We start from the raw sequence: 115,343 nt of genomic DNA, 5'->3' as shown, positions 1-115,343 counted from the left end.
GCGGCCCCCTATCGTTCGCTTGACCGGGCCGTCGATCCCGACCTTGCCGTCCACTTTTTCCATGGAACGCGCCACAAGCTTGCCCTCGGCGTCGAAGCGCTCCAGCACGAACATCTTCATCCCTTCCTGTACGAACTGGCGAAGGTAATTCGGGGACGGCTCCGCATAGGGATCCTCACCGTCCGCCCTCAAGAGTGTCGCGCTTACGGAAAGAAGCGTGACGGCAAGGCTGATAACCTTGAGTTGCTTTATGCGCGTATGCATGGCCATTTCCAGGTTGACAGAGGAATCTATTGCGAATTAATTATAGTTTATTCGCCGGTGTTCAACCTGGGGCCAAGAATTTGAAAATTACCCTGCTTCCTCTCCTCATCTCCGCGTCGACCGTAACGGCGAATGCTTGTGAAGCGGTCGACACTACCGACGTTCTGGAGATGGTGAGGACGATTGCCACCGAGGAGGAGCTAGATCCGGATCTGGCCCTCGCCGTGGTCGACGTTGAGAGCGCCGGCGGCAAACATCAGGTCTCCGACGCGGGCGCTATCGGTGTCATGCAGCTGATGCCGGAAACCGCGTCCGACTACGGCGTAACCGATCGCTGCGATCCTCGATCCAATATCCGCGGCGGCGTGCGTTATCTCAAGAAACTCTACGGGGAGTTCGAAGATCCGCTGCTGATGCTCGCCGCCTACAATGCCGGTCCAGAGCGGGTTTACCAGAAGGGTGGCGTCCCCGAATTCAATGAAACCGCCCAGTACATTGTCAAGGTGATGAACCGGTGGAAGCTGAATGCAAAGGCAACAGCGGCCCTGGAAAAGCGCAGCGGTAGCGCGCACCGACAAGAGACGGTCGCATTGGCGCCCTCCCCATGGCGCGAGGAACACGTGTGGACTGCGGAGTAACGACGCTCACCCCGACTTCCATCCTCCCAAAAATACGAAGGACATTCGAATGAACATTCTTCCCATGATGCAGCGATCGAGAAGCAAAGTTATTCTGTCACTAGCGCTGCTGGCGACGCCCGCCGCGTTGGTGCCGGAATTCGCCTATGCGCAATCTGCGGCCCCGATCGAAGGCATTCTTGACTGGTTCGTCGGTGTCCTGCAGGGCAACGTCGCGCGATCTTTCATGATCATCGCAGTGTGCTTTCTCGGCTTTCTGTTCCTCTCTGGACGCATGGCCTGGCAGGTTGCAATTTCGATCATCATCGGCATTGCGATCATTTTCGGTGCGGCCGAGCTGGTCGACGCTATGAAGTCCTCGGCGGGCCTCTGATATGCAAGACGATGCTCCCGATGTCGAACCGCTCATCCTGCCGCTGACGAGGCCTCCAATGTATTTCGGGGTGGATATCATCGTGTTCGTGGTGAACGGCATCTTCGGGATCGTCATCTTCATCGCATCATCGAATTTCCTGGCGCCGCTGGTCGTCCTGCCGATCCACTTCGTCGCGCTCTACCTATGCCAGCGGGATATCCACATCGTCCGGGTCGTGCAGGTGTTCCTGTCGATGCGCAGAGCGATCCGCAACAGGCACTTCTGGAAAGCGGGGAGCTACGCCCCATGAACATTGTCAATCGCGACTTGAAGTTCGGGCGCGAACGCGCCCGCGACATGGGGATCGGCACGCATGTCCCGTATCTCCGCCATGTCGATGAAGCGACGATCGTCACCAAATCCGGCCTGTTTCTGCAGGTAATCCGGTTATCCGGCCTCCCATACCAAACGATGGATCAGGCGGAGATCAATGCGCGCCTGGCCAACCGCAACATGACAGTTCGGTCGCTCGGATCGTCGCGTTTTGCCCTTTACGCCACTATCATCCGTCGTCAGATCGTGCCAGCAATCGACGGCGATTTCGATAATCCCTTCGCCGACGAGCTGAACGCCCGCTACATGGACGGGCTGAAGCACCGGACGATGTTCGTCAATGAGCTTTACCTCACGGTCATCCGACGGCCTATGACCGGGCGCGCCGGCAAGGTCGACCGCATGTTCGACGTCTTCCGCATGGCTGACAATGAGGTCGAAGCCAGCAGCGAGGCGTTGCGCGACCTAAACGACATGGTCTCTGGTATCGTCGGCGACTTTCGCTCCTATCGCCCGGAAATTCTTTCCTGCGTTACCCGTGACGGCGGTATTTATTCCGAGCCAGCCGAGTTTTTCGCCAAGATCCTCGCCGCCGGCGACGAGCGGACGATGCCGCTGCCTCGCATGTCGCTTGCCGACTATATCGGGACCGGTCGGATCATGTTCGGCCGCAAGGCAACAGAAATCTGGTCGGCGGATGGCTCGACCTCCAAGGTAGCGGCGATGGTGTCGATCAAGGAATATCCGCCGATGACGACGCCCGGCCAGCTCGACGGATTGCTGCGCCTGCCTTACGAATTCATCGTTACCCATTCTTTCGCGCCGGAAGATCGGACAACCGTCACGGAGGCGATCGTGACGATCAGCAGGCAGATCGCAAACTCCGACGATGGCGGCACGGTGGTCGAAGACGACATCGAGACGGCGCGCGACCGGCTCGCCTCGGGCGAAGTCGTGTTCGGAAAACACCACATGACGGTTGCGGTGTTCGAGCGCGATCTCTCGCGGCTAAACCGTGCCGTAGCCGACGTATCCGCCGAACTTGCGCGCATGGGCGTTGTCGCCGTTCGCGAGGACCTCAATCAGGAAGCCGCCTGGTGGGCGCAACTGCCAACCAACTTCTCCTATATCGCACGTCAAGGGCTTATCTCGTCGGTGAACTTTGCAGGGCTGTTCTCCGCGCATAACTTCCCGTCCGGCCAGACACATAAGGTCCATTGGGGCGTTCCCATCTCGCTGTTGGAGACCACCAGCCAAACCGCCTATTTCTTCAATTTTCATGAGGCTGATGTCGGCAACTTCACCATCATCGGCCCGACCGGATCGGGCAAGACCGTGGCGCTTTCCTTCCTCTTGGCGCAAGGCATGCGTGTCGAGCCACGGCCGCGCTGCGTCTTCATCGACAAGGACCGCGGCGGCGAGATTTTCGTCCGTGCCATGGGCGGGCGCTATGAACGGCTTTCGCCGGGGGAGCCGACTGGCTTTGCACCGCTCCAGCTTGAAGACACGCCGGCCAACCGAAGCTTTGGCAAGACGCTCGTCTCCTATTTGGTCACGCCTTCGGACCGTGTGCTCAATGCCGAAGAGATGGCCGTCATCTCCGATGCGATTGATAGCATCTATACGGATTTTAACCGGCAACAGCGCCGGCTCGATATGCTCGCCGAGGCCATGCGAGGGCGCATGCGCTCTGGCATTGGCGACCTCGCCGACCGGTTGAAGGAATGGACCACCGGTGACAAGGGCTGGCTGTTCAACAATCCCGCCGACAAACTGGACTTCTCTGGCTCGGTGAACGGCTTCGACATGACGGAGATCCTCTCCGACAAACGTACGCGATCGGCAGTTTTGCTCTACATGTTCCACCGCATCCAGGAGATCCTCGACGGCCGACCGTCGATGATCTTTCTCGACGAAGGCTGGCGGTTGCTCGATGATGAGGTCTTCTCCGGCTTCATCAAGGATTGGCTGAAGACCATCCGCAAGATGAACGGCATCGTCGGCTTCGGCACGCAATCGGCAGCCGACGTGGTGCTCTCAGATCTCCGCAACACGATCATCGAACAGACGATGACCAACATCTTCTTTCCCAACGCCTCCGCCGATGAGGAGAGCTACCGGAGAGCTTTCGGGCTCTCGGATAAGGAGTTCAGCTTCGTCAAGCAGGCGGACAAAGCGAGCCGCACGTTCCTGATCAAGCATGCACAGGACTCAATTATCGCTCGGCTCGACCTGTCGGCGATGCCCGATCTGGTGAAGGTGTTGTCCGGTCGGCCGGAAACGGTACGCGAATGCCAGACGCTACGCCTGAGCTATGGCGAGGAGCCGGCCGCCTGGCTCCCACATTTTTGTGGCTGGACCCTCCCGGAGGCGACCAGTGCGTAGAACGATCCTTCTCCTGCTCTCCGCTGCACTGGTGACAGCACCAGCACCCGCGGCCATCGCGGACATTCCTGTTAACGACAACGACATGAAGGAAAAGCGCTCCGAGGATGAAGGGCATTCGAAGAAGGACACGGCGACACGAGGCCACCAACTCGAGGATCAGACGATCACGAACTGCAACATCTCAAATAAGGAGAAGTACCGCCGTCTCTACCGCTCACCGGCGCAAGCGGTGCACGAGGATGCCAAAAACGTCGACCTGATCAAGCACTATGCAAACAAGCACAATGTCCCTGTCGGCCTTGCGTTGTCGGTGGCCCACGCCGAGTCCGGAATATCGACGTGCTCCGGCTCTCCGACCGGTGTGAAGGGCGTCATGCAGCTGACGAAGAAGACAGGCAAGGGTATGGGCTTCGACCGCGAAATCAATGAGGAGAACATCGAGGGCGGCGTCAAATATCTCGGCATGGGCGTAAACAAATGCGGCAGCACCGACTATGCCTGCGTAGCCTCCTGGTACAACGGCTCGACTGCTTCAGAGCAAAGCAACTGGGCCGGCAAGGTCGGTCGGAACCATGCCTGGTTCAACGCCTATGCCGGCGGCTCGAATATCGAGGACATTTCTTCGCCGTCGTTCAAATCCTATGTCGACTATGGCTCCGGCGCTACGCGCAGCTCGAATAGCGCGGCAGTAGGCGCGGTCGGTCGCGTCGTTCTCGGCATCGATGCAAGCACGGCACGCGTCCAGGAGGCGGGCCGGCGCATTGATAGTCTTTCAGCGTCCGCTGGGGCCTCGGAAATCTATCAGGAGGCGTGGGATGACAATACACAGGCGCGAGCCTTCAATGCCGAACTGGTGAATAACCTGATCACGGCACGCACGCTCTTCAACGAGCTGCTTCAGGCCAGAATGCAGATGAAGCTGTCGAAGATCTCGGAGACAGCCAAAACCCTGAAGTCCGATCCAAAGGTCAATCCGTACAGCTGCGATCCGGTCATCCTAGAACAGATGAAGTTGTCGCGCGACGACTGGCCACGCTGCGCCGTAGTCGTGGATGCAGACGCGGAAACCACGATCATGTCCACCCAAGGCACCGACGGCGCGATCGGCAACAATCTTCTCTTCATCCAGAATGCCGCAAACGCGGCCGATCAAGGAGGTCTGCAATGAAAAAGACGTTCGCCGTGGCTACCGTCCTCGCCTTCTCGACACCGGTCCTCGCCGACGTTCCAGTGATCGATAAAAAGAACCTGGCGATCGCCAGGAAGAACGCCGAAAACACCGGCGAGATCATGAAAACCAACACCAACATCCTCGAAAAGACCAAGGAGATCCTCGGCGCGCTGTCCGGCAGTCGCGACGGGTCGATGGGGATTTCCTCGACCGGCCTCGGCGGCAACATGTCCGTTTCGGCGGCGCCATCGTTCTCCTCGATCATGAACGGCGGCACGCTGTCATTCGGCGGTCTTGGCTCCGACGCACAGAACGTTGCGGCGACGCTGATCAACGGGCTGCAGCTCGTCAAGCAAGTGAAGGCGATCGTCGAAGGCGAGGATGCCGGGGCGATGAACCATGCCTTTTCCGGTACAGTCAACACGGCCGCCCTGCTCTCGGCGCTGACCCAGCAGGCATCGCAAGGCGTTTCGCAGCGTGAGCAATCGCTGCAGTCGGCAACTGGCCAGATCGGCTCGGCCGAAGACGTCAAGGGTTCGGTCGACGCAAATACCCGCATGCAGCTGGAAACGGCGCGCACGATCAACGAGCTGATCAGTGTCTCGAACGGCGGGGTTTCGGCGCTGAACACAGAAATGCAGATGCGGCTCACTCAGCAGTCCGAGACAGCCAAGATGCTGCAATACAAAGACGTCAACCCGTTCAAGTGAGGCCGCATGCCATTGCTCGTCGCGATAATGCTTTCTGGTCTCGCGCTGGTTGCCGGATGCCAGACGAAGGGTGAAAAGAATGCCCCCTGTCCGCCGATATCGAGTTTTGTGGAGGCGGAGGAGTTGTGTGGTCTGGCATCGCCGGTCAACGACGTCTTCGCGCCTGTCCTGAGGGAATGAACGGATGGCCGCGACCACGATCATATCGGACATTTTCGCAAAGCTGGACGCGATAGGCGAGACGTTCATTCGGAACACCTACGAGGGCCTTGCGCTTCAGGTGGATGTCCTGTTCGGGTCAATGCTCACCCTCTATGTCATCTGGTGGGGCTATATGATCCTTGCCGGACGCGACAGCTTCTCTGTGCCGGAGGCGGCCTGGCGGCTCGGCCGAGCCTTCTTCATCTACTATATGGCGACCAACTGGGGCGCCTTCTCTGCCACGCTCTACAAGCTCGTGCAGTCCGTGCCGAACCTGATCTCCGACACGATTATCGAGTCGATCGCTGGGTCCGGCGGCGTGCTCAATGGCGGAACCGACGATACGACGGGAGTGGTGAAGATCCTCGACGCCGTCTTCGAGACCGCAGGTAAGGTTTATGAGCAGGTGGCGACCGGCACCTTCGAATATGTCGGGGCGCTGATCGGCGCTGTCGTGTTCGTCGTCGCAATGATCTTCATCGCGGTCGCTGCGGCCGCGATCCTTGCGGCCAAGCTGATGCTGTTCATCACACTGGCGCTGGCACCGATATTTATCATACTGGCACTCTATCGCTGGACGTTCCGCCTCACCGACGGCTGGCTGTTGCTAATGGTCAATCTGATGGTGACGCAGACTTTGATGATGGCGTTTCTTGCCTTCCTTTACCAGCTCATCGAGCTTGCCATCAACACGGCCAACAATACCGCTACGGAAAGCAAGCTCTCCTATGTGGCGCCGTTCGTGATCGTCTGCCTGCTGGGAATCGTGGTGTTCCGGTTTATCCCCGCCTTTGCCGCAGGCATTACTGGGGGCGGCGCGTTGGGGCAAGGCGACTCGGCTATCGTTGGTGGCCGCGAAACGATGCTTCGGGCTCGGCGAGCGTATAGAGGCAGAACCGGGATCCTTCGTGGAGGGCTACAGAGCCGCCGCACATCCGCAGACGTTCAGAACGCGCGAGCACGAGCAATTCAAAGGGAGACGGAAAAGAATGGGCACTTTTAGCGATCCCAGTCTCTTGGACGAAGGACAATCTTGAGAAAGGCAACGCCGATGTATCCGTGGGATGAGGACCGTAGACGTGCCGCAGCGATCGACATGCAAAATCGCTTGAACGAGCAGATGGCAGAAAAGGCTAAGCAAAGCGTCAAGCCAGGAGACAACCGAAAGTTTCTTGTATTCATGGTCGCCGTCATCTTCTTCAAGCCCTTCGCCGAGTATTGCATCCATCTTTACAACACGCTCGCCGGATATGTTCACAGCCTTGGCAGTGTATTCGGCTTTTGAGCTTGGAGGTCCCTTGATGAAGAAGATCGCCTCGACGATCATAGCAGTCGGCTTGCTTTTTCCCGGCCTGGCATGGTCTCAAACGCCAAGCTCGATCTTGCCCGTACTGACGGGCGCTTATGCCCCCGACGAAGGCGGCTGCGAAGCCGCAGCTGCGGCGTTCATCTATGTCGAGGACAAGGGGATCGGCGCGAACAAAACCACAGGGAAAGTTCTGTCCGTTAAACGGGAAGGCGGCTCCTTTGTTTTCGATGTCTTGTGGATCGAAACCGGCTCTGATGAATCGGACGGCGATCGTGACACGGTCAAGATCGACGTGAAGGATGACCGCTCCTTCTACTTCACGAACACGGCTTCGAAGAGGATGCTGATGCGATGGTGCAGCTAGTTTCCTAACCGCTGCGCCGGAGCTGAGCGACTCCAGAATTCCAGGCTATCCGGCTCCCTCCCCGCACCGATGTGGTCGGCAAAGGCGATCACTTGGCCTAGTGAATAAACTATAGTTAATTATACCGCAGACGGCGGACCATCGGATAAACCCCAATGAGCAACGCAAGCGCGAATATGCCCAAAACCCCGCCGAACGATCTCACCGCCTACTGGGTAGCAGGCGCATCATGGGAGGCGGAACTCTACCGCAAGGAGCGCCGCTCGCGGAAAATCGCATGGACAGTCGCGACCGTGGCTGGCTTAGCCACACTGCTCAGCCTCTCGGCCCTCAATCTGCTGGTGCCACTGAAGCAGTTCGAGGCCGTGGTGGTGATCGCCGACAAAACCACTGGCTTCGTGGAGGTTGCCCGCTCCTTGAACGAGAGCAAGCTTTCCGAAAACGACGCCGTCAAGACTGCGAACATCGTGCGCTATATCCGGGCGCGCGAGACCTATGACCCTCGGGCGCTCAAGGACAATTACGATCTAGCCCAGCTCTATTCGACCGGCCAGGCCGCCTCGGATCTCCGTCACGACTTCGAGCCCGCGAACCCGCAGTCGAAGGACAAGATGCTCGGACGCAATACGCGCATCGCCGTTACCATAAAGTCGGTCTCGTTCCTCAACTCTTCCACGGCGACGGTCCGCTTCTCAACCGAGACGCGTCGCGACAACACCCTTCGGCGCGAACACTGGGTTTCGGTGGTCCGCTTCCGCTATACGACGGCGCCGCTAAAGAACGAATATCGCTTCGACAACCCGCTTGGCTTCCAGGCCACCGAGTATCGGCGCGATCAGGAATCGCTGCCGGAAGTTCTGCCGGCGGACAAGGCGGCGCGCTGATGCGGAAATCTCTTCTTTCATTCGCGGCGCTATCGCTACTTGCCGTAGCGGTAGCGCCAGCCCTGGCCGATCCCCGCATCCGCTACATCACCTTCAACAACAATGCGGTCGTGACCGTGCCTGCGGGTCTCGGCGTCTCGACCATGATCCAGCTTGGAAGCTCCGAGGTAATCGAGACGATCTCGGCCGGCGACACGGCGAGCTGGTCGATTGTCCCGAAGAAGGGCTCGGGGATCCTCTTCGTCAAGCCGCTACGCGAGAACGCCGAGACGAACGTCAACATCGTCACCAACCAGCGCATCTACGCCCTTCTGCTGAAGGGCTCGGCCGCGGCCGACCTTCGGGCTGCATTCCAGGTTCGGTTCAAATATCCCGACGAGGATGTCAACGCCCGGCTGTTGGCCGCCGCGCAGGAGAGTGCCAAGGATCCCCTGTTGAAGGATCTCGACCCGAGCCGGCTGAACTACGATTACGTCTTCCGCGGCGATACCAGCCTGAAGCCGCGGGTCGCCTTCGATGACGGCACCCATATGTATCTGGAATTTCCGGACGAAATCCCCGCCATCTTCGTCGTCGAAGGCAAGCGCCAGGAATCCCTCGTCAACCTGCGCACGCAGGGAAAATACGTCGTCGTCGACAAGATCGGGGCGCAGTTCACACTGCGCGCTGGCGACAAATGGCTTTGCCTCTACAATCGGCAGGCCAATCGCCAATCCTTCGATCTCATCGAAGACGCCTATGGACCGAAGCGCCTCGACCGCAAAGAGGAGCGCCAGCGATGAGCAAGATCGATTTTGATCACCTCGACGGGCAAAGCAGTGTCGCCAGCGACCGCAATGGCCGGCTCGGCAAGCTCGCCCTTCCCCTCCTGCTTGTCGCCGGCGCCGGTGTGCTTGCCTATGTCAACTGGCCGACCGGCCCGCAGAACCCCAACCTGACCGAAGGTTCAGGCGAGACTTTCGAGACGACGAACTCCAGCATCCGCAACTTTCCCGACGAACCGTTGAAGCAGGCGGCCGATCCGAACCTTGTGCAGATTCCGACTGCCGAAAAGAAGTCAGTGGAGTCCGCGGCGGTCAACCTTACCGTGAACGCGGGCGACGATCTGGAAAAACTGCGTCAGCTCGAAGAAGGGCGTCGCCGCGCCGAGGAAGAACGACTTCGGATGGAGGAAGCGCGCCGGCGCGCCGAAGAGGAAGCTCGGCTGGCCGAGCTGGAGGCCAAGCGCCGGGAGGAGGAGGAAAAGGCACGGTGGGAGCGGCTCCGCTCGGACCAGGTTATCGTCGACGGCTCCGGCGGCGAAAGCCTGTCGGCCGGCGAACACTCGGTGACGGTTGCTGACGACGGCCAGCTCGTCGCGGTTCCCGGCGCAGAAAGCGATGCGAACAAGGCGTTCCTCGCTCAGTCGGAAAAGCAGACGGTCAGCATCGTGAAGGCGACGCGCTTCGATCGGACCGACGCGCTTGTGGCCCAGGGCACGATGATCCGCGGCTTTCTGGAGACGGCCATCAACACCGACCTTCCCGGCATGGTGCGAGCCGTCGTGCGTGAGGATGTCCGGTCTCTCGACGGCGGTCGCGTCCTCATTCCGAAAGGCTCTCGCCTCATCGGCGAATACAAGTCCGGCCTGGCGCGCGGCCAAAAGCGCATCTTCATCGTCTGGTCCCGCGTGATCCGGTCCGATGGCCTGTCCGTCGAGATCGCCTCGCCCGGCGCCGACCGTCTCGGCCGCGCCGGGCTCACCGGCGAGATCGACACGCATTTCTGGGAACGCTTCGGTTCTGCGATCATGCTGTCGGTGATCGGCGGCGCGGCGGAATATGTTTCGGCGCTCGGCGACACGGCGGCGGAAAGCGCTCGTTCGATCTCGACGGTCGATCCGATCACCGGCGCGGTCACGACGATCACAACCGAACCGAGCCGAACGGCCGCGGAGGCGCGATCGATCGCCACGGAGAAGTCATCGGCGATCCTTCAAGACATTGCCAACGAGGCTTTCAAGGAAAGCTCGAAGATCCCGCCGACGATCTATGTCGCCCAGGGGGAGTCGGTTATCGTCTATCTGCGGCGCGATCTTGATTTTTCCGACTTCTATGCCGATCCGGTCCGGCAGGAGATGATGCGGCTGAAGCTTGGCGGGCAAATCCGGCGCAACGTCGATTCGACGCCCTATTATCCGATCGCGCCGATCCACAAATGAAGCAGTTCCCCTTTCTCGAAAAGGCGCTGGAGCGGTTGAAGCCCTATCTTTCGGATGATCGAGTCTCCGAAATCTCCGTCAATCGCCCCGGCGAGTTGTTTATCGAGCGGCTCGGCGTCGGCGGCATGGAACGCGAGGTCGATGCGCAGTTCACCGCCGATTGGATACGGACCTTGAGCGAGCGCGTTGCCGGCTCTACCAACCAGGTCGTCAACGACGAGCATCCCATTCTGTCGGCATGGCTTCCGACCGGGGAGCGCTTCCAATGTGTTTTGCCGCCGGCCGCACCCGACGGCGGCGCGATCTCCATCCGCAAGCAGGTCATCCACGACATAGGGCTGGAGGTCTACAAGAACCGCGGCGCATTCGAGCATACCAGGGTCGGGCGGCAACTCAGGCTCTCGACGGCCGAGGAGGAGCTTGCAGCCATGATGAAGCGCGAGGTCAACGCCATGCAGTTTCTTCAAACTGCCGTGCGCTCGCGAGTTTCGATCGCCATATCCGGCGGTACGTCGACAGGCAAAACGACCTTCCTAAATGCACTGCTCAAGGAGATTCCAGAAGAGGAGCGCATCGTCACCATCGAGGACGCGCGCGAGTTAAAGCCGATCACCCCGAACACAGTCGCATTGCTCGCCTCGAAGGGAGACCAGGGCCGCGCCAAAGTGACGCCGCAGGAGCTACTCGAAGCCTCACTGCGCATGCGTCCAGATCGGCTGATGTTGGGCGAGCTTCGCGGCGCCGAGGCGTTTTCCTTCCTTCAGGCGATCAATACTGGCCATCCGGGATCGCTGACAACGGTCCACGCCAACTCAGCGCGCTCGGCCTATGACCGCTTGGCGCTCATGGTCATGCAGAGTGGCGTTGCGCTCGAGAAGCAGGAGATTATCGACTACCTCAAGGAAGTCATCCCTGTCGTTGTCCAGCTCTCGCGCATTCCGGATGGTCGCCGCGTGGTCTCTGAAATCGTCTTTACCAAGGGGGACATGCTATGAACCCGGCAATCCTGCTGTTCGGGCTGGTGATTGCCGCCGCCGTAGCCTCGTTCGTCGCTTCGCTCGCCTATGCCGGCCTCTACTATGCGTTCGACAACTCGACATGGATGTTTCAGGCGCTGCAGGACGATATCCTTGCATCCTATAGCGCGGCGCGGCTCGATCTCGCCGCCAGTGACTGGCATCGGCCGATGATAGCGGCCGCGACTGGCCTGTTCGCCGGTGGCGCTGTGCTTGTTGCCGCCATAACAGGTAAGAAGAAATCGACCGACGCTCGCTTTCTCAGTACGCAGGAGGCCCGCGCCCTTGGCCTCACGCGCACCGGTGGCGTGTTCGTCGGTCGGATCGGCGGCAACTTGATGAAGGTTCCGGGCGGATTCACGCAGCGCGGGTCCGGCCGACGTCGGTTCATGAAGCCCATGCTGTTCGGCGGAAAGAAGCTCTGGATCGACGGGGATGACGTCGGTGGCTTCGTGATTGGACCGCCACGGTCGGGTAAAGGCGCATCGCTGATCGTGCCGAACTGTCTGCTATGGCCGGACAGCATCGTCGTGCTCGACATCCGCGGCGAGACCTATGAGGCCACGGCCGGATATCGTTCGAAATTCTCGCGCGTGTTACGTTTCTCGCCGGCAGACGAAAACGGCGATACGGAATGCTACAACCCGCTCGACTTCGTTGCCATCGACCCCGACCAGCGCGATATCGACATCAATTCCATCGCGACGGCTCTTTTGCCGACGCCGAAGGGCGACGCTTACTGGATCTCCGACGCCCGCGCACTCTTTGCCGGCGTTACGTCATGGGTACTGGAAAATCCGGATGTCTCCGACAAGGATAAGAACCTTGGAACGGTCCTCAATGTGATCGAAGGCGGCAACAAGCCGCTTCGTGAGTGGTTGGAGGAAGTCGCCAATTCTAAGCTTCGCGCCGAATGGATTAGTCCCTTTACATACACCACCCTCGCTCGCTTCGCCGTCATGGCCAGCAAGCAATTCGATGGTGTCTATGGCTCGCTCGCCGCAGCGGTGCGGCCGTTCAAGAACAATCGGATCCTGCGGGCGACGGCGCGATCGACGTTCGACATCCGCACCATGCGCCGGCAGAATATGAGCCTTTATCTGGATTTCCGCATCCAGCAGATCGGCTTGATCGGCCCGATCTTCAATGTATTGATGGTCCAGTTCATGGATTACATGTCGCGAAACATGATGGCGCGTAACGAACGACGCGTGCTCGTTCTGCTTGATGAATTCCAGAACCTCGGCAAGCTGGAGAACGCGCTCACCGTCGCGACCGTCCTCGGCGGCTACGGCATTCCCTGCTGGTTCTTTGTCCAATCGCTCCGGTCGATCGATAACGTCTATACGCGCGAAGGCCGTCAGACGCTCGTCAACTCCGCTCGCGCTCAAATCTTCCTTGGAGCGCAGGATCCCGAGGATCAGCGGTATATTTCGCAGCTGCTGGGCGAGCGGAAGGAAGTGACGGTCGACAAGGCCGTTTCCACGGGCTTGACCCTGTTCGATCGCAAGGGCGCGACCATGTCTCATAAGACCACGATGCGGCCCCTAATGCGCCCTGACGAACTGGGCTCAATGGACGAGACGCGGTGCATCATCAAGCTTCGAAATCAGCAACCAATTTTTGGGGTTCGGAATTTCTACTATGCCGACAACCAACTGATGAAACGCGCGTGGTTGAAGATACCCCGGCCGAAAAACCAGCACATCACCAATGATGCAACCAGTTTCACGACGGGGCATCATGAAGATATCATGCGTTCTGATAGTCCACCTCCCCCTGATACAACACCTGGAGGGAAGTTTGCGGCCAAAAGCTTAGCGGTGATAATGGTGCCGTCGAGCAGATCGATACCCGAGCAAATTTTCCAGTTACCAGATGCTTCTCATACGTCAAAGCACGCCGACGAACCTCGCAGCGTCAATTCAGTGGGATGCGAACCGGACTTTAAATCAGCGATGAAAAAGAGCGCGGTGCGAAAGGCCGAAGCAGATAAATCCCTCGAAAGGATATTGACCATATTCGAGAGAGCGCCCGTAAAAAAACGGGCGGCTAAGAAGGTCAAAAAGGAGATCGCGTCGGCTTTTGCTGACGAATAGTCGTGACTTTACCAAGCGTGAAACATCGATGCGTTTTTCGAACGGGGAGCCTGCTCGATTAAACCGAAGCAAGCCGAACTCGCGTGCGTTCTCTCAAGCAGGTCTCTCACTTAACAAGCGCGACCTCCTGCCGCCCCTTCCAGACGGCAGGGGAAGCATGTGATGTCACGGCGTCACGATGTTGAACCAGAAGTCGAAACTGTCGAGCATTGAAACGAGCTGGCCGAGTTTGGCGTTGTCGCCGGCGACCTTGACCTTACCGTCGGAAACGGCCTGATCGAGTTTTGTCTCCCCAAGCGCAATGCTGTTTAGATCGGCTCGCGTCAGGGTGACGGTGGCATCGGCCTCGTCGGCCTGCTTGTCTTTCGTGTTGTTCAGGACACCGTTCTCAAGTTCGACGAGATACTTGCCGTCGGCACCAAAGTCGAAATTGAGGACGATGTGAGCGTCGCCGGCCTTTTCAGCATTGAGCCGTACGCCGAGATAGTCGAAGAACAGGTCCAGCGACATCGCACGCACGGTGTCCGGGCTCGCTGTATTCGGCGTCGGAAGTTTTTTAACACCCTCGCGCAGCTCTTTTGCACCCGTGAGGTAGAAGTTGCGCCAGGGTCCGGACTCCGCCTGATAGCCGAGCTGTTCCAGCGCATCGGCGACCAGGTCCTTGGCGGGCTGGTTGTTCGGATCGGCAAAGACGACATGGTTTGCGACCTGGGCAACCCAGCGGTAGTCCCCCGCCTCGAACGACTTCTTCGCCTTGTCCAGAACGGCGTCCGAACCGCCCATGAACTCGACGTATTTCTTGCTCGCCTCGACCGGGGGAAGTTCGTGCAGCGTCGACGGATTGCCGTCGAACCAGCCGAGATAAAGCACGTATGTGGCAGCGACATCGTGATAGATCGAGCCGTAATAGCCGCGGTTTGCCCAGAAATTGTCGAGGCTAGGCGGCAGTTTGAACGTCTCGGCGATTTCCCGCATAGTCATCCCATGGTTCACCATGCGCAGTGTTTCGTCATTGATATAGCGATAGAGATCGCGCTGCTTTTCAAGCAGGTTCACGACCTTCTCGTTGGTCCAGGTCGGCCAGTGATGTTGAGCGAACATGACCTCCGCCTTGTCGCCCCACATGACGAGCGCCTCGTTCAGATACTTGGACCACGGCAGAGGCTCGCGGATTTTGGCGCCACGAAGCGAGTAGGTATTGTGGAGCGTGTGGGTCGCGTCTTCGGCGGCCGAGATCGCCTTTTTCTCCTCGATGTACCACAGCATTTCCGAAGGCGCTTCGGAGCCAGGGGCCATCAGGAATTCGTAGGTGAGGCCGTCGATTGTTTCTTTCTGACCGGTCTTGGTGATGATGTCGGTCGGAGGAATGAGCGTCACCGTTCCGGCTGATGTCGTGGTGCCAAGTCCAGCACCGACCTGGCCTTTCGGATCGGGCGCAAGCAGGTTGCCGTACATGTAGCTTGCCCGGCGGCTCATGGCGGTACCAGCCATCACGTTCTCCGCCACAGCGGCTTCCAGGAAGCCTTCTGGAGCGTAGATTTTAACTTTGCCGGAGGTGACGTCGTCTTCTGAAACCACGCCGCGCACACCGCCGTAGTGGTCGACATGGCTGTGCGTGTAGATGACCGCCTTCACAGGCTTGGTGCCCCGGTTCTTGAAGTAGAGGTCGATGGCAACCTTTGCCGTCTCGGCAGAGACGAGCGGGTCGACAATGGTGATGCCCTCGGTGCCTTCAATGATCGTCATATTGGAAAGATCGAGGTTGCGGACCTGATAGATTCCGTCGGTTACCTCAAACAGGCCGCTCATGTTGATGAGCTGCGACTGCCGCCAAAGGCTAGGATTGACGGTCGCCGGCGCTTCGGCCCCTTCCTTGATGAAGCCGTACTGTTCAGGGTTCCAGATCGCGTTCCCGCTCTCTCCCTTGATAAGTTCGCTCGGCAAGGGAGCGACTAGGCCGCGTTTGGCATCCTCGAAATCAGTCGTGTCGCTGAAAGGAAGTTGTTGCAGCAGTTTGCCATTGGCAGCTTTCGTTGCCTCCGTCGCGTCCTTTTGCGGCTGTGGACTTTGTGCATGGACGGGCATTGCAGTGGCCGCAATGATGGCAATGATCGACAATCCACAAAGATATTGCTGAATTCGCATGCTCGTTTCTCCCAGTTTACGCAGATGAGATGATCGAGTCGGCCCCGTCGGTGAGACCGGGGTTTGTGAAACCTCGCTGAACTTCCTCGCAACAGCTATCGCCGCTGTGACATCGTTTACCTAGCGCGCACGGGGGGTGGGGAAAGTACGTTACTGTTAATTGTCACGATAATGTTAGATACATCAGGCGTGGCGATTGCCGGTCGAAGAAGCAGTTCAATTGATTTGAAAATTCTCGAAATGTTCAAAGCGCCGCCGAGGTGCTTATTCCAAACGATACATGGCCTTTATCAGCGAAAGACAGCAATATTCTCGTTATCCCAGGGTTACCATGCGATTCCGCGGGCATGTGCAGCGACCAGATGACGTCACACCCCGCACTCCGGCCGCGGCTTTCTTTCTGAAAGCTGCCGTTCGCTTAATAAGATAGGTTGGGAAAGCGGACATGCTGGTCCAACGGCTCGTCCCGTGCCTTGCGGAACCGCCTCGGTCTTCTAGCGCGCCACCAGCGCTTCAGTTTGTTTGACAAGGTCGACCCGGGCAACAGACGCGCCGTTGTCTGATGGACGGAGGCCTGGGCTGCGATTGACGGCGCAATCAGTCGCCATCCCTTCTGGCGTCGCGGCTTGTCCTGAACGCGAAGAGCCCGCTGACGCAGCGGACTCCCATGACGATAGTGGCGAAATCTGGCCTGTCCGCGGTTTACTTGCGGATTGCGGCAAGCTCGGCCAGGATGCCATCGACGACATCGGCGCCGATCTCGGCCTTGTGCTTTTCATAGACGACCATGGACTTCTCGCGAATGCGGGCCTGCTCTTCTGGCGAAAGCACATTCACCTCAAGACCAGCGGCCTTGATCTTCTCCAGCGACTTCTTGTTCAGATCGCCGATTACCTGGCGCTCGACGTCACGCCCGACGACAGCGCACTCCCGCAAAGCGGCCTGCTCCTCGGGCGCGTAGGTATCGAAGATCGCCTTGGAAAAGAGGAAGAGGAACGGCGTGTAGGCGTGGTTGGTCTGGGTGACATATTTCTGCACCTCGAAGAACTTCGACGTGTCGATGGTCACATAGGGATTTTCCTGGGCGTCGATCGTCTTGGTTTCAAGAGCCGAGAAGACTTCGCCGAATGCCATGGGCGTCGCGTTAGCGCCAAGGTTCTGGAAGGTATCGAGGAACACGTTGTTTTGCATGACGCGAACCTTCATGCCTTCCAGGTCTTCCCATTTGTTCACCGGACGAACCGAGTTTGAAAGGTTACGGAAGCCGTTTTCCCAATAGGCGAGATTGACGAGACCCACGGCCAGCAGCTTCTCGTTCATCATATCGCCGAACTTGCCGTCGAGCACCTTATAGGCTTCCTCCGAGGTCGAGAAGAGGAACGGCAGATCGAAGACGCCGAGTGCCGGCTCGATACCAACGAGCGGCGAAGAGGACGTCACCACGGCTTCCTGAACGCCGGATCGGAGCGCCTGGGTCGCCTGCAGGTCACCTCCCAGAGCACCACCCCAGAATGCCGTCAGCTTCAGCTTCCCGCCTGACTTTTCATCAAGGCATTTCTGCATCGCCGCAATGCCGTTGCCGACGGGGTGATCGGCATTGATGCCGTTGGACACGCGTATGTTGCGCTCGGTGAATTCGGCGAATGCCGGCGCGGAGGCAGACAGGCTGAAGGCGATGGCAGTCGTGGCAAGTAGCAGTTTTCGCATGATATCCTCCCATGGATGTTGAAACAGAAGTGGCTTTCCGACCTCAGTGCAGCCAGCGAGCCGGTACGATAACCAGGTCCGGAAACAGGACCAGGAGCAGAAGTACGAGCGTTTGGGCCAGTAGGAACGGCCAGACACCTACCGTTACCTTGCCCAAGGGAACGCGGCCGACGCCACTGACAACGTTGAGAACGACGCCGACAGGCGGGGTCAGAAGGCCAATGCAGTTGTTCATGATGAACAGGACGCCGAAATAAACCGGATCGATGCCTGCCTGCTTGATGATCGGCATCAGGACCGGCGTCAGGATCAGGATGGTCGGCGTCAGGTCCAAGGCCGTCCCGACGATCAGCACCAGGATCATGATAACGAACATCAACAAGGTCGGACGATCGATCAACGGTTCGATGAGGCCGGTAATTTCCGCGGGGATGTTGGCGGCGGTGATCAACCAGGCGGAAACGAGCGCTGCGCAGACCAGGAACATGATGACGGAGGTCGTCTTGGCCGCCTGGAGGATAACCCGTGGAAGCTCCCTCGGCGCGAGCTCCCGGTAGATTACCATGCCGACGAACAGCGCATAGGCCGCGGCGATCACGGCAGCTTCCGTCGGCGTCACAACGCCCGCCTTGATGCCGCCAAGGATGATGACAGGCATTCCGAGAGCCCACAGAGCGCGACCGGTCACCCGAAGTTGCTCCGCACCCGACGCACGCGGCAACGGCTGGACATTGTCTTTGCGCACGACAATCAGCCATGTCACGACCAAGGCAAGTCCCATCATCAGGCCCGGTACGATACCGGCCATGAAGAGCTGCGTGATCGAGACGTTGGCAGCAACACCGAAAACGATGAAAGCCATCGACGGCGGGATGACTGGCGCGATGACGCCACCTGCGGCAATGAGGCCGGCCGAGCGCGGTACGTTATAGCCTGCCTTGGCCATCATCGGGATGAGAATGGCCGCAAGCGCAGCAGTATCGGCCGCCGCCGAACCGGAAATGCTGGCCATGATCAGGGCCGCGACGATCGCGACGATGCCCAGGCCCCCGCGGATATGTCCCACGCAGGCAATGGCGAAATCGATAATGCGCCGCGACAGGCCGCCGGCATTCATCAGCTCTCCGGCCAGAATGAAGAACGGGATGGCGAGCAGCGTGAACGTATCGGCGCCGGCAATCATGTTCTGCGCGATGATCTGGGTATTGAACATTCCCATGTACCACATGAGAACGACACCGCAGAACATCAGCGAGAATGCGACCGGCACCCCGATTGCCATGGCGCCAATCAGTGAAGCGACGAAAACGAAAAGCGTCATCAGGTCCGCTCCGCCATCTGTTCGATCGTGAGATTCTCGCCCGCAAACGCTTCAATTTCCTCCTGCGTTACCCGACCGGTGAGCAGGCGGAAAAGGCGCTCCAGCGCGATGACCGCGCAACAGAAGCCGGTGAAGAAGCCACTGCCGTAGACGAAACCCATGGAGAGGCCGGTCACCGGGGCCTTCATGCTCCAGTTGATCGGCAGTTGCTTCCAGGTGCCCCAGAAAAAAATGGCCGAGCAGGCGATGATCATCAGATTGCTCAGGATCATGCAAAGGATGCGACCCTTGCGGCCGAGCAGAGCAACGAGGGTTTCCACGCCGAGATGCCCATGCTCCCGAAACGTCACGACGGCGCCGATGAAGGTCAGCCAGATGAAAAAGTAGCGTGCGAGCTCGTCCGAGACCGTTAGGCCGGAATTGATCGCATACCGCAGGATGACGTTCACGAAGACCATGATCGCCATTCCCGAAAGAAGGACGATCAGCAGGAATTCGAGAGCCTTGTAAAAGTGGTCGACTACCTTTTGCACGCTTTCCTTCCAGTCTGCGTTACAACAGGCCGCGCTTGGCCAGGTTTCTCATCAGCGCACCGAGGCCGAAGGTCCATTCGGGGCAAGCGTCACTGCGATCGACCCAGTTCACCAGACGGCCAAGTAGGGGTGTCGAAATTTCCACCCGGTCGCCGATTTCATGCGTAAATCCCTGGCCCGCCCCGCGCCGGTCCTTCACGGGGGCGAACATGGTGCCGAGGAAAAGTACGGCGCCATCGGGATATTGATGATTGCGATTGAGCAACTGGCGGGCAAGGTGGGAGGGCTTGCGGCTTATCGCTTCCATCGGGCTCTCGCCCGTCATCCGGAAACCGTCCTGTCCCTCGACGGACAAGGCAACGCGGACCTTCCCGAGTTCCTCCAGCGTGAACTTGTCATCGAAGACGCGAATGAAAGGGCCGATCGAACACGATGCGTTGTTGTCCTTCGCCTTGCCGAGCAACAGCGCCGAACGCCCTTCGACATCGCGAAGGTTGACATCGTTGCCGAGCGTGGCGCCGACGATTTCGCCGGAAGACCGCAGGACCAGGACCACTTCCGGCTCGGGATTGTTCCACTCCGAGATCGGATGAATGCCGACCAGCGAACCGCAGCCGACCGCCGACATGGGTTGCGACTTGGTGAAGATTTCGGCATCCGGCCCGATGCCCACCTCAAGGTACTGCGACCATAGGTTCATCTCCTGCAGAAGTTCCTTCACCCGTGCAGCCTGCTCGGAACCGGCGACGACACCACGAAGGCTGCCCCCCAGAACCGGCGCCAAACGCTTGCGGATATCGGACGCCCGAGACGCATCTCCCTTTGCCTGCTCTTCGATCACACGTTCGAGCATGCTGTCGGCAAACGTAACCCCGGCCGCCTTGATCGCCTGCAGATCGATTGGAGCCAGCAATTGGCCAGCCTGGCCCGACAGGAAATCATCGATCGAGCCGAGATCGGGAAGCTCACCCGACGCATGCAGCTTGCAAGCGAAATCCTCAAGCTCAAGAAGCTGGGAAACGGTTGCGGAAACCGACGACACGTCCAGAACCCGCTCGCCGCGGACCGCGACGGGGCAAGGGCCGTCAGCCGAATTCGACCAGACGCGGCCAACAAGCAGCGCATCTGTGGCATCTGCAGGTAAAATATCCGCAGCTCGAAGTGTTCTGGTCGAACTCAAGCAAAACCTCCTCACATCCACGACACGATGGCCTCCCGCCATCTTGCCAGATTGTCAGGATGTCTGACAATAGTGGACCTGCTTTGTAGTCATACTCCCTTGCGCTGTCTAGCGCCGAAAATCATACCCGGACAAACGGCGCCTTGGGGAAGGTGGCACTCTCCGCAAAAACGGCAAGCGGCCAGCGCCGGAAGATTTCAGCCCGTTTCAAGGGTCAGATCCAGCCGACTGGCAGCAGCGAGCAGATGCCGCTTCATCGCTTCGCGCGCGCGTTTCGGGTCGCGGCTGGCAATCGCGTCGCGGATCGCCACATGCTCGGCAATCGTCAGTTCCACAATCTCCTCAAGAACCGCCGCGGCCCGCGCAGCGTTGATGGCAAGACTGATACGCTCCGCTATGAAGCCGACGAACAAAGCGAAATATTCATTGCCGGTCGAAGCCGCGATGACACGATGAAAGATTAGGTCAGCAACGATCCCTTGATCCGTCCATTTGTCCGCCCCCATCATGCTTGCCAAAGCCTCGTCGAGCTTAGCCAGATCACTATCGACATGATGAGTTGCCGCAAGGCCGGCGGCTTCGATTTCCAGCGGCATGCGCAACTGAAACAGATCCCGGAAGCTCGCGCGGTCATAAAGATCATCCTGCTCGATGCGGATCGACTGGCGCGCCTTGATCTCGGTTGCGAAGGCGCCGACGCCTTGTCTGGTCTCAACAAGACCCTCGTTGCGCAACTGAGCAATCGCCTCGCGCACCACCGAGCGGCTGACGCCGAAACTGCTGGCGAGAAAGTGTTCGGTCGGCAGCTTGCTTCCCGGCGGAATACGGCCGTCCGTGATCTCGCGCGCAATCTGGGCGGCAATTCGCGCCGGAAGATGCTCATTGCGCCTGATCTGTCCAAAATCCAGTGACATGCCTTTTCGCCTCAAAAAATTGCTGCCTATGAATGCCGCTCGAAATCCAGTTGGCAACCCGGATTCATCACGCCTAGCGGATCGACAGCCTTTTTCAATGCCGCAACCAATCCCCGTCTGACCGGAGCGATACACATCTCTCATAGTCTGTTTCTTCAGACGTCCAATACCGTGCTCGGCACTGATCGAGCCGTGATGGCGCCGCAATTAAATATTCTGCTTTCTAACGAATGATATAAGGTTATCAGACAACCTTACAACAGAATATATACGATGCCGTCGTATTACCTCGGATCGGCGTGCAGAAAACGGGAGGAAGAACAGGTGCACATTTTCATTATTGGCGCCGCCGGCATGGTCGGGCGCAAGCTCGCGCAGAGCCTGGCCAAAGACGGCACGCTGGACAACCGGCCGATCGAAAGCATGACACTCGTCGATGTCGTCACGCCAGAGCCGCCACTGGGCTTCGCCGGCAAGGTGACGTTGGAAACGGCAGACCTCTCGGCTCCGGGCGAAGCGGCGCGGCTCGTCGCCGGACGCCCTGACGTCATCTTTCATCTCGCCGCCATCGTGTCGGGAGAAGCCGAACTCGACTTCGACAAGGGGTATCGCATCAATCTCGACGGCACGCGTTTCCTGTTCGACGCGATCCGCCTTGCCAATGGCGAGGATGGCTACAAGCCCCGCGTCGTGTTCACCTCCTCGATTGCCGTGTTCGGCGCGCCCCTGCCCTATCCAATCCCTGACGAATTCCATACCACACCGCTGACCAGCTACGGCACGCAGAAAGCGATCTGCGAGCTGTTGATTTCGGACTATTCCAGACGTGGCTTCTTCGAAGGCATCGGAATTCGCCTGCCGACCATCTGCATTCGTCCCGGAATGCCTAACAAGGCGGCTTCCGGCTTCTTTTCGAACATCCTGCGCGAGCCCCTCATCGGGCAGGAAGCCGTTCTGCCCGTGCCGGAAGAAGTGCGCCACTGGCATGCATCGCCCCGCTCCGCCGTCGGCTTTCTCAGCCACGGCGCGACGATCGACGTCGAGAAGTTGGGCCCCCGGCGCAACCTGTCCATGCCCGGGGTCAGCGCGACTGTCGGGGAGCAGATCGAGGCGCTGCGCCGCGTCGCCGGCGAAAAGGCAGTGGCGCTGATCCGGCGGGAGCCTGATGAGGTGATCATGCGCATGTGCGCCGGCTGGGCGCCGGGATTTGAGGCGAAGCGGGCAACTGCGCTCGGTTTTACCGCCGAAAAATCCTTCGACGACATCATCAGGGTTCATATCGAAGACGAACTTGGAGGCAGTCTGCAATGACAACCGGAACGGGACAAAAGGGGCGAGGCATCGCCTTTCTCGGAACCGGCCTCATGGGCGCACCGATGGTGCGCCGCCTCTTGAGCGCTGAGTATGCCGTCACGGTCTGGAACCGCGATCGCTCCAAGGCGGAGGCTTTGGCTGCGCAAGGCGCCGTCGTCGCGACCACAGCCGCCGATGCCGCGCGCGATGCCGATGTCGTCTTCACCATGCTGAGCGACGGCAGCGCGGTCGGCAATGTCCTGATCGACCAGGGCGTGGCGGAGGTGCTCAAGGCCGGCGCCGTTGTCATCGACACGTCGTCAATCGCGCCGCCGGTCGCGCGCGCGCATGCCGAAATGCTGGCCAGGCGGCAGGTGCATCACGTCGATGCCCCGGTTTCCGGCGGTACGGTCGGTGCTGAAGCGGGAACGCTTGCGATCATGGCCGGAGGCGACGGCGCCGTCATCGAGCGGCTGCACGACATATTCGCGCCCCTCGGCCGCGTCACCCATGTCGGCCCCTCTGGCGCCGGCCAGATCTGCAAGCTTGCCAATCAGCAGATCGTCGCCATCACCATCGGCGCCGTTGCGGAGGCGATGATGCTGGTTAAGGCCGGTGGTGCGGATCGCGGCAAATTCCGTGATGCGATCCGGGGCGGGTTTGCCGAAAGCCGCATCCTGGAGCTTCACGGCAAGCGGATGGTGGATCGAGCCTTCCAGCCGGGAGGGTCGTCGCGGTTGCAACTGAAGGATCTCGATGCCGTCGCGGCAATGTCGGACGTGTACTCGCTCGACCTGCCGTTGACCTCCATGATACGTGACGCGTTCCGCGCTTTCGTCGCCGATGGGCACGGAGAGACCGATCATAGCGGCCTGCTGCTGCATCTCGAAAAGATCAACGGCCACGAGGGGGAGAAGGTCCGGTGAGCAAAGACCAGAAGGAAAATCACCGGCTGCGTTCGCAGGACTGGTTCGACAACCCGGATCATCTCGACCTGACCGCGCTCTACCTCGAGCGGTTCATGAACTATGGCACGACACCGGAGGAACTGCGCAGCGGCAAGCCGATCATCGGTATCGCCCAGTCGGGCAGCGACCTGAACCCTTGCAACCGCCACCACCTCGACCTCGCCAAACGGCTGCGAGACGGCATTCGCGACGCCGGCGGCATTCCCATCGAGTTTCCAACCCACCCGCTGTTTGAAAACTGCAAGCGCCCGACCGCGGCACTCGATCGCAATCTCGCCTATCTCGGGCTGGTCGAAATCCTCTACGGCTATCCGCTGGACGGGGTCGTCCTGACGACCGGCTGCGACAAGACCACGCCATCGGCGCTCATGGCAGCCTCGACCGTCGATATTCCAGCGATCGTTTTCTCCGGTGGCCCGATGCTGGACGGCCACCATGATGGGGACCTGGTCGGCTCCGGCACAGTGATCTGGCGCTCGCGCCGCAAGTACGCCGCCGGCGAAATTGACCGCGAACAGTTTCTCGAGGCTGCGCTGAGTTCGGCGCCGTCTATCGGCCACTGTAACACGATGGGCACCGCATCCACGATGAACGCCATGGCCGAGGCGCTCGGCATGTCGCTGACCGGTTGCGCGGCCATTCCGGCCGCCTATCGCGAACGCGGCCAGATGGCCTATCGCACCGGCCGCCGCGCGGTCGAACTGGTACTGCAGGACATTCGTCCGTCGGATATTCTGACACGCGCCGCCTTCCTCAACGCAATCAGGGTGAATTCGGCGATCGGCGGATCGACCAATGCCCAACCGCATCTGATGGCGATGGCCAAGCATGCCGGCGTCGACCTCAGCCCAGACGACTGGCAGGTTCACGGCTTCGATATCCCCCTGCTCGCCAACGTCCAGCCGGCGGGCGCCTATCTCGGCGAGCGGTTCCATCGCGCCGGTGGCGTGCCTGCGATCATGTGGGAACTGCTTCAGGCGGGTAAGCTGGACGGGGAGTGTCCGACAGTCACCGGCAGGACGATGGCCGGGAACCTGGAAGGGCGTCAGTCCGATGACCGTGAGGTGATCAGGCCCTATGCGGACCCGCTTCGCGAACGCGCCGGCTTCCTGGTGCTGAAGGGTAACCTGTTCGACTTTGCCATCATGAAGATGAGCGTCGTATCGGAGGATTTTCGCCGGCGTTACCTGAGCGATCCCGGCCATGAGGGCGTGTTCGAGGGCAAGGCAGTGGTGTTCGATGGATCCGAGGACTATCACAGACGGATCAACGATCCGTCGCTCGCGATCGATGAGCGTTCGATCCTGGTGATCCGCGGCGCTGGCCCGCTCGGCTGGCCCGGCTCGGCCGAAGTCGTCAACATGCAGCCGCCCGACCACCTGCTGAAGCGCGGCATCATGAGCCTCCCGACGATTGGCGATGGCCGGCAATCAGGAACTGCGGACAGCCCGTCGATCCTCAATGCCTCGCCGGAAAGTGCGGCGGGCGGCGGGCTTGCCTACGTCCGGACCGGCGATGTCATTCGGATCGATTTCAATGCGGGCCGATGCGACATGCTGGTCGATGACGCGGAAATCAAGCGGAGGCACAGCGATGGCATCCCGCACGTTCCGGCCGACGCCACCCCCTGGCAGATGCTTTACCGCCAGACAGTGACGCAATTGGCCGACGGCGCCACCATCAGACATGCGGACACGTTCCGCCAGATCGCTAAGGTGCCACCCCGGCATAATCATTGAACGCAAATAAACGATCGTTGCCCCGAGGTGATCAAGATAACGCCTTTTGAACACCAGCCCGCCCCGAAGAAGACGGGGCGGACGGTTCACGCTTTCCCGTTTCAGGTATGCGTGATTTTTGTTCCGAGCACGTTGAGGCACTCTCGCATGAAAGCGGCAAGCCCCGTCCAGCCCTTGGCCGACACCATGTTGCCGTCGACATAAGCCTCCGTGGGCTTGACGTCGATATAGGTGCCGCCAACGGCCGTAACTTCCGGCTCGCAGGCACCGAGGCCCGCGACCTTGCGGCCCTTCAAGACACCTGGCACTGCCATCAGGATCTGCACGCCATGGCAGATCGTGAAGATCGGCTTGCCGGTCTCATGGAAATGGCGGACCATGTCCTGGATGCGCTTGTCCGTGCGGATGTATTCCGGTCCGCGGCCACCCGCCGCGTAGACGGCATCATATTCCTCGACGCGCACTTCGGAGAATGTCATGTTGATGTCGGCATAATGGCCGAGTTTTTCCGTGTAGGTCTGATCGCCCTCGAAATCATGCAGCGATGTCTTGATGCGATCGCCGGCCTTCTTGTCGGGACATATGACGTGGACCGTATGGCCCACAGCTTCCATCCCCTGCTGGAATACAAAGATCTCATATTCCTCGGTGAACTCGCCGGTCAGCATGAGGATTTTCTTGCCGCTCATAATGTATCTCCTGTTGGAATTGAATGATCGGCGCCCGGAGTGGCCGGGCGCCGTTACGTATCAGAAGGGGGAATCCGGGAAGTAGAACTGGTCGGCATTTTCCGGCGTGATCAGCGGCGCACCGAGCAGGAACGACCCGCGCACCGGAGCCTGCCCGGTGAACTGCGCGGCCGTCATGTACATCGCAGACTTGATCATCGACGGCGGATAAGGCGTCGAGATCGGCGTGCGCTCGTTCTTCTCCTTCACCATCTCGATAACCTGCTTCATTCCGTTGCCGCCGAGCGCGTATTTGATGTCCTTGCGACCGGCATTATCGACTGCTTCGAGCACGCCGAGCAGCATGTCATCGTCGTTGGCCCAGACGGCGTCGATCTTGGGATATTTGGCGAGATAATCCTGCATCAGCTTGAAGGCTTCGTCCTGGTTCCAGTTGGCATACTGGATATCGAGGATCTTGATGTTCGACTTGGCGACGACATCGGAGAAACCCTTGATGCGTTCGTCATCGATGACCGTGGGAATGCCGCGAAGCACGACGACCTGGCCCTCGCCTCCAAGCTTGTCCACGAGCCAATGCGCCGTGTTGGCGCCGACGGCGATATTGTCGCCGGCGACATAAAGATCCTGAACGCTCGGATCGGTCAGGCCGCGATCGACCACGGAAATGAAAGTGCCGTTCTGCTTGATCTGTTCGACAGGCCCCGTCAGTTCCTCAGAGGTAAACGGCAGGATCACGAGGGCGTCGAGTTTGCGGCTCGCAGCCAAATCTTCGAGCGCAGACACCTGTGCGGTTGCCGAGGATGCCGTGGACAGAACGACGTCAATGTTCGGAAACGCAGCCTCCAGCTCCTTTTCCGCCTGCTCGGCGTGATAAACGACGCCTCCGGTCCATCCATGCGTGGCTGCCGGAATGGAGACGGCGATCGTCACCTTGTCTTCGGCCTGCGCGCTGCCGAGTGGCAGAACGAGGGCCAATGCTGCGGTCGATAACAAAAGACCGGCTTTCTGGATCATCGACTTCATTTTCTCCTCCTTTGAAGTCAGTGCGATTTTCAGCGGTTGGCGGTAAAGCGGTGCGCCAGCATGGCGATGATGATGATCGCGCCCTGGACGGCGGCAACGAGGTATTCAGAGACCATGTCCGAAAGGACCATGACGTTGGCGATGACCTCGAGAATGAGTGCGCCGGCGACGGTGCCACCAATGCGCCCGCGTCCGCCACGCAGAAGGGTTCCGCCAATGACGACGGCAGTAATGACCTGCAATTCCCAGAGCTGACCGGTCGTCGGCGTCGCCGCGCCAAGGCGCGGCACATAACAGATGGCCGCAACGGCGACGCAGATGCCCTGAATGACGTAGGCGAGGGTCCGCACAGCGGCGACGTTGACGCCAGAGAAGCGGGCGACTTCGACATTGGATCCCGCAGAGGTCAGCCGGCGGCCGAACTTGGTCTTGTACAGCAGGAACGCACCCAGCATGACCACGACGAAGGTTATCAGGACGGGATAGGGTATGCCGAAAAGGCTGCCGAAATAGACCGGTCGGTATGCCTCCCGCAGGGCCCGGTCGATCGGCAGGGACCCGCCATCGGTCATGAAGGTGATGAAAGCCCGGAAAATGCCCATCGTGCCGAGCGTGACGATGAAGGGTTCGATTTTCCCGATCGTGACGATGAGCCCGTTGAACAGACCGCACAGAGCCCCGACCACGAGAGCAAGCGCTGCTCCCATCGGAATGGCCCAGGCACCGAATGAAGGGGCCAGATAGTTCATCACCATGATCATGATGCCGGTGACGAAGGCCATCATCGAGCCGACCGAAAGATCGAGGCCGCCGGACGCGATGACGAAGGTCGCTCCGACAGCGATGATCGCAATGAAGGCGCTGCGGGTCACGACGTTGATCAGGTTTGCGGAGGCGACAAAGTTGGAGTTTACCAACGCGCCCAGCAACACGATCACCGCAAGCGCGATGAAGGGCGCAAAGTCCGCCCAGCGGATGCGGCCTCCTTCGTCAGAGGGTATGATTGTTGCGGTTGCTGCGGTCATTTTCGTCCTCCCCGACGTCGTCGCGCCCGCCGACCGTGGCGGCGTAGACGATGTTTTTCTCATTGATTTCAGCGCCGTTCAGTTCGGCGGCGATCCTGCCTCCCCGCATCACGAGGACGCGATCGGCGAGCCCCACCAGTTCCGGCATTTCCGACGAGATGACGATGCAGGCCTTGCCCGCTCGCACCATGGCGTCGATGAAGTCGTAGATCTGGCTCTTGTTGCCGATATCGATGCCGCGCGTCGGCTCATCGATGATCACCACCGAAGGTTCCGCCAGCATGACCTTGGCAAGCAGCAGTTTCTGCTGGTTGCCGCCGGAAAGCTTTCCGGCGTCAAGCCGAAGGGAACGGACACGGATATCGTAATCGGCGACCACTTTCTCCAGCCGGGAGCGCTCCTCCCGCTTATCGAGCACGCCACCTGGATTGACCGTATCAAGAGCCTGAAGCGTCAGGTTTGGGCCAAGCTTCTCCTCCAGAAGCAGGCCCTTCCCCTTTCGGTCCTCTGTCAGATAGACGAGACCGGCCTCCATCATCGTGCGCACCGATCGGTGTTTGATGTCCTTGCCGTTGAGCACGACGCTGCGGGCATGCGAGGGGCGAAGACCCATCAACCCTTCGATCAGTTCGGTCCGCCCCGCGCCGATCATGCCGCCGATACCGAGCACCTCACCCGGCCGGACGCTGAAGCTGGCACTCTCGGCACCATGATCGACCGCCAGATCCATTACCGAAAGGATAGGCGCTGCTTCTGCGGGCGGGCGTTTATGGGGATAAAGCATCTCCAGTTCGCGACCGACCATGAGCTCGGCCATTTCACGCTGGCTGAGACCGGCGGCAGGCCAGGTGCCGATCATACGACCGTCACGCAGGACGGTTATGCGGTCGGCAAGCGTCTGCACCTCATCAAGACGATGGGAAATATAAAGGACTGCCACGCCGTGATCGCGCAGCATCCTGACGATATCGAGAAGTGCCGCAACTTCGTCATTCGCCAGAACCGCCGTCGGCTCGTCAAAGATGACGACCTTTCGATCGTCGAGAAGCGCACGCGCGATCTGCACCAGCTGGCGCTGGGCAAGCGGCAGATTTCCTGCACGATCACGCGGGCGCGCCGTCGAGCCGACCCGCGCGAGAAGTTCCGCGGTACGCCGGTTCATGGCCCGGTCATCCACCATCAGGCCCCGGCCGATTTCCCGACCCAGAAACAGGTTTTCCGCTACCGTAAGGTCCGGGGCAAGCAGGATTTCCTGATGCACCAGCACGATGCCGGCGTCTTCCGCTTCCACGGCGTTTCGAAATTCCGTCGGCTCGCCATCCATCAGCAACCGACCGTCCGTCGGCGCGACGTATCCGGACAGCAACTTCATCAGCGTCGATTTGCCGGCGCCGTTTTCACCGATGATGGCATGAACCTCTCCCGCACGGACATCGAGCGCCACATCCGACAGGACGGTAATGGGGCCGTACGCCTTACCCAGGCAATCGGCCCGGAGAACCGCGACCGCCGAACTTTCCGGCGGGGCCAGGGGTTGAGGGGAAAGGACCGCGTTCATTCGAAGGCCGACAGCAGCCGATCACGCGAGCGCTCGATATGGATGCGCATGGCATCGAAAGCAGCCTGTGGATCTCCTGATCGTAAAGCGATGAGCAGGTTCTCGTGCTCCTCGAGCGCCTCCTGTGTCACGCGCGTATGAAACATCAGCCGGAAGATATGGAGATGCACATGCTGGTTCGAAAGCGTGTTCCGGATCACATCGTTTCCGGCAATCTTGAGGATTGCATCGTGAAAATGCGCATCCGCCCGAGCAAAGCGTGAATATCGCGTGTTGCGATCGACGGGCGTACCGCCATTGCCCATGTCTGCCGCAGAATTTTCAAGCTGCTGCAAAGCCTCAGGAGTCATATTGATTGCCGCAAGCCTGGCACCCTCCGGCTCGACCAGAAGTCGGAAAGCATAGAGATCCTGGAATTGCTTTTTCGTCCATTGAGGTGCTGCGCTATAGCCGACAAGATGCTCCTTACGCACAAGACCTTCGCGCTCCAGACGACTGAGAGCCTCACGGATCGGCGTCTGTGATACACCGATTTCCCGAGCAAGAACGTCTATCGGTATGCGGGCGCCGGGCGTGATCTCCAGGGACATGAGGCGGTGATAGATGTTGTCATAGACCCCCTCGACCACGCTGCTCGGACGCAGGCTCGTCCCTTTGATTTCTCGTTCCGCTGCAAATGCCACCTTCAATCTCCGGCTTGCTTCTTGACACGCCGACATTTGTTGCAAATAAGATATCGTATGTCAAATACAATATCGTATATGATCCGATATAGGATTTAAAATGAGGATATCACTTGAACGGCTTCGACGACTGGCGACCGCTCTTCTGGAAGCAAGAGGAGCGTCGCCTGCCAATGCTCACCTCCAGGCCGATCTCCTGCTGGAAGCCGAATTGCGAGGTTTGCCGTCGCATGGCCTTCAGCGATTGCCCCTGCTTCTCTCCCGGTTGGAAAAGGGGCTCGCCGACGGGCGCACATATGGAACGGGGACATGGCGCAGACGGTCTTTTCTCAGCATCGACGGCGAGCGCGGCCTTGGACCGGTCGTCATGATGCGTGCAATGGATACGATCCGGCCGGTCTTGAGCGAGACGGGGATCGCCATCGCTGCGATCCGCGACGCCAACCATATGGGTATGCTGGCCTATTACGCAGAGGCTGCAGCAAGGAGCGGCCTGATCGGCATCGTCATGTCGACCAGTGAGGCCCTGGTTCATCCCTTCGGCGGAACCCAGGCCCTGTTGGGCACCAATCCCGTCGCCATAGGCATTCCCGCCAGCGATCGCCCCTTTGTGCTGGACCTTGCGACAAGCATCGTCTCGATGGGGAAAATCAACAACCACGCGATGCGCGGTGCGCCTATTCCATCAGACTGGGCGGTGGATGCGCAAGGTTTCCCGACCACGGATCCACACGCGGCCAAGTCGGGGGCAATCGCCCCGTTCGGCGGCGCCAAAGGGTACGGCCTCGGTCTTGCGATCGAACTTCTCGTTGCCGCGCTTGCCGGCTCCGATCTCGCGCCCGATGTGCACGGGACGCTCGACGATATCCATGCTGCCAACAAGGGTGACCTTCTCATTCTCATCGATGCGGCATCCGGACACGGGAACGCCCGCTCGCTTGCAGCCTATCTCGACCACCTGCGCCGATCCCCGGCATCCGACCCCGAAAAACCGGTTGCGGTACCGGGCGATGGCGCACGCAGGCGCCGCATCGCGGCGGAGAACGCAGGGATAGAGCTGCCGCAACAACTTTTGGAAAGTCTTTTGGCGCTCGAGGCCGCCTGAACCATCGGAGGAGATGTGGAAATGAACCTTTTCGGCACACTGAGGGCGCCGCGCGAACTGCTCTTCGGCTCGGGACAACGGCATGCTCTCGGGAATATTGCCGCCCGGCTGGGCCGGCGCGCGCTGATCGTCACCGATATGCGCCTTTCCGCGGATGCCGATTTTCTCGCGCTCGTCCAGCAGCTCGAAGATGCCGGCATCGCGGTCATGATCGACAGTTCCACTCTGCCGGATGTACCGGTCGACTCCGCGGCAAAAAGCGCAGAGGGCGCCCGCAACTTCGCTCCGGACTTCGTTATTGGCGTCGGTGGCGGCTCGTGCTTAGACATGGCCAAATGCGTGGCTCTGCTCCTGACCCATGGCGGGCGACCGCAGGATTATTACGGGGAACATACCGTTCCGGGCCCCGTGATGCCTCTCATAGCAATTCCGACCACCGCTGGAACGGGCTCCGAAGTCACGCCCGTCGCCGTGCTTTCCGACGCCGAGCGGAGCCTGAAGGTCGGCATTTCCAGCCCTCACCTCATTCCGACCGTATCCATATGCGATCCGGACCTCACCCTCACCTGCCCACCTTCCCTGACGGCAATTGCGGGGTCGGACGCTTTGACCCATGCGCTGGAAGCCTTCACCGCAATTCGCCGAGAGCCCGTGCCCGGCATCGCGCAACAGCGTGTCTTTGTCGGCAAGAACGAAATGTCCGACCATTTTGCGCTGCGTGCCATCTCCTTGCTCTGGCAGGGTTTGGAGGCTGCCTGCAAGGACGGCACGGATCGAGCCGCGCGCGAAAAGGTCATGCTCGGCGCCACGCTGGCAGGACTTGCCTTCGGTGTGGCCGGAACCGCAGCGGCCCATGCCATACAGTATCCCGTCGGCGCGCTCACCCATACCGCGCACGGCCTCGGGGTTGCCTGCCTCATGCCTTACGTCATGACATGGAACGCGCCGGTCATCCAGGACGAGCTTGGGACCATAGCCCAGGCGGCGGGTCTTAAAGGGCCGGACGATGTCGTTCCCGCCCTCATTTCCCTTTTCGCGCACATAGGGATTCCCTCGACGCTCCGTGAACTTGGGCTTGAAGAGAGCCGGATCGGCTGGGTTGCCGAGCAAAGCATCGGCATTGCCCGCCTCGTCCAGAACAATCCGCGGCCCCTGAACCTCGACGACATGCAGAACCTCATCGCCGCCGCCTATCATGGCGACCGGTCGCGCCTGAACTGAAAAGGATTTTCATCATGACGTTTCATGCCAAGATCGACGGATATGCCAATCCTGCTCTTCATGCGGAAGGCCTTTACATCGGCGGCACATGGAGAAAGGGCGGCGGAATAGCCGTCATGGACCCATCCACAGGCGAAAAACTGGCAGAAGTCGCGGATGCTTCTGTTGAAGATGCGCTGCAAGCCGTTGATGCGGCGCATGCCGCTGCCGCCGCATGGCGCGCCACGCCAGCCCGCCAACGCTCGGAAATCCTCCGGCGCTGGTTCCAGCTCATGACGCAACACGCCGAAGAGCTTGCCACGCTCATCGCACTGGAAAACGGCAAGGCGCTGCCTGACGCGCGCGGTGAAGTCGCTTACGCCGCCGAATTCTTTCGCTGGTATGCGGAAGAAGCGACGCGTATTCCTGGCGAATATCGCCATACGCCCTCAGGTTCGCATCATATCATTGTCGATCACGAACCGATCGGTATCGCAGTCCTGATCACGCCCTGGAACTTCCCGGCCGCCATGGCGACCCGAAAGATTGGTCCGGCTCTTGCGGCAGGCTGCACGGTCATTCTGAAACCGGCCTCTGAAACGCCGCTGACGGCCTATGCCATGGCACGCCTTGGCGAAGAGGCCGGCGTGCCGGCGGGTGTCGTCAACGTTCTGACGACAAGCAATCCGGGCGCGGTGACCAACGCCATGCTGGCGGACCCCCGCGTGCGCAAACTGTCCTTTACCGGCTCGACCGGCGTCGGCCGGACGCTACTTGCCGAAGCTTCGAAATCCGTGGTCAGTTGCTCGATGGAACTCGGCGGCAATGCACCCTTCATCATCTTCGACGACGCAGACCTGGAGGCTGCTCTGGACGGCGCGATGATCGCAAAGATGCGCAACGCTGGCGAGGCCTGCACCGCCGCCAACCGTTTCTATGTCCAGGCCGGCATCCACGATGCCTTCGTCGGCCGCCTCACGGCGCGCATGGCCGCGCTGACGATCGGTCCGGGCTACGATCCCGCAACCCAGTGCGGCCCGATGATCACCACCAATGCCGTGCGCAAGATCGACAGGCTGGTCACGGACGCCATTGCGTCCGGCGCACGCGCGACGACCGGCGGCAAGCCGCTTTCGGAAAACGGCTATTTCTATCCGCCAACCGTTCTCGAAAACGTGCCTGCAGACGCCGCAATCGCGCGTGAGGAGATCTTTGGTCCGGTCGCGCCGGTCTATAAATTCGTTACCGAAGACGAAGCTGTTCAACTGGCGAACAACACCGAATACGGCCTTGCCGCCTACGTCTACACCCAGGATCTGAAACGGGCGATGAAGGTCGGCAAACGGCTTGAGACAGGCATGCTCGGGATCAATAGGGGACTGATGTCCGATCCGGCCGCACCCTTTGGCGGCGTCAAACAGAGTGGTCTTGGCCGTGAGGGCGGCGTCACCGGCATTCTGGAGTTTATGGAGGCAAAGTACTACGCAGTAGACTACTGAAACTGGAGGAGCCCGATGACGTCACAAGATCTCTACCGAATTCGCGATTTCGTACCCGATTTCGACACTATCGCTGCCGAATTTACAGAACGCAGCCGGCAGCTCTCAGCCAGGTCCAAACTGATTGCCGATATCCGGTATGGCGCGCGTGACAGGGAGGTCCTGGACGTCATCCTGCCCGACAACGTCAAGGCTGGCGCTCCACTGCATGTCTTCGTTCATGGCGGCTACTGGCGATCCGGTGAGAAGGAAAACTATCGCTTGGTCGCCGCTCCCGTCCTTGAAGCCGGGGGTATCGCCGCTATCGTCGAATATGACCTGATGCCCGGTCAACGCCTGCATGTCTTGGTGAATCAGGTGCGGGGGTCGGTGCTCTGGCTTCAGAAACATGCGACTAACTTTGGCGCAGACCCTCACAAGATGACCGTTAGCGGCCACTCGGCGGGCGCGCATCTTGCTTCCTTTCTAGCCGCGATAGCCCCGGGAGAAACGGAACGCCCTGACCTGCCCGTTCTGCAGGAGATGTTGCTGGTGAGCGGCATATACGATCTGTCTGAGATTCCCGATAGTTTCCTGCGCGATGAAGCTAGGATGACCCCGGCGGAGGCCGCCGCATGGTCCCCTCTGACGGCAAACCAGTTGCCTTCGCCCCGGCGGATAATCGCATTTGGCGCGGAAGAGACGTCCCCGTTTCATGAACAGGCACTGGCGCTGAGCAAGAAGCTGAGCATAGATGACCGTGCCGTGAAACTAATGTCGGTGCCATGTCTCAACCATATGAGCGTCGTCCTGGATCTTGCAGACCCTTTCGGCCGCCTCGGAGGTTTGGTCGTCGAGATGATCTCGCGCGGCTGACAGGGGCTGCTAGTCATTCGGACTGCAGGTGCCGCGTCTTAAAAGCGAGCTCAATGGTGCAATCCATACTCAATATTGAAACGTTCGAAGCACTCCATGACATCGTCAAGGCCGACAAAGTCCGCTATCTCGGCGCGTCCTTGATGCATGCCTGGGAACTCTCGAAAGCGCTGCACCTGCAGAAGGCGAACGGCTGGGCGCACTTCGACCGGGCATCAGAGGCTTTCTATGGTTTGGGGTTCAATCAACCGCCTGTAACCGGCGGAACGACTCGCAACCGTTAGCCGCCGCGGTCGGTTCAAATTTCTTACGCCCGCCGCTCGATAACAACGTAGCTTTCGGGCTTCATAAAACTGCAATCGAACGCCGCCATAGCTCTATCGAATTCCGATTATCGCTTTGCGAGGCTGCAGCGGCAGGAACATGATCGTCGCAGGTCGCGGCCATCCGGTGACGAGGGCGCTCCGTCATGACGACGTCGAGCGCCCTCTGTGTGTCCAACGACAGGTTTCCAATGCCAGAAAAGTCGCTCGTCATCTTCCTGCACGGCACGGGCGCGTCCGGAGCACAAGCTCATGCCACTGGCGTCGTCATGGCGGTCTGGGCTGCCGGCAGCGCGCTTCGCGGCGCCGGACGCGCGTATTCACACCGGTATGGTCATCAATGGTTCTCAACGGAAGGAAATCCGCTCGATCCTGCCCCGACCCTCGCAGCCCGTAATGCCTTGGACTCGATCATCGGCGACGTCGTGGGGCGCGAACGCTCCGAGGACACGCATGACCGGGTCGCGTTCGTTGGCGTTTCCCAGGGGGCCATCGTTGCCCTGGACGCCGTGGCATCGGGACGTCGTTCGCCGGGCTTCCCGGTCATCGGCCAGTACTTTCGGTGTACGAGGTCATTTGCCAACCCCTCCCCGAATCAGAGGATTCGAAGCGACTGACGCCAGCAGGGGGAAATTCAGAAGCTTCGATCGGATATCCGTCAAGATTTCTTGGGTACATTCCGGATAGCTGACTTCTGTCAGTCGCCCTCGACGCCGTCCATTGCACCATGGTGTAACTCGTCCGACGTTCTTCCAACAGAGATCAGAGCCAATACCTTAGTATAGTGTGCTTGGTGCAAGTTTGCGATAAACTCAGCCTGATGGTGGATGCCACCCATGCTTCCAAGTCACCGCACGCGGGGCGCATCCCACCAACTGTGCTGAAATTACTTCGAAAAGGTTTATCTGGGGACGATACGGCCAGAATTGACGGAAAAATGAACTGGGGCGGTCTACAAAGTCATCAGACTATCCGCTGGGCGGTCGCCTACGGCTTGTTCGGCGCGCCCCGCTCAGGAGCGTCGATAGCCTTCGCCTTGGCAGCACTCTCGATCACGGGCAACCCCGCCAGTGGGGCAACGGCGCTCGCGGCCATGACAACCGCGCAACTTGTCGGAGCCTTGCCAATTGCCCGGTTGGGGCGGGGTGCGAACTCAATCGCATTCTTCAAGGCTCTCATCTTTATTCGGACGGTAGCACTGTTCGCTTGCGCTACTGCATGTGGAGTGGGTGCGCCGTACGCGGTTTTCATCGCTGCGGCAGTGGCCGCCGGCCTCGTGCAAGGTGCGGCCTTCGGCTATCTGCGTGACAGCGCAAACTATCTTGTTGTGCAGTCACAGATGACAAGGGCCCTTGCCTTGGCAGCTTTTGCATCGGACCTCACCTTCCTCGTCACCCCGATTTTGGCAGCCAGTCTTGGATCGGTGTCCGCATCCTTCTCGATAGCTGTAATCGCGATACTCGGCGCGGTGCCTGCAATGATCTTGCCGTCCGCAAATGGCAATGTGGAGCCGCAAGCGGTGGAAACCCGAACAAGATCGCTCACGCCTGAAGTCCTTCTCTGGCTCGGATGCGCCTGTGCCAGTTCCGCCGCGATCAGCGGCATCGAAGTTGGCGCGGTCTCGCTTGCGATGGGGTTCGACCTGCAAGCAGGGTACGGCGCGATATTCACTGGAACCCTGTGTGCGGCGTCGCTTGTCGGATCAGTGGGAAACGGCCTGCTCAACAAAGCCTACTCGAAACAGCATGTCGCGGCGATGTTCCTCTCGATCATTATCGGCATAGCGCTGATACTTCAGAATTCCTTCGGTTTATCGATACTCGGCTGCGCGCTTGTCGGGATATGCGCCCCCTCGCTCGGCATCCACTACTCATTGCAGCTCAACAGACTGGTGACGCCAGAGATGAGGGCTGAGGTTTTCTCCGTGCTGAAAATTTCGACTTCATTGGGAACTATCCTAGCCTCGGCGACGCTCGGTTGGACTTCTGTCACGTTTGCCCTGACCGCTTCGATATGGATGCTCGCTTGCGCGCTGGCCGCAATTCTCTCGAAGGACTTCATCATTGGGCGACGGTTGACCGAGACGCGCCTCAGTGGCGGCGCCGAACTAGCGACGGCCCCTGCCCTGACTGCGGGGCGACGAAGTGAACGGAACGACCGTTGATGTCAATGTCACTTGACGAGGACGCAATCACGTATGGGTCCAACGACGGCCAAGGAATCTTGAACAGCCTTCCCGGCCTGGTCTGGACAACGGACGAAACAGGCGCCCTGTGCTACGCGAACTCGCGCTTCACAGAGTTCACTGGACTGATGATCGATCAGGGTGGCTCGCGGCAGTGGGCAAGCTATCTCCATCCGGACGATCATCTCCTCGTCGTTCCGGCGCAGAAGGGTGGAGCTCAACCCTTCGCTGCCCGTTTGCGGCGACGGGACGGACAATTCGAATGGTTCAATCTTTCTGCTTCGCCAATGAAAGGGTTCGGAGGGGAGACCTGTTGGCTTGCGACAGAGCGTCTTGAGAGGATCGACAACCAGGTTGGCAACGCCGATCGTGACTTTCGGAGTTTCCTAGATTCCCTGTCACTCCAGGCGCTTCTACTAACGCCTTCCCTGGAACTTGAGTTTGCAAATCAGGCAGCATTGCGGTGGTACGGCTTGTCACCAAGCGCCCACGTGCAAGACAGATCAGTCCACTTCAATCCTAGCAAACTGAAAGAAATCGCTTTTCATTTGCAGGCCGGGCAGGGCCGAAATAACTCAGCTGTCGTGTCGTATCAAGCGCTCTCTGCGGACGGAACGCTGCGCTGGCTGGAGGCACAAGTCGTACAAATTCGAATGCAGAACGGAGAGTTGGCGGGCTATTGCGTCCTTCAGACCGACGTTCAGGACAGCCGGGATTCCTCCCACCTGCTCGGGCAGGAAATGGAGATACTCGAAATGGTCGCGCGAGGCGCACCGTCGGCAAGTGTTCTTCAACGGCTCTGCGACGTTGTCGCGGATCTGGTTCCGGACCTCGTTTGCGGGTTCCTCGAGCTTTCGCTTGACCGCAAGCTCTTCCGCATGGGCGCGGCTACCAGGCTGGCAGGAGAGTTCAGGGAGATCTTCGACGGCAGGAGCGTGATTTCGGACAAGAACCCCTGCTCCACGGCCGCTCTGACAAAAAGGACTGTCGAGATCGCGAATATGGCCGAAAGCGACCAGCGCGAGACCTTGATGGGCGAGATCATGTTGGCCAACGGTCTGAATTACTGCAAGGCCATTCCCATTCTGTCCCCGTATGGGAACACGGCCGGGATACTTGCAATCCTAAGGCATCAGCAAGCAGACCTCGGACCTCGCGAGCAGCAAATAGTCGATCGAGCCAAGCACATCGCAGCTATCTCGATAGACCGGACTCGTCACGAGGAAGCTCTAGTCAGGCGAGAGACGCAGGTCGAACGGAGCCAGGCGCAGCTCGTCGCCGCTCAACGGATTAGTTCAACAGGCAGCTTTACATCTGATATCCAGCGGGATGAGAACATCTGGTCCGAAGAGTTCTATCGAATTTTTGACCTCGACCCGAAGCTAGAGCCCAGCATCGATGCGGTCAGGGAACGGATTCATCCACAAGACCTGGATCTCTTTGACTTCGAGATGAAGAGAGGGTTTGCTGGCGAGGATGCCGATTTCGTCTTCCGGATCATCAGGACAGATGGGACCCTCAGGTTCATTCGAGGACTTGCGAGGGTTACACATTACATTGGCGATCACCCAGTGTTCATGGGAACGGTACAGGACATCACCGAGATAAGACGAGCGGAAGACGCTCTGCGACGCGGCGAGGAAGCACTTGCGAAAGCCCGAGAAGAACTCGCGTATGTGTCCCGCGTGATGACAATAAGTGCTCTGACGACGTCCATAGCGCACGAGGTGAGCCAACCACTTTCGGGCATTCTCGCGAACGCCAATGCATGTGTCCGTCTTTTGGCGCTCGATCCGCCGGACATCGCCTCCGCAACAGACACTGCCCGGCGGACGATCCGAGACACGATGCGTGCGACCGAAGTTATCAAGCGACTTCGGGCTATGTTCAGTCGACAGTCTCCAGCCATGGAGAAGATCGACCTTAATGAGATAGCTCGCGAGGTCATTGCATTGTCGGCGCGAGACATGCGTGAAAAATTTATCGTCCTGGAGGTCCGGCTGGCGCCAGAGTTGCCGCCTGTCACAGGCGATCACATTCAGCTTCAGCAGGTCATTCTCAATATGGTATTGAACGGGATCGAAGCCATGGCGGAGACCGAGGAGCGGCCTCGCCGTCTGCTCGTGCGAACTGCACTGGTGAGCGAGGTTATGCTCACGTTGTCCATCTCGGATGCGGGCGTCGGAATCGCCGCTGACGCTGCGGACAAGATGTTCGAACCGTTCTTCACGACGAAGCGCCACGGGATGGGCATAGGCCTCTCCATCAGCCGCTCGATAGTTGAAAATCATGGCGGCCGAATGTGGGCGATGTCGAATGACGGACCAGGCGCAACCTTTGCCTTCTCTCTTCCGAGCCCTGGCAAGCCGACAGACCGATCGGCAACGTGAAGGGCGCGCCAGATGGCCGATACCTAAGTCTGGTTTTGCAACGGCTCGAAGATGGCTATTCTCTGATGATCGCCTCCTCCTCCTATGGCGATACGCTGATGCAGCAACAGCGCTCCCGCGTCCTCCCCTCCGCCGGAGCGTGCGGATCCTCCCGGTCCGCTGAAGGCCGTCTCCACCCGCCCGGAGGCGGCCTTCGTTCGGGCGCACGTTACCCGTGACAGCGGGCGATACCATTGTGCAATAGGATTCAAGCCTTAGGCGCGACTAGGTGGTTGCCTAGCAGCGACGAGAGGTAATCCATATGAGCAAGCAAATCGAACTTAAGTTTGCCGCTCCTGGCTCGGTTCGGGCGACATTCAACAATCCGCCGATACAGTCGGCATCACCGAGATCCCAGGCAAGGCACTCCTCAAAGGCATGGAACGGGCTTTCGGTTTCCAGCCCCACGCGGCCAAGGGCACAACGCCGTAGGGACCATGGAGGCCATCATCGCGCGCGAGTCAAAGGCTTTGATCCGCCTCGTCGGAAATCTTCCGGTCGCGATGTCGGATCATAAGGCTACGTTTGCGGGAATGCGAAGGCTCGATCTTGCTGTCCACATCGCAACGAAGCTGAACCGCTCCCACCTCCTCGTCGCGAGGACATCCCTTATCCTGTCCTGACTTGGTCGAACGGATCTCGATACTCAAGCGCTAGGCCCCAGCGGTCACTATCCCGAGGGTTCCTGAAGCCGCCTGGCGACATGGTCAGATCCGAACTGCGATTATAGCTGGAATAGCGAAGGCTAGGCTTGGTGATCGTCACGGCATCGACTGGGACGGCCTTGTTGGAGATTACGATCGCATCCGCGACAAGCTCGAGGCGGTCTTCTCCGATTTCTTCGACTTCAATGCGCGGTTCGCAATCCGGGTGGTTTCCGATTGGACGTTGCGGCCTCCTTCCGTCGCTGGAATACCGTCAACGGCAAAGATTACCTTCCTGATCGCGCCCTCCGCGAAGAGCGCTCGCAACGAAAGAAGCGCTCGTCCTGACGACGATCCGTAGCCCCGATCAGTACAACACCACCGTCTATGCCTTGATGATCGCTGCCGAGGAGTTTTTGGTCGACGCGACGTTGTCTTCATGAACCAGGAGGACTTGGTCAATCGTGGGCTCGCCGACGGAGATCAAATCGAAATCTGCGGGCTTCATGGCGATGAAGAATCGCACTCGATCGCCGGCCTTACTGCCGTGGCGTATGACATCCCACGCGGCTCCATCGCAGGCTATTTATCCGGAATTGAACCTGGTGATGTCTATCTCATTTCGATCCGCAATCGGGCACACCCTCATATAAAGGGGTACCTGTTACGGTGACACGAGCCGCCGGAATTCCTATATCAAGCTCGGTAGTTCAATAAGGAAATTCGAGCATGACGATCATTGGAAACCTGCTTATCGCGGGATCGGAAAAACGCGGCACCAACGGCGAGTTCCACGGAATCGAGGCAGCCACTGGCAACCCGCTTCCGGTGTCCTTCGGCGGAGCAACGCCCGAGGATGTCGAACGTGCTGCAAGCAAAGCCTGGGCGGCTTTCCAGCTCTATCGGGAGACCGATCTCGGATCCCGGGCAGCTTTCCTAGAGACAATTGCGGAAGAGGTCGAGAGCATTGGCGACAGTCTTATCGTCAGAGCGATGGCAGAGACTGGTCTGCCGCGTGGAAGGCTTGAAGGCGAGCGTGCGCGCACTCTCGGCCAGCTTCGACTGTTCGCCAAGGAGGTTCGCGATGGGCGCTTCCAGGAGCTGCGTTTCGATGGTGCCGATCCGTCTCGCAAACCAGCGCCGAAACCAGATCTTCGGTTGCGAAACGTCCCACTTGGCCCGGTGGCGGTATTCGGTGCCTCCAACTTTCCCCTCGCCTTCTCCGTCGCCGGCGGCGATACGGCCTCGGCTCTAGCAGCTGGTTGCCCAGTTATCGTGAAGGCCCACTCGGCGCATCCGGGAACTTCCGAACTCGTTGGTCGGGCGGTGCAACGCGCCGTGGCGCGAGCGAACCTGCATCCCGGCACATTCTCCCTGATTTTCGATACCGGATTCGAGGCTGGGCAGAACTTGGTCGCAGATCCGCGAATTCGCGCAGTCGGCTTCACCGGATCCCGCCGAGGAGGAACTGCTCTGATGGAGATAGCCTCGCGTCGGAAACAGCCGATCCCGGTCTACGCCGAGATGAGCAGCATCAATCCAGTCATCCTCTTTCCAGATGCCTTAAAAAACCGCGCGCGTGATATCGCCTCGGCGTTCGTTGCTTCTCTTGTCCTTGGAGCTGGGCAGTTCTGCACGAACCCCGGCTTGCTTCTGGCTATCGATGGAGCAGACCTCGACACGTTCACCCAAACGGCTGCGGAGCTGCTTCCCGAGATTAGCGCGCAGCCGATGCTGACACCGTCGATTGCGAGGGCCTATTGTGATGGAGTGGCAAAGCTCGAGCGGCACCCGGAAGTCCGATCCATCGCGTCGGGGAAAACCGGATCGGCGTACGAAGGTGCGGCCGCACTCTTCGAAACCTCGGCCGAAGCTTTCCTTGCCCACCACGAACTGCAGGACGAAGTGTTCGGCGCCGCTGGCCTGATCGTGCGCTGCAGGAATTTGGCTCAGCTGAATGAAGTCGTGGATGCGTTGGAAGGACAGCTCACTGTCGCGCTTCACATCGCTAACGGCGATCAGGAGGCAGTGACTTCCCTCATACCGAAGCTTGAATTGCTTGCTGGACGACTGCTCGTGAACGGGTTCGGCACGGGGGTGGAACTCTCCCCTGCGATGGTCCACGGCGGTCCCTACCCGGCGACTTCCGACGGAAGATCGACCTCCGTAGGCACGCTCGCGATCTACAGGTTTCTGAGACCAGTTTCGTATCAGGACTTCCCTATTATACTGCTTCCCGAGCCCCTGCGGTAAGACGCTATCCTGTGGGTGCTGACCAAAATCAATTGGCCACCCCAATTCCGCTTTTCATAAAGTCGCCGTCTGAGCTCCTCCTCGGTGCTCAGGCCGTTCTGATATAGAGTGACCAAGTACCTGGCGGCCTCCTCGGCAACGTCTCCTTGTCTGTCGCATCGCTGCTGAGAGCAGTATTCCCTCAGCAGACTGCGCATCATCGCGATTTCTTCGGCGCCAAGCGGCCGCCCACCTATCGAAAAGCTTTCGTGGATCCGCGCCGCTGACCACTCTTACGCCGGGTCGGTCGATCTGCACTGTGGTGCACAGGTCTCGCCGGCATTCCGAATCGAGTTGCTAGCGCCTGTCGAGGCAGGTACCCAAACCCGTGCGGCCTGCGTCGGCTGCCTCACGGACACCAACGCGACAATTAAGGCGGCGATGGCCACCAGGATAACGAAGACCGGAAAGGCGGATCCCGGGGGGCGGTAGTCTTGCGACATAATCTTCTCCTTTCGGTCGTCTGAACGCCGTCATGGAGAACGAGTATGTCGAATCCCGTCTTGGGCGGGATTGAACATAGGTATCGCCGATACCTTGGTATGACCAACACCTTCGTTTAGTAGCCGCAAGCGATTCATCTCTCCAAAGTCCTAATCGACTTCGTTCTTGGACACCCCCCGATAACGGATGGGTCCTACGCCATATCGAGGAGAAGACAATCATGAGCACCACCGAGCTTGCTATCCTGACCCGCCGTTCATTCAGTGGCGCTGCTCTTGGCTTGACTGCCACGGGAATCCTCGGCGCCATCGTGGGTACTGCACGCGCGGATCAGACCAGCGGCCCGAAACCGACGGCACTTCCTCTCACCGCCAGCGAAACAGTCGATGCTGGCGACCTCAAGGTAGCCTACTCAGCGGTCGGCCCGCAGGATGGATCACCCGTGATTCTGCTTCATGGGTGGCCGTATGACATCAACAGTTTCGCAGAAGTTGCTCCGATCCTAGCTGCACGGGGCCACAGGGTAATTGTCCCGTTCCTGCGCGGATATGGCGGCACCACGTTTCTTTCGAAGGAGACGAAACGAAACGGACAGCAGTCGGCGCTCGCCATCGACGCCATCAAATTGATGGATGCCCTCAAGATCGATCGCGCCACCATCGCCGGGTTCGACTGGGGCGCTCGCACCGCCGATATTGTGGCCGCGCTGTGGCCCGAGCGCTGCAAGGCACTGGTCTCGGTCAGCGGTTATCTCATCGGCAGCCAGGCTGCCGGAAAAGTTCCCTTACCCCCGTCCGCCGAGCTCCAGTGGTGGTATCAGTACTATTTCGCAACTGAACGTGGGCGCGAGGGTTACGCGAAGTACACGAACGATTTCGCCAAGCTGATCTGGAAGCTCGCCTCCCCTCAATGGCAATTCGACGACGCTACTTTCGACCGGACGGCGACCGCGTTCACAAACCCGGACCATGTCGAAATCGTCGCCCATAACTATCGATGGCGCCTCGGGCTGACTTCGGGAGAAAAGCGGTTCGACAAATACGAGGCAAAGCTCGCGACGGGACCGGAATTGTCCGTCCCCACGATCACTATGGAAGGCGATGCCAACGGCGCGCCGCATCCCCATCCGAAGGCCTATGCAGGCAAGTTCATCGGAAAATATGAGCACCGCCTGATCTCGGGCGGTATCGGTCACAATCTTCCCCAGGAGGCACCTGCTGCCTTTGCCCAAGCGGTCATCGACGTGGATGCGTGGTCCTAGCTGAAGAAGTGGACACCACAATGATAGATCTGGCCCACGAATACCCGAAACGCATCCTCGACAGCTTTTTTTATCGGGTGAGAGCTACTGGATCGAAATCTAAGAAGCTTGTCAGTCCCGCTGATTGCAAAACGCTTGCCGACGTGCCGATAGCAACGGCAGACGAAATCGGTCTGGCAATCGCGTCCGCGGCAAACGCCTTCGAGCATGGGACATGGCCCAGGACCCACCCAAGCGAGCGCGCAGCAATGATGCCCACGTTCGCCGAAGCGCTCGAACGACGCATGTCCCTTTTCGCGAAGCTTTGGACTGCCGTCGCTCTGGCAAGTCGGCTGACACCGCTCGCTGTAGCTCGGTTGCGGTACTTCGCAGGCCTCGCCCTCACCTACGAGTTCGAAAAGGAGCGTAACACGACGCTTGGCTTTGCGCCGATCCTTCCGAGCCAGTTGGTCCGGCAGCGATCATACGCGGCCTTTCCGATCCTGATGACCAAGCTGAGTGCTGCCCTTGCCGCCGGATGCACGTGCGTTATCAAGCCTTTCCGCTGAAAGTCCACCGGACGCATATCTGGTCGTTCAGTGCGCAATGGAAGCGGGCATTCCACCGGGCGTCATAAATGTATTTCTCGCAGATGCGGAAGGAAGCGCCCGCTTTCAAGAGACATGTCAATCGCCAGGGAGGAAATCTTCGGACCTGTGGTCACCATTCACACTTTCGAGGACATCGACGAGGCCATCGCGATTACCAATGACACGGACTTCGGACTGAGCGGCTCGATATTCGGAAATCCGGCAACAGCTTTCGATGTCGCCCGCAGGATTCGGATGGGCCAGGTGCACATCAATGGAATGGAGCTCGCACCGTCCGCACCTTTCCGATGTTCCAAGGAGTCATTGATTGGCCGCGAGGGTGGGCCAGAGGGGCTCGCCGCATTTCTCGAGACCAAGGCTGTCCTATTCCCATCCTACGGCAGCCTTGAAATTCCGCGAGATCACGGCAGATAGCGCCTACGCCTCCTTGTTGTCGTTCAGTCCCAGAATGGCCGCGGCTTGCAGCGCCGCCGGATCGTCTGACTTGGCGCGCAGATATCCGAGAAGAGAGGAAAAGTCCGTGGCGCACATATTTGCGGGCATAAGAATTCCGGTCGAATTCATTTCGTCCAGGTCGACATCGCCGTCTCCGTTGTGGTCGAGCTTCTGCTTCATGTCGACCGTGGGGCGGCCGTTATCATCGAGTGCTACGCCCGGTCTGAGAATCTGATCAAAGTTATTGAGTTCGTCCCCCGTCAGCTTGTTGTTCCCGTCCCTGTCGAATTTGGCGAAAGCCTTGTTCAGCATCTGGGAAAGCGGCGAGGCGTCGGCAACGACGGTCATCAAAATCTCCTGTGAGCGATGAGATTCAATATAATTCGGTACGATTCATCGTGGCGAAATTATCGTCCATTTATCTTGAGCGGGCCTGACCGGACGCGGCGCAAGAAGCGGCAATCTACACCGCCGCTCGCTCTGCCTATCGGCCAAAAATCAGGCGCTGGTAGTCGCGAAGCATATCCGCGTCCTCAACCGAGCCATGGTGATGGAGCTGCCGCCAGAAACCATCAAGTCTGACGAGCCAACGCGTCGTTCGAAATGCGATCTCCAGCTCTTTGTCCGCGGTAACGCACTTGCCACGCTCTCTTCCGACAAAGAGATGCCAATCGGGTCCTCCCTGACTCGTAAAGTCATGAAAGGTGACGTGGACCTCCGCAGGTCCGCTGAAGAGCTTGGAATAACCCTCCTCGATCGCAATCCAGCCCCGACGGATGCCGCCGATCGGGTTGTCCATGCTCGGGGCCTCGCCTGCAAGCCACACGGATTCCAGGCCCCGAAGATCGCCGGCGTTGAAGGCCCGGTAGAAATCGATCAGGACATCGAGGGGGCCGCCGTCTCCGGATTTGAGCTCGACGCCTTCAATCTCCGAAAGTTGGGTCTTCATGACAGACCTCGCCGATCAGAGAAGGCCGAGCAGCGATCTCGCCGCTGCAGTCGACGAGGCGGGGTTCTGGCCCGTGACAAGGTGGCCATCCACGATCGCGAAGCTTTCCCAATCGCCCGCCTTCTCATAATGCGCCCCCAGCGACTTGAGATCATCTTCGACCAGGAACGGGACGACCTTGGTGAGCTGTACCGCCTCTTCCTCAGAGTTCGTGAATCCGGTCACCCGCTTGCCCTTCACCAGCGGGTTGCCCTGGAACGTCACGTGGTGGAAGACGGCAGGCGCGTGGCAAACCGCTGCAACGGGTTTTCCGGAGCCATAGAATTCCTCGATCAGCGAGATCGACTTCCGGTCCTCGACGAGATCCCACATGGGCCCGTGCCCGCCCGAATAGAAGATCGTGTCGAAATCCTTGGCATCTACGGTCGCGAGGCGCACCGTGTTTGCAAGGACGGACTGAGCATCCTTGTCGCCCTTGAACCGGGTCATGGAAGCTGTCTGATTGCCTGGCTCGTCGCTCTTGGGATCGATCGGCGGCTGCCCGCCCCGCGGAGAGGCGACGGTAATGCTGGCGCCTGCATCCTTGAAGACATAGTAGGGAGCCGTAAATTCCTCCAACCAGAACCCGGTCTTTAGGCCCGTATTGCCAAGCCGATCATGCGAAGTGAGAACCATCAGGATGTTGCTCATCGTTATCTCCTTACAAAAGTTAAGACGTTCGGCGTCTTGTCCGGTCTGGCGAACAGAGGCCAGCTCGCTAAACTGAGCTGCCGCGCTCAATCGACCTCATGAGCATGCTCAAGTGACGGGGCGTATGCCATTGTACGATGGTGTCGTGGAAACAGGTCGAAAACGGATGTCGATACCATCGTACAATGGATTTTCGCCAGGAAACTCGCATGCTCTGCGTCGAGGGGCAGCGGGATATCGATCAGGGCAATAGTGCCCGCGCCCACACATGATATAGTGTTTGCACTCGATGAGCTTGCGCCCACTTAAGGAGGCAGCACATGTACCGGATGACCTCGGCGATGAATCATGCGACTACCGCGCCTCTGAACGCTCTGAGTGGATCGACGGTGTTTGTGGTTGACGACGACATTTCTGTGCGGGAATCTCTGGAACTCTTGATCGGGTCGGCAGGGTGGCGGCCAATTCTTTTTGATTCTGCTCAGGCATTTCTGAGCGCCACACCAAATGCAGGACCGAGCTGCCTCGTTTTGGATGTGAACATGCCCGGGCTCAATGGCCTGGATCTCCAGTCCTTGATCACGAAGAGCGGCAATCGAACCCCGATTATATTTGTGTCGGGCTTCGGCGATGTCCCCATGACCGTAAAGGCTCTGAAGGGTGGCGCTCTCGATTTCCTGACGAAACCGATCGACGCGGAGGCACTCCTTGCCGCTATACAGTCAGCTCTCTCAAAGAGCGAGGCACTCATTCGCGATGAGGAAGAGCTGATGCGCCTTCAAGTGTGCTACGATGCCCTGACCCCGCGGGAACGTGAGGTCATGTCGGGGGTGGTGAAGGGTCTATTGAACAAGCAGGTCGCGTTCGAGCTCGATATCAGCGAGATCACAGTCAAGGCGCACCGCGGCCAGGTTATGCGAAAAATGAGCGCCCGGTCCCTACCGGATCTCGTGAATATGGCGGCAAAGCTCAGGATCGACGACGGTCGAGAGATCCACTAGCGATCCTGAGGCCTGTGATGAACCCTGGCCGGGAACATCACGATCATCGCCACCAGCATCACGGCCCCTACGACCAACGTTATGCTTGCAATGCCTAGGGCGAGAGCAAACGCACCCTCGGAGTTTCGCTGGCGGGCAAATATTGCGCCTACGACTGGCGGCCCCAAGATCTGGCCGACTGCGAACATCGCCGTCAGCAGCCCCATGTAGCGGGCGTGATGACTTGATCGGATCCTTCTGACCTCGTTCATGGCAAAGTAGCTGATCGCGGTGAACGGGACACGGAACAGAATGCTGCTTAGGGCAAGACCGACTGCGTCCTCCCAAACGACAGACACTGCTACGCCTGCCGCCTGCACGAGATACGAACCGACGAGGTACAGTCGAGCGTCGGCGTTCTTCCGCACACGCGATGCCAGAAGTGAACCCACTACGGCTGAAACGCCGAACAGCGGCCAGAAGACCGTGAGCAAAGGGGAATCCGGTATTGCGTTCTTCGCGATAACAGGCAGGTATGTCGCAGTCACGATGTAGCCGAAACCAGCGAGCCCGTAGGCGACTGCGAACACAGGCATTTCGGTTCGCGGGACCCGACCCGAACTCCCCGCGCTGCCGACATAAAATGGCTCCACGTCTCTGCCGGACTTTCGAAAGACACGCCAGATAACTGCGCTTATCACCGCCGACATGACGGCAAATGCCGTCCAGCCCCACTGCCCAGTGAAACTCAATGTTGTCATAGCGCTGGCCGCCAGACCCGATATCGCAATCCCAGCTCCCGGCCCGGTGAAGATTGCACTGCCGATCGAGCCGGGTGCCCCGGAGAGCTCCGCCAAGCACCAGCCCGACGTAAACACGAAGCCGATCGCCGACGCGACACCTGCGAGAAATCTCAGTCCTATCCATGTCGACGGAAGCGGAAGCGCCATCAGTGCAGTCAGCACAATGGTGAGGACGAGAGCGGATTTGATGATCGCCGTCTGCGACCACGCCTTGGGTATAAGCATCGCCGCCAGCGCCCCGACGAGATAGCCGACGTAGTTTGCTGTTGCGAGCCTTCCTGCAAAAGCGAGATCGACCGTTCCATCGTGCAGCATCATCGGCAAAATCGGGGTGAATGCAAAACGACCAACACCCATCGCGATTGCGAGAGAAGCGGATCCTGCGAGAACGATTGTGAGTTGATCGGCCACTCGTCGCGACATGCGGATTCCTCCGGCGTTAGACGGTCTGATTGTTAAATTGATGTGACTTGTAGGGAGCTCCTTGAAAGGCTCCGCAGGTTTGGCGTCTATGCCGTACGACGCGCTGCGGGGGGCAGTTTGCCGCGCACGGCTACAGTCGCCTGATCGCCAAACCCGCCTCCAGGGCTGCCATTGCGTCCTCGAACAACTTCACGGTAAGTTCCGCTGAGGGAAGCCACTTCGCCAAACCAAGGGCCTGCCCCGCCCAGAGGTTGGTGAAGTCATCGCGTCCCTCCTCCTCCGCCCTCGCGCGGATCGCGGCGAGCGCCACTCCGGCGGTCGGAAAGGCGGGCGCCACGTCCGAAAGCGGACCCAGTTCTCGCATCAGTCGGTTCACGACGCCTCTCGCGGGCCTTCCTGTAAAGACATTGGTGATGGCGGTACTGGCGTCGCCGGCACGACCCAGAGCATCGGCGTGCAGATCCGGAATTTTGGCCTCTGGAGTTATAAGGTAAGCAGAACCGATCTGCACCGCTGACGCTCCAAGCATTAACGCCGCCGCAACTCCGCGGCCATCTGCGATTCCCCCGGCAGCAATGACCGGAACCTTAACCGCGTCCACGACCTGCGGAACGAGCGCCATCGTTCCTACTTGGGTTGTCATGTCCTGCGTAAGAAAGTTTCCGCGATGCCCGCCAGCCTCGAAACCCATTGCGATCACTGCATCAACACCATGTGCCTCGAGCCAGACGGCCTCCGCGACGGTCGTCGCGGACGATAGCACTTTGGCCTCCGCGGCCTTTACCCTATCAACGAGTCTTCGATCGGGAAGACCGAAATGGAAGCTCACCACCTTGGGGCGGAACTCTTCGACGACCTCGCAGAACTCGTTGCCGAAGGGCGCACGTCCGGGGCCGCTGATCGGGGCAGCGGGGTCAAGGCCAAGTTCGACGAAATACGGCGCCAAGAGTGCTCGCCACTTCATCTGACCAACAGGATCGGCCTCGGGCGTCACGTGGCTGAAGAAATTCACATTGATTGACTTGGCTGTTCTCGCAGTGATCTGCGTGAGCGCCTCATGTAGTTTCTGAGCCGAATACTGCGCGCTCGGCAACGAACCTAAGCCGCCAGCTTCAGAAGCGGCAATCACCATTTCTGCCGTCGTCGCTCCTGCCATCGGCGCCTGTATGACGGGAAGCTCGATTTCCAGAAGGTCGAGGATCCGGCGATCATGCCACGTTCTCATTTAAGGCTCCGTTCGATGCGCTGCGCTCCAAGAATTATTTGAATAGGCAATAGCGGTCTATTGGACCTTGGTGTCCTCCAACAGCCCTAACCAATCCAAAGGTATCGGAGACACCTTCGTACAATAGCGTCTGCACATTCTTTGGCGCGAAAGTCGCCACCAGTGTCCCAAGGGGCAGCCCCTGAAATTTGACAGCTGCGATACTCCGGCGCCCGTTCGTCGGCCGCTGTCGCTCGGAAAAGAAAAAATGGAGGTAGCACAAAATGAGTGTGCACAAGACGGTTGTGATTACCGGTGCATCACAGGGCATCGGCGCCGGGCTCGTGAAGACGTTCCTGGACAAAGGCTGGAGCGTCGTCGCGACGTCTCGGCGGATCAGTGAGGCGACATCGTTCGATCGTGCGGGAAGGCTTGAGCTTATCGATGGCGACGTTGGCGATCCCAAGACGGCGGAGCGCGTCTCTCAGGTAGCTGTCGAACAGTTCGGCTCCATCGACGCCCTCGTGAATAACGCAGGCGTTTTCTTCACCAAGCCATTTCTCGAATACACGATCGAGGACTTCCGGCGCCTCTCGGCAACAAATCTCGAAGGCTTCTTCCATTTCACGAAACACGCTGTCAGACAGATGCTTCGGCAGAAATCCGGTGGAAGCGTCGTCACGATTACGTCGTCGCTGACCGACCATCCGATCGCTGGCGTCAAGGCATCCCTGCCGATAATTACCAAGGGCGGGCTGAATGCGATCACCAAGAGCCTGGCGCTGGAGTTCGCCAGCGACAACATCCGAGTAAACGCGGTTTCGCCTGGTGTTGTTGACACACCGCTCCATGCTACGGGTTCACGGGACTATCTTCGATCCTTGTCGCCGATGGGCACCATCACGGCGGTGCAGGAAATCGTGGACGGCGTGATCTATCTCACGGAAGCGTCCAATATCACTGGGGAGGTGCTGCACGTCGACAACGGCGCACATCTCGGCAAATGGTAACGGTGAGCGCTGAGGCGCGAATCCTGGAGACCTCACTGGCACTGCCACCGCCGCCGACTCCGTTCGGGGCGTATGTCGAAGCTGTTCAGGTCGGCTGCCTTCTCTTCCTGAGTGGCATGCTCCCCGTCGTCGGACACGCGCCACAGTACATTGGACGGGTTGGCAGGGAGCTGTCCGTTGCCGAAGGTTACGACGCCGCGAGGACCGCGTGCCTGAGTGGGTTGGCGGCCGCGCGAGCGCATCTCGGATCCCTTGATCGCATACGCACCGTGGCGAAGCTGGGCGTGTACATAGCCGCCCCAGACGACTTTCGCGAACACCCCAAGGTCGCAGACGGAGCTTCCGAGCTGCTGCTTTCGGTCTTCGGCCACATGCGCCTTCCGCCGCGCATCGTGCTCGGCGTCTCCAGTATTCCGCTGGGGATGCCGCTCGAGGTCGAGCTCGTTCTCGACATCGCCCGATAGCAATCCCCTCAACAGCAATGGAGACCGCAATGAAACCGAACTCAAATCGATCCATTGGGATCGCGATGTCGTCGAAATTCCTGACTGCCGCCGCCCTGCTCATGCTCCCAGAGCTGGCGCTTTCCGGCGAGACCATGGTCGCCGAGACGCGCAGTAAGCCTGGAGACATCACAGCCACACCCGGCAGCGAACGGCCGCAGATCCGTGTCGAGAAGCGCACGCCCGCCTACTGGCGCGTGACCTTCGATAACCCGCCCTTCAACATCTTCGGCCCGGAAACGATCCCGCAGATGGAAAAGGTGGTCGCTGAAATCGAGGCGGATCCCAAGCTCCGGGTGGTCGTTTTCGACAGTGCTGTCCCCGGCTTCTTCCTGACACACTACAACTTCACGCCGCCTTTCGCCGAGTCGACCAGCCTCCCTGCGGGGCAGACTGGCCTGCATCCCCTGCCCGACATGCTCGTCCGCATCAGCAAGGCACCGATCGTCTCAATCGCACTCATCCGCGGTAGAGCCACAGGCGTCGGCAGCGAGCTCGCCCTGGCGAGTGACATGCGTTTCGCCAGCCGCGAGAAAGCGATCCTCTCTCAGTGGGAAGTTGGCGCAGGTTTCGTACCGGGCGGCGGGCCTATGGCTCGTCTGCCGAGGCTGATGGGACGCGGGCGCGCGCTCGAGGTTCTTCTCGGCTCCGACGACGTCGATGGCGATCTCGCCGAGAGGTACGGCTACGTCAACCGTTCATTCGATGACGATAAGCTCGATCATTTCGTCGACGCACTCGCCACCCGCATCTCCGGTTTCGACAGGCAGGCGATCGCCGACACCAAGCGCCTAGTTGATTTCGCCAGCCTTCCCGGCGACCCGGAAATCGGCGCTGGATGGGACGCCTTCATTTCCTCTGTTCAGCGCCCGGTTGCCCAGAAGAATATCGGCCGCCTGATGGAGATGGGGCTGCAGACGAACACGGACATCGAAGCCCGTCTGGGGCACTACACCGGAACCTTGGCCGAAAAGTAGGCCAACCGGCACCCGCGCATGAGCCCGGCAGGGTTGCGTGGGTGCCGACGTTCGCCATCATGTCACCTTCGCTTCAGCTGGACGGCCGCGCCAGGAATGGAATGGCCGGAATTGAAACCATCAGATGCACCATGGTGCCCAAGCGCTGCTCAATAGACGCCAGTCAATAGGTTCGAGCCTGGCGGATGCAAACGACCTCGAAGGAGCCACCGGATACGTCGTGCGAGATTATTGCGCCAACGAAGAGCGCTCTATGAGAGCCATAAACGCCCTCCAGACGGAGAGGCTGACCCGCTCAATATCTTTCCACGGAACCGGCATCGCCTCGCTCTCGACAATAACACCAACTCCCAGTTCCAGCATGTGAGGCATGGCAAGCTGATCGCGGTTTTTGATCTCTCGTGTCCAGACCTCCACAGCGCCAGCGATGTCATCATCGATCGAGGCCGTGCTTTCGGCCACGTGATTTGCAGCCTCATTGGCACTTGCCTGACAGAAACGGGAAGGAGCAGTCGGTGCTTGTCCTGATTACTCATTAGTTTGATGAAATTCTGATCGGCGCCAAATCTCGTGCGTATGCCTTCTATCTGCTTTATGGCGTCTGGGGCTAACCATCAATGCTTCTGCGCTCGTTCGAATTCAACGGTTGCACAGACGTCCAAACGGAAACTGAACCCTCGACAGGTCACCGCCGGGTCCGCGGCGTCGACGACACCGAATCGTGGTGTCTGCGCCGCCCGTAATCTTCTCCGGCCGAGGACCTGCAGCAAGAGCAAGAGTATGCAATCGCCACGAACGGCAAAGCTTCTGACGGCTACAAGGCTGACCGAGAATCGAAAGCGTCAACGAAACTTGCATTTCCTTGACGCTCGATGGTTCCTGCTGGTTACTGTTGGGAAGCCTTCGCGGCCATCGTGGCCTTCGCCCACCAGGCCAACTCGTCGAGCGCGGTGTTGGCCGACGGCAAGAGGTTGGCCTCGATTTCTTCGATCGGCTTATTGCCGCCGAGCGGTGAAGTAGCAAAGAAATCGCCGGCGCCGATGTGAACGGCGGCATGGGTCGAAACCATCTGCAGCTCCACACCGATTCCGCGGAGATGTTCGAGTGCGCGCGAACCGCCCATGCTTCCGTACGCGATTGCAGTGAACGGCTTGCGTCCCCACTCGATGTAAGCCTGGTCGAGCGCATTCTTCAGGACCCCGGTAATCGAATGATTGTATTCGGAAACGACGAATATGTACCCGTCGTAGCCGCGTACGGTTCCCTGCCACCGAATAGCATCGGCGCTCTTGCTGGGCGCCCATGCGTTCGACGCCACTTCATCGAAGAACGGCAGCGGATGATCGCGCAGATCGACGACTTCGATATCGATATCGCTGCGTTTCTTGGCCTGCTTCAGCATCCACTGGGCAGGCTTGTCCGCGAACCGTGTCGGACGGGTGGAGCCGATTATGAGCGCGATTTTAGGCTTCTTTGACATGGTAACCTCTTTGCCTGGTTTTTGGATCAGGTCAGAACTACTTGGAAGTGAGAACGTCGGCGTATGCATAAAGTCCGGGCGAACCCCCGGTCATGATGAAGAGCACGTTAGACTGCGGTGCGATTGCTCCACTTTCAACGTCGGACAGCAACCCTGCCAAAGCCTTGCCGCCATAAACCGGATCGACGAGAAGCCCTTCTGATCTCGCGAGAAGTTCGACCGCGGCGATCATGCCGGAAGTCGGCATGCCGTATCCTTCGCCCAGTTGAGCACTGCTTATCCGGAGATCGTCCGCGGTCACGCGAGCGTCGCTGGCCAGTCGCTCAAGAACCGCGTTGACCTTGTCCGCCGTTGCGGGGAGACACTTGTCTGCAGGCGAGAGCACGGTGTATGCGGCGATTCGAGAAGGGTGAGACCCCGCAACGACCACGCCAGCAGCCAAACCCGCATGCATGCCGCCGCTGCCGTTGGGGATGATGATCTGCTCGAACGCGACACCCGTTTCAGCCGATTGCCGGGCGAGTTCGAAAGCGCAATCCACGTAACCGAGGCAACCGATTGTCGTTGAGCCGCCGAGAGGCACTAGAAGAGCTTTCCTGCGAGTTTCGGCGATCTCATCGACCCGACGCCTCGCATACGCGCCAACATCGTCACCCGGGTCCAGTATATGAACGCTGGCGCCAAACAGATGGTCGAGAAGCACATTGCCGTTGGCCTGATAAATTTCGGTCGTCCGAGGTACCATCTGGGCAAGAACGAGCTCGCAGGCGAGCCCCGACCTGGCGCACGCTGCGGCGGCCAACCGTGCGAAGTTGGATTGAACTCCTCCCGTTACGACGAGGGTGTCACATCCCTCCGCTTTCGCCTGCCCGAGGAGGAATTCAAGCTTGCGGAGCTTGTTGCCGCCGCCGCCGAGTTCCATGAGATCATCTCTTTTGGCCCAGATCGATACGCCCCTACTCCGTTCGCCCAGAACTTCTTCGAGACGCGCCAAGCGCTGGATTGGCGTTGGACCTTTCATCAGTCGCTCACGGGGAAAGCTCTGCCAAGGATCTCGGTCGGTCATCCTCGTCACCCCTCAAATGTTATCGCCAGTGCGGCTGCCGCGTCGTGGGTTAGCTCGCACCACGGCAGCCCATTTTCTGACCGCCGCTAGTGCGCCGCAGCGGGGACGTGGTAGCGCGAAGCGGGAATACTGCGAGACAGGTTCGGCATCAGTTTCTGCCGGGCCGCCTCGTAAGCGTTCCAGTCATTTTCGTCGGGCACCGACGGCAACGTGATAAGCTCACCCATGTCCAGCCCGGCCAATGCTGCATCGACAGTATCCTCGGGTTTCATGACGATGTCGGTCGGGAGCCGATCCAACGACCCGCCCGAGGCATCCCAGAAAGGCGTCTCCACGGCGCCAGGAAGCACAGCCTGGATCCTGATGTTCTTGTCCGCGAACTCCTTCTGCAGAGAGAAGGTCAAAGCGATCACGAATGCCTTGGTTGCCCCGTAGACGCCGTTGAGAATTTCGGGCGCGATCCCGAGCGCCGATGCCATGTTGATGATGGTTCCGTTGTCGCGAGCGGCAAACGATGGTGCCGCCGCGTATACGAGGCGCGTCAGTGCCGTGACATTGACCTTGATCATCCGTTCCATTGCCTCAACGTCGGACTTCAGGAGAGGTTCGACGGCGCCGACACCTGCATTGTTGACGAGCATCGTTATCGTAGGATCGCTCCGCAGAATCCCTTCGACCTTCAGCAAATCATCCCGCTGCGCAAGGTCGGCGCGGATTGTGGTCACGTTGCGTCCGGTCGAGCTCGAAAGGTCCTTCGCGACCCTGCTGAGGGCATCCTGATTTCGCGCCACCAGCACGAGATCATAGCCACGACTTGCGAGGCGGTCGGCGTAAATTGCTCCGAGGCCAGACGACGCACCAGTGATGAGCGCCGTTCCTTTTCCAATGATGGTCATTTCAGGTCTCCTGATGTTTGAGGATATGTTGCGACGGGATCCGGGTTGGCCGGATCCCGCTCCGAGGCTCGTGGGGCCGTGCTGCTACACCGAGCGGAGTGACTTGAACGCAGCCCGCAGTTCGGAGCTGAAAAGGTCCGGCTCTTCCCACGCGGCGAAATGACCGCCCTTGTCGACTTTGTTGTAGTAGATGAGGTTGTGGTAGGCCTTCTCGCTCCAGCTCCTCGGGGCCTGGTAGATCTCGCCCGGAAAGACGGTGATGGCGGCCGGGATCTTGATATCAACCGCGTTGAAGTTGTTGGCATTGTTCTCCCAATAGAGCCGCGCGCTCGAAGTGGCGGTTCCGGTGAACCAGTATAGGGAGATGTCGTCCAGCATCTCGTCGCGCGTGAGCGATTTCTCCGGATCGCCGCCACTGTAGGTCCAGTCGGCGAACTTGTCGTAGTACCATGCGGCCAGGCCGACCGGAGAGTCCGTCAAGGCATAGCCGAGGGTCTGGGGACGGGTGACCATCATCCAGGCGTATCCCGCACCCTTGGTGTAGAGCGCGTTCATCTGTTCGTAGGCGATCTTCTCCTCGGTAGACAGCCCCGCCGGAGCGGGTTCGCCATTGGTCAGCGCCTTGGCGATATCTGGAGGCACAGTAGCAGGCATACTGGTATGGATGCCGAGCAGTCCCGCCGGGGCCTGCCGGGCCATCGCATCGGAAATGACGGCGCCCCAGTCACCACCTTGGGACACGTAGCGGTCATAGCCGAGGCGCGTCATCAGCACGTGCCATGCCCGGCCGATACGATCGGGACCCCACCCGGTTTCCGAGGGAATTTCCGAGAAACCGTATCCCGGCATCGACGGCATGACGACGTGGAACGCGTCCTCCGATGCGCCGCCGTGTGCGGTCGGATCCGTCAGCGGTCCGATCGTCTTGATCAGTTCAAGGACCGAGCCCGGCCAACCGTGTGTCATAATCAGAGGCAGCGCGTTCTCGTGCTTCGACTTGACATGGATGAAATGAATGTCGAGCCCGTCGATCTTGGTCATGAACTGCGGAAACGTATTTAGCTTTTTCTCGCCTTTGCGCCAGTCGTAGTCCGTGCCCCAGTATTCTACGAGCGGCTTGAACTTCTTGAGCTGCGCGCCCTGCGAACGATCAGAGACGGTTTCCATTCCGGGCCAGCGAGCTGCACGAACGCGACGACGCAGCTCATCAACATCCTTCTGCGGAATGGCCGCTTTGAAGGGCCGAATCGCGTCTCCAGAAACCGCGGCTCTAAGGTGCCCCGGCAGAAGGCTGAGTGCGGCTGTCGCCGCAGTAGCAGCGAGAAGTTCCCGCCGGGTCGGCGCGAGAGAAATGGAATTGGCTTCAACATTTTCGGACATGACGTGCTCCGTTGTTTTCACAGCTATCAGCTGCGTCTAGGGTTCGCCGGTCGCCGCTCAGGCGCTATTGCACCATGGTATCGGCAATACCTATGGATCGGCTGAACTCGTCCAGAAGCCGACACCATCGGATAATGGACATGCGTCAACCGCAGGCTCATCGTCTCCCGCGCCACGAAGCAACCGAGGGAGAGCAACATGACCATTCAGGAAAGCATCATGCCAACGATCGAGGCAGCGAGTGATCTCGACATGAAGCTCGAGGTAGTCGTTATTCCAGTCTCCGACGTCGACCGCGCCAAGTCCTTCTATACGGGTCTCGGTTGGCGGCTAGATGCGGACGTTTCCGGTAGCGACGGCTTCCGGGTGGTTCAGGTGACGCCACCCGGATCGCCCTGCTCCGTCATCTTCGGATCCAGGATCACGTCCGCACAGCCTGGCTCGGCTCAGGGACTTCACCTGATCGTATCCGACATCGAGTTGGCGCATGCGGCGCTTGCCTCCCGCGGCGCCGAAATGAGCGGCGTCTTCCATGACGCTGGCGGTGTGTTTCACCGTCGCGAAACGGAAAACCGCCTCCCTGGCCTGCACCCGTCACGTGCCAGCTACGGTTCCTTTGCCTCATTCAGTGATCCGGACGGGAACGGCTGGATATTCCAGGAAGTCACGAACCGTCTTCCCGGCCGTATAGACGCAAAGGGGGCTGCCTACGTCTCGTCTGCTGATCTCGCGAGCGCACTTCGCCGTGCCGCCGCCGCTCATGGCGAACATGAGCAGCGAACTGGCGGGAACCACGACGAGAACTGGCCAGATTGGTACTCGCAGTACATGATCGCAGAGCAGTCCGGCTCAGAGCTGCCGACCTGATACCTACGAGCGGGATGTGGCGACGATGTTGTAGCCGCGCTCGCGATATGCCTTTACCAAGCCTTCGCTAATGCCTTGGGAGGCACCAATGATAATGGTGACCTTTTGTTGACTGCTCATAATCCGCATCCTTTCCAAGTACTCGGCCGCTTTTCTGGCCGTGCCTACGCTCTCGGCGTCGATGGGTTAGATTTAGATGCAGTCGGTGTTCGGGAGAATTGTCACCGCAAAAACGACAATCAACCGATGTTCGGCATAATTGCGCTAAGGCCCCTGACTGTGCCGCAATCTTCGCAAGCGCTGCCTTTAGTTTCGGACCTGCAAAATCGATGAAGGCCCGAACCTTCGGTACGGAAATTCTTGCCTGCGGTGTCAGAAGGTGGACGGGAAGCGCTGACGGCTCATACTCCGAGAGTATTATCGTCAAGGCTCCATCTCGGACAAGTTCAGCGATGTGATATGAATTGTGATATGAATAGAGTCGCGTTATGCCCATCCCCCAGCGGCCTACGCCGCGGCCGCACGCACGCTATTCACGACATACCTCGGTGAAAAATGCACGGTTCTGGGGATTGTACCTTCGCCGACGGGGTTGAAGGCCCAGGAATCGATCCCAAAATTCGAGAATGCGATAATGTCGTGCTGCAGGAGATCACCTGGTTCTCGAATTGCATTACGATTTGCGAGATAGTCAGGTGACGCTACAACGACACGTCGGACGTCGCCGCCGATCCGGGTTGTAATATGCGTTGAGTCCGTGAGGTTGCCTATCCGGAGCGCAATATCAACCCCCTCGTCGATCAGATTGACAAATCGGTCGAACATCAACAGTCGGACGGACACACTGGAATGCTGTTTCAGGAACTTGTCGAGAATCGGCCGAAGCACCTCCTCCCCGAGGATGGGAGGCGCCGAGATTGTCAGCACGCCGCGTGGCGACAACCGCTCGCCTCCGGCAATGATATCTGCTTCTTCGAGGTCCACGAGAACCCTGCGGCACACTTCCACGTAACGCTGCCCCGCCTCGCTGAGCTTCAGTCTTCGCGTCGTGCGTGGAGAAGTTCGACACCCACGCGCTCTTCGAGAGGACCGAGCGCCCGGCTAATCGCAGTGGGCGAACGCTTCAACTTCCTGGCGGCAGCGGCTAGGCTCCCCTCCTCCACGGCAGTGACAAAGACCTTCATCGCATCAATGCGATCCATAGCCAAGCTCCAGTGATGTCTTCGGCCTTATGCTTGCAGCACAAGCCGCTGCAAAGCCAGCTGCCGCAACAAGTCTCTACCCAATACCATTGGACAATAGACGACAGAATGCTCTTCATGCAGCGTCTACTGCATGGGCTCGGAATGACGTGCGGATGGAAAAAGGTTATAGCCAGATAGCATCGGCAGGTCTGAAAAGCGGTGTCGCATGATGGAGATGCGCCCCGATGACATTCGCTTTGCTGGCGTGAAACTTGGGCGCCATCGGCATGTTTGCGCGTTCTTCGACGGCACCCGCGGCGCGTCGGAGGTTCTCGACCCTTTCATCCATGATGGCTTTCTGTGCGGCCATAGGGCGATCCACTTGGTCGGCGCAGACAAGCGCGAAGCTCACGTCGCCCGTTTGCGCTGCGAAGGAATCGACACCGAAGATTTGCAGGGCTCCGGCCAGCTTGAAGTTCGAACTACGGTCGACGCCTACCTGAAGAACGGCGTCTTCGACCAAGATCGAATGGTGGAAGAGTTCTCGGCTATGGCGAGCGGCAACAGGCATGGCTTTCCCCTCAGCCGTATTGTCTGTGACATGGATTGGGCCGCCGAAAGCCAACAGCATCTTCAAGATCTCATTCAATTCGAATCCCGGATTAACGACCTATGGGACCAGCACGACGACGTTGTGATCTGCGTCTATGATCTGACGAGGTTTGGTGGCGACACGATCGTTGACATTTTAAGGACGCACCCGGTCGTGGTGATTGGCGGAATCCTCCGGGAAAATCCATTTTACATCCCGCCAGCGCAGTTTCTAGCGGAACTGCATGGGAGGCGTTCTGGGCGAGAGGAGCAGTCGGCAGTTGCTGAATAACGACATGCCCGACATGATCATGGTCGCGTCGGAGAACGAAAGACTTCGGCGCTGCTTGAACGATATCCTGAGTGTCACGGCTCTTCCGGCAGCTTGGACTGGCGGGACTGTCGACGGGATTTGCAGTGCCCTGCTTGCTGCATTGAGATCGATCCTTGACGTTGACTTCTTGGTCGTCAACGTTGCTGGGAGCGGCGATCAAGCCGAAGTGCTCAAGGAGCGTTCCAGGACGGACTTCGTCGACGCAGGTGCCGTAGTCATCAGCGACTTGGTGAGGACGCTGGGGTCCAACATAGCTGTCTGGCCCCGCGAAACCAACGTCGAGCACGGTGAATCCGACCTGCGGGTGCTGATCGAGAAGCTTGGCGTGAATGGAAAAGTGGGCGTTCTCGTTGCCGGATCGACGGTATCCTCCTTTCCCACCGAAGAGGACCGCATCCTCCTGCACGTCGCAGCGAGTCAGGCTGCCCTTGCGATCACGGAAGCAATCCGCTTTCGGGACGACACACGCGCCCTTGCGGAACGCGAACTTAGTAAAATCGCGGACGCCATGCCGGTCATGGCCTGGTCGACACTTCCCGACGGCCGAGCCGATTTTTTCAACGAACACTTCCTGACTTTTCTCGGGATAACGAGCGAGCAAGCGGCGGGATGGGGATGGGCTGCATCGATCCACCCGGACGACTCTCGGGCGCTACAAAGCGTATGGATGGAGCTACTCGCCTCCGGGATGCCGGGTGAAACCGAAGCGAGGCTTCGACGATGGGACGGGCAATACAGGTGGTTTTTGTTCCGGGCCAACCCAGTCTACAGCGACGAAGGAGCGGTTTTTCGGTGGTACGGGACCAACACCGACATAGACGACCGAAAACGGTTTGAAGAAGAAATGCGCCGTAGTGCGGCGCTGATGGCCCAGGCCCAGCGCCTGACAGTGACAGGCAGTGTCTGGTGGAGGCCAGCAACCAACGACATATACTGGTCCGATGAGGCATACCGTGTGGCGGGGCGGGACGTGGGGATTACCCCCTCCGTGGAGATGATGCTGGATCGCTGCCATCCCGAGGACCTACCCAGAATCCAAAAACTGATCTCAAATGCGATGAACCACGGAGAGAATGTCGATGTAGAGCATCGGCTTTTGATGACGGATGGTGCTGTAAAGTATGTCCATGTCGTCCTTCAAAACATCGGCAATAATCCCGCCGATCCGGAGTTCATCGGCGCGGTCGCAGATATCACCGAGAGGAAGCTCGCTGAGGAGCAACTGCGCCGGAGTGACGTCCTGTTACGCGAAGGGCAGCGAATTAGCCAAACAGGTACGTTTTCCTGGAACGTGGAGACTGACGAAATAGCCTTCTCGGAAGAACTGAATCGGATCTTCGGCTTCGAAAGTGGCCGCGTGGTCGATTTCGACGCAATTGGTCAGAGAGTCTACGAGGAGGATTTGCCGCTTCTTGCAATTAAAATGGCCGATGTTCGGCAGGGAGGCGACAATCCCGACTACGAGATACGACTGTTCGTCGATGGCCAAATCAAACATGTCCGGGTGGTTGGACGGATAATCAGGCACCTCGATGGCACGATGGAGTGCATAGGGGCAGTCCAAGATGTCTCGGCCCAGCGGATAGCAGAACTGGGTCGCGACAAGCTGCGCTCCGAACTGAGCCAGTTGGCCAGGGTGACGAGCCTCAGCACAATGGCAGCATCCATAGCGCACGAAGTTAATCAGCCGTTGGCTGGCATAATCATGAACGCGAGCGCTTCACTGCGTATGTTGTGCGCAAATCCTCCGAATATTACTGGGGCCGTCGAGACGGCAAAAAGAACTATCCGAGACGGCAATCGAGCATCGGACGTCATACTGCGACTGAGGAACCTGTTCAAACAGGGTGTGGCGACCGTCGAGTGGTTGGATCTCAACGACGCCATTCGAGAGTTGATAGGGCTGGCCGCAAGCGACCTGCAAAGAGGAAGGATTCTATTAATTGAGGAACTTTCCGATCCGCCGCCCTTTATCCTCGGAGACAGGGTGCAACTCCAGCAAGTAATAATGAACCTCCTTCGTAACTCGATCGATGCGATGACCGATACTGCCCAAACGCAGAAGAAGATATTCGTTCGCACGGTCGTGGGCCTTGGCGAGGTCAGAGTTGTGGTCGAGGACCATGGGGTCGGTCTCGAAGGAACGGACGTGGAGCGGCTGTTCGACGCATTCCACACGACGAAACCGCACGGTATGGGAATAGGGCTGTCGGTGAGCCGCTCGATCATCGAGGCACACAAAGGGAAAATATGGGCGGAGCCCAGACCTTCTGGTGGCGCCATATTCGGCTTCGCTTTGCCGTTCGATAAGGACTCGGTCGACAGACCATCGCCCCCGGAAATGAAGACATGATGAAGACGCAAGAGCCGCTCGTTTCAGTCGTGGATGATGACGAGTCGGTCCGAGAAGCCCTCCCCGACCTGATCCGCATATTTGGCTTCGACGTCCGTGCGTTTTCGTCAGCTAATGAGTTCCTTGCGTCCGAATGGTTGAAGAAGACCGACTGCCTCGTTCTGGACGTCGCCATGCCTGGCATGTCCGGCCCGGAATTGCAGGAAGAACTTGCCCGGCGAGGCGAGAAGATTCCCATAGTCTTCATCACCGCGCACAAGGATGAGAGCGAGCGCATTCCGCTGCTTCAGAGCGGCGCTATAGACTGCCTCTTCAAACCGTTCAGCGACGTTGCACTTCAAGACGCACTCGATCGAGCATTGCGCTAACGCCGCAGGTTGCTCGGCGCCCGCCACCACATCCAACACCTTAGAATAATATACGAATGATTGTCGAGAACGTACGCTGTCCGAGCAAGCCGAGCTCGAAAGGACAGTCATGGAAGCGGGGCTCGTTCGAGTTCTCGACACTTTGCCGGGTATGGTGTTCAGCATCAACCCCGGTGGCGTCATCGACTTTGTCAATCGGGCCCTCGCGGATTACGTTGGCATTCAATTTCAAAGCGACAGGGACTGGAGCTGGCCGATCGCCATCGAGCGTCCCGATGGCGCGACATTCCACTCGACACTTCGATCGATGTTGGAACAGAGCCAGCCGTTCCAGATGGAGATTCCCCTCAGCCTCCCAGATGGGGTTAGCCGTTCGCTTCTTCTGCGCTGCAACCCGATGGATGATGGCGCGGCCGAACGTCGATGGTACGGCATCGCTACTGAGTCTACCGTGGATAGCCGTCCCCGTGACAAAAACGACTTTCAACGTATCGTGGACAGCATTCCGGTGCCGGTGGCGGTAACAACACCGAGTGGCGATGTCGAGGCTCTCAACAATCCGGCTCTCGAATACTTTGGCATGACACTGGAGGAGCTGAAGGACTGGAAAGCGACGGAGGTTGTTCATCCGGAGGACCTCCAAGCGACCATTGAGGACCAACTTAACGCGCATCTCGCTGGGACGTTTTACAACGTCGAAAGCCGACATCTGCGGCACGATGGAATGTATCGCTGGCACAATGTTCTCGGTCTCCCCCTGAGAGATGTGGACGGCACGATTTTGAGATGGTTTCATCTCCTGGTTGACGTCGACGATCGCAAGCGCGCGGAACTGGAGCTAGCAGCGCGCGAGCGCGAAGCACGAGTGGTCCTCGAAAGCATCCCCGCTGGCATCGGCGTTATCGCCATCGGTGGAGAGGTAGAGGCGATAAACGGTCCGCTTCTGCGCTACTACGGACGAACGCTCGAAGAGCTTCGGGATTGGGGTAGCACGGACGTTGTTCATCCCGATGATATGCCCAGGATGATCGATGCAGTCGATCGTGCCGTAACACTCGGACAACCATACGATCTTGAGGTTCGGCTCCGAAGAGCAGACGGGGTCCATCACTGGTTCCAGGTCACGGGTTCGCCGCTGATCGACGACGAGGGAAAAATCGTCCGCTGGTACGCCTTGCACGTTGACATCGACGACCGCAAGCGCGCCGAGGAGGCACTTGCGGAGCGCGAGCGGGAATCAAGGTTCATCATTGATGGCATTGCCGGAATGATTGCCATTTTCTCGCCTGATGCGAAGCTAATCGGCGGCAACCAACAGATAATCGACTACTTCCGGCGTCCAATTGATGAACTCGACAACTGGGCAACCAACGGGATCACTCATCCAGACGACCTACAGCTATGCATCGACAGCTTCATGGGTTCGATCGCGACTGGCGAGCCATACGATTATGAAACCCGATTCCTGCGCCATGACGGGGTTTGGAGATGGTTCCAACTCAGAGGTCTTCCGCTCCGCAATACCGACGGTGAGATTATCCGCTGGTATGGATTGTTGACCGATATCGATGATCGCAAGCGAACGGAGGAACAACTTAGGCGAAGCGAAGCATTCCTGGCTGATGCACAGCGATTAAGCAAGACTGGCGGCTTTTCGCTGCGACTGGAAACTGGCGAGATTGTCTGGTCCGCCGAGACCTACAGAATATTCGACGTCGATCCGAGCAGTCCCGTGACCATCCAGACTGTACTCTCGCGACTGGATCCTGAGAGCGTGCTCAAAGTTTGCAACGTGATCGAAACTGCTCGCGCAGGAAATGGCGACTTTGACTACGATATTCGGCTTGTTATGACGGATCAGTCCGTCAAGCATGTTCGCGTGCTTGCATACAGTAAAAAAAACAAGGATGGCGAGCAAGAGTTAGCCGGAGCGGTTCAGGATGTCACGGAGCGTCACGAGGCGGAGGAAGCACTAAACAAAGTCCGTTCTGAACTCTCATATGTGACACGTATAACCAGCCTTGGGATACTGACCGCATCCATTGCCCACGAAGTCAACCAGCCTCTGGCTGGAATTGTGACTAACGCAAGCACATGTCTTCGTGTTCTCGACACCGAGCCGCCCAACCTCGAAGTGGCTAGGGAGACAGCTCGCCGCATGATCCGCGACGCCAACCGTGCAGCCGATGTCATCGTACGGTTGCGGGCACTCTTCAGTCGTAAGCCGCCGTTGATCGAACCCATAGACATGAACGAGGTCGCCACAGAGGTGATTGCCCTCGCGTTCGGTGAGATCCAGCGAGCTCGCGTTTCGGTCGTATCAGAATTCGGCGCAGCACTCCCCTCCGTCGCAGGTGCGCGCGTACAGCTACAACAGGTGATCATGAACGTGCTTCGCAACGCTATCGAGGCAACATCAGCCGTCGAAGGGCGCCCGGGCCGTATCGTCATCAGAACGGAGGCCAGAGACGCAGAGGTCCGATTGATCATCGAAGATACCGGGATCGGCTTCGGGATGGATGGTACAAACCGGATCTTTGACGCCTTCTACACAACCAAGCCCGATGGAATGGGCATCGGGCTGTCCGTAAGCCGCTCGATTATTGAAAGTCACAGTGGTCGCCTTTGGGCGCAGAGCAATGCCTTGCACGGAGCAACAGTCGGTTTCTCCGTGCCAATCCACCCGCCCGGGCAAGCTGAAACTCTTGAGACGAATGGCGCGGTGGCACCAAGATAAAGCCCAGAAAGGGGGAGCGATGACGAAGCGGAAACAAATCTCCGTGGTCGATGACGACGAGTCCGTTCGAGAGGCGCTGCCAGACCTTCTCCGTTCGTTCGGATTTGATGTCCATACCTTCGACTCGGCCGAAGCCTTCCTGCATGCGGGTGCCTTCGCATTCAGCGATGGAATGATACTCGACATTGCCATGCCCGGCATGACCGGACCCGAGCTGTTCAAGGAGCTTACGAGACGGGGAAACCCGGTTCCGACGATATTCATCACTGCGCTCAAGGATGAGATCCTGCGAACCCGCCTGATGAAGGACGGCGCAGTAGAGTGCCTGTTCAAACCTTTTGGCGATGAGGAGCTTCAAGTGGCACTGGCCGCGATAGACTAAGTTGTTACGTTCGCCAAGTGTCGGAGTGATAGCCGCGAAAGGTTCAGCGGGGGGCCTCCTGCTTCGGAATGATGTAAGTTCAGGTATCGAGATGGGCGCGGATCGATCTTGGAACCGGATTTCGGAGACGGCTTGAATGCAATTCCAAGCATCGTCTTCACCGTCGGCGCAAACGGACGCGTTGATTTCGTTAACGGGCATTGGGAAGAATACCGATACCAAAGTGTCGTCCATACCATCGTGCAATAGTGGCAACGCTTCAGGGATGTGACGCTCCTCCTGGCTAAAACGAGCAACATCCAGGAGGATACCATGTCGCAGATACAGGCACAGGTGACCCGTCGAACTCTTCTTGCTGCGGCCGCGACCGCGGGCGCGGTGGGGATGATTCCCCAAGCTTTTGCCGCCACCGAGGCTCCGGTGATCAAGCCGTTCAAGTTCAGGGCTACCGATGAACAGCTGATTGATCTCCATCGCCGGGTGGCAGCCACCCGTTGGCCGGACGAGGAAAACGTAGCAGACGACTCCCAAGGGGTGCGTCTCGAAACGATAAAGAAGCTCGCGAAGCACTGGAAACACCATGACTGGCGCAACGTCGAGGCCCGCCTCAACGCGTTTCCGCAGTTCACTACGGAGATCGACGGTCTCGACATTCACTTCATCCATGTGAAGTCGAAGCATGAAGACGCGCTACCAATCATCATCACCCATGGGTGGCCAGGCTCCGTGATCGAGCAGCTGAAGATCATCAAGCCCCTGACCGATCCGACCGCCTATGGCGGCACCGAAGCAGAAGCCTTCCATGTCGTCATTCCGTCCCTCCCCGGCTACGGCTTTTCCGGCAAACCTCGGGAGACCGGGTGGAACCCGCCGCGGATCGCGAAGGCCTGGGCCGTGCTCATGGAGCGTCTGGGATATACGAAGTACGTCGCCCAGGGCGGCGACTGGGGTAACGCGGTGACTGAACTCATGGCCGTCCAGCAGCCCCCTGGCCTCCTCGGCATACACACGAACATGGCCGCCACCGTTCCGGCCGAGATTTCGAAGTCCTTGGCCGCAGGAACGCCCCCGGAAGGCTTGTCCGCCGACGAAAGGCGGGCGTGGGATCAGCTCGACGATTTCAACAAGAATGGCCTCGGCTACGCGATCGAGATGAACAACAGGCCGCAGACACTCTACGGCATCGTGGACTCGCCGATCGGTCTTGCGGCGTGGATGCTCGACCACGACATCCGCAGCTACCGCATGATCGCCAGGTCGATTGACGGAGAAAAAGAGGGCCTGAGCCCTGACGACGTTCTCGACAACGTTTCCCTATACTGGCTGACAAACACGGCAATTTCTTCCGCGCGTCTTTATTGGGACAATGCCCATCATCCAAGCGGCGGCTTCTTCGACCCCCGCGGCATCAAGATCCCGGTCGCTGTCAGTGCCTTTCCGGACGAAATCTACCAGGCGCCGCAGAGCTGGGCAGAGAAGGCTTATCCGAAGCTCATCCACTACAACCGCCTGCCGAAGGGCGGCCACTTCGCAGCCTGGGAGCAGCCTGCGCTTTTCACCTCGGAACTCCGTGCGTCATTCAAGTCGCTTCGCGACCAGATTTGAATCTCAAAAGCGGCGCGAAGCGCTCCGCGCCGACCTCTCATCCTCGCCAACTGAACAAGGAGAATGACTATGCGTGAAAATCAGATCGTGGACTCTAGCTTCACCGCCATCATCAACGCGCCGATCGAGAAGATCGACATCCCGGCATGGTGCTTTTCGCTGCCCGAAAAGGAATACCAGGGATGTTCGCCCGCTCATATCGCTGCTGGCTTCACGACTGCGCCGGACGGCACCCGGATGTCCATCAACGTCGAGACGATCGGCGGCAGCCTCATGGTTCAACACTATCACGAGACACTTGGCGAGAAGACCCATCTGATCCTAGACTCGGACTCCGACGTTTTCACCCCGACGGGCCGCGTTGTCATTCATGTGACCTGGGAGCTTAGCGTCAAGGCACTGGACAAGAACCGCTGCGAATTCACGAACCGGGTTCAGTCCTTCGCTACCGACGAGATGCTCGCTGGGCTGGATCGCCAGGGCATTCCGTTCGAAATCTTCAAGACCCAGCGCCAGCCGATGTCCATCGCGCACAACAAGGGCGAGACCCCCCTTTTCGCAGCAAGCATCGAGCGTTTCGCACTTCGCCAGACCCCCGCGAAGGCAGCCTGAATCCTGGAGTCCCGTAATGACCCATCTGACCGTTCCCTTCGATGTCACCAACACAGGGCTGCTGGTGGTCGACCCTTACAACGACTTCATCTCCGAAGGCGGCAAGATCTGGCCCCGGATCCAGTCCGTCGCAGAAGCCAACAACTGCGTCGAGCATATGGCGCAGATCCTGCAGGCGGCGCGCGAGGTAAAGATGCCCGTCTTCTTCGCCATGCATCATCGCTATCGCGAGGGCGACTACGAGGACTGGAAATACATCGCGCCCATCCAACGTGCCGCCTGGCACCGAAAGAGCTTTTCATACGGCACCTGGGGCGGTGAGTTCAGGGCGGAATTCGTGCCTGCCGCTGGCGAGAGCGTCGCGCAGGAACATTGGTGCTCGAGCGGATTTGCAAACACCGACCTCGACAATCTGCTCAAGCGCCGCGGAATACAGCGCGTGATCGTGATAGGGCTTATCGCGCACACATGTATCGAGGCAACCGTCAGGTTTGCGGCTGAGCTAGGATATGATGTGACTGTCATAAACGACGCGGTAGCCGATTATTCGGATGAGATGATGCGCGCCGCCTTAGAGATCAATATGCCGAATTATGCGAACGCCATCATCTCTACAGAAGAGGTCCTACAGGCGATTGCCTCCGCAGGAGCCCGTGCGGTTACTCCCGAATAAACGACTGTTACCCACGTTCGCTCGGCTAACGCCGAGCGTCTTCCCTAATGTAACCTAGAGGAGCATAAATTGGATCAGCTATCCAAAGTCCTCTATGCGGCAAAGATCCATGTCAGCCGTGGCCTCGAGCGCGCAGTGGCCCGAAGCCACCCTTGCGAAACACCATCCACCATTTTCGGCAATGCCGAGGTAACTCTCCCAGGCGTCAAAAGAGGAGATGTCCTCCGCGCTCAAAAATGGCCTGCAATCCGGGCTCGAAGCGATCATCCGCTGGATCGATGAGGAACGACCAGTCGAGCATGACCGGCCCACGCCTACACCACCGATCGAAAGCCCCCGTTCGCGACCCGCGAATCTGACGTGAAGGCGAGCAAATCTCCGAGCACACCGCGACCACACCGTCGACGCAGCCGAGGGCAAGCGTCCCACTACGGGCGATCGAGGAACATCCGGCTCTTCTGTTCAATTGGCCTGAAAATCCGTCAGATTTCCGTGAAGCGCTGAACTACCACATGCGCCGGCACGGTAACACGTACTGGCATCTCCACCGCGCAGTCGCCGACGACCATCCGACCTTCGACAATAAGACGCTACTCAGTTGGACGAACGGCACGCGCGTCCCGCGGTCAACGGGACGCTATCAGCTTCCTGCTGGATATTTTAAAGAACGACTGCCACATCAGTCGCGATCAGCGTCTGGACTCGAGAGCGACGTTAGCCCTGCCGAGCGGCGGCGCCTCGCCTAGCGCCTGCCGGATGATTTCAACAGTTCGCCCTTCAGCAAGCGCGAAGAGATCCTTGATTGGGTACGCCGCGTCATCATCTCCGGCTCGACCGACTATCGACGTTTCCAGTCGGCAGCGATCCGGCAGCTCGGAAGGAGATTAGCCAACGCGGTGACGCGCCCTGTTTGTCAATGCTTAAAGCCTCTCGACCACTCTGGCTTTGACAAAGCGGGAAAGTTCGCGCTTAGTGTCCTCAGTCCTAGGACAGAGGACGGTCACCATGAAGAGCCAACTGCTGAAGCTACTGAGCCTGCGAGGCCAGGAACTCACAAAGGGTACAGATCAACCGCGATCTGAATCCCTCGGGGGCGACCCTTATTCGGTGCGAAATCTTGAAGCTCTGCTCGGGATTAGCAAATCCGAAATTGCGCAGTCGATCAAGAGAAGCGTCGCTTCCGGGATCGCGCGGAAAGACAGTCGCACCAATGAACCACGGCCACATCGGCGAAACCTTTTCGAGTTCATCACCCATGGCCTTAGGTTCGTGTTTCCCGCACAGGTAGGGCCGATACAACGCGGCGTCCCCACGGCGTTTGCTGCGCCGATGCTTCAAGAGCTTNGCGCAGTCGATCAAGAGAAGCGTCGCTTCCGGGATCGCGCGGAAAGACAGTCGCACCAATGAACCACGGCCACATCGGCGAAACCTTTTCGAGTTCATCACCCATGGCCTCAGATTCGTGTTTCCCGCACAGGTAGGGCCGATACAACGCGGCGTCCCCACGGCGTTTGCAGCGTCAATGCTTCAAGAGCTTCTCGTCAGCGGCGGGACCTATAACTACGTCTGGCCCTGCTCCGCTGGACGAGAGATGGGTCAAGCGGTCGATCCCCTTTTCAAAAGCGTGCCGGAGGCCGCTTTGAAAGACGAGCGACTTTATGAGTACCTGGCACTGGTAGATGCGATTAGGCNCTATAACTACGTCTGGCCCTACTCCGCTGGACGAGAGATGGGTCAAGCGGTCGATCCCCTTTTCAAAAGCGTGCCGGAGGCCGCTTTGAAAGACGAGCGACTTTATGAGTACCTGGCACTGGTAGATGCGATTAGGCGAAGGCGCTTCCATAATGCGTCCGAATTGGCGACCAGCGGGTACGATTTCGATTTCGAGCAGAAAATGCTCAAAACCCGCCGGCGGCTTGATTGCAGCCATTTAGCGAAAATCACCGCGGGCAACGCTTTCGGCCGCTGCAAGGATGTCGTCGTCATGGCCGCGTTTCAGCGCATCGAGCCCCGTCCGCTCATCCAGAGCGCCATGCGGCGTAATCAGGAAACGGTAAATCCACATGCGCTGCCCAGAATCGCATGCAACTTCGGGAGTACAGCATAGGGCCGTCCATCCCGGTCGAGTTGCCATGCCGGAAAGCGGAAGCCGCGTTTGGCGCCGTCGAGCCGAAAGCGAGGTGTCTGGATTAAACCTGTTTTCCATAAACTGTTGATTGCAGCGGCTAAAGAAAATGCATAAGCGGACTCACGCACGCATGTTGGTCTAACTTTCGGCAAGGCGAGTTTGCATGCCTCGATATGTATCGTTGACTGAAACCGCTAACCTTTTGGCGACAGTCGGGCGCGTTCTTGTCATTGGATGTTCTGGTGGCGGCAAGACAACGTTCTCCGCCAAGATTGCAGAGTCATTTGGCCTAGAATTTCAATCACTCGACCGAGATGTGCGGTGGCTTCCTGGCTGGGTAGAGCGTGATCGGCGGGAACAGAGAAAAATCATCGCTGATATGGTCCATCGGAGCCGATGGGTTATGGACGGCAGTGGAGCGTCTTCCTTCGACATCAGATTGCCGCAAACTGATCTAGTTCTGTGGGTGCGTGTTCCCCGATGGGTCGCGCTCCTCGGCTTATTGAAGAGGGTTTCTCGTTTCTACGGCTCCGTTCGGCCAGCGATGGCTGATGGTTGTCCTGAGCTACTGCCAAATCGCGAGTTCCTCTCCTATATCTGGAACTTCGAGAAAAAATACGCACCTATTTTCATCAAGCAAATAGCTCGTTACGGGCCGAATGTTCCGGTAGCCGTGCTCCACTCGCATCGCGAGATGGATCGGCTCCTTCAACTAGCTTCCCAACCTCACGCTCGAAAAGGCGAATGACCGCTTCGGGTCAATCCCAGACCTAGGCGGCAAGAACTCTAATGTCCTTTTTTCGTGTTGGGTGTCCTCGCAGACGGTCGGGTCTACTGGCCAAGTATCCGCGGTTGAGCGCTTCTCGGGCGTTCCGATCAAGAGCAGTAACGCGAACTCTCCACCCGACTGAGACGACCGGCAGCCGGCAACATGCCGCCCCAGGGCCGATGTGTCTCCAGCCTTGAAGGGATTCGAACCAGCTTCGATTGCCCTATCGTTAATTAAGCGAATGCGTTAATTAACAAAAATGCCATTTCGTTTATTAAGACGCCGTGCTATTTGACGTCAGCACCCATGATGTTCGGCCTCGAGCGCCTGGAACAACTACCATTATCCCTGCGCCTTATTCGGCAGATGCATCAGCGATTGTTGGACAGCGGCCGCGGTGGGACGAAGAGCCCTGGCGAATTCCGCAAGTCCCAGAACTGGATCGGTGGAACTCGGCCGGGAAACGCCATGTTTGTGCCCCCACCTCCCAATGAAGTCATGAGCTGCCTCGGGGAATGGGAGAGGTTCGTTCATTCGGACACGCCAGACATTCCACCTCTGATCAAAGCGGGGCTCATTCACGTTCAGTTTGAGACCATCCACCCTTTCCTGGACGGCAACGGCCGTCTCGGTCGACTCCTGATCACGCTGTTCCTTTGCGCCACGGGAGTACTTCGACAACCCCTGCTTTACCTCAGCCTCTATTTTAAATCCCGCAGAGCCGATTATTACCGCCTGCTGCAGGAAGTCCGCGAATACGGTACTTGGGAAGCTTGGCTCGAGTTCTTTCTTGACGGAATCGCCGAAACAGCGGAACAAGCGTTTGAGACCGCCAACCAAATCGCACGACTATTCGACGGCGACCGCGAACGCATCATAAGAGAATCTGAGCGTACGGGATCGGTCCTCCAGATCCACGAAACCATGCGCACAAGTCCTTATCTGACCGCCACCACGGCAATGAAGCGGAGTGACCTGACAATGCCGACCGTCAACGCGGCTCTCGAGCAACTCCAGAGGCTCGGGATCGTTGAAGAAGCAACAGGTCGACGGCGTGGCCGGGTATTCGTCTATCGCGCCTACATGGAAATACTCAGCGACGGAGCTGTCGGCTAACGGTTCCCCTCGATACATTATCCGATCTTAAGCCTGTCGACGAGAACACCCACGGGGGCCCAGTCTTGAGTTGAGTGCGCGCCTTGGAGTAGAGATGAGGGATCGACCGCCTACCGGGTTTTCGGAAAGGCAAAACACCGCAGTTAGCGCTGAATTCAAACGTCAGGTCGTGCAGGAGTTCCTTCGTCGGCGAAACGCAGCAGGTAGAGGTCGTTCACGCTGATGCGGTCAGATCTCAGTCTCCATAAATGTCGAAGCCGAAATACCGCTTGGAAATTCTTTGATATGTCCCGTTCTCACGTATCTGCGCGATTGCGATCAGCCCCGCACCAGCGAGGGTCGCAGCCTCATTATCTCCAAAGACCGTGCCCCCCGCCCTCGTCGATCTCTACACGGTTCGGCCGGATGGAGGAGGAAAGCAACTTCTCGCCAAAAATGGGGGTAAAGCGGAAAATTGGAGCATCGGCATCGATGGCGTACCGCGTGTACGCGTCGACAAGGCTGGCAACGACGATCGTATCTATGATCCGCAACTCCCGGACCTCACGCATTGGGAATGCGGGTGATCGCCAAGCGGATTAATAATAGTTGATAAACAGCCTAACTTGACCTCCATCACATTCAATGGAGTACAGCATGATAAGTGCCGATCTGGGAAAGCAGCTCGAAAGCTATATCCAGCAACTCGTCGACACAGGTCGTTATGGCTCGAAAAGCGAAGTCCTGCGGGAAGGTGTGCGACTGGTCCAGGACCGCGAGACCCGGCTTGCCGCGCTGGATGCCTCCGTGATGCGCGGAATTGCCGATGCCGACGCGGGCCGAACGAAGCCGGCGAGCGACGTTTTCGTGCGACTCGAGGCCAAATACAGTGCGATGGCTGATCAGGTCGAAAAATCGGAATGATCCTTGAGTTTTCCAACGAGGCGGAAAGCGATCTTGAGCAGATCGCCGATTATATCGCTGCGGACGATCCCCGACGCGCCCTTTCATTCGTGCGGGAGCTGCGGAGCAAGTGAGAGGATCTCGTCGATAGGCCGAACGGCTTAGGCCTCGTCCCGCGCTACGAGCACCATGGTACCCGCCGGCGCGTTCATGGCAATTACCTGATCTTCTACCGCGTCGAAACCGCGAAGGTGGTCATCGTCCATGTCCTGCATGGCGCCACCTACTATGGCGCCATCCTGTTCGGTGATTAGTTTCGGTCGGTCGATCAGAGACGATCTCACGCACGAACCACCGAGCCAAGCGGCGATCTTCTCCGCCCAGCGTCCTCCCGTGCCGATGCCGCGAGTGCCTCTTCGATCTCGCGCAATTTCTGACGCTTCTCCGCCCGGACGGCGGCTTGCGTCTGCGTATTATGCAAATATGTTTACTTGAATCCGTAGTAATAAACGGTAGGATGATGTCGCGTTTCTAAGTTGACTACTTTGTATCATCTTTAAATAGCTGTGACATTTTGGCTTAGAACGTGAAGACCTCGCAACAAGCCGTGCACGGGGCTCGTGACGAACGGCTCCCTTCGACCGCAAGCGGTCGCCAGCGAGGGGCGCAATGAGCGGCTCGAATGAGCCCATTGCAGACCTTCTCTCTACAGCTAACATGGCCTCACAAATGCTGGAGACCAACATGATCGTCCAAGCCTGCCTAAACGGTGCACGTCCTGGCGACTATCACCCGCGGCTACCGCTCACGGCGGATGCCATTGCCCTCGACGGTGCGGCGTGCGTCTCCGTGGGGGCTGCCGAACTTCACATACACCCCTGCGGCCCGGACGGACGTGAGAGCCTCCTGGCGGTCGATGAGGCGATATACGCCGTGCGGCGCGCTTGTCCGGGAAGTCTTGTCGGGGTGTCAACGGGCGCGTGGATAGAACGCGACGAGAAGCAGACGCGAGACTGCATCTCTGCTTGGCGGCAGCTGCCCGACTACGCCTCCGTCAATATCTCCGAGCGGGATGCTCCAGCGGTTATCGCGTTGCTGCACCGCATGGGTGTCGGCGTCGAAGCGGGATTGGCCACGGTCGCGGATGCCGAGCGATTTGTTACGCTTCCGGGTTGCCATCGAGCTTTCCGCATCCTCATCGAGATCGAAGAACAGGACCTTGGAAAGGCTGACGCGATCGCGGATGGGATAGCGCAAGTTCTTGAGCGGGCGAATACCCTACGACCAGTCCTACTACACGGGTTCGACGCGACTGTTTGGCACTTCGTCAACCGCGCGCATCAACGGCGCTGGTCTACGCGAGTTGGATTGGAGGATGGGTGCCAACTTACGAATGGTGAAATAGCGGGTGGCAACGCCGACCTCGTGGCAGACGCGCTTCAAATCTTTCGGCCTTCCTTTCAGCACGGTAACACCTCGCTCGAATGAGAGTTTCGTCCGCATTTCGGCGGTCCCTTGTGCTGGCCATGGCCGACTTCTCACCACCCATTGCGGTCTCTGAGGTGAGTTTCGATCCTTCGCCTTGAACTCATTTGAACCCGTGACCCGCCCCATCGCGAGTCTATAGGTGGTTCCAAGGATTGACGACGGGGACTCATGCCGCCTCAAGACTCGTATCGCGTGTCGCGATTGTAAATCCCTTGGAGGCTGCAATAGCCGCAATATATCCATCAGGTGTCGGGAATCCCTTCCCCCCTGCTCGCGCGGTTGCCGCAAGGTCCGCATAGTGCCGAGCGGCCGCAGTGTCGAATGACAACACGCGATCGTCGAACAGTTCGCGCAGGCCATCAAGCGTGTCGGCCAACGCCTTTTTGCGCCGGCCCTCCGGTAGCGCAGCGATGCCAAACAGTAGCTCCGGCAGCGTTACACTGGACAGATACAAGGTTTCGGCTACCTGGTCATTCAACCAATTGCGTACAGCCAAATCCGGGGCTGAGACGACATTCGTGTCCAGGACGATCATTCAAACCTCATTGGCTCCGCCGGCGCTTTCTCTCGCATCTGGTCGAACACTTCGAAATCATCATTGGTCAATCCAAGCCGCCCGCTCAACTCGGCCAAGGCATCGCCGATGCGAACACGCTGTTCGGGCTTTACCGCACGTTCCAAAATCTCGCGGACTTCCGCCTCTGTACTACGGCCGTGAATGGCCGCTCGGACGCGTAAAGCCCGGTGCACTTCATCAGGTACATTTCGTACTGTGAGGATAGCCATAGTCAGACCCTCGCAATCGCCTTCATTGACTGCAATATAGTTCCGTTGCAGTCATTCTGCGAGTTTCGGAGTTTGAGATTCTTGAGCGTTGGCTTTCAGCCCGGCTTCTATGGCTCGGTCACGGTCAAGGCCACGCCCAAGTACCCGTCGATACATTATGCGACTGTCGAGGCACTAGCGAACAGACCCCCATCAAGAAGCGTCCGCCACCTGTTGTTGGCCAACCGAGAGCCGCCTACCGCACTTCCTGAAGATGAAGCGACGCGAAGGCGCGCGCGTCTTAGTTTGCGCCAAACCGCTCAAGCATCTTTCGAAGCAGAGCATTCTCCTGTCGAACCCGCCGAGCCAGAAACCCTTTCAGTCTGCGGTTTTCCTCGAGCGCAGCGAGCTCGTCCACCGCGACTGGAACGGCAGTCGCCACCTTCTTGCTTCGTGGGGTGCGCACGAAGCGCGTTGGACGAGGACGCTTCGGAACCTGCTGCGCCTTTATCGGAAGTATCGCGTTTACGAGCGAGCCCGAAGCCTCTTCGGAGTGAGCCGGCAGGACAACAGCCTCTTCTGCCACGGCTGCAGGTCCGGCGACCGGTAGAGTTCCACTGACTGTGCCCCCGATTTGATCGCAGCCTCCGGCGCTCTGCCGCGGCGCAGGCTCGACGGTTTGACCGACAGCTGCGAAGAGATGCGGCGCTGCGCTATCGGCCGCACCAGCGCCTTCAGATCGGTATCACCCCAAATAGAGGCTGGTCGGACTGCCGAACGCCGACGGCCCGACTTCACTTCGACGATAAAATTTCGCTGCTGTGGTTTCATCGATATCCAATGGTCAAGAGCGCCAGCCGATGGAATGCAAACGCGAAGCCGGTGCGTTGGCCACCTCAGTGCCGACAACAACCTTGCCTGCACTGTGACCTATAACAGCCTCTGCAATAATACTCTCGCCGCCGTGACATCCGTCGTATCCGAACCTTCATCAAACCGCTCGAAAATTGGCTGCAACAATATTCGCGCCTCACGCAGCCGGCCATCATCAAGCCAGAGAGCAGCGAGATCGGTTGCGGCCCGCAACTCCCAGGCACGGGCGCCCATGGTTGCACTTTTTCCGATCGCCAACGTCAGGCACGCCTCAACGTCTTCATCTGAAGAATGCGTCGATGACAACAATCTCGCCTTAACGCGCAGCAGTTCGGGCAGGTAACACAGGTCTCCATTTTTCTCGACAGACTCGATAGTTCGGTTGATCCTGGTCAAGCCTTCGTCGAACTCACCGATCGCCACCAATCCCTTGACGAGTGCGATCTCTAGCATGGTTGTGAACACCTCGTAGGTCGCCAGATGAAGCTTCTCGATGCATCGACGAATCGTCTCGATCCCGGCTTTCACGTCTCCACGGCGGACGGCTACTTCGCCCTGGAAACCTTGAGCTACGGACACGTACGGTGAGAGGAAATGCAGTCCTGCCCGCGAGATCAACCATTCAATATGCTCTTCGGCACTGGGTAGGTCGTCGCGCCACAGGAAGACAGCAATGCCGCCCAGAAGCGCGATGCACAGGGTCAGGGAATGATCCAGCTTGGCTGCATCGCTGATCGCCTCGCGCGCCCGAAGGTCAGCCTGCTCCGGATAGCCTTGGAGCCATAGGTTTCGAGCCAGAATCCCGCCTGCGAGGTGTTTTCCTTCGAAGCCAACATAACTGGCAGGGGTTCTTTGCGACCGCGGTTGGCTTCTCGCTGCCGCCTCGAGCTCAATCCTGGCGTTGGCCAAATCGCCCGTGAAATGTAGCGAGTTTCCGAGAAAAAAGCGACCCAATTCAACCGTGGCAGGATCGTCCACCGTCATGGCGATTGCAGAGCAACGGCGCGCGTAGTGAAGGGCGGCATTGAAATCGCCGATGCGCAGGCTCAACATGCTTAACGGGCCCAAGATACGCAATTGATCGAGCGCACTGCCTCGCTCTTCCGCGATTTGCAGGCTGCGAACGAGGGCGGCTTGTGAGGTTTCGCGGCCGCCTTGAAGGTACATTCGGGAAATTCCAAGACCCGCTTGCAGGTGCATCTCCTCGACGCTGCCTTTCGACTTGTCATCCAGCGCGAGAAGGGCACGTTCCGACCATCGCTGGCACTCGGGAAGCAGCGACATGATCTGGAAGACCGATGCGGCCGCGGCCGCAAGCCTAACGCCAACGTTGATGTCGCCGTGTTCCCCGAAGCACCACTCCAGTGCCGTGCGCACATTGTTGATGCTTACGAAATACGGCAGCCGCTCAGGCCCTGTCGACAACGTCGGCCAATCCGGGCCGAATTGCTCGAGCCAACGTTGATAATAGATCGCGTGGCGCGCACCTGATCCGGCTTGATCCTCTTGGGTCTGGGATTGCAGGGCATAGGCCCGTGTCGTGTCCAATAGGCGGTAACGCATCGTCGCGCCGAGGGGATGGGTTGCGAGCAATGATTTGGCAACGAGATTGTCGATCGCTTCGAAGACGGACGGCGGATGCATCTCGCAGGTGGAAATCACTTCCAGTGCGGCATCAAGTGTGAAGTCACCGACAAAGACTGCCAGTCGCCGAAGTACGAGGCGTTCCACCTCCGTGAGGAGCCCGAAGCTCCAGTCGAGCGTTGCCTGCAGCGTTTTTTGTCGCGGCGGTGCTGTTCGAGATCCCGTCCATCCGAGTGTCAAATGCCGATCGAGAAGCGTGGCGGTCTGGGTGAGACCATAGCTCTCGACGCGGCGCGCGGCGAGTTCCAGTGCGAGCGCCATGCCGTCGAGCTTCCGGCAGATGCTTGCTACGACGCGAACGTCCTGGTCGCTGAGCTCAAGAGACGCCCCGCTTGCCGCAGCGCGTTCGATGAACAGCCGCGTGGCCGGAAAGGAGAGAACTGTCTCGGTGGGAAGTTCCGGATCATCTGGAGGGCAGGCGAGGGTGTCGAGGCGGTAAACGCTTTCAGCTTCGATTCTCAGTGCTTCACGGCTCGTTGCGAGGAGAAACACCTGCGGAGCGGCGTCGACAATCGCTGCCGCGAGATCCGCAATGGCATCTATCAGGTGCTCACAGGTATCGAGGATCAGCAGGATCTGCTTGTCGCGGAGATAGGCGATCAGGCTGGGGCGGACATCTTCGGATCCAACGGGCAGGCCGAGCATCGAGGCGATCCCCGCCGCGACCAGACCCGGATCGCTCAACATGCCGTAATCGGCGAACAGGACAGCTCCGTTGAAGGTCGGTGAGAGATGATGCGCGACTGCAGTGGCGACCGTGGTCTTCCCGACGCCGCCGACGCCTACGATGGTGACCATTCGCGACGTCATCACCCTTTCCGCGAGGCGCAGAACGTCCTGCTCTCGTCCGATCATTCGATCAAGTCGGCCTGGCAACAGGGCATGACGGAAATCGGGAGTGGTGGACGATGGTCGCAGGCGGCTGGATCGCGAGATCGGTGCTACGAAACAATAGCCCCTTCCGGCAACCGTGGTGATATAGCGCGCGCCGTCCTGTCCGTCGCCCAGCGCTTTCCTCAATCCGGTCATGTGAAAACGAAGGCTGCCTTCGTCGACGATCACATCCGGCCAGACGCACGACATCAGATCTTTCTTGGCAACGACGACATTGGGCGCAAGGGTCAGGGCTATCAGCAAGTCGAGCGCACGGGCGCCCAGGTCGACTGCAACACCGTCTTTCGCAAGCAGGCGCTGGCCGATGCTCAAGCGGAAGGGACCGAAAGTCAGGTCGTCGGCATTGGCGTCGCCGAAACTGTTCATGTCGCTCGCCCCAGCCGCCCGATTGGCCGCTTATACTCCAATGGGCCAGGACGCGCTATCGAGGATGATCGTCTACTGAGACAATTGCCGCTTCACACGATATTGAAGTCGACCTGAATATTGCCTCGTGTGGCCCTCGAAAACGGGCAGACGCGGCGGGCTTCGTCTATCAACATGGCGGCGATGTCACCTTCCATTCCCGGAAGCTGAATGACCATTCGAACACCAATGACAAATTCGTCGTCGTCGTCCGAGGACAGATCCACTTCGGCATGGATTCTGACATTGGCGGAGAGGGGCATTCCGGTCTTCCGAGCGACCTGTGCCACGGAGCTTGCGAAGCTCGCGGACCATGCCGCTGCCATGAGCTGTTCGGGATTGGTGCCGATCTGGGTCGAAGCGGGATCCGAGAGCCTGATATCGAGCACGCCGTCCGTGCTGCGGACGACGCCGTTGTTGCGCCCCCCGGTCGTTTCGGTCGTGGCGGTGTAAATCTTGTTCATGGATGTGTTCCTTGGGCGGCAAGCGCCCGTTGGAAAACTCGGCGCGTACAGTGCACGCGCCGAGGCTTCAGTTCAGCCGGATTTGCGAAGGCTGCGGAAGCCGGCGCGCACCTCGTCGGTAAAAAGCTTCGGCTGCTCCCAGGCTGCGAAGTGTCCGCCCTTTGGAAGCTTGTTGTAGTGCACGAGATTTGGGTACGCCTGTTCAGCCCAGGTGCGCGGCGTCTGGTAGAGTTCGTCCGGAAAGACGCTGACCGCGACCGGCACCTTGACCCCCTTCGCGGCGAAGAATGCGAGCTTGTTCTCCCAGTAAAGGCGCGCGGCCGATACGCCCGTGTTTGTCAGCCAGAACAGCGTCACATTGTCGAGGACATCGTCGGGGCTGAGGCCTTCATCCTGCCCGTCGAAAGAGCGGGCGATCATTTCCAGGCTCGCCCCGTCGTGATCGAGCATGTAGGTCGCAAGTGCGATCGGGGAGTCCGTCAATCCGGTGAGGGTCTGCGGCCGCGTTCCCATCAGGAATGCGTAGGAAACATGCTTGTAGAAAAAGACAAGTTGATCATACGAATGCTTTTCTTCATCCGAGAGACCTGCTGGGGTCGGGGCTCCGGAAAATGCTGCACCGTTGATGGCATCGGGTATTGCGCCCGGCATGTTGGTATGGATGCCGAGCAGTTCCGGAGGAGCCTGCACGCCGATCATGTCGGTTACGACAGCACCCCAATCGCCGCCCTGTGCGACAAACTGGGTGTAGCCCAGACGGCGCATCAGGGTAGTCCAGGCGCTGGCAATGCGTTCCGGTCCCCATCCCGTCGCTTCAGGCTTGCCAGAGAATCCGTAGCCCGGCATCGACGGGATGACGATATGGAATGCATCCGAAGCGCTTCCGCCGTGGGCAGTCGGGTCGGTCAGTGGGCCGATGATCTTCAACTGCTCGATGATCGAACCCGGCCAACCGTGCGTCACGATCAGCGGCAGTGCGTTTTCGTGCCTGCTGCGGACATGAATGAAATGGATGTCCAGCCCGTCGATCTCCGTAATGAAGTTGGGTACGGCGTTAATCCGGGCCTCGACCTTTCGCCAGTCATATTTGTTCTGCCAGTGATCCAGCAACTGCTTGGTCGTCTTCAGCGGTACGCCTTGGGTAAAGTCGCCGACGGTCTCTTTTTCCGGTAGCCGCGTGCGGGCGAGGCGGGCGCGAAGGTCGTCCAGATCCGCTTGCGGAATGTTCACCTGAAACGGGCGGATGGTGTCAGATCCCGTCGCCGCCTTGGCATATGAGGGAAGCAAACTCGCAGTGCCCAGGACGGCGATCCCGGATGCGACGGCACCCAGCAGGCGGCGGCGGTCTTCGTCGATAACGTCAATCTTGATTACGGTCATTAGCATTCTCCTCGGTAAATCGGATCGTCTGCACCCCTGTGCTGCTTTAAGGGGTACGCCGAGGCCGTCGAATGCACACGTTAGGCGTTGTTAGATGATGATAGTGATGGTCATCGAAGACGACGCCAGCGACCGCTCGCGGTGCACTGCCCTGAGGTGCGGTTCCCATCTTGCCGCTCACAACGCTCCCGATGTCGTTAATCGCGACTATTGACGTCTAACAACGCCTAACGTGCGGTTCCTGTCCCAGCAGCGTAACTCTTGGATCAGCACAAGGTGCAGACGATCAATCCATCAAAACCTAGGACAGGAAATTCGCTATGACCCATAAGGTTCTCTTCACTGGCAAGACGCACAACACCAACGGCCGCGATGGCGGCGCTCGCAGCAGCGACGGCTTTCTCGACGTCAAGATGAAGCAGCCGCATCCGGCCGCTGAAAACCTCTTCGGTGCCGCCTGGTCGGCCTGCTACATGGGCGCGATCGAAGTTGCCGCCTCCCAGAGGCAGATCAAGCTCGCGGCCGGGATCGCGGTCGATGCCGAGATCGATCTCAATGTCGATGACGGCAACTATTTCCTGAGCGCCCGTTTCAATGTCAGCGTACCCGGCATCGATCCTGTCATCGCTCGCGAACTGCTCGACGCCGCGCACAGCATTTGCCCGTACTCCAAAGCAACGCATGGCAACGTCAACGTTGTGACAAACCTCGTCTGAACACGATCTCTCGGGTCTGCCCGTACATGACGGGCAGACCCGGCAAATATTTTGGCGCTATTGATCGCGAAAGCAGCGCGAGAAACCTGACGGATCATAAGCCTTGGCGTTAAGAGCGCGCTTATGAGCAATCGGCCTGACCGAGAGCGCGGTCTTGAAACGAGACGAACCAAGGATCTCGTTGTTCCGCTATCGGGCCCGGCCGCCTCAAGGGGCGCTGAGATGATCCGAGCAATGGCCCTGCCGTCGGGAAGCTAAGCCGGGACATTGGACAGTTCGGCACGCCGGCGATCGATTCCCCCGATATCCGCAATAAGGGTTTCGGCTTGTTCCAGGGAGGCGAGGGGAAAAGTGACACTACCTTGTAGAGCCGCAGCGGTGCCCTCTTCGTGAAGACGGTTAAAACGAAAACCAAAGATGCGTCCTACGACCAGACGACCTTCTACGAGGCTTGGCGAATCCGTAAGTCGCGGCGCCATCAAGGGGTTGCTCCCTTATGACCAATCAAATGAACAACCTTTGACTCAGCCGTACGCATCATGGCAGGATGTACAAAATTCTGGGCGCAACCGTCCTTCACGTACAATTAGATGGACAAAAGAGGTGCCTACCGTGCCACGCAAGAGAAGCTATTCAAGAGTGACGCGCGAAGCGCTCACCATGCTTGGCAAACTGATCCGCGTCGGCCGAGCCGAGCGCCGCCTAACGGCGCAAGAACTGGCCGACCGCGCCGGCATCAGCCGCACGACGCTGTCCAGCATCGAAAAGGGCACGCCCGGCCCTGAGATCGGCATCGTCTTCGAGGTCGCCTCCCTCGTGGGCGTGCGTCTGTTCGACTATGATGAGCGCACCCTGCAGATGCACAACGCCCGCCTTGATGAAAAACTTTCCCTGCTGCCCAAGAGCGTCCGCCACACGATGAAGGAAGTCGATGATGACTTCTAGGGCGGACGCCACTGAAGCCTTTGTCTGGATGTGGTTGCTGGGGGCAAAGGAACCGGTGGTTGCAGGACGCCTCGACCAGGATGGCGAGCGCCTGATCTTTACCTACGGCGCCAGCTACCGGCGTCGAAAGCAAGCCATACCGATCTATGAGCCCGAACTGCCCCTTCAGGAAGGCGTAATCGCGCCCATCAACGGCCTGCGGATGGCGAGCTGTATCCGCGACGGCTCGCCCGATGCCTGGGGCCGTCGGGTGATCATCAACAGGCTGACGGGCAAAAAGCCCGACGCTGCCGGTGTGCCGGAGATCAGCGAGCTGACCTATTTGCTCCAGTCAGGCTCCGACCGGATTGGCGCTCTCGATTTTCAGGCATCGGCCACAGAATATATCCCCCGCCTTGCCGCGCAAGCATCGCTCGACGAGCTCCTTGAAGCGGCTGACCTCATCGAAAAGGGCGTTCCTCTGACCCCGGCGCTCGATCAGGCCCTCAATTACGGCACCTCGATCGGCGGAGCGCGCCCCAAGGCGCTGATCGATGACGGGACAAAAAAGTTCATCGCCAAATTCTCGGCCAGCAACGACACATACAGCGTCGTAAAGGCGGAATTCATCGCGATGAAGCTGGCAAGCGCCTGCGGGCTCAACGCGGCATCCGTGTCGATGACCCGCGCCGCGCAAAAAGACGTGCTGCTGATCGAGCGCTTTGACCGCACGCATACCAAGGCCGGCTGGACGCGGCACGCGATGGTCTCGGCCCTCACGATGCTGGGCCTTGATGAGATGATGGCCCGCTATGCCTCCTACGAGGACCTAGCCGAGCTGATCCGCCACCGCTTCACCGATCCCAAGTACACGCTCAAGGAGCTCTACGGACGGATTTGCTTCAACGTCCTGTGCGGCAACACCGACGACCATGCCCGCAACCATGCCGCATTCTGGGACGGCAAGAGGCTGACCTTGACGCCCGCCTACGACATCTGCCCGCAAAACCGCACGGGCAACGAAGCCACGCAGGCCATGCTGATCAAGGGCGAGGGCCGCACCAGCACTCTAGCAACGTGCCTTGCAGCCGCGCCGGATTATCACCTGAAAGAGGCGGAAGCCGCCGCGCTGATCGAGCGGCAGATCACGGGGATCGCCGCACACTGGCAAGAGGTCTGCGCGGAAGCCGAGCTGACCCCGGTCGATCGCAAGCTGTTCGCGGGGCGTCAGTTCCTCAATAGCTACGCTCTTGAAGGACTTGATGGTTACACGGCGCTGCAAGACGCGTTTCGCGCCGCACGTGATGCATTGATCGCCGGCGGAAGCGCCTAAAGATGACAGCGCCCAAGCAGCTCAAGAGACGCAAAGCGCCGGTTACGCCACTATGAAATTGTAGCGGCCGAATTTTCCGTCGCTCGTCGTTCTGATGTCGAGCAACAAGTCTGCATTGAACATGCGGTCACGCTCATTGTCCGGCTCATCGGCAAAATACAGCTGCGTCGTCAGCGCCTTCCCGCCGGGCCGTTGGACTTTTACGTGGTAGTGCCGAGTGCGACCAGGATAGATCCCGGGCACGATCGTCTCGAACCACCATTTGCCTTCTGCATCTGTGAATTGATGTCCGCGGAGCTTGTATCCGCTATTGTCGTAGGCGCCCATCTCATCGGCATGCCATAACTCGATCATCGCTTTTGCTACGGGCTGGCAGTCCCTGGTTAGTGCGTAACCAGCAAGCGTCATCCTTTCACCGCCCGGTGCATCGCTCGCGAAGTCCTGTTTTTCAGGGCTCTCCGGCGTAAAATACGGGCCTTCGGTCTGTGCCGGCGTCAGCTCGTGGTCATCCCCGCAACTGGCCGTAAGCGGCAGCTCCACAGGAGCGCCGGCTGCATGGCCTAGTCTCGGCAGCACAATCGGCGTTGCGACGAAGCTGATAAGGAAATGTCGCCGGGTCGGCATGGCGTTATATCTCCAAACATGGAAGCCAAGATCGTTGCGGCTCCATTGGGCGGAAGTGGGGCAGATATTACCAGAATTCGCGGCCGACAACTTCATCTGGCAGCGCGCTCGCTATTAAAGTGCCCGCTCCCTCGTCCCTCCTTGCTTCGAAACTGGCGAGTGCCTCACGGCAAACTCGCTGATGCCTGACAAGCGCCAGTGATTGATCAAAACCTGTAGCGCGGCGAATTGGGTGGGCGCCCCACCCCAGCGGCGCGACGACCCAGCAAACAGTGTCTGGCAGACAGTGCCGCGTAGCTCGTTGAATCGCATCGCCAGCCAATAGGCTCGCGATGCGTCAATACATGATCTTGAAATAATATAATTAAATCATTTGGTTATACTGACTAGTCATCAATTCGCGAAAATATTACCGAATGTTAATTCAGAAGCTGCTGCCCATCGTACCAGATGGCCTGTTTCGTCGCAGCGCGAGTGAGGTAGCCGTTTGTGGACCACCCTTGACCGGCCCTTGACAGATCAGGCGGCCAAGACCGAGATCATAGGGACCCGCAATGACGTATTTGGATAAGGGTGACATGTCGCCCATCGCGACAGCCGTACGGATTGCCGAGAGCTCCTCGACCATATCGGAATAGGCATCGACGACCATGTTCCGGTCCCAGCGCATCCAAAGCGCATTCTGGTTCAGGGGAGCGGTCCGTTCGACGAAAGGCGTTCCGCGAAACGCAACCCGCACGCCTTGAGCAGTCGTCAAACCGGTCGTGAATTTGATGTCGTCATCGACGGTTAGCACTCCTTACCTTGGCTGCCCGCCCTGACCAATGACCGCGCGATATCAATGATAATGTCTGGGTGGTTTTTAGAGATGTTTTGTACCTTGAAGCTCGAAATTGCGGTTAGGCAGATACAGTGTCCATTCGGGTGCAAAGCCGATGCAAGACCGCCGTCTAGCTCATGACTGACAGATCTGACGAACTCCCTCGTGAAAATTGGATGGAAATGGATGGATAAATAGTGCATACAGCGTCTCAGGAATTGGATGGGAATGGATGCCCAAATGGAATTTCTAAATACGGCGACCGTCCGGATCACGCCCGAAATCCTGTCGCTGATCGCCGAAATCGACGAATTTAAAGGTGCTTGGCGTGCGATCGGCCGGATCGCGCCTGAGCGGCTGTCCAGCCTCCGGCGTGTCGCCACGATCGAAAGCGTCGGTTCCTCCACCCGTATTGAAGGGGCACGCCTCACCGACCGAGAGGTCGGAAAGCTGCTGGCAAACATTCGCCTAGGGTCGTTTACGACACGCGACGAGCAGGAGGTTGCCGGCTATGCGGAGGTGATGGAGACCATCTTCAGTGCTTACGAAGCTATTTCGTTCACCGAGAATCATATCCGTCAGCTCCACCGCGACCTTCTTGCGCATTCGACAAAGGACGAGCGGCATCGCGGCGCCTACAAAACCCTCTCCAACAACGTGGAAGCGTTTAACGAACAGGGCGAGAGCCTCGGCATCGTTTTCGAAACGGCATCGCCGTTCGATACGCCGCGTCAAATGGAAGAACTGATCTCCTGGTTGGATGAGCAAGGGCGAGAAAAGCGGCTCCATCCACTTTTGGTCGTCGCGATCTTCGTTGTTGTTTTCCTCGAAATCCATCCATTCCAGGATGGCAATGGCCGCTTATCGCGTATTCTGACCACCTTGCTGCTCCTGCGGGCCGGCTACGCTTACGTCCCCTACAGCTCGCTCGAAAGCATCATAGAGCAAAGCAAGGAGAGCTATTACATCTCGCTTCGGCGCACGCAGGGAACGATCCGCAGCGCGGAGCCCGACTGGAATCCCTGGATCGAGTTCTTTTTGAGAGCCCTGCATCGGCAGAAGACCCGGCTTGAGAAGAAAATGGAGCGCGAGCGTATTATCCTCGCCGACATGCCGGAATTATCCGTTATATTGCTCGAGTTGGCGCGCGAGCACGGGCGGATCACGGTCGCGGAGGCTGCACGGGTCACCGATGCCAGCCGTCACACTATCAAGGATCATCTCAAGGCACTCGTGGATCAAGAGCACCTCGTCCTGCACGGTGCCGGCCGCGGCGCCTGGTACGGTCTTTCCTAATGAAGGGGTGTCAGGCCCACCTGTATGGTTCGCCTTGAACCGATTAGGACCAACGACCAGCTCTCAGACTGAATTTCAGTGAAAATTCCTGCTCTTCACCTTCAACGTATCGATATGAAGGTCAGGCACGAACATGTCGCGCGCGGCTACAACCGGCTTCGGCTTATCCCGCGGATCGGGCGCGCCGCCTCTGGCGAATTCATCGCCGCGGCCGGCCGGAAGTTTGAACTCTTCATCGCGATCTGCAAGGCCCACAAGGTCGCCTGACAAGTCGAACAGCTGCTGGGCGACAAGATGGACGACCTCCCCTTCCCGCTGGATCCGACCGTTGATCGCCATCATCGAAGAGCCGAGAACGACCCGCCGGCGTTTTTCAAAGAGTGTCGGCCAGACAACAAGATTGGCCGGCCCGGTCTCGTCCTCGATGGTGATGAACATGACGCCTTTGGCCGATCCGGGCTTTTGCCGCACCAGAACAAGACCGGCGGTATAGACCCATCGCCCGTCCCTCGAATTCATCGCCTCGGCACAGGTGATAATGTTGCGCACTGACAAATCCCTGCGCAAGAAGGCGATCGGATGCTGCCGCAATGTCAGCCCTGTATGGCTGTAGTCCTCGATGACGTTCTGGCCGTCCGTCATCTGCCGAAGCGCGACCTCCGGCTCCTGCTGCTCGGCGATTACAGCCATCTCCCGTTCGGCAGCCGCCGCAAACAGCGGAAGGGGTTGATCGCGCAGTGCCTTGATCGCCCAGAGCGCGTCGCGGCGCTCAAGCTTCAGCGAGGGCAGAAATGCATCGGCCTTGGCAAGCTGGACGAGCGCCTCCGCTGGCACGCCGGATCGGCGCCACATGTCGTCAACCGAGACAAAGGCATTGTCCATGCGTGCCGCGACAATGCGCGCGGCATCAACGACCGCCAGCCCTTTCACCTGCCGGAAACCCAGCCGAACGGCGTGGCGGCCAGAATTGCCGATCCGCTCCAACGTACAGTCCCACCGAGACCGATTGATGCAGACCGGCCGCACCTCGACGCCGTGGGCTCTGGCGTCGCCGACGATCTGCGCCGGCGCGTAAAAACCCATCGGCTGCGAATTGATCAGGGCGGCACAGAACGCTTCCGGATAATGGCGTTTGATAAAGCTCGACGCATAGGCGATCAGCGCGAACGAAGCAGCATGGCTCTCCGGGAAACCATACGAACCAAAGCCTTCGAGCTGGGAGAACGTCTTTTCGGCGAATTCGGGCGTGTAGCCGTTCCTCACCATGCCGGACACGAGCTTGTCCTTGAACCGCGAAACGCCGCCGGTGAACTTGAAGGTCGCCATCGACTTGCGCAGCTGATCGGCCTCGCCGCCGGTAAAGCCGGCGCAGACCATCGCCACCCTCATCGCCGACTCTTGAAACAGCGGCACGCCGAGCGTCTTGCCCAGCACCGCCTCAAGCTCGGGCGTCGGATATTCGACTGCCTCCTTGCCTTCGCGCCGGCGCAGATAGGGATGCACCATGTCGCCCTGGATCGGACCGGGCCGGACAATGGCAACTTGCACCACGAGGTCGTAGAAGGTTCGGGGTTTCAGCCGCGGCAGCATCGCCATCTGGGCGCGGCTTTCGATCTGGAACGTGCCGAGCGTATCGGCCTTGCGGATCATCGCATAGGTCGCAGGATCCTCCTGCTCGATCTTCGACAGGTCGAGATCCCGATCCTTGTGCTCGCGGATCAGATCGAAGGCCTTGGCCATGCAGGTCAGCATTCCAAGGGCCAGGATGTCCACCTTCATGAATTTGAGGGCTTCGACGTCGTCCTTGTCCCATTCGATGATCTGACGGTCCTTCATCGCGGCCGGTTCGATCGGCACGAGATCGTCGAGCCGATCATGGGTAAGGACGAACCCGCCCGGATGCTGGCCGAGATGCCGTGGCGCGCCCATCAATTGCTGGGCGAGCTTCAAAGTCAGCACAAGACGCCGGTCGTCTGGATTGAGATTGAGCTCGCGGACATTGCGATCGCAGACCTCCTCCGACCAGGACCACATGCCCGACGACAGCGCCTTGATCACGTCTTCCGGCAGGCCAAGCGCCTTGCCGACATCGCGGATCGCGCCGCGCGCCCTGTAGCGGGTCACGGTGGCGCAGAGCGCTGCCTTTTCTCTGGAATAGGTGCGATAGATCCACTGGATCACCTCTTCGCGCCGCTCATGCTCGAAATCCACATCGATATCCGGCGGCTCGTCGCGCTCCTGGCTGACGAAGCGTTCGAACAAAAGATCGTTGGTCGAGGGGTCGATGCTGGTAATGCCGAGAATGTAGCAGACGGCACTGTTGGCGGCGGAACCCCTGCCCTGGCAAAGAATGCCCTGGGACCGGGCATAGCGCACGATCGAGAAGACGGTCAGAAAATACGGGGCGTATTTCATGGTGCGGATGAGATCGAGCTCGTGCCGCACGACCTTCAACACATCGGGCGGCAGACCTTCGGGATAGCGATCGGGCACGCATTGCCAGACATAGTGCTCCAGCGAGGCCTGGGCATCCTTGCCCGGCACGATCGCTTCCTCCGGATATTGGTAGGTGAGCTCCTCGAGCGAGAAAGTGCACCGACGGACGATCTCCATGGTTCGCGCGAGGGCTTGCCGGTACCGTGGAAACAATCGCTCCATTTCTTCCGGCGGCTTCAGATAACGATCAGCGTGGCGCTCGCGCTCGAACCCCACCTCGTCAATCGTCGTGCGAGTGCGAATGCAGGTGACAATATCCTGCAACTGCCGACGGCTTGGCTCATGGAAGAGGACATCATTGGTGACGACCGTTCGCACCTTGAATCGCGCTGCAAGATTGGAAATCTCATGCAGCCGCAGCTGGTCGTTCTGCCGGCGCCGCAGACAAAGCGATACATAGGCCCGATCACCAAACAGTTCGGCCATCTTGCGCAGCTGGATCGCGCAGGCGTCATCCGGCAGATCCGGCACAAGAACGCAGATCATGCCGTCGTTGTAGGCAATGACATCGTCCCAGTGGAGGATGCAGTTGTTCTTGCCGCCGCGCGACTTACCGAGCGTGATGAGGCGGGTCAGCCGGGAATAGGCAGTCCGGTCGGTCGGATAGACCAGCAACGACATGCCGTCGGCGAGATCGAGGCGGCAACCGACAACGAGGCGTAAACCGGTGGCGCGCGATGCTTCAAGCGCCCGTACAATTCCGGCAAGCGAATTGCGATCGACAACGCCGACGGCTTCGATACCGAGAGCCTTGGCGGTTTCGAACAGTTCCTGCGCCGAACTCGCACCGCGCAGGAAGGAAAAATGGGTCGTGACCTGCAGCTCGGCATAACTCATGCGAAGATCCCGTGCATGAACCAGCGGTGGCTTCCGGTTTCAGGATCGATGCCATCACCGGAGCGAAACACCCAGAGACGCTCGCCGGCCTCGTCTTCGATGACGAAATAATCCCGCACCGCCTCCATCTCGGCGTCTCGCTGCCACCACTCGCCGAAGATCCGTTCCGGACCGTCGGCGCGCTTGACCTTCCGGCGCGTGCCACGCCAGGTAATCGAGACCGGTGGACGGTCCGGCAGCAAGGCAATGGCCTCGATCAGCTCGGGACGGGCCAGCAGCCGGACCGGCCGGCGCCAATGGCTGACCCAGGTGACCTCGACCGGATTGGCCGCGGCGCTGATGCGATGGACGGAGCGCTCGGGCACGTCGGAGGCAACGGGTGCCACCCGATAAACAAGCTGGCCACGGTTGCCGTAGATATCGATCAGCGGCGTCACGTCCGTGACCTCGTCCTCGACCAGCGATGAGGATTTCTGACGCTCCTCCAGCGGCTCGGCCATGACGGCGACGAGTGTCAGCTTCTCGATCCCGAAACCGGGCTCGATCTTCTCCGTCCGATCGCGAAACAGTTTCGTCAGCCAGGCGACATCGCGCACTGGCTTCACCGTGCCGGCGCGGATTGCCTGCCGCGAACCGTCGACCTTTTCGACGATCAGATCGGCGCGCCGAACACCAAGGCCAAGCCTTTGCAGCTCGTCGATCAGTTGCACGACCAGCCGGCCGACATATTTGTCGATGGTTTCGGCAGCACCGATCGGTTCGGCGAAGGCGCGGCTCACCTCGACGAGCTCGGCGGTGCGGATCGGATCGATCGGTTCGCAGATGCGGCCGAACATCTGGTCCAGCCGCCGGCCAATCTCCGGACCGAAACGGAGCGTCAGCGGCGCGCGCGGCGTGTTGGCCAATTCGCCGATCGCCTGGAAGCCGAGCGTGCGCAGATCGCTGACGACTTTCCCGGGAAGGCGCAGCAACGATATCGGCAGCTTTTCGACGGCACGCGCGGTCTCGCCGGTCGGCGCGATGACCGTCTCGCGGCTGATGGCGCGGGCGCAGGCGTGTGCCGCACCCCAGGTGTCGGCGACCGCGACTCGGGGGGTGAGTTTTTTTGCCAGGAACTGATTGGCGATCTTGGTCACCATGGCGAGCTCGCCGCCCTGGAGGTGATCGGCACCCTCGGTATCCATGACGATCCCATCGATCCCATCGACCGCGACGATCGGCGAATAGAGCGTCAGCGCCCAGAGGGTAATGCGTTCGAGTGCTGCGGCATCCATTGCAGGATCCGCCTCGACCAGGATCAGGCCGCGAAACAGCGCCTGCGCTTTTGCCGCCGGCATGCCGACATGGACGCCGGCTTTCCTGGCGGCGGCGTCTGCCGCCGAGACCCAGCGTTTCGAGCCGCTCCTGGCGATCACGGCGATCGCCTGTTCAGGCGGAATAGACGGATCGGCGCGACGAATGCGATCCGTCGGCAGATCCGGAAGATAGATCGAGACAACCCTTGTCATCGCACGCCCTCACGAGAAACTCAGCACATTCACCCGCTTTTACGCGCATCAACTCCAGCAACCATTGGGCACTTCCGACGCCCGGTACTGGCAATTCCTCCGACGGCATCACGCTCACCCTCCACCGCGTGGTCGATGCTGTCGGCTGCCCGAAATCATTCGCCTCCGTCTGTCGCCGCCAACGTCGCACGGCAAGCGCCATCGTGCCCGTTCGCTCAGCCGCCAGCTGCAGCCGGCGCGAGCTGACCATCGGCAGGCGAACAAGTTCGCCAACGACTGCGCCGAGCCCACCAAAGGAAAGCCCTTCCTCCATATTTGCCAGAACGTCTTCCTCCCTATCGGATTCGACAAAGATCACCCGGTCGGGATGGAGGCCGACCTGGGCGAGCGCCGGAAAAAACAGATCGGGGCGCGTCAGGCACCAGACGATCGGGCCTTTGGTGCGGGCCGCGATGCCCGCCGCACACAGGGCTGCTGCCGCACCATCCACCGTCCCCGACCCGCCGCCTGCAAATTCGTGCAGGGCGCCATAGGCCAGACCACCTCCCGGGAGCACTGCATCGATTTCCGGCACCCCAAAGGACAGACAGCCGGCTTTCCTTGCTGATACGCCTTCCAGCAATGCAATGCGTTCGCGCAAATCGGAAATCACCCTTTCACGGGCAGCAGTCATCGTTCACGGCTCCCTTCAAGGTCGTGTAGGTGGCCGACATCATGTCGAACAAAATGCGGATGTTCTCTTTCTGTTCCGACCCAATAAAAGAGTCAAGCAACCGGAGGGATGGGAATATTATCCTGATCATTAGAAATGAGCAGAATACCTATGGGAATCAGCCCAATAGCGTCCTGAGAATTTTTTCCGGGCGCCTGCGAGCGCTAACCCCTTTGTGTGAATTGCGAGGACAAGTCGGGATCGTCACAGTGTCTTTAAGATTTTTCTGCTGAACTTCCGGCATGACGAAGCCTCCGAGATCAAAACCCCTCCTTCGTGACACCGAGGCCCCGATCCGTTCCCGGCCGCGAGGCAAGCGAAATCCAGCCCAACCACAGCTCCTGTTCGATCCCATGCCTGAGCGCGTCGAGCCTGCGCTGGCGGAATTGAAGACCCGTCCCCCAAAGGGAAGCGAGTGGAGCTGGGAGCTGAAATTGGATGGCTATCGCCTTGCCGTTCACATTGAACCGCGGGGGATCCGGATCCTCACGCGTGGCGGCCATGACTGGACGCACCGGTTTCCAGCGATAGAGCAGGCCGCCCGAGCGCTCGGGCCGGCGACGATGATCATCGATGGCGAGGCCGTTGTGCTCGACGAAGAGGGTCGTCCGGATTTTGGGCTGCTGCAGCAATCGCTGGGCGCATCCGGCAAACAAGCTGGCAACCGTGCCTCCGAAGCCGTCCTCTACGCTTTCGATCTTGTTTATCTGGACGGGCACGATCTGCGCGGAATCGAATACCGGTCCCGCCGACACCTTCTCGAGGACACGTTAAACGGCCCAAAGAGCGACCAAGCCGGCGCCGTCAGGCTATCGGAAACACTCGATGCCGAACCAGCCGTCCTGCTGGAGCATGTCTGCCGCCTCGGCCTGGAAGGCATCGTCGGCAAGCACCTCGACCGGCCTTATCGCTCGGGCCGGACCGGCGATTGGGTAAAAGTCAAATGCATTCAGGGCGAGGCCTTCTTCATCGTCGGTTATGAGAAGTCGGCAGCGTCCCCAGCCGGCTTCGGCTCGTTGGTGCTTGCTGCGTATCGTGGGGATGATCTCGTCCACGTCGGAAGCGTCGGCACTGGATTCAAAGAAGTCGAGGCGAGCAGGTTACGGAAGATGCTGGACACGCTCCGCTGGAAGCGAAAGCAGCCGCCCCTGCCCTATTCCGGAAGTGCCGATGTCATCTGGGTCGAACCGACCTTGATTGCTGAGATCGAGTTTCGCGCCTGGACGGCGGACGGGAAACTCCGCCACCCATCCTACAAGGGCTTGCGAGAACGCCAGGACAATGCCGAGGTCTTCCGGCTCGACTAGCGAAATCAGCGCCGTCCGCTAGATTGTCCGCCATTCGAGCTCAATCGGAGTAGATGGTCTGCTATGTGCAACCTTTATCGCATGGAAGACAAGGACTGGGTCGCAAAGTGGGCCCAGGACGCGGAAAGCCTGATCAATCTGATGCCAGCCTACCAGATGAACCCGGATCAGATGGGACCGATCGTCCGCAACACCGCCGACGGAAAGAAGCAACTGGTCCATGCGCGCTGGGGACTGCCTTCCCCGCGTTTCGCGCTCGAGAAGGCGGCCAAAGCGAAGGCCGAGAAACTTGCGGCCAAGGGCAAGGCTTTCGATCTCGAAGAGCTCATCCGCATGGAGGCCGACCGCGGCACGACCAATGTGCGCAAGCTCAGTTTTCCGCACTGGAAACGATGGTTTGGTGTCGAAAATCGATGCCTCGTACCGGTCACCAGTTTCGCGGAACCGGATCCGGCCAACCAGGAGGTTGGCGGAAACGTGCCAAATGCCTGGTTCGCCCGCGATGAGCAGAAGTCGCTGATGTTCTTTGCCGGTCTGCATGTGCCGCAATGGCAGAGTGTCCGAAAGGTCAGGGACGGCCTGACCACCGACGATCTTTATGGGTTTTTGACCACGGATCCCAACGCCCTGGTGAAGCCGATCCATGAGAAGGCCATGCCGGTTCTGTTGCTGACGAAGGAAGAGACCGACATCTGGATGCGGGCGCCCTGGGATGAAGCCAAGGACCTTGCCCGGCCGTTACCGGATGACGCGCTGATCATTTCGTCTCGCGAACCGTACGGGTCCACGATCGTGTCGAAATCCGGAGAGCCGGTGGAACAGAGCAGTCTGCTTTGATGCCTGAATTCAGGGCTCGAATATCTCGGAGAAACGAAAAAAGCCTGCCGCGGGAGGAGGTGCGGCAGGCTTCTCGAAAGATTGAACAACGGCTGGGAGGAGGAGTGCCGCTGTTCTGTCAGGCTCCCCTTGGGAGGAGGAGTGGGTCGCCTGAACGCGAAGCTCTGCGGGAGGAGGTGCATTGCTTCGTTGACCTCAAAATATCTGAGGCTGCCTCGACCGCCAGCGCTTAAATCGCAGTGCAGTTATGCACATGTTGCAATGCAATATAGGCCGTGTGCTCATTCTTCGGCCATTATGGTTGAGACGCAGCCTTCTCTATGCTGGGTTCAAAGCCGAGAACGAATTCGATCACCTTGGCGCAGGACATTTCGCACGGCTTCAGTATAGGTCCATGTCCAGCCAGCCGATAGAGGTTGAAGCTGACGATATCACTTCCGCTAAGCTCCTCGCCATAGAGCCAAGTCCGTTTGCAATCCCGCGACCGCTTGACGGTCACGCCCCATGGTCGATTACCAAAATATCCGTCGGCATAGCCGTCCGGCATATTCGCTAGCGCGTCTTCGAATGTCGCCTGGATCGATGGAGGTTTCTTGCCGTCGGCGGTCATGGTGCCAGGCATTCGTCGCAGATCCCGCAGCCATCGTCACCCATGTTCGAGGCCGGACGTAAACCTTCGACAGCAAGCACATGCCGTTGCATCCAACGCACACTTCTCATCGCGGTCCGGCGGAAGAATTTCGTTTCATACTTTCGGCATATCAGCCGCGCTTCGATCCATGGCCATGCTCCAGTGTTGGGGTACACTAGAGATCGTGAGCCTCGAAGGCTGCACAAGCCAAGAGAGATTGCTGTCGGAGATTGGCAACGCGTTGCTGCTGGCGCCCGTCTCAAAATTAACTGCCAAGGGCTGCTCTAACCGGCACATTCCCACGATTAGCTTCCAAACTTGGCCACCGTGCTCAACGTTCGTAACATCATGGCCAATCGGCGCCTAAACGCAGGCGATCAGCTTGACAGGAGATTAGCGGTTCGGACATACCCGCAGGGCCCGTTCTAACAGTGAAAATGACGTTGCTGCAAGTTCTGAGGACATCGTGGGCGCAGGGAGCAAGCGCCAAACACATGTCCTTCTCAAGGCACATAAGGAAGCAAGACTTTGATCTATGAGCTCAGAATTTACGACTGCCTGCCCGGCCGATTGCCCGCGCTGCTCAACCGCTTTGCCGAACACACGCTGGCAATATGGGACAAGCACGGCATCAAGCAGGCGGGTTTCTTCACCACAATCGTGGGCGAAAACAGCCAGCGTCTCACCTACCTCATCGCCTGGGAATCGCTAGCCGATCGCGAGGTGAAATGGAAAGCTTTCACCACTGATCCCGCATGGCTTAAGGCCCGCGACGAGTCAGAGCGCGACGGGCAAATCCTCTCCAATATCTCTAACCAGTTGTTGTCACCGACCGCCTTTTCGGCAGTAAAGTAAGACACCACGGATCGCCGCTTGCCGCCAGTCGACCGTTTTCGCCTCCGTATTTCGCGGCCCTTGCATGTCAGAAAAAGATACAGTATTTTCTGACACATGAAAGTCGACGTCACATCAGTTCCGGATCGGATCATGCGACGCGCCCGCGCAGGCGGGCGTGGCGGCGTCTTCACGCCTCGTGACTTCCTGGACGTGGCGGCGCGCGCAGCGGTCGATCAAGCCCTTTCCCGCCTGGCGAAGACCGGAAAGCTCCGCCGCCTGGCGCGTGGCCTGTATGATTACCCCAAGGTCCATCCCAAGCTCGGCCCGCTTTCTCCAACTCCCGACGACGTTGCGCAGGCGCTTGCACGCGAGACCGGCTCGCAGGTGCAGATCGCTGGCGCGCGCGCGGCGAACGCGCTCGGCCTCTCGACTCAGGTTCCGGCGAAGAGCACGTATCTGACTGATGGCCCCTCCCGCCGCGTCGTGCTGGGCAAGCGCGTGGTCGATCTGCGTCACGCCTCGCCCAAGCATCTGATTGCTCCGGGCAGCGCGGCCGGCACGGTCGTCCAAGCCCTTCGTCATGTGGGGCAGGTGCGCGCCGCCGACGTTGCACAGATCGCAGCGCGGCGTCTGTCGGCCAGCGACAAGAAGACACTTGCCTCCACCGCGGTCCAAGCCCCCGCTTGGATGCGGCCGACGCTCGTCTCGATCGCCAACGCAGCGTCGGACGACATAGATGGATAAGGTCGCTCTTCTCCCAGCCACCGATCGGGCGGCCCTGTTTGGCGAGACCGGCGCGGGCCGAGGGGTCGCCGACACGATCATCGAAAAGGACTTCTGGGTCTGCTGGACCTTGAAGCGGCTTTTCGGCCTGCAAGGGAAGGACGCTGCCACTTTGGTCTTCAAGGGCGGCACGTCCCTCTCAAAGGCCTTCGGCGCGATCCGCCGCTTTTCCGAAGATATCGATCTTTCCTTTGATCGTGCCGACCTCGGCTACGTCGGCGACCGTGATCCCGAGAAAGAGGGAATTAGCCGAAAAAAAGCGGCTCAACTCATCCAAGATCTCGTGGGCGACGTCGAGGCGCATATCGCCGAGAAGTTGCTTCCGGCGCTTCGCGCCGCCATCACAGAGCAACTCGGCGAACCGACCGATGGCGCCTGGTCGCTGGAGATCGATGCCGGCGACGCGCAGAACGTGAACTTCCACTATCCGACCGCGCTACCCGCCGCCGAATATGAGGGCATGGCCTACATCACGCCGCGGGTGAAGCTCGAACTCGGCGCGCGCGGCGATCCCTGGCCGACGGAGCAGAAGGTCATGCGCCCCTATGCGGCGGAGGACTATCCCGACTTCTTCGAAAATCCCGACGCAGCTGTCACCGTTCTCGCTGCGCAGCGGACCTTTTGGGAGAAGGCCACGGCGTTGCACGCGGAGGTCCATCGCCCTGCTGAATCCGCGACGCCGCAATACTTTTCACGACACTATTACGACCTCGCCATGCTTCTCGATACCGACGAGGGCAAAGCCGCAGCAAGCGATTTCGACCTTCTGGCGACGGTGGCGAAGCACAAGGCGACCTTCTTCCGATCGGGCTGGGCCAGCTATGACACCGCGCGGCCAGGGACGCTGCGCCTGATGCCGAGCGAGGCGCGGGTCAGGGATCTGCGTGCAGACTATCGTGCGATGGCGCCGATGATGTTCGATGACAGTCCGCCCACCTTCGACGTCATACTTGCAAAAATCGAGAAGCTCCAAGAAACGATCAATAGCTAGCGCAAATCTACAGGCCGGGGTACTTGGTATCTCGAAGCTGGCTCCCAGTGATGTAACGCTGCCATCTCCATCGCGCTAGGATTGTCTCCTCTTGCCCTCGTAGCGCGAAAAAACGGTTGCCTGCCCCTCGAGCGATGCATAAGCTCCCATAGCGGCGCGCCGCGTTCTACCGCTCGCCGAATTTCCCAAGGGCCAAGAACAACAATCATGACTGTCGCCATTCCCACCATGACGCGTCCCAAGACGCATCTCGCTGTGCTAGTCATTCTGGGTCTCACCCATCTCCTCAACGACCTGATGCAGTCGCTGATCCCGGCCGCCTATCCGATCCTGAAGGACGCCTATGCGCTGGATTTCGTGCAGATCGGCTTGATCACCATGACCTTCCAGATCGCCGGGTCGCTGCTGCAGCCGGTAATCGGCATGGTGACGGACAAACATCCCGCGCCCTATTCACCGGTCGTGGGGATGATGTTTACACTCTCTGGCCTGGTTAGCCTTGCCTTCGCCCATAGCTACGCGGTGATTCTGGTATCAGTTGCGCTGATCGGCATTGGATCGTCCATCTTTCACCCGGAAGCGACGCGCATGGCGCGCTATGCCGCCGGCGGGCGCCAGGGGTTGGCGCAGGGACTGTTTCAGGTCGGCGGTCAGGCGGGGGGCGCGCTCGGCCCGGTCTTCGCTGCGCTGATCATCGTTCCCTGGGGACAGCCGAGCCTCGCCTGGTTTGCCGTTCTCGCGTTGATGGCCATGGCACTTCTTGTATGGATCGGTAGCAAGCAGCGGGAGATCAGCGCCGCATTCATGGCGATGCGGGCAGACGGCAAGAAGGCGGGCGGCGCCCTTCGTCACGCGCCAGCGACGATCGGGGTAGCCCTGGTGGTCCTGATGCTGCTGATGTTTACTAAGAACGCCTATGGTGAGAGCTTCCGCTCATTCTACACCTTCTATCTCATGGAGAAGTTCGGCCTCTCGATCCCCTCCGCACAGATGATGTTGTTCATCTTCCTGCTGGCTTCGGCCGCGGGCGCGCTGATCGGCGGCATCGTCGGTGATCGCATCGGGCGTTATCGTATCATCTGGATTTCGGTTCTGGGGCCGCTTCCGCTGACGTTGATCCTGCCACACGTCGACCTCTTTTGGACCGGCGTGCTGACGGTGATGATCAACCTGATCATGGCGAGCGCCTTCGCATCCATCCTGATCTACGCAATCGAGTTGCTGCCGCACCGGATAGGACTCATTGGTGGGCTGTTCTACGGCCTGAATTTCGGCCTTGGCGGTATAGCCGCAGCGCTTCTCGGGCTGCTGGCCGACAGCTATGGTGTCGAAACGGTTTACTACGTCTGCTCCTTCCTCCCGCTTGCAGGGCTTCTCGCGTGGTTCCTTCCGAGGATTGAAGAGGGCCACGCTTGAAGACATCGGTCCTATGGCCGGAGGCCCCGTGGTTCATAAGGTCCTGTCGATACATTATGCGATACTGGACGCACAAATCGGAAACAAACACAGCACAATGCTCGTGAAGCTTTCCCAACAGTGTCGAACTCCCGAGATGGGAGGAGCAACGTGCCGCGCGGGTTCCCCGATCAAGCATCGTTTCCGTTGGCATCAGCAGCCACGCCTGCGCCGGCTGGAGGAGAGTATGGGCGTTCGTCTTCTCGCGAGAACAACGCGCAATGTCGTTGCGACGGAGGCCGGAGAGCGGTTGATGGAAACGCTGCGGCCGGCCTTCAACGTTACTCGGAGCCGGATCGAAGAGCTGGAGCGCAATGCGCCAAAAACCAGGAGGGTCGATCCGCGTCACATCCAGCCGGCAAGCCGCGGAAACGATCCTCATGCCCGCCGTCAACGCCTGATGGCGGACTATCCGGAGGTCAAGATCGAAATCTCAATCGACCAAAGGTTCGTGGACCTGGTTGCCGAGCGCTATGACGCCGGAGTGCGGCTCGGCGAAAGTGTCGAAAAGGACATGATCGCAGTGTAGATCGGTCCCGAAATGCGAATGGTCGTGGCAGGGTCTCCAGGGTATTTCGAGCGGCATCCGAGGCGGGTGACCCCGCACGACCTGACGCAGCACAACTGCATCAACCTGAGGCTCCCGACGCTCGGTGGACTCTACGCCTGGGAATTCGAGCAGGACGGGCGCCCCATCAACGTCCGGGTCCAAGGTCAATTCGTCTGCAACGACGTCGCCATGATCCTCGTCGACCGCCCTCGATGGGCAGGGCGTTGCCTGCCTGCCCTGCGATCACTTAGATCCGCTCGTGAAGGAAGGACGGCTGATCCAGGTTTTAGCCGACTGGTGTCCTTCGTTTCCCGGATACCATCTCTAATACCCGAGCCGCCGTCTCGCATCGCCTGCCTTCACACTGGTGGTCGACGCCCTGCGCTATCGATGACTCTCAGGTGAGGAACTCGGATTTGGAGGCAGGTGACAGGGGAGTTTGTAACACTCAAGGCTCATCCGAACGCCGCCGAGCGGGACGCTGCCACATCCGCGAGGATTGAAAGTGCCAGGGAAGTAGAATCGCGGGCGGGGCCGAACAGACCTATCGGTGCTTTGATGCGTGCCAGTTCGGGTTGACCGTGTCCTAGCCTCAGCAACCGATTGAGGCGCAGTTGATGTGTCCGCCTGCTCCCTAGAGTGCCAAGGTAGAAGCATGAGGTTCGTAGCGCGGCCTCAAGAACCGGCATCTCTTGTTCGAGGTCATGGTGTAGAAGCAGGATGGCGGAAAACGGATCGACCACGTCTTCGATCAAACGCAATCCCCTCTCCGGCGCCAGAACGGTTACCTCGAACCCCGAACATTCTGCCAGACGCGCAACGCTTCGCACTTCGATCGTCTGCCCTGAGATGACGACTTTCGTAGAGGGGCGATAGATGATCAAGAAGTCGTCACCGAGCCATCCCGCGCGCTGCACCGGTTCGACCAGGTCCAGCGTTTGTTTGGCGGGCGAGTATCTGAGAGCGGTCGCCTGTCGTAGCCTCAAGAATTCGAGCGCCCTTTCGACTTCTTCCATCCTCCGCATGACGTGGATAGCGACCGTGATCCCTCCTCCGCACGGAAGCACAACGTCGAGGAACGGGGATCCATCGCCGAAGCGCACAGTTCGATCGCGACCCTCTGCCATGGCAAGCAGTGCTTCAGCGGCGACGGCAGCTTCGACGCACCCTCCAGAAACGTACCCGGCAAAGCGACCATCGCTGAGCACAATCACCTGTGAGCCGAGTGATCGCGCAGCACCGCCCCGAATTTCAACGAGTGTTGCGATCGCTACCTGCGAGTCCTTGAATGCTTCAGCGGCAAACTTGAGGAGTTCAATGGGGTCGTCCGTTAGAAGCGCCCTGGCTGGTGTCGGCAAAATGAGAAGCGGATTGTCGTTCACATCAGTTCCCTGAATTGGACGGCCACCGCCCCTGGGCGCCAGGTTAGAGTGCCAGGCGGAGCAGCCCGCCCGGCTGTATGCCTCGCTCTCAGACTCGTAGGAGGGTCTTAATCGCGCGACGTTCATCCATCGCGCGGTAACCTTCGGCGACGTCAGCGAGAGGAACCTCGAGATCGAAGACCTTTCCCGGATTGATCTCACAGTTCAGTACAAGTTCCATGAGATAGGGGAGATAGCGGCGGACGGGAGCCGGGCCGCCCATCAGGCTCTTCTGGGCGAAGAACAGGGTCTGACCATCGATCTGGACACCATGCGGTACGCCGACAAAGCCGATGTGTCCCCCGGGACGAGCGCAGTTCATCGCCTGCGTCATCGCCTCCTGCGTTCCGACGCATTCAAGAACGGATTCAGCCCCGACGCCGCCTGTCAACTCTTTGACCCGTGCGACACCTTCGTCGCCTCGTTCCGATACGATATGCGTGGCACCGTATTCGAGCGCGAGATTCTGACGAGTCTTGTGCCGGCTCATGGCGATAATCTTTTCAGCCCCCATTTGTTTGGCCGAGAGCACGCCCATCAGACCGACCGCGCCGTCGCCGACGACGACGGCCGTCGACCCGGACTGTACCCGCGCCGCATCGGCCGCATACCAGCCGGTACCAAGGACATCCGAAACGGCCAGCAAGCTCGCGATAAGGTCGTCAGACGGTATTTCGGGGGTCGCTACCAAGGTGCCATCAGCGAGCGGAATTCGGGCATAGGGCGCCTGCGCACCAGACATGAACTCACGCTGTTCGCAGGAGGATGGAAAACCGAAACGGCAGTGGGGGCACGTATTGTCGGAAATGCAGAATGATCCCACGACGAACTGGCCTGGCTTCAACGTCTTGACGTCTTCGCCGACTTCGACGACGACGCCGCAATATTCATGGCCCATGTGTGTCGGCCCGCCCACCGGCTGGAGCCCACGGTAGGGCCATAGGTCGGAGCCGCAAACACAGGACGCCGCCAACTTGATGATGGCGTCGGTGGGTTTGAGAATTTTTGGTTCGGCGACCTCCTCGCAACGGATATCGCCTTTGCCGTGCAGAACCGTAGCCAGCATGCTTCACTCCCTTTCGATGGCGTCAGGACAGGCGTTCGACGCGAAGCGGAAACTCGCCGCGCGTGAGCAGCGGCTCGATGCCGCCATCAATGCGACCGAGCCGAATGAGATCTCTCGTTGAGATGTAATCGCCGTGGAAGAAGGCAAGATTGCCCCACGGGATGTAGTAGCAGAGGTCGCCTGCAGCCTCGTTGGGGAAAGGTCCTCTTGCTTCCAGATGGAGCTTGCGCGGCAGGTAGGCGATTTTCTCGTTGGAGAAATCCGAGAACGCCAGATCCAGCGGAAGCATCGAGGCGAAGTCACGGGCAGACGGATTGTCATTTAGTGTCACCGTAAAGTCGTGATCAGCGAAGATGAAACGTGCCTTCATGTGTGTCTGCTCCTCAGCCCATGCGAGATGTGGCAAGGCCGTGCCGACGATACCCGCGCCGAGCAGAGTGCGGCGCGTCATCGAGGTGGCTTGCCGTTTCATCTTGAACGCTCCCAATCCATCCACGCCGCAAAAGCTGCCGCCGACGATCCAAGCAGGAGAATGGCTGCCAATGCGAACGAACTCCACCATCCGCTCCAGTCGAACAGGAATCCGCCAGCAGCCGCGCCAATGGTAATGGCAAACTGGATGACGGCGACCTGCAGCCCCCCGCCTGCCTCTGCATCATCGTGGAGTACCCTGCTCAACCAGGTTCCCCAGCCGACGGGCGCGGCGGTGCCAAAGAAGCCCCAGGCAATCAGGAGGGCCGCAACGGCAATCTTCGCCGAGCCAAATGCAATCAGCATTGCAGCTATCGCTGCCATGACAAGGGGAATACCAATCACGATCGGGTAAAGGCGCGTCGAAAGCAGCGAACTGATGCTCCAGGTTCCTACCACGCCGGCGAGTCCCATTAACAAGAGCACCAGAGACAAGGCGGAAACGGAGTAGCCGGAGACGGACTCGAGGAAGGGTCTGAGATAGGTGAAGAGCGCAAATTGCCCCATGAACAGCAGTAGGATTGCTGTCATGCCGATCGCGACTTGTCTGCGCTTGAGCAGGCGGAAAACATTGCCGGCGGCGCGCCGTCGACGCGGCGGCAGCGAGGGCATGCTCAGCCACTGCCAGACAAGCGCGATCAGCGCCAAAGGCACCACGAAGAAAAATGCTCCGCGCCATCCAATGTAGTCGCCCAGAAAGCTGCCCAGCGGTGCGGATATCGTCGCCGCAATCGCGTTCCCAGCGTTCAATATCGCAAGCCCCTTCGGCACAGCGGTGGCGGGCAAAAGGCGCATGACAATTGCGGTGGACATCGACCAGAAGCCGCCAATTGCTATCCCAAGCAGTGCGCGACCGATCATCAGGACTGTGTAGTTCGGGGCAAATGTGACGATGAGGCCTGAAGCGACCAGCAAGACCGAGAACGATGACAGGACAACCTTGCGATCGATGCTCCGGGTGATCCCTGCAATGAACAGGCTCGTCACCACGGCGAACAGCCCGGATATCGAAATTGCCTGTCCTGCCTGGCCTTCCGTCATGACAAGATCGCTTGCAATCGGCGTCAGGAGACTGACGGGCATGAACTCTGAAGCGATCAGTACCGCGACACAAAGTGCCATCGAGACGACGGCGCCCCAGGCCGCGGCGGGTCTCGTCAGTGTCTCTTCATACGTCATGTGGGTCATTCGTTTCGCCCTTCAATTCAGCGAGTTTTCTCCCGTGCGAAACTGATTAGCACGGTGGAAAAAATCGAATTAGCCGACATCGTTCACTTGCATTAATCGAAGAGGCGCATAAATCCGCGAACCAACGAAGTGCGGGGTGGCGGCGCCGAGCAATGCCGCCGCCACCCCGCATGCTTGCCTGTGCCTAGCGCGAGCCGAGGAACTCGATGATCGCACGCCGCTCTTCCGCGTTGTTGAAGCGTTGCGTCATCCGCGCGCCCCGGACCATCGCGCCCGGGTTTGTCAGGAACGTATCCAGCGTTTCCGTCGTCCAGGTCACTCCCGATGCCTTGAGGGCGGGAGAATACTTGAAGCCCTCATCACTTCCGGCCGTCCGTCCGACGACCCCCTGCAGATGGGGCCCAACGCCGTTGCGAGTGGTGGCGATCTGATGGCATGTGCCGCAGCGTTGCTGGAACAGCCGCGCTCCAGGCGCGGCATCCGTCTCCTGGGAATAGGCAGGCGCAACACTACCGGCCACGATGAGAGAGGCCAAAGAGGCCAGAACGAGTGTCTTCAACCGTCACCCTCCTTGAGATCAAATTTGGACATTGGCAGGCTTCGAACACGCTTGCCGGCCAGGACTGAGAGGGCATTGGCTACGGCCGGCGGAACGCCGGGCAGACCTGGCTCGCCAATACCACCCATGGGCGCACCGCTCTCGACGATCCGGACATGAACCCGCGGCATGCGGTCTGGCGTTAGGATCTGATAGCCGTCGTAGTTTCGTGCTTGCGGCACGCCGTCTACGTAGACGACTTCCTCAAGCAGAGCCGATGAAAGTCCAAGGGCAACGGCCGAGTTCATCTGCGCTTCGATAATTGCAGGATTGACGATGCTGCCGGGATCGATCGCCACCCAAACGTCATGCACGGCGATTTCACCATCGCGCAACGACACCTCGGCGATCGTCGCCACTTCGCTGCCAAACGGCGAGGCCATAGCGACGCCTCTGGCGCGCCGGGTGCCGTCTTCGGCAGCGAACGGTCCACGCTTCCACCCGCCGGAGAGATCAGCCACGGCCTGAAGCAGCGTCTTGTGACGTGGACTGCCAGCCAGGAGACGGAGGCGCAGTTCGTAAGGATCCTGCTGACCTGCATCCGCCATCTCATCGAGGAACGTCTCGTAGAAGAAGTCGTTCATCGAATGACCGACAGAACGCCAAAAGCCGATGATCGCGGGGTCGTCAACATGGATCTGGCCGACACGTCGATTAGGGATCGCATAGACCTTGCCGGCTATCCCCTCGACGGCGGAACTGTCGACCTTGTCGGGTTGGCGACCGAACCACCGGCCCGTGGGCCCCTCTCCGACCGCAACGGCTGAGAGTGCCACCGGCGTGCCGCTGGCATCAATTCCGCCGCGGAAACGGACTGCAGCCATCGGCCGGAGCGCATCGCGCAGGAATTCCTCCTCTCGGCTCCAGAGGAGCTTGATCGGGCGTCCAACCGCCTTGGCAAGCAGAATTGCCTGGGGATACGGGTTCGCCGTCTGATAGAGAAAGTGGCGTCCGAAGAAACCGCCCAGCATCGGTGAGTGGATAATGACCTTCTCTGGTGCGATGCCGGCGACCTTCGCGGCATCGGCCTGAAACATCTCCGGTGCCTGGTTGGGGAGCCATAGCTCGAGAGATCCGTCCTCGTTCCAGCGCGCGAGCGCCGATGGCGGTTCAAGCTGTCCATGCACGAGATAGGGTGCATCATAGACCGCTTCGATCACACGCGCCGCTCCCGCAAGCGTGCCAGCCGCATCGCCCTCCGTTTCGAAGGCTACGCCATCACCGGATGTGGCTTTCAACTTCGCCATATGCGCTTCGGAAGAGAAGTCCGCCGGCATGGGGTGCGACATCCCGGAAGCAGCCTCTGTCCAACTCACCTGCAAAGCCTCGACAGCGCGGCGCGCACGCCACCAACTGTTGGCGACCACTGCAACAGCGCCGGGTAGCTTATGGATGGAGTGAACGCCGGGCATGCCACGCACGTCCGCTTCGTTCTGCATCATCTCGGGCTCGCCGCCCAGGCGCGGGCTGTGCTGGACGGCCGCATAGAGCATGCCGTCGATCGTCTGGTCGATCGAGTACTTCGCCTTGCCCGTCGATTTGTCGCGCGCGTCAAGCCGCGCGAAAGGTTTGCCAATCCAGCGGAAGTTTGCCCGATCTCGGAGCGTGACATCAGCCGGCAACGGCAAATTCGCGGCGTCGTCGGCAATATCGCCGTAGGGGATTGCGCGACCGGAAGCGGCGTGGACTACCCTCCCCGGTTCCGTCGAAAGCTCGGGCGCAGGCACGCCAAGCTTTGCCGCGGCCGCCTGCAGCAGCATATGCCGAGCGGATGCACCGAGCTTGCGCATCGTGTCGTAGCTCATGCGGACCGACATGCTGCCGCCCGTGAACCGCCCGCCACCGGTCAGGAGATAATCCGGGCCGGGGGGAGCGCCTTCCACGACGAAGTTCGCCGGATCGACGTCCAGTTCCTCGCCGACGATCTGCGCCATGGCGGTAAAGATCCCCTGGCCTCCTTCAATGAAGGCACTGCGGAAAAGTACCGTGCTGTCGGGCTGGATTTCCAGGAATGCCGCAACCCGGGAACCTGGCGTGACGGACGCCGGAGCGGCCGCTAGTGCGCGGGTTCGAGCCGCCGGAAGCGTCACGCCAAGAACAAGCGCGCCGAGCGATGCGCCAAGAAAGCCGCGTCGGGATACCTTGAAGGGTTTGCCGTTCTCGCTGGCCTGAACCTCGGGGAAGATGGGTGTCGTATCGTCCATGGTTCACCTCCGATCAAGCTTGCGCAGCGTCGCGGACAGCCGCGGCGATCGCGTTGTAGGTGCCACAGCGACAGAGGTTGACCATCGCACCAGCGATGTCCTCTTCCGTCGGCTTCGGGGTTTGTTTCAAGAGCGCCGTTGCCGCCATGACCTGACCGGACTGGCAGTAGCCGCATTGGGCGACCTGGTTGGCCACCCACGCCTCAACGACCTTTTGACCAACCGGGTCATCAGCAACCGCCTCGATCGTCATGATGTCGGCGCCGGCGACGCTCTCGACGGGAGTGACGCAAGACCGCGTCGCTTGTCCATCGACAAGCACGGTGCAGGCGCCACATTGGGCGAGTCCGCAACCATACTTCGTGCCCGTCATCGCGAGTTCGTCGCGAAGGACCCAAAGCAGCGGTGTGTCGGGTTCGATGTCGACCTGGTGTTTGGTCCCATTGATGGTGAGTTCCATGGCGGTCTCCTTAGGATGCGCACGACGATCTCGAACGAAACTGTCTCAGCACAGACGCTAACAAAGGAGACGGCTATGGATTAGACGCCATGCTTCGCTTACATTTATCGACACGCACCATCAATCGACCGAGGCGGACCAAGCGAAAATCGATGGCCAAAGAAGACTTCAATGACCTGCTATGGTTCCTCGCCGTTGCCGAGGAGCGCAACTTCACCAAGGCAGCCGCCAAGCTTGGCATAACCCAGTCGACGCTCAGTCACACGATCAAGCGGCTCGAAACCCGGATGGGGCTGAGACTGCTGACCAGGACGACGCGAAGCGTTGCCTTGACTGAAGCCGGGGATCGCTTGTTTCATTCGTTGTCGCCGAGAATATCCGCAATCAGGAGCGATCTGGCGGCACTTACGGCGTTGCGCGACACGCCGTCGGGTACGATCAAAATCACCCTGTCGGATCATGCGCTCGAAACCGTCGTCTGGCCCAAGCTGAAGCCGATCCTGTCGAAATATCCTGATATCAAGATTGAGCTCAGTCGTGACAATGGCCTGCGCAACATTGTCGACGACGGCTTCGATGCGGGCGTTCGGCTCGGCGAGAGCATCGAAAAAGACATGATCGCGGTCAGGATCGGGCCCGACTGGCGGATGCTTGCCGTGGCCTCTCCGGAGTATCTTGCAGATCGGTCGATCCCAGAGCACCCGCAGGATTTGATGCAACACGATTGCATCAACATGCGCCAGGCAACCGGCGGAGGTCTCTATATCTGGGAGTTTGAGAAGAACGGCCAGGAGCTTCGCGTCAGAATCGACGGGCAACTCACGTTCAACACGTCCTATCCCATGGTAGACGCCGCGCTTGCAGGTCATGGGATAGCCTTCTTACCGGAGGATCTGGCGACTGAACATATCGAAGCAGGCCGTTTGGTCGCGCTGCTTTCCGACTGGTCGCCGCCCTTCCCCGGCTACTATATCTATTATCCAAGCCGGCATCAGAACTCGCCGGCGTTCAAGGTGGTGGTAGACGCTTTGAGATATCAAAGGTCGTAGTTCCGGTCACAGGAAGGATATGATCCACTTGCTTCGACTGTGACGGGACCGAGTGCTGGCGGCGGCTGGCTACGCCTCGCCCTTCATGCTTGTGCGCCCGCGGAAGGTACCAGACGGCGATCGGTCGCCGACGCCCGCGCACGAAGTGCATCTGATCTGGCCGCAGTTCCTCGATTGCAGGCCCCAGATTCGCGCTTTGCGCCTGTGCCGCGATCAGTAGGTCCTCGCTGACCGCAAGGGATGTCCCGATCTTGCGCGTCAGCCGTTCGAGCCTGCTCGCAACATTCACCGTGTCGCCCAGCACCGTGTATTCGAGGCGACGCTCGTCTCCGATGTTTCCGACGATGACCTCGCCGTAGTGGACGCCGATACCGACCTCGATTGCGTGTTCGCCAGAAGCGAGACGCTGCTCGTTCCACTGCCGGACCTGCTCCAGCATGTCCCGCGCGCAAGCAAGCGCTCGCGCAGCATCGTCCTTCCGGGGACGAGGGGTGCCAAAATGCACCATGATCTCGTCTCCGATATATTTGTCTACGGTCCCGCCGTGGGCAAAAGCAACCGTCGCCAGACGTGCGTGATACTCCTTCAGCAGTTTAACGAGATCCCCTGGTGCAAGACCCTCCGAAATCCTGGTGAAGCCCACCATGTCGGCAAAGAGGATCGCGGCCGTCTGGAGCGAAGGCTCTCCAAAGCCGCTCGTCCCGCTAGACAACTCGCGGACGATGTTCGGGGAGAAGTAGCGCGACAAGGCGCTGCGCTGGGCCTCCGCCGCGACCTGCTTGCGAACAAGCCGACGCGAGCGCCAGACAGCGATCGCGAGGATAATCGTCACGAGCACCAAGAACATCGTCTGATAAGAAAGATTGATCAGGCTCACGGAGCGCGGATCGAGCACTAGCGCAATGATCTCAGCATCACTCAATCCGCCATCGAGCAAATCTCTCCCATAGGCGATGGAATCGGGCCGCGTTGCGACCCAGCAGTAGGCGATGGTCCAGACGACGATGGTAACCGCGCCACTCCACACGACGAGAGCTGGCGAGTAGGTGAGCGCCATGCTCACCAGAAACACACCTAGATACAGGAAATTCGGCAGGCGAAGATTGAGCTGGGACGTCCAGCCTTCGACGGCGAACGGCGAAGGCGTGACAAAGATGTAAGTCAATATCGCTGCGTCGATGACGACGAACGACCATGTCGCCACTGTCGCAAAGCGACTGCTGCGTGCCAAGCCAAAGGAAAGAGCATTGAGCAACCCGAAAGCCACGATGGCAGCTACATATAGGCCCGAACGGTCGAGTGGCACGGCAAGGACCGCCCCCAGGGCGAGCGTTCCCAGCGCGACCAGCCGGCCCCAGAACATGTAGGCCAGGCCCTCTTTTACTTCACGATCGATAGCATCGCCGAGCGCCTCCGCGGAGACCAAGGGGCCGGTTGCCTTGCCAGCCAGGCGGCGTCGGGCGCGCGCCAGGAGAAGCGCAACGCATCGCGACGTTGTCTTCCAAGGCTTCGACACTGGCTCAAAATGGATTCTCATCGATCATCTCGTGGGTTGAATGGCTTCGCGGCGATTGCTGGCGGTCAACGATCAACCTGGTAGAGACAGTACCTTCGATCTGGCTGCGCGATTAGCGCCGGAAATGCGCATGCGCTTATGAAGCGGATCGATCAGTCGGCTGATGATCTTCATTCGACCGAGCGGCACTCATGAACTGGGCCCATGAGGGCAAGCGAAGTGGCAGAGGTAATCGGATGCTGCTCGACCGTTTATATTGGTCGGTATCGAACGGCTTGAGCAGGAACGAAGGCCCCTCGAGCCCGATCATGTCACACCGGAAACAGGTAGCCGGTGCCAACAGTCGAGAGAACGAAAGAATGTCGCGGTTCAATCGTCAAATGGTTGCGCTCTTGCTCGCAGCCCATTCGGTCACATTGCCCACCATGTCCTTTGCTCAAACAAAGGATCGCAATCCCACGTCAGTGATCGGTACGGTCGTGCGGTTCACCGATGGTGCAACGACGGTGGACGTAACAGTTGGCGAAGACAGTCCAGCAGTGCGCGACTTCCTTTCGATGCTGCCGCTCACACTCAAGCTTGAGGAATTCGCCGGCCGCGAAAAAATCAGCTATCTGCCCCGTAAGCTCAAGCACATCGGCTCGCCCGGATCCGACCCCGAAGACGGCGACCTCATCTACTTCGTCCCGTGGGGAAACCTCGGCTTTTACTACAATACAGCCGGCATCGATTACTCAGACCAGACGCTTCACATCGGGACCTATAAGGCGTCGCCGGCAACTCTCGAGAAGCTTGCGGACCGGCCGATTACGGTCGAAGTTCTCCCATAGCAAATTGGTTGACCACCGCGCATACGACGAGGAAAAACGGAAGCAGCAGACGCCGTAGTGCACCGTGCGCCAAACCTTTGCTGGCGGGACATCAAACTGGCAACTGCCCCTGACTGGCACCGCTGAATGCCCGCCCCCGGTTGCCACACCCACGGCTCGCCTCCTCCAGCTGAACTGCACGAGGCCAAATCGCCTTATTCCCGTTGATACATTATGCGATCTGGTGTGAGCGCGATTCTGCCCGCCTCTAAGGCGACGTCCACGCTTAAGTCTGTGAACGCAGCATTGCGCCCTCAAGTTGGTCGTTCATGGCACGCGATAGAGTTCTGAAAGGCCGACGGTCTGCTTCGCCAATGGCCACATTTGAAAAGGGAGTGTGACAGGGTTACCTTGCGAGTGATCATTAATACTAAATCCAAATGCAACCGTGGAACACATGAGACATTGGCCTAGACGGCGAGAGTTGTTGAGGCGATACTAGAATCGCAATTCTGTTGGGGGCAGCATGGCTACGAAACGTCTTGATCGAGCCCATGACCAACTCTCGTTGCGCGATCTTCTCGATGCACGAGACCAGTACCACATCCACCTCATGCGCCACGCGAACGTGATCGCGACAGCTATCGGCCTCTACCGCATCCGCACCAAAGATAGCTGGCCGACCGAGCGCAGCGAGGGCAAAGTCCACGGCACTTACGCGCGCACGCTCGCGAACTCGCAAATTCGCTACTACTCCTGGCCAGCGATACTCGTTTTCGTCGAACGCTGGGTTACAGAAAAAGAGCTAGAGCCAGGCGACCTAGTGCCGAAGACGCTATACCTGCCGGATGGCCGCAGCGTCCCGGTGTGCGTGATTGAAGCGCCCAAGGAAAGCCGGAACGAGACGCGTCCGCTCAGCACGGTCTTTCCCGTCAACAATATCGGCGGCGGGTGGCCCGTCATCGCGCGCAACCAGGGCCAGGAGTACGCTGCCACGATCGCGTGCCTGGTGAGCGATGGTCACACCGTCTATGCCCTCACGAACCGACATGTCGCCGGCGAAGCGGGTGAAATTATCTATTCGCGGCTAGGCGGTAAGGAACAGCGCATTGGCGTGAGCTCCGAGAAGCATTTGACGCGCGCCTTGTTCACGACGCACTACCCCGGCTGGCCGGGCCGCGACGTCTACGTCAATCTCGATGTCGGCCTCATCGACATCGACAATCTCGACCGTTGGACCGCCGAAATCCGCCATGTCGGCCAAATGGGAAAGATGGTCGACCTCTCAGTCCATACCATTTCGTTGGCGCTCATCGGTCGCGACGTTCGTGGTACCGGTGCCGCAAGCGGTGAGATGGAGGGCGAGATAGCCGCACTCTTCTACCGCTACAAGACCAATGGCGGGTTTGAGTACGTCGCTGACCTGCTCATTGGCCCCCGTCCTGCTGAGGCCAACAAGGCGAAAGAATCAACGTTCGCAACCCACCCCGGTGATTCAGGAACACTCTGGCTTCTCGAGCCAGACGACGAGGGCAAATCGCCTAAGTCCAAGGCCAAGCACAAGGACTACCAGCCGCTGGCCATGCAGTGGGGCCGAAACATGCTCTATTCGGCCGGCGAAGCGCGCCCGCAGAGCTATGTATTGGCAACGCTCCTGTCGCGCGTGTGTGCCGAGCTAGGCGTCGACCCGGTCCGCAACTGGAATCTCGATCAGCCCGACACATGGAGTGCCATCGGTCACTTCTCGATCGCCAATCGCGCCCAGGTCGCGCTGTCGAACCGGTCGCCGAAACTCAACACGCTGATGAAAAACAATGCCGACGTCATCAGTCACGATGACGCCACCATCCTCGCGGGGGAGTTCTCGGGAATGGGTTCTGCGGATTTTGTGGCACTGGCGGATGTGCCGGACTTCTATTGGAAGCCACGTATCGCGAAGCAGGGATTCGCCCGCACCTTCGAGGGGCCCAATCATTTCGCCGACATGGATCAGCCCGATCCCAATGGAAAGACTCTCCTGGAACTTTGTAGGGACGACCCGACAACGTTCATCGACCCCCGAAAATGGGCAGCCTTCTACGACTCAGTCACCGATCTTGAGAGCGGCGACGCGATAGCCGAAAAGTATCGCGGGTTGCTGCCTTTCCGGGTCTGGCAAACATTCGACGCGATGGTCGAGTTCGCCGCCGCCGACAAGCCCCGAGAGTTCGTGTGTGCTGCGGGCACGCTCACTCACTACATTGGGGATGCGTGCCAGCCGCTCCATATCTCATATCTGCATGACGGTGATCCGCTGCGTCTGGTCGAGTACACCTTCACGCGCGGCGAGCGGAAGGGCCAGACGGAGATGAGACGTTTCGGCAAAGGCGTCCATGGGGGATATGAAGACACCATGATCAGCGCCTTCCGTGAGAAGGTCCTGGCTGGTCTTCTCAACACCCCAAAAACCGAAGCTGAGGAGATGATTACGACCGGTTTCGAGGCCGCCAAGCTAACCGTTGAGATGATGCGCAAGACCTTCACCTCAATTCCGCCGATGGCGGTCGTCAACGAGTTCGGCAGCTTTTTGGGCAAGCCGAAGGAGCGAGCGGAGCACCTATGGCGAAAGTTCGGTAACAAGACCGTCAAGAACATGCAGAGCGGCGCCCACTTGCTGGCGGTGCTGTGGGAGAGTGCTTGGGCTGTTGGCAACGGTGACACGAACGTTACCGCGACAGCGGGATTGACCAAAGATCAGGCGATGGCCATCTGCGCCGACTTCGATTTTATTCCCTCGGTCAGTATCTCGCGGATTGGCGCGCTTCTGAAGCCTCCGATGATCTAGCATTAGTCCCTTTTGGTGATAGGCCGTCAGTCCGCAATGCGCCTCCCCGCCTGTCGTCCGTTGAGGTGAGCTGCCGCCGCCTGAAAGCAGACTTTGCCGTCGACCACGCTGGAGGTCGAAGTTGCGCCAATGAACGAACCCGCTCGCGCGGGAGGGAAGGCGCGGGCCTTGAGACGTGTGCCTCGTTGACGGCATCGGTGAGGCTTTGATCGATCAGAGGTGACGGGCGG

At 59.3% G+C, this 115,343-nt stretch carries 100 protein-coding genes and 9 pseudogenes (1 of these 109 running past the window's edge); 65 read left to right on the top strand and 44 right to left on the bottom strand.

Going from position 1 to position 115,343, the window contains the following annotated elements; genetic code table 11:
* A protein-coding gene (locus tag ASD03_RS20950; protein WP_057216060.1) for a hypothetical protein crosses the window boundary here: on the bottom strand, positions 1-264 show its 5' portion. Its footprint begins 363 nt before the window's first position; the window shows 264 of its 627 coding nt (coding positions 1-264); the start codon lies at positions 262-264; its stop codon lies beyond the left edge, outside the window.
* An 80-nt stretch (positions 265-344) separates the two neighbouring features.
* On the opposite strand from ASD03_RS20950, the gene ASD03_RS20945 reads away from it, so the two are divergent.
* From ASD03_RS20945 to ASD03_RS20880, 14 genes are all read left to right on the top strand, one after another.
* A complete protein-coding gene (locus ASD03_RS20945) occupies positions 345-902 on the top strand; it encodes a lytic transglycosylase domain-containing protein (RefSeq protein ID WP_082555490.1) in 558 nt (185 codons plus the stop codon).
* A 49-nt stretch (positions 903-951) separates the two neighbouring features.
* The gene (locus ASD03_RS38020) at positions 952-1,275 is read left to right on the top strand and encodes a TrbC/VirB2 family protein (RefSeq protein WP_057216055.1); all 324 of its coding nucleotides are present in this window, start codon (positions 952-954) and stop codon (positions 1,273-1,275) included.
* A gap of 1 nt (position 1,276) precedes the next feature.
* Positions 1,277-1,567, top strand: coding sequence for a VirB3 family type IV secretion system protein (locus tag ASD03_RS20935; protein ID WP_057216052.1), 291 nt, complete (start codon positions 1,277-1,279; stop codon positions 1,565-1,567).
* Positions 1,564-3,975, top strand: coding sequence for a VirB4 family type IV secretion/conjugal transfer ATPase (locus tag ASD03_RS20930; protein WP_057216049.1), 2,412 nt, complete (start codon positions 1,564-1,566; stop codon positions 3,973-3,975). The genes ASD03_RS20935 and ASD03_RS20930 overlap by 4 nt, the downstream gene beginning before the upstream one ends.
* The gene (locus ASD03_RS20925; RefSeq protein ID WP_057216047.1) at positions 3,968-5,146 is read left to right on the top strand and encodes a transglycosylase SLT domain-containing protein; all 1,179 of its coding nucleotides are present in this window, start codon (positions 3,968-3,970) and stop codon (positions 5,144-5,146) included. Before ASD03_RS20930 ends, ASD03_RS20925 begins: the two co-directional genes overlap by 8 nt.
* Positions 5,143-5,859 carry a type IV secretion system protein gene (locus ASD03_RS20920; RefSeq protein WP_057216039.1) on the top strand — a complete coding sequence of 239 codons (717 nt, stop codon included), beginning with the start codon at positions 5,143-5,145 and terminating at the stop codon, positions 5,857-5,859. The genes ASD03_RS20925 and ASD03_RS20920 overlap by 4 nt, the downstream gene beginning before the upstream one ends.
* A gap of 184 nt (positions 5,860-6,043) precedes the next feature.
* Positions 6,044-7,063 carry a type IV secretion system protein gene (locus ASD03_RS20915; protein WP_057216037.1) on the top strand — a complete coding sequence of 340 codons (1,020 nt, stop codon included), beginning with the start codon at positions 6,044-6,046 and terminating at the stop codon, positions 7,061-7,063.
* A gap of 30 nt (positions 7,064-7,093) precedes the next feature.
* Positions 7,094-7,345, top strand: coding sequence for a hypothetical protein (locus ASD03_RS20910; protein WP_156408034.1), 252 nt, complete (start codon positions 7,094-7,096; stop codon positions 7,343-7,345).
* A gap of 16 nt (positions 7,346-7,361) precedes the next feature.
* The gene (locus ASD03_RS20905) at positions 7,362-7,733 is read left to right on the top strand and encodes a hypothetical protein (RefSeq protein WP_057216031.1); all 372 of its coding nucleotides are present in this window, start codon (positions 7,362-7,364) and stop codon (positions 7,731-7,733) included.
* A gap of 176 nt (positions 7,734-7,909) precedes the next feature.
* A complete protein-coding gene (locus ASD03_RS20900; RefSeq protein ID WP_057216106.1) occupies positions 7,910-8,617 on the top strand; it encodes a type IV secretion system protein in 708 nt (235 codons plus the stop codon).
* Complete coding sequence (locus tag ASD03_RS20895) at positions 8,617-9,399, top strand: TrbG/VirB9 family P-type conjugative transfer protein (protein WP_057216028.1); 783 nt, start codon at positions 8,617-8,619, stop codon at positions 9,397-9,399. The genes ASD03_RS20900 and ASD03_RS20895 overlap by 1 nt, the downstream gene beginning before the upstream one ends.
* Entirely contained in the window at positions 9,396-10,817 is a 1,422-nt protein-coding gene (gene virB10 / locus ASD03_RS20890; protein WP_057216025.1) for a type IV secretion system protein VirB10, read from the top strand. The genes ASD03_RS20895 and virB10 overlap by 4 nt, the downstream gene beginning before the upstream one ends.
* Positions 10,814-11,812: a P-type DNA transfer ATPase VirB11 gene (virB11, locus tag ASD03_RS20885; RefSeq protein ID WP_057216022.1), complete on the top strand. Its 999-nt coding sequence runs from the start codon at positions 10,814-10,816 to the stop codon at positions 11,810-11,812. The genes virB10 and virB11 overlap by 4 nt, the downstream gene beginning before the upstream one ends.
* Positions 11,809-13,932: a type IV secretory system conjugative DNA transfer family protein gene (locus ASD03_RS20880; RefSeq protein ID WP_057216020.1), complete on the top strand. Its 2,124-nt coding sequence runs from the start codon at positions 11,809-11,811 to the stop codon at positions 13,930-13,932. The genes virB11 and ASD03_RS20880 overlap by 4 nt, the downstream gene beginning before the upstream one ends.
* Positions 13,933-14,097: 165 nt before the next feature.
* On the opposite strand, the gene ASD03_RS20875 is transcribed toward ASD03_RS20880, so the two are convergent.
* The 6 genes from ASD03_RS20875 to ASD03_RS20850 form a co-directional block, all read right to left on the bottom strand.
* Positions 14,098-16,077: an alkyl sulfatase dimerization domain-containing protein gene (locus tag ASD03_RS20875; protein WP_057216018.1), complete on the bottom strand. Its 1,980-nt coding sequence runs from the start codon at positions 16,075-16,077 to the stop codon at positions 14,098-14,100.
* Positions 16,078-16,779: 702 nt separating this feature from the next.
* The gene (locus ASD03_RS20870) at positions 16,780-17,784 is read right to left on the bottom strand and encodes a TRAP transporter substrate-binding protein (protein WP_057216014.1); all 1,005 of its coding nucleotides are present in this window, start codon (positions 17,782-17,784) and stop codon (positions 16,780-16,782) included.
* A gap of 43 nt (positions 17,785-17,827) precedes the next feature.
* Positions 17,828-19,105 carry a TRAP transporter large permease subunit gene (locus ASD03_RS20865; protein WP_057216011.1) on the bottom strand — a complete coding sequence of 426 codons (1,278 nt, stop codon included), beginning with the start codon at positions 19,103-19,105 and terminating at the stop codon, positions 17,828-17,830.
* Entirely contained in the window at positions 19,105-19,638 is a 534-nt protein-coding gene (locus tag ASD03_RS20860) for a TRAP transporter small permease (protein WP_057216008.1), read from the bottom strand. The genes ASD03_RS20865 and ASD03_RS20860 overlap by 1 nt, the downstream gene beginning before the upstream one ends.
* A gap of 19 nt (positions 19,639-19,657) precedes the next feature.
* A complete protein-coding gene (locus ASD03_RS20855; RefSeq protein ID WP_162250529.1) occupies positions 19,658-20,818 on the bottom strand; it encodes a fumarylacetoacetate hydrolase family protein in 1,161 nt (386 codons plus the stop codon).
* 197 nt (positions 20,819-21,015) lie between these two features.
* Positions 21,016-21,732 carry a FadR/GntR family transcriptional regulator gene (locus tag ASD03_RS20850; RefSeq protein ID WP_057216003.1) on the bottom strand — a complete coding sequence of 239 codons (717 nt, stop codon included), beginning with the start codon at positions 21,730-21,732 and terminating at the stop codon, positions 21,016-21,018.
* Between the two features lie 324 nt (positions 21,733-22,056).
* Between ASD03_RS20850 and denD the strand changes: the two genes are divergently transcribed.
* The 3 genes from denD to ASD03_RS20835 are packed head-to-tail and all read left to right on the top strand — an operon-like array spanning position 22,057 to position 25,732.
* Positions 22,057-23,043 carry a D-erythronate dehydrogenase gene (gene denD / locus ASD03_RS20845; protein ID WP_057216000.1) on the top strand — a complete coding sequence of 329 codons (987 nt, stop codon included), beginning with the start codon at positions 22,057-22,059 and terminating at the stop codon, positions 23,041-23,043.
* Positions 23,040-23,951, top strand: coding sequence for an NAD(P)-dependent oxidoreductase (locus ASD03_RS20840; RefSeq protein WP_057215997.1), 912 nt, complete (start codon positions 23,040-23,042; stop codon positions 23,949-23,951). The genes denD and ASD03_RS20840 overlap by 4 nt, the downstream gene beginning before the upstream one ends.
* Positions 23,948-25,732: an IlvD/Edd family dehydratase gene (locus ASD03_RS20835; protein WP_057215994.1), complete on the top strand. Its 1,785-nt coding sequence runs from the start codon at positions 23,948-23,950 to the stop codon at positions 25,730-25,732. The genes ASD03_RS20840 and ASD03_RS20835 overlap by 4 nt, the downstream gene beginning before the upstream one ends.
* 101 nt (positions 25,733-25,833) lie before the next feature.
* Here ASD03_RS20835 and ASD03_RS20830 read toward each other — a convergent pair whose 3' ends face one another.
* From ASD03_RS20830 to ASD03_RS20810, 5 genes are read right to left on the bottom strand one after another with little or no spacing between them, the layout of a single operon-like run.
* Complete coding sequence (locus ASD03_RS20830; RefSeq protein ID WP_057215991.1) at positions 25,834-26,421, bottom strand: DJ-1/PfpI family protein; 588 nt, start codon at positions 26,419-26,421, stop codon at positions 25,834-25,836.
* Positions 26,422-26,481: 60 nt separating this feature from the next.
* Positions 26,482-27,447 (bottom strand): substrate-binding domain-containing protein, encoded by a 966-nt coding sequence (locus ASD03_RS20825; RefSeq protein ID WP_082555481.1) that lies wholly within the window; start codon positions 27,445-27,447, stop codon positions 26,482-26,484.
* A gap of 29 nt (positions 27,448-27,476) precedes the next feature.
* Positions 27,477-28,472 (bottom strand): ABC transporter permease, encoded by a 996-nt coding sequence (locus ASD03_RS20820; RefSeq protein ID WP_057215988.1) that lies wholly within the window; start codon positions 28,470-28,472, stop codon positions 27,477-27,479.
* On the bottom strand, positions 28,438-30,030 hold the full coding sequence (locus ASD03_RS20815) for a sugar ABC transporter ATP-binding protein (RefSeq protein WP_057215984.1): 1,593 nt from the start codon (positions 30,028-30,030) through the stop codon (positions 28,438-28,440). Before ASD03_RS20815 ends, ASD03_RS20820 begins: the two co-directional genes overlap by 35 nt.
* Positions 30,027-30,719 (bottom strand): GntR family transcriptional regulator, encoded by a 693-nt coding sequence (locus ASD03_RS20810; protein WP_057215981.1) that lies wholly within the window; start codon positions 30,717-30,719, stop codon positions 30,027-30,029. Before ASD03_RS20810 ends, ASD03_RS20815 begins: the two co-directional genes overlap by 4 nt.
* A gap of 94 nt (positions 30,720-30,813) precedes the next feature.
* Between ASD03_RS20810 and ASD03_RS20805 the strand changes: the two genes are divergently transcribed.
* The 13 genes and pseudogenes from ASD03_RS20805 (at position 30,814) to ASD03_RS20740 (ending at position 45,954) form a co-directional block, all read left to right on the top strand.
* Positions 30,814-31,818, top strand: coding sequence for an Ldh family oxidoreductase (locus ASD03_RS20805; protein WP_057215978.1), 1,005 nt, complete (start codon positions 30,814-30,816; stop codon positions 31,816-31,818).
* A gap of 21 nt (positions 31,819-31,839) precedes the next feature.
* The gene (locus ASD03_RS20800; RefSeq protein WP_057215976.1) at positions 31,840-33,039 is read left to right on the top strand and encodes an iron-containing alcohol dehydrogenase; all 1,200 of its coding nucleotides are present in this window, start codon (positions 31,840-31,842) and stop codon (positions 33,037-33,039) included.
* 14 nt (positions 33,040-33,053) lie between these two features.
* Positions 33,054-34,517, top strand: coding sequence for an NAD-dependent succinate-semialdehyde dehydrogenase (locus tag ASD03_RS20795; RefSeq protein WP_057215974.1), 1,464 nt, complete (start codon positions 33,054-33,056; stop codon positions 34,515-34,517).
* 15 nt (positions 34,518-34,532) lie between these two features.
* Positions 34,533-35,372, top strand: coding sequence for an alpha/beta hydrolase (locus tag ASD03_RS20790; RefSeq protein WP_057215971.1), 840 nt, complete (start codon positions 34,533-34,535; stop codon positions 35,370-35,372).
* A 77-nt stretch (positions 35,373-35,449) separates the two neighbouring features.
* Positions 35,450-35,569, top strand: a pseudogene (locus tag ASD03_RS40685) (aldo/keto reductase); the annotation flags it as partial.
* A gap of 272 nt (positions 35,570-35,841) precedes the next feature.
* Positions 35,842-36,312, top strand: coding sequence for a hypothetical protein (locus tag ASD03_RS20780; RefSeq protein WP_082557372.1), 471 nt, complete (start codon positions 35,842-35,844; stop codon positions 36,310-36,312).
* Between the two features lie 203 nt (positions 36,313-36,515).
* Entirely contained in the window at positions 36,516-37,859 is a 1,344-nt protein-coding gene (locus ASD03_RS20775; protein WP_244494677.1) for a hypothetical protein, read from the top strand.
* Positions 37,859-40,270: an ATP-binding protein gene (locus ASD03_RS20770; protein ID WP_057215963.1), complete on the top strand. Its 2,412-nt coding sequence runs from the start codon at positions 37,859-37,861 to the stop codon at positions 40,268-40,270. Before ASD03_RS20775 ends, ASD03_RS20770 begins: the two co-directional genes overlap by 1 nt.
* Before the next feature lie 372 nt (positions 40,271-40,642).
* Positions 40,643-41,670: pseudogene (locus ASD03_RS40680) on the top strand (molybdopterin dinucleotide binding domain-containing protein); the annotation flags it as partial.
* A 12-nt stretch (positions 41,671-41,682) separates the two neighbouring features.
* A complete protein-coding gene (locus ASD03_RS20760) occupies positions 41,683-43,206 on the top strand; it encodes an aldehyde dehydrogenase (NADP(+)) (protein ID WP_057215958.1) in 1,524 nt (507 codons plus the stop codon).
* Between the two features lie 703 nt (positions 43,207-43,909).
* Positions 43,910-44,950: an alpha/beta hydrolase gene (locus tag ASD03_RS20750; protein WP_057215954.1), complete on the top strand. Its 1,041-nt coding sequence runs from the start codon at positions 43,910-43,912 to the stop codon at positions 44,948-44,950.
* Between the two features lie 20 nt (positions 44,951-44,970).
* The gene (locus ASD03_RS20745) at positions 44,971-45,498 is read left to right on the top strand and encodes an aldehyde dehydrogenase family protein (protein ID WP_057215951.1); all 528 of its coding nucleotides are present in this window, start codon (positions 44,971-44,973) and stop codon (positions 45,496-45,498) included.
* A gap of 114 nt (positions 45,499-45,612) precedes the next feature.
* Positions 45,613-45,954 (top strand): aldehyde dehydrogenase family protein, encoded by a 342-nt coding sequence (locus ASD03_RS20740; RefSeq protein WP_057215949.1) that lies wholly within the window; start codon positions 45,613-45,615, stop codon positions 45,952-45,954.
* A gap of 3 nt (positions 45,955-45,957) precedes the next feature.
* Here ASD03_RS20740 and ASD03_RS20735 read toward each other — a convergent pair whose 3' ends face one another.
* From ASD03_RS20735 to ASD03_RS20725, 3 genes are all read right to left on the bottom strand, one after another.
* A complete protein-coding gene (locus tag ASD03_RS20735) occupies positions 45,958-46,323 on the bottom strand; it encodes an EF-hand domain-containing protein (protein WP_057215946.1) in 366 nt (121 codons plus the stop codon).
* A 136-nt stretch (positions 46,324-46,459) separates the two neighbouring features.
* The gene (locus ASD03_RS20730) at positions 46,460-46,924 is read right to left on the bottom strand and encodes a nuclear transport factor 2 family protein (RefSeq protein ID WP_057215944.1); all 465 of its coding nucleotides are present in this window, start codon (positions 46,922-46,924) and stop codon (positions 46,460-46,462) included.
* Between the two features lie 15 nt (positions 46,925-46,939).
* Positions 46,940-47,614 carry a type 1 glutamine amidotransferase domain-containing protein gene (locus tag ASD03_RS20725; RefSeq protein WP_057215941.1) on the bottom strand — a complete coding sequence of 225 codons (675 nt, stop codon included), beginning with the start codon at positions 47,612-47,614 and terminating at the stop codon, positions 46,940-46,942.
* Positions 47,615-47,934: 320 nt separating this feature from the next.
* Between ASD03_RS20725 and ASD03_RS20720 the strand changes: the two genes are divergently transcribed.
* Complete coding sequence (locus ASD03_RS20720; RefSeq protein WP_057215938.1) at positions 47,935-48,615, top strand: response regulator; 681 nt, start codon at positions 47,935-47,937, stop codon at positions 48,613-48,615.
* On the opposite strand, the gene ASD03_RS20715 is transcribed toward ASD03_RS20720, so the two are convergent.
* Together ASD03_RS20715 and ASD03_RS20710 are read right to left on the bottom strand one after the other, a co-directional pair.
* Positions 48,612-49,808 (bottom strand): YbfB/YjiJ family MFS transporter, encoded by a 1,197-nt coding sequence (locus tag ASD03_RS20715; protein WP_244494675.1) that lies wholly within the window; start codon positions 49,806-49,808, stop codon positions 48,612-48,614. The two genes, ASD03_RS20720 and ASD03_RS20715, sit on opposite strands and share 4 nt — an antisense overlap.
* Before the next feature lie 142 nt (positions 49,809-49,950).
* Positions 49,951-51,045 carry a nitronate monooxygenase family protein gene (locus ASD03_RS20710; protein ID WP_057215931.1) on the bottom strand — a complete coding sequence of 365 codons (1,095 nt, stop codon included), beginning with the start codon at positions 51,043-51,045 and terminating at the stop codon, positions 49,951-49,953.
* A 263-nt stretch (positions 51,046-51,308) separates the two neighbouring features.
* Here ASD03_RS20710 and ASD03_RS20705 point away from each other — a divergent pair, with 263 nt between their 5' ends.
* The 3 genes from ASD03_RS20705 to ASD03_RS20695 are packed head-to-tail and all read left to right on the top strand — an operon-like array spanning position 51,309 to position 53,514.
* On the top strand, positions 51,309-52,034 hold the full coding sequence (locus ASD03_RS20705; RefSeq protein ID WP_057215928.1) for an SDR family oxidoreductase: 726 nt from the start codon (positions 51,309-51,311) through the stop codon (positions 52,032-52,034).
* On the top strand, positions 52,028-52,498 hold the full coding sequence (locus ASD03_RS20700; protein WP_057215925.1) for a RidA family protein: 471 nt from the start codon (positions 52,028-52,030) through the stop codon (positions 52,496-52,498). Before ASD03_RS20705 ends, ASD03_RS20700 begins: the two co-directional genes overlap by 7 nt.
* A 29-nt stretch (positions 52,499-52,527) precedes the next feature.
* Positions 52,528-53,514: an enoyl-CoA hydratase/isomerase family protein gene (locus ASD03_RS20695; protein ID WP_057215922.1), complete on the top strand. Its 987-nt coding sequence runs from the start codon at positions 52,528-52,530 to the stop codon at positions 53,512-53,514.
* Positions 53,515-53,742: 228 nt separating this feature from the next.
* Here ASD03_RS20695 and ASD03_RS39740 read toward each other — a convergent pair whose 3' ends face one another.
* The 5 genes from ASD03_RS39740 to ASD03_RS20670 all read right to left on the bottom strand — a co-directional run bounded on the left by ASD03_RS39740 (position 53,743) and on the right by ASD03_RS20670 (position 58,336).
* Positions 53,743-53,976, bottom strand: a complete 234-nt coding sequence (locus tag ASD03_RS39740) for a hypothetical protein (RefSeq protein ID WP_057215918.1) — start codon at positions 53,974-53,976, stop codon at positions 53,743-53,745.
* A 424-nt stretch (positions 53,977-54,400) separates the two neighbouring features.
* On the bottom strand, positions 54,401-54,994 hold the full coding sequence (locus ASD03_RS20685) for an NADPH-dependent FMN reductase (RefSeq protein WP_057215915.1): 594 nt from the start codon (positions 54,992-54,994) through the stop codon (positions 54,401-54,403).
* A 37-nt stretch (positions 54,995-55,031) separates the two neighbouring features.
* Positions 55,032-56,060: a D-cysteine desulfhydrase family protein gene (locus ASD03_RS20680; RefSeq protein WP_057215912.1), complete on the bottom strand. Its 1,029-nt coding sequence runs from the start codon at positions 56,058-56,060 to the stop codon at positions 55,032-55,034.
* An 86-nt stretch (positions 56,061-56,146) separates the two neighbouring features.
* A complete protein-coding gene (locus ASD03_RS20675; protein WP_057215909.1) occupies positions 56,147-56,956 on the bottom strand; it encodes an SDR family oxidoreductase in 810 nt (269 codons plus the stop codon).
* Between the two features lie 84 nt (positions 56,957-57,040).
* A complete protein-coding gene (locus tag ASD03_RS20670; RefSeq protein ID WP_057215906.1) occupies positions 57,041-58,336 on the bottom strand; it encodes an epoxide hydrolase in 1,296 nt (431 codons plus the stop codon).
* A 198-nt stretch (positions 58,337-58,534) separates the two neighbouring features.
* Between ASD03_RS20670 and ASD03_RS20665 the strand changes: the two genes are divergently transcribed.
* Entirely contained in the window at positions 58,535-59,203 is a 669-nt protein-coding gene (locus ASD03_RS20665) for a VOC family protein (protein ID WP_057215903.1), read from the top strand.
* A 6-nt stretch (positions 59,204-59,209) separates the two neighbouring features.
* Here ASD03_RS20665 and ASD03_RS39185 read toward each other — a convergent pair.
* Positions 59,210-59,323: pseudogene (locus ASD03_RS39185) on the bottom strand (3-oxoacyl-ACP reductase); the annotation flags it as partial.
* 145 nt (positions 59,324-59,468) lie between these two features.
* Positions 59,469-60,405, bottom strand: a pseudogene (locus tag ASD03_RS20660) (LysR family transcriptional regulator); the annotation flags it as partial.
* 208 nt (positions 60,406-60,613) lie between these two features.
* On the opposite strand from ASD03_RS20660, the gene ASD03_RS20655 reads away from it, so the two are divergent.
* The 10 genes and pseudogenes from ASD03_RS20655 to ASD03_RS40670 all read left to right on the top strand — a co-directional run.
* Positions 60,614-61,270 (top strand): MEDS domain-containing protein, encoded by a 657-nt coding sequence (locus ASD03_RS20655; RefSeq protein ID WP_082557370.1) that lies wholly within the window; start codon positions 60,614-60,616, stop codon positions 61,268-61,270.
* 4 nt (positions 61,271-61,274) lie between these two features.
* Positions 61,275-63,665 (top strand): PAS domain-containing protein, encoded by a 2,391-nt coding sequence (locus tag ASD03_RS20650; protein WP_057215900.1) that lies wholly within the window; start codon positions 61,275-61,277, stop codon positions 63,663-63,665.
* Complete coding sequence (locus ASD03_RS20645) at positions 63,665-64,033, top strand: response regulator (RefSeq protein ID WP_057216098.1); 369 nt, start codon at positions 63,665-63,667, stop codon at positions 64,031-64,033. The genes ASD03_RS20650 and ASD03_RS20645 overlap by 1 nt, the downstream gene beginning before the upstream one ends.
* A 109-nt stretch (positions 64,034-64,142) precedes the next feature.
* Positions 64,143-66,770, top strand: a complete 2,628-nt coding sequence (locus ASD03_RS20640) for a PAS domain-containing protein (RefSeq protein WP_057215896.1) — start codon at positions 64,143-64,145, stop codon at positions 66,768-66,770.
* Between the two features lie 19 nt (positions 66,771-66,789).
* On the top strand, positions 66,790-67,152 hold the full coding sequence (locus ASD03_RS20635; RefSeq protein ID WP_057216095.1) for a response regulator: 363 nt from the start codon (positions 66,790-66,792) through the stop codon (positions 67,150-67,152).
* Positions 67,153-67,464: 312 nt separating this feature from the next.
* Complete coding sequence (locus ASD03_RS20630; RefSeq protein WP_057215893.1) at positions 67,465-68,757, top strand: epoxide hydrolase family protein; 1,293 nt, start codon at positions 67,465-67,467, stop codon at positions 68,755-68,757.
* A 63-nt stretch (positions 68,758-68,820) separates the two neighbouring features.
* A complete protein-coding gene (locus ASD03_RS20625) occupies positions 68,821-69,369 on the top strand; it encodes a hypothetical protein (RefSeq protein WP_200954018.1) in 549 nt (182 codons plus the stop codon).
* A gap of 16 nt (positions 69,370-69,385) precedes the next feature.
* Entirely contained in the window at positions 69,386-70,042 is a 657-nt protein-coding gene (locus ASD03_RS20620) for an isochorismatase family cysteine hydrolase (protein ID WP_057215887.1), read from the top strand.
* 512 nt (positions 70,043-70,554) lie between these two features.
* A pseudogene (locus ASD03_RS40675) lies at positions 70,555-70,914 on the top strand (hypothetical protein); the annotation flags it as partial.
* A 473-nt stretch (positions 70,915-71,387) separates the two neighbouring features.
* Positions 71,388-71,733: pseudogene (locus tag ASD03_RS40670) on the top strand (hypothetical protein); the annotation flags it as partial.
* Between the two features lie 239 nt (positions 71,734-71,972).
* On the opposite strand, the pseudogene ASD03_RS40665 reads toward ASD03_RS40670, so the two are convergent.
* Positions 71,973-72,211: pseudogene (locus ASD03_RS40665) on the bottom strand (XRE family transcriptional regulator); the annotation flags it as partial.
* Between the two features lie 122 nt (positions 72,212-72,333).
* On the opposite strand from ASD03_RS40665, the gene ASD03_RS38000 reads away from it, so the two are divergent.
* The 5 genes and pseudogenes from ASD03_RS38000 to ASD03_RS20585 all read left to right on the top strand — a co-directional run bounded on the left by ASD03_RS38000 (position 72,334) and on the right by ASD03_RS20585 (position 76,425).
* Positions 72,334-72,918, top strand: a complete 585-nt coding sequence (locus tag ASD03_RS38000) for an AAA family ATPase (protein WP_082557369.1) — start codon at positions 72,334-72,336, stop codon at positions 72,916-72,918.
* A gap of 327 nt (positions 72,919-73,245) precedes the next feature.
* A pseudogene (locus ASD03_RS20605) lies at positions 73,246-74,055 on the top strand (Fic family protein); the annotation flags it as partial.
* 636 nt (positions 74,056-74,691) lie between these two features.
* Positions 74,692-74,958: a type II toxin-antitoxin system ParD family antitoxin gene (locus ASD03_RS20595; protein ID WP_057215879.1), complete on the top strand. Its 267-nt coding sequence runs from the start codon at positions 74,692-74,694 to the stop codon at positions 74,956-74,958.
* Positions 74,955-75,251, top strand: a pseudogene (locus tag ASD03_RS20590) (type II toxin-antitoxin system RelE/ParE family toxin). The gene ASD03_RS20595 and the pseudogene ASD03_RS20590 overlap by 4 nt, the downstream one beginning before the upstream one ends.
* A 430-nt stretch (positions 75,252-75,681) precedes the next feature.
* Entirely contained in the window at positions 75,682-76,425 is a 744-nt protein-coding gene (locus ASD03_RS20585) for a 3-keto-5-aminohexanoate cleavage protein (protein WP_057216092.1), read from the top strand.
* A 166-nt stretch (positions 76,426-76,591) separates the two neighbouring features.
* Here ASD03_RS20585 and ASD03_RS20580 read toward each other — a convergent pair whose 3' ends face one another.
* The 5 genes from ASD03_RS20580 to ASD03_RS20555 all read right to left on the bottom strand — a co-directional run bounded on the left by ASD03_RS20580 (position 76,592) and on the right by ASD03_RS20555 (position 82,850).
* Positions 76,592-76,960 (bottom strand): type II toxin-antitoxin system VapC family toxin, encoded by a 369-nt coding sequence (locus ASD03_RS20580; protein WP_057215876.1) that lies wholly within the window; start codon positions 76,958-76,960, stop codon positions 76,592-76,594.
* Complete coding sequence (locus ASD03_RS20575; protein ID WP_057210311.1) at positions 76,957-77,211, bottom strand: hypothetical protein; 255 nt, start codon at positions 77,209-77,211, stop codon at positions 76,957-76,959. Before ASD03_RS20575 ends, ASD03_RS20580 begins: the two co-directional genes overlap by 4 nt.
* Positions 77,212-78,120: 909 nt before the next feature.
* Positions 78,121-80,967 carry a winged helix-turn-helix domain-containing protein gene (locus ASD03_RS20565; RefSeq protein ID WP_057215870.1) on the bottom strand — a complete coding sequence of 949 codons (2,847 nt, stop codon included), beginning with the start codon at positions 80,965-80,967 and terminating at the stop codon, positions 78,121-78,123.
* Positions 80,968-81,059: 92 nt separating this feature from the next.
* Complete coding sequence (locus ASD03_RS20560; RefSeq protein ID WP_057215867.1) at positions 81,060-81,470, bottom strand: Ohr family peroxiredoxin; 411 nt, start codon at positions 81,468-81,470, stop codon at positions 81,060-81,062.
* 72 nt (positions 81,471-81,542) lie between these two features.
* A complete protein-coding gene (locus ASD03_RS20555) occupies positions 81,543-82,850 on the bottom strand; it encodes an epoxide hydrolase family protein (RefSeq protein ID WP_082555479.1) in 1,308 nt (435 codons plus the stop codon).
* Positions 82,851-83,170: 320 nt separating this feature from the next.
* Here ASD03_RS20555 and ASD03_RS20550 point away from each other — a divergent pair, with 320 nt between their 5' ends.
* From ASD03_RS20550 to ASD03_RS20540, 3 genes are all read left to right on the top strand, one after another.
* Positions 83,171-83,566, top strand: coding sequence for an Ohr family peroxiredoxin (locus ASD03_RS20550; RefSeq protein WP_057215861.1), 396 nt, complete (start codon positions 83,171-83,173; stop codon positions 83,564-83,566).
* A 660-nt stretch (positions 83,567-84,226) separates the two neighbouring features.
* Positions 84,227-84,511 (top strand): helix-turn-helix domain-containing protein, encoded by a 285-nt coding sequence (locus ASD03_RS20545; RefSeq protein ID WP_057211187.1) that lies wholly within the window; start codon positions 84,227-84,229, stop codon positions 84,509-84,511.
* Entirely contained in the window at positions 84,501-85,823 is a 1,323-nt protein-coding gene (locus ASD03_RS20540) for a type II toxin-antitoxin system HipA family toxin (protein WP_057215858.1), read from the top strand. The genes ASD03_RS20545 and ASD03_RS20540 overlap by 11 nt, the downstream gene beginning before the upstream one ends.
* A 42-nt stretch (positions 85,824-85,865) precedes the next feature.
* On the opposite strand, the gene ASD03_RS20535 is transcribed toward ASD03_RS20540, so the two are convergent.
* Together ASD03_RS20535 and ASD03_RS20530 are read right to left on the bottom strand one after the other, a co-directional pair.
* Positions 85,866-86,447: an intradiol ring-cleavage dioxygenase gene (locus ASD03_RS20535; protein WP_057215855.1), complete on the bottom strand. Its 582-nt coding sequence runs from the start codon at positions 86,445-86,447 to the stop codon at positions 85,866-85,868.
* Between the two features lie 424 nt (positions 86,448-86,871).
* On the bottom strand, positions 86,872-87,243 hold the full coding sequence (locus ASD03_RS20530) for a hypothetical protein (protein ID WP_057215852.1): 372 nt from the start codon (positions 87,241-87,243) through the stop codon (positions 86,872-86,874).
* A gap of 252 nt (positions 87,244-87,495) precedes the next feature.
* Here ASD03_RS20530 and ASD03_RS20525 point away from each other — a divergent pair, with 252 nt between their 5' ends.
* Entirely contained in the window at positions 87,496-88,563 is a 1,068-nt protein-coding gene (locus ASD03_RS20525) for a Fic family protein (RefSeq protein WP_244494674.1), read from the top strand.
* Positions 88,564-88,638: 75 nt separating this feature from the next.
* Here the strand turns inward: ASD03_RS20525 and ASD03_RS20520 are convergent, their stop codons facing one another.
* The 3 genes from ASD03_RS20520 to ASD03_RS20510 are packed head-to-tail and all read right to left on the bottom strand — an operon-like array spanning position 88,639 to position 94,077.
* On the bottom strand, positions 88,639-91,896 hold the full coding sequence (locus tag ASD03_RS20520) for an error-prone DNA polymerase (protein WP_057215846.1): 3,258 nt from the start codon (positions 91,894-91,896) through the stop codon (positions 88,639-88,641).
* Complete coding sequence (locus tag ASD03_RS20515; RefSeq protein ID WP_057215844.1) at positions 91,893-93,404, bottom strand: DNA polymerase Y family protein; 1,512 nt, start codon at positions 93,402-93,404, stop codon at positions 91,893-91,895. Before ASD03_RS20515 ends, ASD03_RS20520 begins: the two co-directional genes overlap by 4 nt.
* The gene (locus ASD03_RS20510) at positions 93,325-94,077 is read right to left on the bottom strand and encodes an ImuA family protein (protein ID WP_057215840.1); all 753 of its coding nucleotides are present in this window, start codon (positions 94,075-94,077) and stop codon (positions 93,325-93,327) included. Before ASD03_RS20510 ends, ASD03_RS20515 begins: the two co-directional genes overlap by 80 nt.
* Positions 94,078-94,358: 281 nt before the next feature.
* Here ASD03_RS20510 and ligD point away from each other — a divergent pair, with 281 nt between their 5' ends.
* Positions 94,359-95,423, top strand: a complete 1,065-nt coding sequence (ligD, locus tag ASD03_RS20505) for a non-homologous end-joining DNA ligase (RefSeq protein ID WP_057215837.1) — start codon at positions 94,359-94,361, stop codon at positions 95,421-95,423.
* Between the two features lie 63 nt (positions 95,424-95,486).
* Positions 95,487-96,260, top strand: coding sequence for an SOS response-associated peptidase (locus ASD03_RS20500; protein ID WP_057210721.1), 774 nt, complete (start codon positions 95,487-95,489; stop codon positions 96,258-96,260).
* A 295-nt stretch (positions 96,261-96,555) separates the two neighbouring features.
* On the opposite strand, the gene ASD03_RS20495 is transcribed toward ASD03_RS20500, so the two are convergent.
* Entirely contained in the window at positions 96,556-96,882 is a 327-nt protein-coding gene (locus ASD03_RS20495; protein WP_057215834.1) for a hypothetical protein, read from the bottom strand.
* Positions 96,883-97,419: 537 nt separating this feature from the next.
* Here ASD03_RS20495 and ASD03_RS20490 point away from each other — a divergent pair.
* The 6 genes from ASD03_RS20490 (at position 97,420) to ASD03_RS41330 (ending at position 101,912) form a co-directional block, all read left to right on the top strand.
* Positions 97,420-97,746, top strand: coding sequence for an NIPSNAP family protein (locus ASD03_RS20490; RefSeq protein ID WP_057210717.1), 327 nt, complete (start codon positions 97,420-97,422; stop codon positions 97,744-97,746).
* Between the two features lie 96 nt (positions 97,747-97,842).
* A complete protein-coding gene (locus tag ASD03_RS20485; protein ID WP_244494673.1) occupies positions 97,843-98,472 on the top strand; it encodes a DUF6088 family protein in 630 nt (209 codons plus the stop codon).
* Positions 98,465-99,502 carry a nucleotidyl transferase AbiEii/AbiGii toxin family protein gene (locus ASD03_RS20480; RefSeq protein WP_057210716.1) on the top strand — a complete coding sequence of 346 codons (1,038 nt, stop codon included), beginning with the start codon at positions 98,465-98,467 and terminating at the stop codon, positions 99,500-99,502. The genes ASD03_RS20485 and ASD03_RS20480 overlap by 8 nt, the downstream gene beginning before the upstream one ends.
* A gap of 207 nt (positions 99,503-99,709) precedes the next feature.
* Entirely contained in the window at positions 99,710-100,918 is a 1,209-nt protein-coding gene (locus tag ASD03_RS20475; RefSeq protein ID WP_107028621.1) for an MFS transporter, read from the top strand.
* A 97-nt stretch (positions 100,919-101,015) separates the two neighbouring features.
* The gene (locus tag ASD03_RS40660) at positions 101,016-101,486 is read left to right on the top strand and encodes a LysR family transcriptional regulator (RefSeq protein WP_244494672.1); all 471 of its coding nucleotides are present in this window, start codon (positions 101,016-101,018) and stop codon (positions 101,484-101,486) included.
* Between the two features lie 12 nt (positions 101,487-101,498).
* A complete protein-coding gene (locus ASD03_RS41330; protein WP_348523276.1) occupies positions 101,499-101,912 on the top strand; it encodes a hypothetical protein in 414 nt (137 codons plus the stop codon).
* Positions 101,913-101,962: 50 nt separating this feature from the next.
* Here ASD03_RS41330 and ASD03_RS20465 read toward each other — a convergent pair whose 3' ends face one another.
* The 7 genes from ASD03_RS20465 to ASD03_RS20435 form a co-directional block, all read right to left on the bottom strand.
* Positions 101,963-102,889: an XdhC family protein gene (locus ASD03_RS20465; protein ID WP_057215831.1), complete on the bottom strand. Its 927-nt coding sequence runs from the start codon at positions 102,887-102,889 to the stop codon at positions 101,963-101,965.
* 88 nt (positions 102,890-102,977) lie between these two features.
* Complete coding sequence (locus tag ASD03_RS20460; protein ID WP_057215828.1) at positions 102,978-103,994, bottom strand: zinc-dependent alcohol dehydrogenase family protein; 1,017 nt, start codon at positions 103,992-103,994, stop codon at positions 102,978-102,980.
* A 22-nt stretch (positions 103,995-104,016) separates the two neighbouring features.
* The gene (locus ASD03_RS20455) at positions 104,017-104,466 is read right to left on the bottom strand and encodes a cyclophilin-like fold protein (RefSeq protein WP_244494671.1); all 450 of its coding nucleotides are present in this window, start codon (positions 104,464-104,466) and stop codon (positions 104,017-104,019) included.
* Entirely contained in the window at positions 104,463-105,653 is a 1,191-nt protein-coding gene (locus tag ASD03_RS20450) for an MFS transporter (RefSeq protein ID WP_057215825.1), read from the bottom strand. Before ASD03_RS20450 ends, ASD03_RS20455 begins: the two co-directional genes overlap by 4 nt.
* Positions 105,654-105,837: 184 nt before the next feature.
* A complete protein-coding gene (locus ASD03_RS20445) occupies positions 105,838-106,212 on the bottom strand; it encodes a cytochrome c family protein (RefSeq protein ID WP_057215821.1) in 375 nt (124 codons plus the stop codon).
* Positions 106,209-108,455, bottom strand: a complete 2,247-nt coding sequence (locus ASD03_RS20440) for a xanthine dehydrogenase family protein molybdopterin-binding subunit (protein WP_057215819.1) — start codon at positions 108,453-108,455, stop codon at positions 106,209-106,211. The genes ASD03_RS20445 and ASD03_RS20440 overlap by 4 nt, the downstream gene beginning before the upstream one ends.
* Before the next feature lie 13 nt (positions 108,456-108,468).
* Entirely contained in the window at positions 108,469-108,915 is a 447-nt protein-coding gene (locus ASD03_RS20435) for a (2Fe-2S)-binding protein (protein ID WP_057215815.1), read from the bottom strand.
* Between the two features lie 152 nt (positions 108,916-109,067).
* On the opposite strand from ASD03_RS20435, the gene ASD03_RS20430 reads away from it, so the two are divergent.
* Positions 109,068-109,964 carry a LysR family transcriptional regulator gene (locus ASD03_RS20430; RefSeq protein WP_057215812.1) on the top strand — a complete coding sequence of 299 codons (897 nt, stop codon included), beginning with the start codon at positions 109,068-109,070 and terminating at the stop codon, positions 109,962-109,964.
* On the opposite strand, the gene ASD03_RS20425 is transcribed toward ASD03_RS20430, so the two are convergent.
* Positions 109,924-111,390, bottom strand: coding sequence for an adenylate/guanylate cyclase domain-containing protein (locus ASD03_RS20425; RefSeq protein WP_162250528.1), 1,467 nt, complete (start codon positions 111,388-111,390; stop codon positions 109,924-109,926). The genes ASD03_RS20430 and ASD03_RS20425 overlap by 41 nt on opposite strands.
* Positions 111,391-111,716: 326 nt before the next feature.
* Here ASD03_RS20425 and ASD03_RS20420 point away from each other — a divergent pair, with 326 nt between their 5' ends.
* Positions 111,717-112,310, top strand: coding sequence for a cyclophilin-like fold protein (locus tag ASD03_RS20420; RefSeq protein ID WP_244494670.1), 594 nt, complete (start codon positions 111,717-111,719; stop codon positions 112,308-112,310).
* 505 nt (positions 112,311-112,815) lie between these two features.
* Positions 112,816-115,113 carry a hypothetical protein gene (locus ASD03_RS20415; protein WP_057215804.1) on the top strand — a complete coding sequence of 766 codons (2,298 nt, stop codon included), beginning with the start codon at positions 112,816-112,818 and terminating at the stop codon, positions 115,111-115,113.
* The last annotated feature ends 230 nt before the right edge of the window (positions 115,114-115,343 follow it).

The organism is Ensifer sp. Root127 (genome assembly GCF_001425225.1).
GTDB classification, from domain to species: domain Bacteria; phylum Pseudomonadota; class Alphaproteobacteria; order Rhizobiales; family Rhizobiaceae; genus Ensifer; species Ensifer canadensis.
This window is presented reverse-complemented; position numbering and strand designations above follow the sequence as displayed.

What these genes read in the sequence shown, in the direction of transcription:
- ASD03_RS38020 (WP_057216055.1), top strand. Translation starts at nt 952, where the DNA reads ATGAACATTCTTCCCATGATGCAGCGATCGAGAAGCAAAGTTATTCTG.
- ASD03_RS20935 (WP_057216052.1), top strand. Translation starts at nt 1,277, where the DNA reads ATGCAAGACGATGCTCCCGATGTCGAACCGCTCATCCTGCCGCTGACG.
- ASD03_RS20930 (WP_057216049.1), top strand. Translation starts at nt 1,564, where the DNA reads ATGAACATTGTCAATCGCGACTTGAAGTTCGGGCGCGAACGCGCCCGC.
- ASD03_RS20920 (WP_057216039.1), top strand. Translation starts at nt 5,143, where the DNA reads ATGAAAAAGACGTTCGCCGTGGCTACCGTCCTCGCCTTCTCGACACCG.
- ASD03_RS20915 (WP_057216037.1), top strand. Translation starts at nt 6,044, where the DNA reads ATGGCCGCGACCACGATCATATCGGACATTTTCGCAAAGCTGGACGCG.
- ASD03_RS20905 (WP_057216031.1), top strand. Translation starts at nt 7,362, where the DNA reads ATGAAGAAGATCGCCTCGACGATCATAGCAGTCGGCTTGCTTTTTCCC.
- ASD03_RS20900 (WP_057216106.1), top strand. Translation starts at nt 7,910, where the DNA reads ATGCCCAAAACCCCGCCGAACGATCTCACCGCCTACTGGGTAGCAGGC.
- ASD03_RS20895 (WP_057216028.1), top strand. Translation starts at nt 8,617, where the DNA reads ATGCGGAAATCTCTTCTTTCATTCGCGGCGCTATCGCTACTTGCCGTA.
- virB10 (WP_057216025.1), top strand. Translation starts at nt 9,396, where the DNA reads ATGAGCAAGATCGATTTTGATCACCTCGACGGGCAAAGCAGTGTCGCC.
- virB11 (WP_057216022.1), top strand. Translation starts at nt 10,814, where the DNA reads ATGAAGCAGTTCCCCTTTCTCGAAAAGGCGCTGGAGCGGTTGAAGCCC.
- ASD03_RS20880 (WP_057216020.1), top strand. Translation starts at nt 11,809, where the DNA reads ATGAACCCGGCAATCCTGCTGTTCGGGCTGGTGATTGCCGCCGCCGTA.
- ASD03_RS20875 (WP_057216018.1), bottom strand. Translation starts at nt 16,077, where the DNA reads ATGCGAATTCAGCAATATCTTTGTGGATTGTCGATCATTGCCATCATT.
- ASD03_RS20870 (WP_057216014.1), bottom strand. Translation starts at nt 17,784, where the DNA reads ATGCGAAAACTGCTACTTGCCACGACTGCCATCGCCTTCAGCCTGTCT.
- ASD03_RS20865 (WP_057216011.1), bottom strand. Translation starts at nt 19,105, where the DNA reads ATGACGCTTTTCGTTTTCGTCGCTTCACTGATTGGCGCCATGGCAATC.
- ASD03_RS20850 (WP_057216003.1), bottom strand. Translation starts at nt 21,732, where the DNA reads ATGTCACTGGATTTTGGACAGATCAGGCGCAATGAGCATCTTCCGGCG.
- ASD03_RS20840 (WP_057215997.1), top strand. Translation starts at nt 23,040, where the DNA reads ATGACAACCGGAACGGGACAAAAGGGGCGAGGCATCGCCTTTCTCGGA.
- ASD03_RS20830 (WP_057215991.1), bottom strand. Translation starts at nt 26,421, where the DNA reads ATGAGCGGCAAGAAAATCCTCATGCTGACCGGCGAGTTCACCGAGGAA.
- ASD03_RS20825 (WP_082555481.1), bottom strand. Translation starts at nt 27,447, where the DNA reads ATGAAGTCGATGATCCAGAAAGCCGGTCTTTTGTTATCGACCGCAGCA.
- ASD03_RS20820 (WP_057215988.1), bottom strand. Translation starts at nt 28,472, where the DNA reads ATGACCGCAGCAACCGCAACAATCATACCCTCTGACGAAGGAGGCCGC.
- ASD03_RS20815 (WP_057215984.1), bottom strand. Translation starts at nt 30,030, where the DNA reads ATGAACGCGGTCCTTTCCCCTCAACCCCTGGCCCCGCCGGAAAGTTCG.
- ASD03_RS20805 (WP_057215978.1), top strand. Translation starts at nt 30,814, where the DNA reads ATGAGGATATCACTTGAACGGCTTCGACGACTGGCGACCGCTCTTCTG.
- ASD03_RS20800 (WP_057215976.1), top strand. Translation starts at nt 31,840, where the DNA reads ATGAACCTTTTCGGCACACTGAGGGCGCCGCGCGAACTGCTCTTCGGC.
- ASD03_RS20795 (WP_057215974.1), top strand. Translation starts at nt 33,054, where the DNA reads ATGACGTTTCATGCCAAGATCGACGGATATGCCAATCCTGCTCTTCAT.
- ASD03_RS20790 (WP_057215971.1), top strand. Translation starts at nt 34,533, where the DNA reads ATGACGTCACAAGATCTCTACCGAATTCGCGATTTCGTACCCGATTTC.
- ASD03_RS20780 (WP_082557372.1), top strand. Translation starts at nt 35,842, where the DNA reads ATGACGACGTCGAGCGCCCTCTGTGTGTCCAACGACAGGTTTCCAATG.
- ASD03_RS20775 (WP_244494677.1), top strand. Translation starts at nt 36,516, where the DNA reads ATGGTGGATGCCACCCATGCTTCCAAGTCACCGCACGCGGGGCGCATC.
- ASD03_RS20770 (WP_057215963.1), top strand. Translation starts at nt 37,859, where the DNA reads ATGTCAATGTCACTTGACGAGGACGCAATCACGTATGGGTCCAACGAC.
- ASD03_RS20760 (WP_057215958.1), top strand. Translation starts at nt 41,683, where the DNA reads ATGACGATCATTGGAAACCTGCTTATCGCGGGATCGGAAAAACGCGGC.
- ASD03_RS20750 (WP_057215954.1), top strand. Translation starts at nt 43,910, where the DNA reads ATGAGCACCACCGAGCTTGCTATCCTGACCCGCCGTTCATTCAGTGGC.
- ASD03_RS20745 (WP_057215951.1), top strand. Translation starts at nt 44,971, where the DNA reads ATGATAGATCTGGCCCACGAATACCCGAAACGCATCCTCGACAGCTTT.
- ASD03_RS20740 (WP_057215949.1), top strand. Translation starts at nt 45,613, where the DNA reads ATGTCAATCGCCAGGGAGGAAATCTTCGGACCTGTGGTCACCATTCAC.
- ASD03_RS20735 (WP_057215946.1), bottom strand. Translation starts at nt 46,323, where the DNA reads ATGACCGTCGTTGCCGACGCCTCGCCGCTTTCCCAGATGCTGAACAAG.
- ASD03_RS20730 (WP_057215944.1), bottom strand. Translation starts at nt 46,924, where the DNA reads ATGAAGACCCAACTTTCGGAGATTGAAGGCGTCGAGCTCAAATCCGGA.
- ASD03_RS20725 (WP_057215941.1), bottom strand. Translation starts at nt 47,614, where the DNA reads ATGAGCAACATCCTGATGGTTCTCACTTCGCATGATCGGCTTGGCAAT.
- ASD03_RS20720 (WP_057215938.1), top strand. Translation starts at nt 47,935, where the DNA reads ATGTACCGGATGACCTCGGCGATGAATCATGCGACTACCGCGCCTCTG.
- ASD03_RS20710 (WP_057215931.1), bottom strand. Translation starts at nt 51,045, where the DNA reads ATGAGAACGTGGCATGATCGCCGGATCCTCGACCTTCTGGAAATCGAG.
- ASD03_RS20705 (WP_057215928.1), top strand. Translation starts at nt 51,309, where the DNA reads ATGAGTGTGCACAAGACGGTTGTGATTACCGGTGCATCACAGGGCATC.
- ASD03_RS20700 (WP_057215925.1), top strand. Translation starts at nt 52,028, where the DNA reads ATGGTAACGGTGAGCGCTGAGGCGCGAATCCTGGAGACCTCACTGGCA.
- ASD03_RS20695 (WP_057215922.1), top strand. Translation starts at nt 52,528, where the DNA reads ATGAAACCGAACTCAAATCGATCCATTGGGATCGCGATGTCGTCGAAA.
- ASD03_RS20685 (WP_057215915.1), bottom strand. Translation starts at nt 54,994, where the DNA reads ATGTCAAAGAAGCCTAAAATCGCGCTCATAATCGGCTCCACCCGTCCG.
- ASD03_RS20680 (WP_057215912.1), bottom strand. Translation starts at nt 56,060, where the DNA reads ATGACCGACCGAGATCCTTGGCAGAGCTTTCCCCGTGAGCGACTGATG.
- ASD03_RS20675 (WP_057215909.1), bottom strand. Translation starts at nt 56,956, where the DNA reads ATGACCATCATTGGAAAAGGAACGGCGCTCATCACTGGTGCGTCGTCT.
- ASD03_RS20670 (WP_057215906.1), bottom strand. Translation starts at nt 58,336, where the DNA reads ATGTCCGAAAATGTTGAAGCCAATTCCATTTCTCTCGCGCCGACCCGG.
- ASD03_RS20665 (WP_057215903.1), top strand. Translation starts at nt 58,535, where the DNA reads ATGACCATTCAGGAAAGCATCATGCCAACGATCGAGGCAGCGAGTGAT.
- ASD03_RS20655 (WP_082557370.1), top strand. Translation starts at nt 60,614, where the DNA reads ATGATGGAGATGCGCCCCGATGACATTCGCTTTGCTGGCGTGAAACTT.
- ASD03_RS20650 (WP_057215900.1), top strand. Translation starts at nt 61,275, where the DNA reads ATGCCCGACATGATCATGGTCGCGTCGGAGAACGAAAGACTTCGGCGC.
- ASD03_RS20645 (WP_057216098.1), top strand. Translation starts at nt 63,665, where the DNA reads ATGAAGACGCAAGAGCCGCTCGTTTCAGTCGTGGATGATGACGAGTCG.
- ASD03_RS20640 (WP_057215896.1), top strand. Translation starts at nt 64,143, where the DNA reads ATGGAAGCGGGGCTCGTTCGAGTTCTCGACACTTTGCCGGGTATGGTG.
- ASD03_RS20635 (WP_057216095.1), top strand. Translation starts at nt 66,790, where the DNA reads ATGACGAAGCGGAAACAAATCTCCGTGGTCGATGACGACGAGTCCGTT.
- ASD03_RS20630 (WP_057215893.1), top strand. Translation starts at nt 67,465, where the DNA reads ATGTCGCAGATACAGGCACAGGTGACCCGTCGAACTCTTCTTGCTGCG.
- ASD03_RS20625 (WP_200954018.1), top strand. Translation starts at nt 68,821, where the DNA reads ATGACTATGCGTGAAAATCAGATCGTGGACTCTAGCTTCACCGCCATC.
- ASD03_RS20620 (WP_057215887.1), top strand. Translation starts at nt 69,386, where the DNA reads ATGACCCATCTGACCGTTCCCTTCGATGTCACCAACACAGGGCTGCTG.
- ASD03_RS38000 (WP_082557369.1), top strand. Translation starts at nt 72,334, where the DNA reads ATGCCTCGATATGTATCGTTGACTGAAACCGCTAACCTTTTGGCGACA.
- ASD03_RS20595 (WP_057215879.1), top strand. Translation starts at nt 74,692, where the DNA reads ATGATAAGTGCCGATCTGGGAAAGCAGCTCGAAAGCTATATCCAGCAA.
- ASD03_RS20585 (WP_057216092.1), top strand. Translation starts at nt 75,682, where the DNA reads ATGATCGTCCAAGCCTGCCTAAACGGTGCACGTCCTGGCGACTATCAC.
- ASD03_RS20580 (WP_057215876.1), bottom strand. Translation starts at nt 76,960, where the DNA reads ATGATCGTCCTGGACACGAATGTCGTCTCAGCCCCGGATTTGGCTGTA.
- ASD03_RS20575 (WP_057210311.1), bottom strand. Translation starts at nt 77,211, where the DNA reads ATGGCTATCCTCACAGTACGAAATGTACCTGATGAAGTGCACCGGGCT.
- ASD03_RS20565 (WP_057215870.1), bottom strand. Translation starts at nt 80,967, where the DNA reads ATGAACAGTTTCGGCGACGCCAATGCCGACGACCTGACTTTCGGTCCC.
- ASD03_RS20560 (WP_057215867.1), bottom strand. Translation starts at nt 81,470, where the DNA reads ATGAACAAGATTTACACCGCCACGACCGAAACGACCGGGGGGCGCAAC.
- ASD03_RS20555 (WP_082555479.1), bottom strand. Translation starts at nt 82,850, where the DNA reads ATGACCGTAATCAAGATTGACGTTATCGACGAAGACCGCCGCCGCCTG.
- ASD03_RS20550 (WP_057215861.1), top strand. Translation starts at nt 83,171, where the DNA reads ATGACCCATAAGGTTCTCTTCACTGGCAAGACGCACAACACCAACGGC.
- ASD03_RS20545 (WP_057211187.1), top strand. Translation starts at nt 84,227, where the DNA reads ATGCTTGGCAAACTGATCCGCGTCGGCCGAGCCGAGCGCCGCCTAACG.
- ASD03_RS20540 (WP_057215858.1), top strand. Translation starts at nt 84,501, where the DNA reads ATGACTTCTAGGGCGGACGCCACTGAAGCCTTTGTCTGGATGTGGTTG.
- ASD03_RS20535 (WP_057215855.1), bottom strand. Translation starts at nt 86,447, where the DNA reads ATGCCGACCCGGCGACATTTCCTTATCAGCTTCGTCGCAACGCCGATT.
- ASD03_RS20525 (WP_244494674.1), top strand. Translation starts at nt 87,496, where the DNA reads ATGGATGCCCAAATGGAATTTCTAAATACGGCGACCGTCCGGATCACG.
- ASD03_RS20520 (WP_057215846.1), bottom strand. Translation starts at nt 91,896, where the DNA reads ATGAGTTATGCCGAGCTGCAGGTCACGACCCATTTTTCCTTCCTGCGC.
- ASD03_RS20515 (WP_057215844.1), bottom strand. Translation starts at nt 93,404, where the DNA reads ATGACAAGGGTTGTCTCGATCTATCTTCCGGATCTGCCGACGGATCGC.
- ASD03_RS20510 (WP_057215840.1), bottom strand. Translation starts at nt 94,077, where the DNA reads ATGACTGCTGCCCGTGAAAGGGTGATTTCCGATTTGCGCGAACGCATT.
- ligD (WP_057215837.1), top strand. Translation starts at nt 94,359, where the DNA reads ATGACGAAGCCTCCGAGATCAAAACCCCTCCTTCGTGACACCGAGGCC.
- ASD03_RS20500 (WP_057210721.1), top strand. Translation starts at nt 95,487, where the DNA reads ATGTGCAACCTTTATCGCATGGAAGACAAGGACTGGGTCGCAAAGTGG.
- ASD03_RS20495 (WP_057215834.1), bottom strand. Translation starts at nt 96,882, where the DNA reads ATGCCTGGCACCATGACCGCCGACGGCAAGAAACCTCCATCGATCCAG.
- ASD03_RS20485 (WP_244494673.1), top strand. Translation starts at nt 97,843, where the DNA reads ATGAAAGTCGACGTCACATCAGTTCCGGATCGGATCATGCGACGCGCC.
- ASD03_RS20480 (WP_057210716.1), top strand. Translation starts at nt 98,465, where the DNA reads ATGGATAAGGTCGCTCTTCTCCCAGCCACCGATCGGGCGGCCCTGTTT.
- ASD03_RS20475 (WP_107028621.1), top strand. Translation starts at nt 99,710, where the DNA reads ATGACTGTCGCCATTCCCACCATGACGCGTCCCAAGACGCATCTCGCT.
- ASD03_RS40660 (WP_244494672.1), top strand. Translation starts at nt 101,016, where the DNA reads ATGCTCGTGAAGCTTTCCCAACAGTGTCGAACTCCCGAGATGGGAGGA.
- ASD03_RS41330 (WP_348523276.1), top strand. Translation starts at nt 101,499, where the DNA reads ATGCGAATGGTCGTGGCAGGGTCTCCAGGGTATTTCGAGCGGCATCCG.
- ASD03_RS20460 (WP_057215828.1), bottom strand. Translation starts at nt 103,994, where the DNA reads ATGCTGGCTACGGTTCTGCACGGCAAAGGCGATATCCGTTGCGAGGAG.
- ASD03_RS20455 (WP_244494671.1), bottom strand. Translation starts at nt 104,466, where the DNA reads ATGAAACGGCAAGCCACCTCGATGACGCGCCGCACTCTGCTCGGCGCG.
- ASD03_RS20450 (WP_057215825.1), bottom strand. Translation starts at nt 105,653, where the DNA reads ATGACCCACATGACGTATGAAGAGACACTGACGAGACCCGCCGCGGCC.
- ASD03_RS20440 (WP_057215819.1), bottom strand. Translation starts at nt 108,455, where the DNA reads ATGGACGATACGACACCCATCTTCCCCGAGGTTCAGGCCAGCGAGAAC.
- ASD03_RS20435 (WP_057215815.1), bottom strand. Translation starts at nt 108,915, where the DNA reads ATGGAACTCACCATCAATGGGACCAAACACCAGGTCGACATCGAACCC.
- ASD03_RS20430 (WP_057215812.1), top strand. Translation starts at nt 109,068, where the DNA reads ATGGCCAAAGAAGACTTCAATGACCTGCTATGGTTCCTCGCCGTTGCC.
- ASD03_RS20420 (WP_244494670.1), top strand. Translation starts at nt 111,717, where the DNA reads ATGCTGCTCGACCGTTTATATTGGTCGGTATCGAACGGCTTGAGCAGG.
- ASD03_RS20415 (WP_057215804.1), top strand. Translation starts at nt 112,816, where the DNA reads ATGGCTACGAAACGTCTTGATCGAGCCCATGACCAACTCTCGTTGCGC.